The following is a 113834-nucleotide window of genomic DNA, read 5'->3' as shown; positions in this document are numbered from 1 at the left end:
ATCAGTCGCTAAAAAATTTTGTGTATGCTAACTTCTGGTTACCCTAATTTTCTCTCATCACAATGAATTAGCCCTGCTTTTTAAGGGGGTCGCCGTAGGCGGGGGGATCTTATCCGAACCGTATTGCCCAACACTGAAGCTATTTCTAGGCTTTTGTTGACACGTATGGGCATCGCCATGCCTCTACAATAAATCTATATGTATCAGGTTTTCGTGAATTGGTATGATTTCTAAGTTGCATAAAAAAAGGAGGCAGTTACTAACTGCCTCTTGATAAATTAAAGCTTGGATGGACTGAGAAATGCTTTGATCGCAGGCTAGAAACTCAGCTAGCTACTCAAGAACATAATCAAGACCATTCTCAGGATAATCGATCCACTGCCAAGGATGAATGACCAAAAGCGATGGTAACTGTTAACAATTGTGCCATTTTCACTTTGGAGTTGAATCAAATCCAGCCAAGGTGCAACACCCCGACGGAAGCAACCCATCATCCCAACTTGTTCGCCAATCAAGCTTTTGACTTGCTTCATGCCAAACAAAAAATTGCCATGTGGCCAAAACATGAGGCGTAATGCAGATAAAGCATTCCGCTATGATCCTAAATTTTTAAATCGGAACCAAATTTAGATCCAGCGATCGTCATCACAATTTCGGAAAAATTCAAATATTGGTGGTATAAATTATTTCCTTAAGGAAAAGACTAGAGAAACATGAATTACCATGTCTCTCTAGTCCCCGGTACGCATAAATCATTTTTAAGACTTTCAACTAAGCTCTGTAACAATACTTATATTAATATTTTTAGTGCGGTAAGTTGATTACTTTTAATTTGTCTGGGTTCAATAACCATAGAATAGATGTTTTGAACCAAGTTTTGCTTCACCCGATCAGACTAATTATTGATTACCCAGATGGTTCACCCGATTGGGGGAAGACGATAAGCAATGATGAATTCACATTGATAAAATGAGGAAAAGGTAAAGATTTGTAGTATGACTATTGTTAACATTGCTTCTCCCCTAATTACGATCGCAGGGCAAACCCGCCAAGCTGCAAGTAAGCTAGCGATTCTCTCTACAGAAGCAAAAAATCAAGCACTTGTTGCGATCGCTCAAGCTTTAGAATCAGCTAGAGATGAAATTTTACAAGCAAATGTTGCTGATTGTGAAGCTGCTAGTTCTGAAGGAATTCCCAAACCGCTTTATAAACGCTTGCAGTTGGATGAACATAAATTAAGAGATGCGATCGCTGGGGTACAAGATGTTGGTAAGCTAGCTGATCCTATCGGTAAAGTACAGATTCACCGCGAACTTGACACTGGCTTAATTCTCAAGCGAATTACTTGTCCTTTAGGTGTTTTAGGAATTATTTTTGAAGCACGTCCAGAGGCGGCGATTCAAATTGTTTCCTTAGCAATTAAATCGGGTAATGGTGTGATTCTTAAATGTGGAAAGGAAGCGGTGCGTTCTTGTGAAGCAATAGTTAAGGCAATTAAGCAGGGATTATCTCAAACTGCTGTTAACCCTGATGCGGTACAGTTACTCACAACTAGAGAAGAAACTCTAGAACTTTTGAAATTAGATAAATATGTAGATTTAATTATTCCTAGAGGTTCTAATTCCTTTGTGCGCTTTGTGCAAGAAAATACGCGGATTCCGGTATTAGGTCACGCCGATGGTATTTGTCATCTTTATATAGATAAAGCCGCCGATATTTCTAAAGCAGTTCCGATTACAGTAGATGCTAAGGCACAATATCCTGCTGTTTGTAATGCAATTGAAACTTTGCTAGTTCACCAATCAATTGCTAGAGAATTTTTACCAAAAGTCGCTGAGGCTTTGCAAGAACGCCATGTGGAATTAAGAGGTGATAAACGCACATTGGAAATTTTGCCTAATATCGTAGCTGCAAGAGAAATAGATTGGGAAACAGAATATAGTGATTTTATTTTGTCAATAAAGATTGTAGATTCTATAGAAGATGCGATCGCGCATATTAACAAATATGGTTCTCGTCATACTGACGCGATTATTACTGAAGATTCAGCATCTGTAGAAACTTTCTTTGGACTGGTAAATTCAGCTAATATATTTCACAATTGTTCTACCAGATTTGCTGATGGTTTCCGCTATGGTTTCGGTGCAGAAGTAGGAATTAGTACACAACAAATGCCTCCCCGTGGCCCCGTTGGGTTAGAAGGATTGGTGACATATAAATATCAAATGACTGGCGATGGTCATATTGTAGCTACTTACACTGGGGCGAATGCTAAGGCTTTTACTCATCAGGATTTAGTGTAAAGTATTCTCACATATAGGACTCATATCTGATTTCTGAACAATATTTAAAATGAAACCCTGATAAAACGGGCTTTTCAGTCTCAATATGTTTTAAAAAATCAAATCGGAGTTCTATAGTCAGTCCAATTATAAAAAAGTAGATTTCCCATGACTAGCAAAATATCCAAGGTCGGTATTATTGGTGCGGGTAATGTGGGTGCAGATGTAGCAAATGCTTTAGTGCTACTCGGTAAATGTGTAACAGTCGTCCTTTTTGACCGAACTTTATCAAAAGCTGAGGGGCAAGCATGGGATATTGAAGACACCATTCCCCTGCTTAAAGACATGGAGATTATACCATCAAATCAGTATGAAGATTTAGCGGATTCTGATATGATTATCGTGACTGTTGGGGTGCAGCAGAAACCTGGACAGACCCGATTAGATACGTTGAGCGACAATGCACAGATCATGCGTTCGACGATGAAAGAATTGGATCGAGTTGCACCGAATTCAATCGTACTTATCGTTAGCAATCCAGTGGATGTACTAACACGGATTGCGATCGCCAGTTCCACTAGAGCCGAAAACCTAATTTTCGGTTCAGGAACCGTTCTTGATACTGCTAGACTGAGATATCAACTTGGTAAGCGACTGAACGTTAGTAAACAAGACGTTCGTGTTTATGTGATTGGAGAGCATGGAGACAGTGAATTTGTCGTTTGGTCTAGTGCATTTATTGGCGCAATTCCGTTAACTGAATTTCCCATACCACAAGGAGCAACGCTAGAACAAATTCAGCAAGAGTACGCAGAGTTAACCCGTAAGCGAGGCTATAACATTTCTGAACGTAAAGGAAATACTAGCTATGGCATATCAATAGTAGTTTCTCAATTAGTTGATACCATTTTGCGAGATGAAAAGCAGATATTTCCAGTATCGGTGAGAGCAGATTCTAACTATGGAATTGGTAGTGAAGTTGTTCTTGGACTTCCATGTATCATTAGCTCCCAAGGTATTGAGCGCCAACTGGTGTTACCAAGAAATGCTCATGAACAACGTTTATTAGAAGAGTCAGCCACCAGATTGGATGAAGCCTACAACTCGGAAGCATAATTAAAATCAACTCACATATAGAACTCATATTTGATTGCGTGAAAAAACTTAGTACACCTTTATTCCTTTAAACTAATGCTTTGAGTAACGCCTGAAGTTTAAGCTGCACCTCTGCAAATTCTTTGTCAGGATCAGAACCAGCCACTATACCAGCACCAGCATACAATCTGGCGCGATCGCCATCAATTAATGCTGAACGAATTCCCACAATAAACTCGCAGTTCCCCTGAGAATCTATCCAACCCAGTGGCGCAGCATACAAACCTCTTTCAAAGTTTTCATAACGCCGAATTTCCGCACAGGCTACATCTCGTGCTGCACCAGCAACGGCTGGTGTCGGATGCAATTGAGCGACAATTTTTAATGGATGTATGTTAGCTGGAACTATCGCACTGATTGGTGTCCATAAATGCTGGATATTCGATAATTGTCGTAGCCGTGGTGCTAATATTTGGGGTAATAAACCTAGCTGGGATAGGCGTTGTGTGATGAAATCAAGCACCAGTGAATGTTCGTGCTTTTCTTTTTCACTATTAAGCAAGCGATTGGCATTAGCTGCATCTTCAGCAGGGGTTTTACCTCGTGGTGCAGAACCAGCTAAAGCATCAGTGATTAACTGTTGATTATTAATACTAATTAATCTTTCTGGACTTGCACCAATAAAGTTTTGTCCTTTGCCATTACTTATAGAAAAAATATAACAATTAGGATGTATTTGCCTAAGATTATTTAAGGATTTAACTAAGTCAAAGTGGTTGCTTGATTTTACATCTAATATATCTGCGAGGACAATCTTGCTTAAATGACTAGACCTAATTTTTTCCAAAACAGAGACTACTGAACGTTTAAACCCAGTAGCATTAGTGATAGATTTATTGTAGAAATTTGCTGGAAAACAATCAATATTGGTAGAGTAATATTCTAAAGATTGGATAAATTCAATTTTATTTTGCACATTTTCCAATAACCTTTGAATATTTACACTTTCACTGATAATTACATTTGTTACTAATATGCAACGCTGATTTTTTACAGCTACTTGCCAACGGGGAAGAAAGATGGTAGCAGATGGAAACGGATAATCTACTTGAGCATTTTTTTCAAAAAAGCTGAAATAACAAAAAAAGTGAGGCCCAGAAAAACCTTGGTTAGCGTTACTAAAATTAATTATATTTTTTAGACAAGATTTGATAAAATGTTCAGCTTGAGTAAAACGATCTACACCATCAATTTGTAACTTTGCCACGGCATCAATTGCTGCGATCGCTTCTCCTTTACCTTTGTCCTCAAAGTAAAAATTTATTTCATTTGCTTGTGTAAGTTTATCTAATACAAGTAAAGGGTCAACTAAATCGATCTCCTGAGAGATACTGACAATTTGCCTACAATTACTTTTGACGCACTTTTCTTGCACTGTTACCAAAAATTGATATAAATCTTTGTGTACAAAGAGGTTGTTACGACATGGTGAAACTGTCATGGATCTAGAGTAAATTTTTTTTAAGTTAACTTCCTAAAGTGTAATTAATCGTGGTCGTATTTCTACAGGTAACATATTAAGTTATTATTTCACCAGCGTAGGATTTGCGTTGTTTATGGTGTTCCTAGACCCTGACAAGCCAGTTTCAGCCCAAGTCTGGAACGTGAGAGTAGAGTGTTAACAACACAAGGTTAACAAGCCACAGTCAAAGTAGTAGTTGTTTTTAGCTTATGAATATCTAGTACAGCACGGCATAAATAAAGCTACCATTTCAACAGTTAAAAAGCCCAAATCATAAGTTTTTTGACTTTTCACTTTTGACACTTCGACTCCTTTCGACTGCGCCCTTCTGCTACGCTCAGGACAGGCTCAAGGCAAGTCGCTCAATCTTAACTTTTGACTTTTGCGTAGCGGTATGTATCTTTAAATATAAAATCTCAAGTGTAAGTAATTTTCCGGCAATTTAATTAATCACGACTGATGACAACCAAACAGATTTTATATCCCAACACTAAGTTATGGATGGCAGCGATTAAACCGCCAATGTACAGCGTTGCCATTATGCCCATTTGGGTAGGAACAGCAGTAGCATTTGCCGAAACTAAAAATTTTAATGGTGCAGTATTTTCTACTTTTGTAGCTGCGGCAATCTTAATTCTTGCCTGGGAAAATATCAGTAATGATGTCTTTGATTCCGAAACAGGTATCGATCAAAATAAGCATCATTCTCTGGTTAACTTAACAAATAATAAGCCATTAATATTTTGGATAGGAAATTTGTGTTTAAGTTTGGGGTTGCTGGGCATACTAGCGATCGCTCTTTGGCAACAAGACCTAACTGTTATCGGCATTATTTTACTATGCTGTGGTTTAGGCTATATGTACCAAGGGCCTCCCTTTCGCTTAGGATATCAGGGTTTAGGCGAGATTCTTTGCTTTTTTGCCTTTGGCCCCTTAGCAGTGGAGGCAGCATACTACAGCCAAACCCAAACTTGGTCAATGACAAGTTTAGCAGTCTCAGTCATTGTCGGGATTGCCACAACTTTAATTTTGTTTTGCTCACACTTTCACCAAGTTAAGGATGACATAGCCGCAGGCAAGCGATCGCCCATCGTCCGTCTGGGAACTCAAAAAGGGGCCCAACTCCTAGTTTGGTTTACTGGTAGCATTTATCCCCTCACCTTGCTGTTTGTGCTATTGGGAATTTCTCCACCGTGGACGTTATTGAGTTGGGTAAGTTTACCGTTTGCAGTCAAATTATGTCGCCACGTCCAAAAAAATCACAACCAGCCAGACAAAGTTAGTAACTGTAAATTCATCGCCGTAGCCGTGCATTTCTGGGCTTGCTTGCTGCTTGGACTGGGATTCATGCTTTAGTTGAACATTGAGCATTGGAGCAGAAGGAGAATAACTAATGATTCTTGAGAAAAGATAAAAGATTAATGACAAATGACAATTATGATAAAGCTTGATTCTCGCGTCGTGACATACAAATTTGAATTTCGTCCTTATCGGCGAAGATTTGTGCGTAGACACGGAGTGGCTTGTCGTCAGACATCGCTGACTACCAATCATGGTAATTGGGATATTCGTGAAGGTATTATCCTCAGTCTTACTGATGAGTCAGGTAGAGTCGGCTGTGGAGAAATTGCCCCCATTAGCTGGTTTGGTTCCGAAACCCTAGAACAAGCCTTAGATTTTTGTCGCCAACTCCCAGGAGAAATCACAGACGAGATAATTTTCTCCATCCCAGATGAATTACCTGCTTGTCAATTTGGCTTTGAGTCAGCCTGGGAGATGAGGAGTGGGAGAGATCAGGGAGATGAGGGAGATAATTTTATAACTTCTAACTCCTGTACAGACGCGATTAATCTTTGTACAGACGCGATTAATCGCGTCTCTACTCCTAATTCACTTTTCTACAGTGCTTTATTACCAGCCGGAGAAGCAGCTTTAAATCAATGGGAAACGTTGTGGCAGCAGGGATATCACACGTTTAAGTGGAAAATTGGTGTGCATGTGATCGCTGATGAACTAGAAATTTTTGAGTCACTGATACACACCTTGCCAGACTTTACCAAACTGCGATTAGATGCCAATGGTGGACTCAGCTTTGAAGAAGCTAACTTATGGCTGCGGACTTGTGACAATTTTAAGGCAAATAGAGAACTACCCATAGAAATTGAATTTATCGAACAACCGCTACCCGTTGAGCAATTTCAGCAAATGTTGGAATTAAGTCTGAGTTATGAAACTGCGATCGCTTTAGATGAATCTGTCGCCACACTTAGACAACTCGCCGCCTGTCATCAACAAGGTTGGCAAGGAATTTTTGTGATTAAGCCTGGGATAGTCGGATCACCATCTCGTCTGAGAAAATTTTGCCGCCAGCATAAAATTGATACTGTATTTTCATCAGTATTTGAAACTGCGATCGGTAGACTTGCAGCACTCCGGCTAGCGGCGGAATTATCCCGAAACAATAGGGCCGCTGGTTTTGGCATTGACCATTTTTTTGAACAAGAAGAAACATGGCTTCAAAGTCTATGGAACGACCTTTAGACTGTCTTAATAACCTAGCTCAAAATGATTGGCTTATTGGTTATAGTAGTCGTCAATTTAATCAAATAGCTCAAGAATTATATTTAGAACTAACACAATTATCTGCGTCTGGAATCCCACAAAAAATCATCTTAGCCGAACGCGAGCCATTACAATTTATAGCAAGTTTTATTGCCGCTTGTGCAGCTAATTGTCCAGTTTTTCTTTGTAACCCCGACTGGGTAACACAAGAATGGCAGCAAGTCTTTGATTTAGTAAAACCAGACATTATTTGGGGAATCGAGAATCGGGAGTGGGGACAAAGGGACAAGGAGAATAATCATGCCCAATGCCCCATGCCCCATACTTCGACGCCGCCCTTCGGCTCCCTTCCCTACGGGACGCTACGCGAACGGCGCCGCTCAGGGCAAGACGCTCAGGACAAGCTCAGTACAAGTGCCCCATGCCCACTCATAATGATTCCCACAGGTGGTTCATCAGGGCAGATTAAATTTGCCATCCATACTTGGGAAACTCTCATCGCATCTGTACAAGGATTTACAGAATACTTTCAACTAAAGCGAGTCAATTCTTTTTGTGTATTACCGTTATATCATGTCAGTGGTTTAATGCAATTTATGCGCTCTTTCACCACAGGAGGTCAACTGGCTATTCTGCCATTCAAAGCAGTAGAAGCAGGTCAAATATTCAATATTAAACAATCGGAATTTTTAATATCTTTAGTTCCAACCCAGTTACAAAGACTTCTGCAAAATTCCAAATTAACTGAATGGCTATCCCAATTTAATACTGTACTTCTGGGAGGTGCGCCAGCATGGAACGAACTATTAGAAAAAGCTAGATTTCATCGCATTCGGTTAGCACCTACTTATGGCATGACAGAAACCGCCTCTCAAATTGCTACCCTCAAACCCGATGATTTTCTCGGCGGTAAAATTAGTAGTGGTCAAATTCTTCCCCATGCAAAAGTAACTATTCGTAATCAGCAAGGCGAGATTTTAACTTCTAATCAAATCGGAAATATCACCATTCAGGCTCAATCTTTAGCCCTTGGCTACTATCCGATAACCAAAGAAAATCAAGCTGATTTCCAAGTAGATGATTTAGGCTTTTTAGACGAGCAAGGTCATTTAAATATTCTCGGACGTAACAGCGACAAAATTATTACAGGTGGAGAAAATATTTACCCAGCAGAGATTGAATCAGCTATACAATCAACTCAATTAGTTGCCGATATTTGTGTTATCGGCATCCCAGATAAACACTGGGGACAAGCTTTAACAGCGATTTACATTCCCAAAAAACCAAATACCTCTGCCTTAAAAATCCAAACCTTACTCAAAGACAAACTCAGCAAATTTAAAATTCCAAAATATTGGATTCCCCAGGAAAATTTACCTCGCAACTCCCAAGGTAAAATTAACCGCCAACAGTTACAGCAATTAGCCAGAGAATTCCTGCAAAATCCCATCACATAATCTCTCTCGACTTTCTTCTCTCTGCGCTTTCAGCGTCTTTACGGTTCGTTTCCAACCACTGAACTATCTCATCAGATAATTCCTGCTTACTTCTACTACTTGCATCAATACAAACATGTCTAGTAATAGCCTTAGCAACCATTACCTCAGCCACTGTAATTTCGTAAGTAATTTCAAACTTATCACCACCTATTTTTTGGGGAATTAAACTAATTAGTAACTTGTCCCCGCTAAACATAGGGCGCAAAAAATCGACACTAGCATGAACAATGGGGAAAGCTACAGATGGATTAGTAAAAAAATCTTTGAGATTAATGCTTGATGTTTCTAGAGATTCTTCATAAGCTTCATGACAAATACTCAAAACATTAGCAAAATAAACTACCCCAGCAGCATCAGTATCTTGAAAGCGAACCGTGCGGTTATAAGTAAAAGGCATTTTTGACAATTGAATATAAAAAATAGCAGGTTTATCGTCTGCTCTACAAACTATGCAAATGCTAACGGCGATACAATATTTTATCGCTCTGCGTCCAGATGCGCGTAAGCTTAGGAAAGCCTAGACTTCATATTACTTTTCAGATATATAGATTTTCAGTTGAATGCTTTCTCTCAAGCTGCTAAGGTAAGCTAGCAGCGCATAAATAAAAATCACAATTCCGGCCATTTCTAAAAACTCTTCAGCAATTATGCCAATTAACGATATTAGAGTGCGTCGCCCAAAATCTACTCTTAAAACTCCACTCACCATTTCCATACCTAATGCTCCACCCACATAAACAACTGCGGCAATTAGAAATAAATACCGAGTCTTATGAGGGAGATGGAGCAAAAATTTTAAATATTTAAATGCAAAAACTCCCATTAAAACAATAGCAGGGATAACCCAGGTTTCAAAAAATACAGGATTAAGATGAAGCGATTCTCGCACTGACGGAATGATCAAAATCTCGTGAAAACTAAATGCTTCATCCAAACTTAAAAAGAAAAATATCAAATATAGGGTTTTCCAGTAAGTAAAATAGCGGTCTTTCGTCTTAATAGCGGTAATTACTTTAAGTAATCCCGAACAAAATAATAGAGAGAATGAAGAATACCAGGCAGGAATATTGAATTCTCCATTTAGGTCAAATAGTTCGTAAAACCATTTGGAAGCTGGGAAGGGAAACCTCGATAGCCAGAAATAGCCACCTAGAGCGCCTGCTAAGGTGAGGCAGATAACTGTGATACTTAAACGTCGAGCAATTGTTTTAGCACTGAAATGAATTGGGAACTCTACACTATGGGTTAATAGTTGCTGCATACGAATATTGAGCTAATTTTCTCTATGTTGAATAATTAATTGGAAATTATCTCATATAGGCAAATAATATGAACCAACTCTTACAAAACTTTGACTACGGAAAATCTTAGATTTTGAACAGAATGGCGATCGCGAATAGAAATATAAGAATCCGCTTTGATTCCTGAATTTACTTACGTGGACAGGGAACAGGGATCAATACGTACTGAGTGAGTCTTGTTCAAAAATCAAATAGGAGTTTTATAGAACGTATTAGTTAATATCTTTAGGTAGGATTGTACCAGAAGCGATCGCATTCAATTTCTTTGTATCAAGTATTGTAATCTTCCCACCCCGACTATAGGCAATTACTGGTTTTAAACTTTTAATTAACCGGACACATTCTTCGTAAGTAATGCCGCTACTCCGAGCCATGCGATAATAAGGTAATTTCACTTTTAAACACTCGCCTTGCGAAGTTGATTCAGTTCCCGATTCAGCAGCAAAATATTGAATTAATCTGGCAAGGCGAACAATAGCTCTTTCAGAAATTAAGCCGTGGACTGTTTCATGTAATTGCTGAATTCGACTGTTAAAAACCATCAGCATTCGTAATGCAATTTCAGGATTTTGTCCAATAGTTTTTAATAAAGCATCTCGCTCTACAGTGAGTATTTCACAATCAGATTCAGCAGTCACAGTTGCCGGAGAAATTCCCTTTCCCAACAAAGCAGGAGCTGCAAAAATTTCTCCAGCAGCTAAGGCGCGGAGAATTGTTTCTTTACCCGTTGTTGCTGTTTTGGTAACTTGAATTGATCCACTGACAACAGCATAGAGTTTTGCTGGTAAGACATCGCCCTCATGCAGAATAATCTCACCTTTACGATACCGTTGCACCTGAGTATGAGGTTGCAAATTTATCTTTTCTACTGTTTCTAAACCTGTAAACACAATTATTTGTGAAAGTTGTTCCAAGGATGCCTGCATGATTAGCCTGATATTGCAAAGGCTGGACGATGATGAATCCAAGGGTTAGCTGCTTCTAATTGTGCTGCTAGGCTGATCAGTGTGGCTTCCGCCGCAGGTTTACCAATTAGCTGCACACTGATGGGTAAACCATTACTATCAAAGCCTACAGGAATTGCGATCGCAGGTTGTCCAGTTGCATTTGCAGGCGGACAAGGGGCAACCCACTCAATAATATTTTGGAATGTCTCTTCTGGACTCAGAGAAGCCCATTCCCCAATCCGGATAGGTGAATGTAAATAAACTGGCAATACCAGCACATCCACAGTATCGAAAAACGCTACAATTTGCCGTGCCACTATCTGCATTTGAGAAACTGCTTGCAGGTACTGGGCAACAGAATCTGTGCGCGCAAATAACCAGCGATTCACTGGCTGCAAGGCTTCAACAGGAAGTCCTGACGCAGCCACCCCAGCTTGCCAAACGATTTGAAATGGTTCAACTAAACCGCTAAAATCTGGAGATTTTTGTTCAACGTGGTGGCCGAGTTGTTCTAATAACTCAACTGTTTGGCGGACACCTTGCTGACAATTGGCGTCAGCTTCTCCCAAAGGAGAAATGCTAGTATCAAAGGCAATTCGCAAAGCACCAAGTTTTGTCCCAGTAGCGGCGAGAAATGATGGTTCGGGATCTGGTAACCAGTAAGGATCGCCTGTTGTATAGCCAGATATGGTATCCAAAAGGGCAGCAGCATCAGCCACAGTCCGGGCTATCGGCCCGTTGACGGCTATTCCAGCGAGGCGTTCGCCTACGGGTGCTTTACTAACCCTGCCCCTGGATGGCTTTATTCCCACCAAACCACAACAAGCGGCAGGCCCCCGAATTGAGCCACCACCATCAGAACCTTGAGCGATCGCACACAATCCTCCTGCTACCGCCGCCGCCGCCCCACCACTGGAACCGCCAGGAGTGTATTCTAAATTCCACGGATTTCTGGCTGGGGGAAAACCCGTAGGTTCGCTGTATGGAAATGAACCTAATTCGGAAGTGGCTGTTTTACCGAGAATAGTAAACCCAGCTTGCTTAATCCTTGTTACAACCCCATCATCATATTTAGGGATATTGTTCAGTAATGCTGGATTTCCATAAGTGCAAGTAACATCTGCTACAGCATTGAGGTCTTTAATGGAAATCGGCACACCAAAAAATGGTGGTAGTTCTGAAGTAGTTGTCAATAATTCTGTTTTGGCTTTGGCATCTGCGATCGCTAATTCTGCCGTTACCGTAAAATAGCTTCCTAATTGAGGATTCAACCGCCCAATCCGTTCTAAATATATTTCTACTAACTCTAGCGGTGATACTTCCCGACGACGAATTAATTGCGCCAACTCTAGTGCTGGGGTAAATGCTAAATCAACTTCATTCATAGATTAGTGAATGGGTAGTTTTGGCTTTCTCTGGGATTTTGAAACTTAAATTGTTACTTTAGCAGGATTTGCGGGAACTATACATTTTATGGCTCCTGAAAATTGCCACTCAAGGAAGAGGCAGTTCTTGAAGAAGACTTAGGGACAAGGAGAATGGAAGACTTGTTGCAAGTTCTAACTTTTGTCACCTTGTCCCCAAGTCTTTCCCTACTCCCTTACCTCTTTTTCAAGCCATTTTAATTGTTTTGCATAAACTTTCAACAAATCCCTAATACCGTTTCTTTGTGAAGGTGCGCTAAATCTCTTAATTTCTTATTTCTTGGCGTACTTGGCGCTCTTGGCGCTTCGTTTTTTATTTCTTGCCCCATAAGCGCATCTTCATACAGAATTGGTATAAGGGGTATTTATGGCTAACTAAAAATACTTGTTAGTGGATTGCCAACACTGATTCAGAGCCTTAAGCTGACTATTGGCGATTCTAATCAAATCATGGAGCAAATTTTCCTGATCAATAATATTCAGGAACAACTACGTAATATTAAGAAATTAATTGCTCAGAAATTGAGATTTGAGAACGTCAAAAATTCTGCGATCGCTACACTTCCTCGGATAGGTAGTCTACCTAGTTTGTTTATACCTAGTGTTGGATTAGTAGAACCTGCGATCGCAGAAAAATTTGGCCACTCAAAAACTCAAATTTCATTAACTGAACTACTATTAAAAGTTGATAGCTGGATTGAATGGGGTTATTTTTTGCAGGCAATAGCTGCTGATATTCTCAGTGATACTCTGTTTGTAAATCAACTAAATTCTGATATTAATCATCTAAATATACGCACCAAATTTCAGATTATTGCTGAAAATTTAAAAAATAACTTAGTTTTTGAAGATATTAATCTTTTCGAGCGTCAAATTCAAAAAATTAGCAATTATCAAAATGAATTATTATAACTGCAACAGAAGTTAAATTATGTTTTTGATACTATTAAAAATAGCCGGACTTTATTAAAAATTGTATTAGGTGTGTCTGCTTTCTGTGGTAAGTCTGGTTTCGTCTTAGAGTGGTTAGATGATGACCACGAATTAATTATATCGAGTCAAGGAAAATTCCAAGAATTGACAGATATTCTCAATGATTGTGATTTTTTACAACAACAAATTGCTGCTTTAATTGTTCAGGGTGATACTTTAAAGAAACAGACAAAACAAGCCCTAAAAAAGATTAAACAAGAAAGTAGTAAAGAACCAATTATTAGCCAGCATGTAGAAATAGTAGCATTTTCGACGCCAAAAATAGTACGTTCAGCTTTGCCCATAGCCTCAAGTTTATTAATCTTGGGTTTTGGTGATTGGATAATTAAAGAGCAAAGTCCACAATTGCAGCTGATGAGTCTATCGTCAAATCATTTTCAAATTGTTATCAGACTGTAGAACCTGTAACCCTTAACCAATAACAATTTGAAAACGATTAGCTATTTTACAAGATTGATAGAATTAATAGGAGTTAAATCGACGCGCCTATACTGACCCGCAGGTATATTATATGTATCCGTATTCGGACACTTGGTTCCATTCAAGTCTGTACATAGCTTGACCGAAGCACCTCCAGTCTGGTTATTCTTGACGTAATATTCACCTATCTTATTATATATTCTGTGAGGACCATAGGTGTAATAGATGTCACCCGGAATAGGATATGCATAAGTGATATTACCAGTCGGATAGATACAAACGTATCCATCGTTACATCCTAATAAGAATAGGGTGTCCAGCGCTGCAGCAGGTGTAGTCGTCGTCATACCGAGCAATAGCAAACCGCTCAAAGACAATAACCTAGAACCTACACAATTTAAGAGTTTCATAAAATTTTTAACAATGGTAGATGTTTTAAATTAAAGTACAAACTCCGAAAATTACAAAAATAAATTATTAATCTTTACAACCCTAATCTTTCCCTGACCGTCCCCCTTCGCTACCCAATAGCCAATCCCAGTTTCCCAAATAAGCCATTAGGACACAGCCCATCCCCTCAAGATGGGCTGGTATGGGTTCTAGGGTGTCTCACTATTGTCTCACCAAAGGAAAATTCGCTGAGACGGTGAGACAGTGAGGTGAATTTATCGGGGGACAGACTTGATGTGCTGCGGCGCTCAGATAAATAATTCAAAACTAAAAAACGATTACAATATTTATGATTTATCTAAGAAGTTACGAATCCGAGCTTTTCGATTTTCGTAAAAAAATTAAGAGGCAAATCGCTCTCTTTTGACGCTTCACCTCTCTCAACAACAGATAATTACAACTAACAATTACACCTTAGAACGATCTGTCAAAATCTCATAACCAGTCTCTGTCACCAATACTGTATGCTCAAACTGAGCCGACAAAGAATTATCTACAGTGACTGCTGTCCAACGGTCAGATAATGTCCGGGTGTGTCTAGAACCCGCATTTAAAATTGGCTCAATTGCCAGCGTCATCCCTGCACGGAGTTTAACATTTGGCATCTCGCGGGTACGGTAGTTGAATACTGAAGGTTCTTCGTGCAAGTTACGACCGACACCGTGTCCAGTGAATTCTTCAACTATAGTAAAACCGTTAGCTTTCACATGGTCTTCAATTGCTCCAGCTAAGTCAAGCAGATATACACCAGCTTTTACTTGCTCAATGCCCTTATATAAAGCTTCTTCTGCTACGCGAATTAATTTAGCAGCTTCTTGGGTCACTTCACCTACAGCAATTGAAATGCAAGAATCACCATGAAAGCCTTGGTAATAAGCGCCCGTATCTACTTTTAATACATCTCCCACGCGGATAACTTTCTTGGGGCTAGGAATGCCATGCACTGCTTCATTGTTAATGCTAGAGCAAATAGAACCCGGAAAACCGTGATATCCTTTAAAACTTGGTGTTGCACCCATTTCGCGGATACGTTTTTCTGCGTGAGCATCTAAATCAGCCGTAGTCATTCCTGGCTTTACTAGCTCGGAAATTTCTTTTAGCACAGTTGCCACAATTGTCGCTGATTGCCGCATGATTTCAATTTCACGCGGTGATTTAATTTCAATTCCTCGGCGCTGTTTTTTCGATGTTCCAGGCTGAGTTGTTTGAGGAAGTAAGTTACTGAAAATGTTCATGGGAAATTAATAATTACTGGTGGCTCTGACACTGAGTATTAATGCTTTATCTAAATTACTTGAGAAATAATATCTATAATTTAAGTTATTTTAATTCCTGATAGGGATTCTTCCAGTTTAGCCGCTAACGTATATATAATAACACATTCGGCTACTCCTGATATGTTGGGCTTGAATCAAAATCGCTATAACTTATTATTCGCTGCACACTATAGGACTGAGATAAATTATCTTTAATTGAAACATTAGATCCCTGTCAAATACTGAGTTAAATAATTTTTAATTCTTGATGGCAATTTCTCCCGTCATACCTGCTTCCGTATGTCCCGCTATTGGACAACGCAAGCCATAAGTGCCAGATTTCAGATGTAATTACAATTTTGTAAAAATGGTTGCAAATTTTCATCACTAGTTCTCAAAAGGCAATGCTATTAATAGGTAGCGGTAAAAACTACTTATCCATTCTTTATTATGACTTACGCACAGGTAACGGAAAACGAACCACAGAATACGCACAGAAGCCAGTGCGCCCTTGCGGGTTCCCCGACTTGTTCGCTCTTAGCGTTCCCGTTCGCGCAGCGTCTCCGTCAGGAGAAGGGTAGCAACTGGCGCGTTACGGAGAAATGAGAGTTTAAGAGGGTTTTGTGTAAGTCCTATTTATATTATCCATGCCTAATGCCCATCTCTACTACTGGTCAAATTTAAATTAATGAGTAAGCAAGTTCGTAGTGAGTTAGTCGCTAATGGGGGAAACCCCCATTAGCAACTAACTTTCCCGTTGGGTAAGGACTTTAGTGCTTGTTTTTTTAGCACTTTAGTGATTACTACAAACCCTCAATAGCTTGGACATTGTACTATTTCATGCTTTTCTCTGCTAAAACAGATGGGCCAGCAGTAACGACTACGATTTGATCTGGGTGGAGTAACTCACGAGCCGCTTGATTAACTTGGGTAAGGGTGACTTTCTGGATTTTGTCAGTAATGGAGTGCAATTCTACTTTATCGAGTCCATATACCTCATTCATCAGAATTCTATCTATTAATTCCTCTGGGTTTGCCAGGGAAACATTGTAGTTACTGATGAGGGTGCGTTTAGCTGTTTCTACTTCCAGTGCGGTAACACCTTGTTGATGGATTTGCTGTAGTATTTGACGGGTGCTAGCGATCGCTTTACTGCTATCTTCAGGACTAGTTTGCATTTCTATCAAAAATGTGCCTGCATTCTTCCCGGCTTGGAAGGAGCTATAAATTCCATAGCTTAAACCTTGGCGATCGCGCACTTGGGCACCCAGTTTACTAGATAAGGTATCGCCTCCCAAAATCTGGTTCAATACTAAGGCCGCGTGAAACCGAGGATCGTAACGGTTAATTCCTGTGTAACCCATATATGTCACAGCTTGGACTTTACCTGGTAAAACTGGGTTGACACTAACTATTTTTTCCGGCATTGATACCGTGGGATATTTCAATGTGGGTGCTTGGCCGCGAACTTCCCAGTTACCAAACTCATTTTTAATCAGCGATCGCACTTTGTCTAGATCAAAATCTCCCACCAGCGCCAACACTGTCGTATCTGGACGATAATGTTTAGCTTTGAAATCAATCACATCCTGGCGCTGAATCTGCTGTAAACTCTCTTCTGTAGGAAAAGTATGTAAGGGATGTTTTTTCGGGTAAATTGACTGAACAAATATTCTTCTGGCTACTTCTGATGGCTCATCTAATTCCAATTGCAAGTCAGTTAAAGTTTGTTGGCGATGTAATTCCAATTCTTTAGCTGGAAAGGTACTATTTTTAACAACATCTGCCAATATCTCAAGGAGTATCGGCAAATCAAGAGTTAAACTATCACCTTCGATATGCACACCTTCGCGGTAGGCATGAAAATCTAGACTTGCCCCTCGTTGTGCCAAGAGTTTGGCAATAGTTAAGTCATCCTTGCTCTTAGTGCCATTCAGCAAATTGTCTGCCACGAAAGCAGCCAGTCCAGCTTTATTCTCTGGGTCAAATTCCGTCCCGGCTTGTATGTGTCCGCTCAAGGTGACGGTGGGAGTACTACGATCAGGTAACAGTAATAACCGCAAACCGTTGGTAAATTTGAATTCCTGTGGTAACACTTGGGCAATTGCATCTGTAGCCAAATCCACAGGCGGTAAGTACTTCCCCACCTCAGAAGGAAGCACAGGTACGCCAGGAGAAAAATTCTCTGTAGTTTGGGCTGAGTCTGGTTTATCACCAACTTCTGTTGTCCGCTTCTGGGTTGGTTCAAAAAAGCCTACTGTCCTGGCTCCTTTTTTCAAGTATTTATTAATTACAGCGACAATATCCCTCGGCTTCACCAGACGTACAGCAGCCAAATAGCGGTCTGTATAGCGATAATCACCAACAGTTGTCTCATCATTACCCAATTGCATTGCTTGAGAGGTGATATCACGGTTACTCAAAATTACATCTGCTGTTAATTGGGTTTTGGCTCGTTCTACTTCTTCAGAGGTTACGCCTTTTTCTGCTACATTAGCGATCGCGCTACTCAAAACTGAATCAATTTTTTTCAAATCTTGTTTAGAACCAGCCGTCACTAACACCTCATACCAGCCAGATTCTCGCAAACTGGTAACGGATGCTGTAACTTCACTAGCTAAACCTGATTCTACCAATGCCTGATAAAGTCTAGAATTCCGTCCCTCTGTCAAGATGTAATCCATTACATCCAGCGCAGGCACATCCGGTTGATTTGCATCCGGTAGCGGATACACCGCTTGTAACAAACGCCCTGCCCCCGGTTCTCGCAATATTATGGGAGATGAGGGGGATGAGGAAGAAATAACTCCTGCCCCGTCTCCCCTCTCCCCCAATCCCCACTCCGTGGGGGCCCCGAGTCTCCCTACCCCCTGCCCCCTGGGTAGTTTGCTAAATACCTCTTTAATTGTTTCCAGGGTATTGGCAGTTTGAAAATCTCCAACAATAATTAAGACGGCATTATCAGGACTGTAAAAATTGCGGTAATATTTCTGTACCTGTTCAACCTCAAATTTCTCGACATCAGCTTTAGTGCCACCTACAGGCAACCCATAAGCATGATTGGGAAACACCGCCTGCATGACGGCACGATTGAGGCGATATTCAGGGCTATTTTCATAACCCTGTAACTCGGAAATTACTACCCGCTTCTCACTTGCCAGTTGTTCTGGCTCAATCTGCGAATTTTGCATCCTGTCTGCTTCCAGCACTAAAAGCGCTTTCAGCTTGTTTCGTTCTACAGTACCGTAATATGCAGTTTGATCGTAGCTGGTGAAAGCATTGGAATCACTACCTAAAGCACTAAACAAACGGCCAAATTGAATTGGACGGTTTAGAGTACCTTTAAACATCATGTGTTCCAACTGGTGGGCAATGCCATTTACGCCCGGTTCTTCGTTGCGTGAGCCAACCTTATACCACACCTGCACCGTCACGACTGGCGCAGTATGCACTTCCTTTGTCAAGACAGTTAGACCATTCTCCAGCACTGTCTTGCGGACATTTTGTGTCAGTGTTGAGGGCATTATTGTTTTTGCTAGCAAGGTTGACTGGTAGTTTTGTTTATTAGATATGGCTGCATGTTGGCTATGAGCAGGTTTACTGCTCAACAAAAAAACTGCTACTAGCCATAAGCTTAAAAATAATAATGGCAAAGGATACTTATAAAATCTGGAAAATCCATACATGTATTTAGCAGATTATGTCAATTAAATTACATAATTATTGGGGAAAGTTAGGATAGTTTAATCTGTCTAAAAAATCTGTTACCTCAGTAACAATACAGAAAAAAATATATTAGCAATATAAGGTAATAAAAAGCTAAATTATGGGAATTTTGCTAAAACCCGAATGAATTCCAGAGGTAAGCCATCGGTATCGGCAATGAAAGCTACTTCGTAAATGCGATCGCCTATTTGCTGTTGTGTCGGTTCTAAAAGTACCTTCAACGCTTGTAATTCTTCGGGTTGACTCTCAGCCGATAGTAATACACGTTCTTGTAAACTTGTCAACCAACTAGGTAAATCTGGTGTAATTTCAGTTAAATCGAACGAGAGATGATAATACCCCACATAATGCTCATCAGCAAAGGCATCTGGGGCTGGTTTTGGTTCGGGAATTTGGATTAGTTCAATTCTGCCGCCTAATCCTTCCATCCAGCAAGCTAGAGTGTAGCCTGTAGTAAAGCGTTCTGAAATTGTAAACCCTAAATGTTCGTAGAAAGCGATCGCTCGATGAATATTCGCAGTCCGAATCGAAGCGTGGTGCATAATTTGTCCTTTGTCAGTTGTCATTAGTCATTTGTCAAATGACCAATGACTAATGACCAATGATCATTATTCAAACAACCTGAAATAAGGGTAGCGTACAGGGACACCAGGCTCTTTTTCTAAGTCAAAATTGATCACTTCCCAACAGGGATCATCTGAGGTATCAGGGCTAAACTCCACGGGTAAACCGTATAAACGCGCAGTAGTAGCTTCTGGTTGTACAGAACGCCAAGGTGTGCTGCGCTCCAAGTAGCCACTCATCAATTCCTGATAGCGTCGAGCAATTATTACTCTTGTTGCTCGAAAGCCCTGGGTATAGAGCTTATCTAATGCTTCGTGAATTTCAAAGCGAATACCATCGGGATGAGTATGCTGTCTATACCATTCATTGTTCCACCTTCGCCAATGACGCCCCGATTGCAAATGGATTAACTCTCCATTTTTAGGATTAGCTTCAAACGCGCCATGACGGGGACACAAATAGGTATCTGTTAATGTCAGCGCCGGAATAGTCTGGCGACAATGCGGACACTGTATTTCCGGCCCAAACATCGGGTACTGCAAGCCTGGATTCATCATGAAGTGCGTACAAACATAATTTTGTCTTCACCAGCATTTTTGTGTATTATATTATACACTTATGCTCCACTACTTTGGGTTACTTGCTTACTGCTGCACCGACACTGAGTTTAAATAGTAGCAATATTCACTAGTGTTTTCCTCACTATAGAGGCTTGACACTGTGATATCCTAGTTGTGCAACCAGCTTCAAAGGTTGGAGTTTCTCCAGTGTTCCTGGGTACCATATTCATATTCTATCGTGTCTACCGCTTCTTACTGGACATCTCCTGATTTTTCTCAAGCTGCCTTTATCGCAGCTAATGCTGTTGTTATAGGTTCGGTAAATATAGCAGCAGGGGTGAGCATTTGGTATGGAGCAGTGGTTAGGGGAGATGTAGAACAGATTGAAATTGGCGAATGCACAAATATTCAGGATGGTGCAATTTTACATGGCGATCCTGGTTTTCCGACAATTTTAGAAGATCATGTCACTGTAGGGCATCGTGCTGTGATACATTCCGCTTACATTGAACGTGGAAGTTTGATTGGCATTGGCGCAGTGATTTTAGACGGGGTACGAGTGGGTGCTGGTAGCATTATCGGTGCTGGTGCAGTAGTAACTAAAAATGTACCGCCTTTGTCTCTAGTTGTGGGCATTCCTGGCAAAGTGTTACGCCAAATAACAGAGACTGAAGCATCAGAACTGATTGAACACGCTAAACGTTACCAAAAGTTAGCTTTAGTTCATGCTGGTAAAGGTACTGATATTGGTTTTAGTAAGGCTTAGGAAGTGCCTCATGCCCAATAATTTAATCATTCTTTACATATCTACTTGGAAAAGTTGCCCACTTCAGCTAAAAATAAAAATGAGAGCAGTTGACAAAACTTTAATTTCTACTTAAGAGAGGGGTTCTAGATATGGATATCGATTTCCGTATAGCGATCGTTTTAGCACCAGTTGTTATTGCTGCTAGCTGGGCAGCGTTTAATATTGGCGCTGCGGCTTTAAGACAAATCCAAGGCTTTTTAGATAGAGAAGCTTAAATTTATCAATAGGGCATGGGGCATGGGCCATTGGGCATGATTATTCTCCTTGTCCCCACTCCCTACTCCTCACTACTTCGGCTTCGCCCAACTATTGGAGAGGCTGCGCCTTAAGCGTAGCTATGCCGCAGGCTTTACAACTACGCCCTTCCCTACGGGACGCTGCGCGTAGCTTGCTTCCATCCACGAAGTGGTACGACTACGCCCTTCTCTACGAGAGGCTGCGCCTTAAGCGTAGCTATGCCGCAGGCTTTACGACTACCAAGAGGACAAGCTCAAGACAAGCTCAGTACAAGTCCCCACTCCCTTCCTTGAACATCGATTCTGTAATACAACCCCTGCAGCGGTTTGGTGTCCATTTAGGACTTGATCGCATCCTCAACCTATTAGCAAACCTTGGTAATCCTCATCACCAAGTCTCAGTAATTCATGTTGCTGGCACTAATGGGAAAGGTTCAGTTTGTGCCTATCTTTCCTCCGTACTCACTGAGGCTGGTTATCGTACAGGACGTTATACTTCTCCCCATTTAGTCGATTGGACGGAACGTATTTGTCTCAATGAACAGCCAATTTCCTCTGAGGAATTGAGTCAATTATTAGAAAAAGTCCAAGCTGCTATTCGCCCTGAAGACGAATCGGCAACTCAGTTTGAAGTAATTACGGCGGCTGCTTGGTTATATTTTGCACAAGCTAAAGTCGATGTGGCTGTGGTAGAAGTCGGGCTAGGAGGGCGCTTAGATGCTACTAATGTCTGCTTGGAACCACTCGTTACGATTATCACTTCCATCAGCCGGGAACACTGGCAACAACTTGGCCCTACTGTTGCTGACATTGCTAGAGAAAAAGCTGGTATCCTCAAACCTGGATGTCCTATTGTGGTTGGAGCATTGCCACCGGATGCACAGAAAGTTGTGCGATCGCGTGCCTTAGAATTACAATGCCCGATTTTTACGCCTCAACCCGCCCGTCAAATCGCTACAGGATGGGCAGAATATCAAACAATTCAAAATTCAAACTTAATTAAATACCCTTTGCCATTAGCCGGACAAATTCAATTAGCAAATTCAGCTTTGGCAATAGCAGCTTTAGAAATTCTCCAACAACAAGGATGGCAGATTTCTGAAGAAGCGATAACTAACGGCATGGCAAAAACTAAATGGCCCGGGCGGATGCAATGGACTACCTGGAAAAACTATAAATTATTACTTGATGGCGCTCATAATACCGCCGCCGCCGAAGTTCTTCGCCAGTATGTCGATAGCTTAGATGCAGTTAACCCCAAGCCCGTCAATTGGGTTATGGGAATGTTTTCCGATAAGGATCATGCTGATATTTTTACCGCCTTACTGCGCCCAGGCGATCGCCTTTTTTTAGTACCAATACCAGTAGAATCTTGGCCAGGTAGAACTTCTGCTGATTTAGACTACTTAGGAAACCTAGCTTACAGCCTCTGCCCCGAATTAAGCGATCGCCAAATTCATCCAGATTTATTCACAGCACTAGAAGCCGCAACCTCAACCGCTACCACAGACGATTTAATCATTGTGTGTGGTTCCCTTTATTTAGTAGGCGATTTTTTAGCAACAGCTATATCTATAAGTTCACTACAATGATTGTTACAAATACTTAAGCCTTTCTTATACATGGAATAACATTTGCTGCAAAGGTTAAAGTATTTGCAGCAAATGATTATACCTTTCCTGCAAATACTTAAGCCTTTCTTATATATGGAATAACATTTGTTACAAAGGTTAAAGTGTTTGCAGCAAATGATTATACCTTTCCTGCAAATACTTAAGCCTTTCTTATACATGGAATAACATTTGCTGCAAAGGTTAAAGTATTTGCTGCAAATGTTCAAAGTTGAGATACTAATACCATTTATTTTTGAAGATACGCCTACAGGATTTAGGCAAAACTGCAAGCTGTAGCGGCAATTCATCTAGACACATTTGCAGAGCGTCTCGTAGAGAAGCGGCTTAAAGTAGGTGTTGGTGTATCATCACTCACACAAGTAATTTAAGTTTCATAGAAGAAAAATGCTTGCTTTTGGAATTACGAAGGGGACGTTACACGAAGGCAGGTTTCAAAACTGGAATTTTTTGTGAGTCCGCGCAGGCAAAAAGACTTTGTGTAGCCGCCAATTCCATTTACCAAGGCTCTCGACTTCCTAAATCACTACCAATACATGAGAAAATCATGGTTAATTCATCATTGAATCTCTCTGACCTCAACGGCACTAACGGTTTTGCCATCAACGGCATCAATGCAGGTGACGAATCAGGCTACTCTATTGGCAGTGCGGGAGACATCAACAGCGACGGCATCGACGACGTGATTATCGCGGCACCTTTTGCCTCCCCCAACGGCATCGCCAACTCAGGGCAAAGCTACGTGGTGTATGGCAGCAAGGGGGGTTTTGATCCCCAACTTAACCTCTCCACCCTCAACGGCACTAATGGCTTTGCCATCAACGGCATCAATGCAAGTGACGAATCAGGCTACTTTGTTAGTAATGCGGGAGACATCAACGGCGACAGCATCGACGACGTGATTATCGCGGCACCTTTTGCCTCCCCCAACGGCATCGCCTACTCAGGGCAGAGCTACGTGGTGTTTGGCAACAAGGGGGGTTTTGATGCCCAATTCAACCTCTCCACCCTCAACGGCACTAATGGCTTTGCCATCAACGGCATTAATACACGTAGCCTAGTATACATCTCTGTTAGCAGTGCGGGAGACATCAACGGCGACGGCATCGACGACCTGATTATCGGGGCACCAGGTGCCTCCCCCAACGGCTCCTACGACTCAGGGCAGAGCTATGTGGTGTATGGTAGCAAGGGGAGTTTTGATGCCCAACTCAACCTTTCTACCCTTAACGGCACTAACGGCTTTGTCATCAACGGCATCAATCCAGGTGACTTGTTAGGCTACTCTGTTGGCAGTGCGGGAGACATCAACGGTGACGGCATCGACGACCTGATTATCGCGGCATATCACGCTTCCCCCAACGGCAAGTATTCAGGGCAGAGCTACGTGGTGTTTGGCAGCAAGGGGGGTTTTGATTCCAACTTCAACCTCTCTACCCTCAACGGCACTAATGGCTTTGCCATCAACGGCATCAATCCAGGTGACTTCTTAGGCATCTCTGTTGGCAATGCGGGAGACATCAACGGCGACGGCATCGACGACCTAATTATTGGGGCAGCAAATGCCGACCCCAACGGCAAGTATTCAGGGCAGAGCTACGTGGTGTTTGGCAGCAAGGGGGGTTTTAGTGCCCAACTCAACCTCTCCACCCTCAACGGCACTAATGGCTTTGCCATCAACGGCATTAATAGATATGACCGTTCAGGCTTTTCTGTGAGCAGTGCGGGAGATATCAACGGCGACGGTATCGACGACCTGATTATCGGGGCACCAGGTCCCGACCCCAACGGCTTCTACAATTCAGGGCAGAGCTACGTGGTGTATGGCAGCAAGGGGGGTTTTGATGCCCAATTTAACCTCTCTACCCTCAACGGCACTAATGGCTTTGCCATCAACGGCAGCATTGATGCACCTTACCTAAACAAGACTCCTGTCAGCAGTGCGGGAGACATCAACGGTGACGGCATCAACGACCTGATTATCGGGGCACCGGGTGTCAATGTCAATCTCGATGGCTCCCACAATTCAGGGCAGAGCTATGTGGTGTTTGGAGGGACAAATATCAGCGTCACCCCTGTTTTAACGGGCACGCCTGGTGCAGATACTCTCAAAGGCACAATTAACAACAATATCATCGACGGCAAAGCTGGTAACGATACCCTCATAGGCAACGGTGGTCAAGATCAGTTTGTAATTCGCTCTGGCGATGGCAATGACACCATCAGTGATTTTGGTGGCGTAGGTAAAGGCTCAAACCCATCAGTAGCAGTCATTGCCAATGTTGATACACTGCAATTTACAGGTTCGGGACTAACTGCCCGAAATTTGCAACTAACTCAACATGGCAACAACTTAGAAGTCAACTTTGAAAATGTCGCTAACACCAAAGTCACTCTGCAAAACTTTCAGTTAGAAAACTTGGATAACCTGCTAGCAACTTCTTCAAGACCTGCACTAGGCAATATCCTATTTGATGGACAAAGCAGTATTACCGACAGCTTTGATGTGATTAATGCAAACTCCACTCAAACTAACATTTTTAATAAAAATACTGTTACTTTCCTGAATGACTTAAACAATAACATCGCTGGTTTTGACAACTCCCATGATGTGATTAATGGTCAAGGGGGTAACGACATTATTAATGGCTTGAGTGGCAATGACCTGTTGCGGGGCGGGTCAGGCGATGATATTCTCATCGGTGGAGAAGGTAATGATACTGTTGTAGGTGGTGCAGGCAATGATATCCTCGTTGGTGGTGCGGGTGCTGACAGATTCCTTTACAACACTGATGCAGCCTTTGCCCTGACTGCTGTTGGTGTAGATGCGATCGGTGACTTCAAACACTCCGAAGGTGACAAGATTATCCTAGATAAAACTACCTTTAATGCAATTACTTCAGCTGCAAGAACAGGTTTTAGTAACGCCAGTGATTTTAAAATCACTTCTTCAGCAGCGACTAGCATGGCAACAATTGTCTACGATCCTGTGAGTGGGCAGTTGTTCTACAACCAAAATGGCAGCGCGGCTGGTTTTGGTAGCGGTGGTCTATTTGCGACTCTAACTGGTGCGCCAACTCTTATGGCATTAGATTTTGTGGTGCAAGCGTAGTTCGTCCAAGACACCTTTTTCAATAGACCTCTTGCAAAAGTTCCTAATACCCCAGGACTTACGCAAAATCATGATGAAACGAACCGCAAAGGACGCAAAGAACACAAAGGAATAAGAGTTTCAGAGAGTTATTGCGTAAGAGGTTGTTTGAAAAGGGTCGGCTTGAGCCTCAAGTGCAACTCAGGGGCGCAGTCTCAAATCCCAAAACTCCGATTCTCTCGTGGCAGTTTCTCGGTAGCCAGGGTAGTGAAACACACGCTCTTAGACTTTTCAAATATCCTCTAAGTCCTGATACCCCACCCCTTATACCATTTATTCGTGAAGCTGCACCAAATTTTCTTTCTTTGTGACGGCAGTCGCTCATGGGGGAAACCCCCAAGACTGCGCTGCCTCTCCTTTGCGCCCTTTGCGGTTCGTTTCTTATATAGTTTGGCGCATTTTCATACAGAATTGGTATTAGCACTACCGTGTATACACAAGTTTGAAATAGTTAATAAATATCGATTTTACCCCACCCTAACCCTCCCCTTATAAAGGGGAGGGAACAACATTTTTTCTATTTCCCCCAATATATCGGGGGGATTAAGGGGGGTAATTCGACTTGTGTATACACAGTAGCCCCTTAAGAGCGTTTGCTTTACTCAAATGGGGGGTGAGATTTTTGATTTATGCAAGAGGTCTAATAAATCCTACATCCATTTCCCACCCCGAAATTCCTACCCGAAAGCTATTTTTCGTTTGTCTACTAACTCCTAGTACTGTTCCACTCTTGCGCCGCATCTTCTACAGCTTTATCTACAGTCTTCTGCCCTAACATTGCTGCTTGCAAGTTTTCGTAAACTGCCTTTTGCAGTTTGTTAAAATCCTTCAAAGTAGGGGTTAATATTTCTGCCTTTGCCAGTTCTTCAGCACTCATAACTCGCGCTTTTTCTATTGTTGAAGCATTAGCTGGAACATCTTTAAAGTAACTATCAGATAATGCTTTGATTGTAGAAGGTAGGACATTTGCAGCTTTAGCAAAGGTTAACTGATTTTCGTCATTGGTGACAAATAAAGCAAACTTAACAGAGGCGTCTGGTTGTTTGCTATCACGGGGAATAACCATGTTCATCACCGCGACATTTTTCTTACCTGTGTCACCAGTGAGTTGAGGTGCTATTCCCGAATCTTGAGCGATTTTTGGGGCATTATTAGCGATCGTTTTCAGAAACTCTGGCCCAGAAGCTAGAAACGCAGTCTCTCCAGATTGGTATAAATCGATCGCGTGGCGATGTCCTTGGGTCAAAGCTTCTTTAGGAAGTAAGCCTTTTTTATACAAGTCTACCCAATACTGAAACGCTGCCTTACCTGGTGCTGAATTAAACGCTGCTTTCCCTTCAGCATCTATTAGAGTAACTCCCATTTGCACAAAAGATTCCAGCACTTCACCAGAATCTTGCGGTACGAAAGTCACAAAAAAGGCATATTTGCCAGTTTTATCTTTAATTTGTTGCGCTGTTTGTGCCAATTCTGCATAGGTTGCAGGTGGTTTATTGATACCTGCCTGTTTTAATAAATCGGTGTTATAAATGGTTAGCCGTGTGGTGAGATACCAGGGAATCCCAAAACTCTTGCCATTCAGCACAGAAGATTCCCAGATATTCGGTAGATAGGAGGAACGTACATCCTTTGGGACTTTTGCATCTAAATCTAACCAGGCATTTCGTCCGGCAAGTTGGGAAGCAAAACCCGGATTTAGGTTAACTACATCAGGTGGCGTTTTTGCTGAGACAGCTGTTAAAATTTTGTTCTCCATCGCCGCCCAAGGTACATCAACCCAGTTAATCTTTATACCTGGATTTTGCGATTCAAAATTCGCAATTAGGCTTTTGAAGTAGTCGGTAAATTGAGGTTGGAGTTGCATCGTCCAAAACTCAATAGTTGCTGCTCCTGAAGTAGCCTGTTTTGTACCTGTACTAACATTACTTGTGCTGCAACTTACAATCCAACTGGTTAATAAGCCAAGTAGTGTGAAAGCAATAAGTTGTTTAAATTTTCGCAATTGAATCATTTTCCCAGTATTTTTACGCTTGCTCAGTGTGAAAAACCTAGATCAGAATTGTCGAGATTATAGGCTAAATAAATTACCTGTAGAGACGTAATATATTACGTCTCTACCGACAAAAAATTTAAATTTTCAATTTAGCAGTCCATCGGGCATAACTGTGGTAAAAAGCTTCAAAAGTCTGTTTGGCAAATCAAAAAAAGGGGTCGGTATTGAACTTGCTCCCGAACGGGTGAATGTAGTTCAGCTACGCAAGCATGGTCAAGGCTTGAAGCTAGAAACCTTTACATCGGTATCAGTTCCAGATGGTGTAGTTACTGATGGTCAAATCACCGACCCCGCAGCAATGGCGCAGTTAATCCAGCAGGCGCTAACTGAAAGCAAAATTAAAACTTCTCACGTTGCTACTGGTGTACCAGGGCGAGATTCCATCGTTCGGATCATACCAGTGCCAGCAGAGTTAGATGATAAAGAACTACGAGAAATGGTTCTTAACCATGAAGCAGGTTTATATTTACCCTATCCTCGTGAAGAGGCTGATGTAGATTATCAGAAACTTGGGTACTTTGTAGATGAAGATGGCATTGAAAAAGTACACGTACTTCTAGTTGCTACCCGCAAGGAGATAACAGATACCTATATAAGTACATTTGAGCAGGCAGGATTACAAATCGATGTTTTAGAAATTAACAGTTTTGCTCTGATTCGGACTATTCGTGAGCAATTGCGACAATTTGGGCCGCAAGAAGCAGCAGTATTAGTTGATATAGAGTTTGACAGTACAGAAATCGCCATCATCGTTAACGGAGTACCGCAATTTTCGCGCACAGTCCCAATCGGGACTTATCAAATGCAAACTGCCTTAGCAAGGGCAATGAGCTTACCCACATCACGAGATATGGAACTGTTACACGGAATGGTGATTCCCCAAACTTCCCTAGACGGCGGGAAAACTGGGGTTACTGAGATCAATCCTGGTATGGCAGCCATATTGAGAGTATTGGGAGAACTAACCGATGAACTGCGCCGTTCCATCGATTTTTACCTTAATCAAAGTGAAAATTTGGAAGTAGCACAGATTATATTAGCTGGCCCAGGAGGTGGACTCCAACAGCTAGATGAATTCTTTACCCAACGATTGAGCTTGCCAACTACCCAAATAGATCCAATCGGGGCATTGTCCTTGGAAGTTGACGCTGACAAATATCCACAGGTGCAACGCTCTGGCTTGGCGATCGCACTTGGTCTAGGAATGCGGGAGGTGTAACAAAATGTACAGCCTAGATGTTAACTTTCTTAAAGATCGCCCACAATACCTGCCACAGCCTCAGAGAAAGGGAGGAATATCCCTAAAGTATCCTACAGGAGATTTGACACTACTGTATGTGGGAGTTGCAGTAGGTGTAACTCTTCCAGCTTTATTAGGACTTGGTTGGTGGTTGTTGCAAGGGAAGATTGTTGAATTAGATGGTCAAATAACACAACTAGATCAAGAAAGTAAGAGGTTAGATACAGAAATAGGAAATATTAATAAAATCAAAGACGAGACGAAGGCAATTAAAGGGGAAACCCAAACTTTAGTTACTGTATTTGACCAAATTCGACCTTGGTCAGCAATGCTGCAAGATTTGCGCGATCGCATTCCAGCAGCAGTGCAAATTAAGACCATCAGGCAAACCCCACCCATCCCGGCTGCGGAAGGGCAGCCACCAAGCAATCCTGCTGGAGGATTACAAATTACTGGATTAGCTCGTTCTTTTAACGATGTCAATGATTTTTTATTGAGTCTACAACAGTCTCAATTCTTAAAGCCCACAGAAAGCAGAATTGTAACGGCAACGCTAGTAGATGCTCCTGCAACTCCAGGTGTGAGTCAACCTGCTACTAGTGTAACAATTAGAACGCCAAAAGTAGTTGAATATACTATTGAATCAAATATGAACAATGTTCCAGCTTCAGAATTAATTCGAGAGTTAGAAAAAAAAGGCACAGTGGGGTTAGTGACTCGAATTCGTACTATGCAACAAACAGGAGTCATTTCAAAATGACGCTGAGTGATGACTTAAATTTTGCCGAACAAGGTGGGGAATTCGAGCAGGAAACGCCAGCATCCCCGGTGCTATTTGGTATTGCCTTTACACCAAAAATTATTGGCATATTGGTGGGGGTAATTGGTTTAGCAGGAGGAGGTTATATATTGTTAAACCTGCTGATGCCAGCTTGGGAAAGCTATCAGCAGCAGCAAACCAAAAGCTCTGAACTGCAAGGGCAAATTCAGCAAAAAAAAGCCAGTATCAAAGAAATTGGCAAAGTTAAAGATGAGCTAGCACAGGCAAAACAGCAAAAAGTTCAGGTTTTAGATTTATTTGCTAACGAAAAAAGCTTAGATACATTGCTGTTGGATGTTAACCGTTTAATTGAGTCTGGCAATACTCCAACTTCTATTAATGCAGTGAGAGCCAAACTGAATAAATTTGTGCCAGTTTCCCAAAAACCAGAAGCGATTACCGATGGAACTTTAGGACTACAGGTTAACGGTAAGTTGCAACGCAGTAATATCAATGTCGAAATTACTGGAACTTATGAGCAAACACAATCAATAATTCGTAACATTGAGCGTTTGCAGCCTTTGTTATTAGTTAAAGATTATCAATCAACTTTGGCTCCAGTAGAGTCAAAATCCCCATTGGATAAAACGCCGATGCAGGTAGGGCCAACAGCAATTAATACATCATTCCAGTTACAGGTATTGATGCCACTTACTCCAGAAGAAATAGCCGCAGCCGCCGCAGCTAAAACTGCTCCGAAAAAGTAGAGACGTGATTAACCCTTGTCTGTACAGGAATTATGAGTAGAGACGTGATTAACCCTTGTCTGTACAGGAGTTAAGAATTATAAATTATCATTCCTAACTATTCACCCCTAACTCCTAACTACTTTTTCTCAACTTCTCAGAATTGTTTGTAAACAAAGTTTTATCAGGTGAGGAATAAACTGTGAAACAGCTTCACGGTAATAGTTTTATTTTAGGTACTGCCGCTTTTGTATTTTTGACAGCTCAACCAGTTTGGGCACAAATTAGTCAAATTACTAATGTTCAGTTAAATCCAGTTAATGGTGGAATTAGCGTCGCTTTGAAAACTTCTTCTGGGTCGCGTGCCCAAGTTTTCACTACAAAAAGAGGCAAGGCTTTAGTCGCAGATATTATTAATACTCAATTACGATTACCACAAGGTAAGAGTTTTCGTCAAGATAGCCCAGTACCAGGAATTGCATCTGTTGAAGTTAATCAGCTTGATAGCAATAGCATTCGGGTGACGGTAACAGGTAGCAACAATACGCCTAGTAGTCAACCTATGGTGCGATCGCAAAATGGAATTACACTCAGCTTTAGCCCATCCGCAGGCACTATAGCATCAGTACCAACGCCAACAGCGCAAACTTTCACAGCACCGCCTATTAATACCCCGGCCCAACCTGGTCAAAAGCCAGATGTTCTCGTTCCCAATCCAGAAGTCACTATTGACGGACAATCTGCACAAGCTGCTGGGCCAGGTCAACCTGTGAGTCAGGCTCCACCTTTCTTACCTAGAGCCGTCGCCCCACCAGTGGGAGATATTGCCATCTCTAATACTGATGCTTCTCCTAGTAGCATTGATTTAGGAACTCAAGAACGTGTACCCCGTTTAGTGCTGCGAGATGCGCCGGTGCGTGAGGTTTTGTCATTGCTTGCGCGTGCGGCTAATCTCAACCTGGCTTATGTTGGAAGTGAGCAAGGTGGTGGAGGTCAGCAGGGTGGTGCTGCACAAGCAACCTCTCAAACAATCTCCCTAGATATAGAAAATGAGCCAGTACAAGATGTGTTTAACTACGTCTTGCGCTTGAGTGGTTTAGAAGCTAACCGCAGTAATCGCACGATTTTTGTTGGGCCTAAACTACCTAATTCCACTCGTGACATGGTTATGCGTAGCCTGCGACTCAATCAGGTAACAGTGGGAGTTGCCCTGAATTTTTTGGTCGGCTTGGGGGCAGAAAGTGCCGTCAGCCGCGAACGACAAGTTACCAGCGTTAGTGCCGTACCTGTTGGAGCTGGAGCTGTGCCTATCACCCAAAGTCAGACGACGACGGAAACCAGAGTTGAAACTCAACGCGTTAATTTTACAGACTCTAACCCATTACTGAGAGGTTTACAGGCATTAGGAGATGAGCGTACTAATTCTCTAACCTTAATTGGCCCTCCCCGGCTAGTTGAGATGGCGATGGCTCAACTAACTCAGCTTGATATCCGCCGTCGTCAAGTGGTAGTTAACGTTAAGATTATTGATGTTAACCTCTTGAATACTCAGGACTACAACACTAGCTTTTCTTTTGGGGTTGGTAACAATTACTTTACAAATGATGGTGGTGCAGCATCTCTAAATTTTGGTGGTTCTAGACCAGCTACAAGAGCCGAAGCATCAACCAGTGTGACTAGTACACCTACAACCGTTAATCCACTTAGTGGCGCAAATATTTTTCTTAATCCACAAAATCCAACCACAGGAACAGTTACTGCTGGTGTAAACTCTAACCCAACGCAACCAGGACTTTCATCATATACCCCAGGAACTCCAGGAACAATTACATCTGTCCCAACTCAGTTTGACCCAATTACTGGTGCGCCGACTCAATATAGTAATCAGGTAACTGGCCAAACCCCTGCTCAATATACATATAGCTTGCCGTCTATTTACCAGTTCCCAAAACGTCTTCTCACTAGTTTGCAAGCTCAGATTACAAATGGCAATGCCAAGATTTTGACTGACCCGACCTTAATTGTGCAAGAAGGTCAAACCGCTAATGTCAACCTGACTCAGGAAGTGGTAGGCAATATTAAAAGGGAAATCGTTCGTGATGCGAATCTTGCTACAGAAACGATTTCAGCAGAAAAAGACCGAGTGGGTTTAACTCTAGCTGTCAAAGTTGAGCGGATTGATGATAACGGTTTTGTCTCTCTATCGGTAGCTCCTGTTGTCAAAGCACCCCAAGCTCCAGCTACCATAAATGTTGGCGGGGGTGGTAGTCAACAAATATTCTTGGTATCTGAGCGCTCTCTTAATTCTGGCTCGATTCGCTTGAGAGATGGTCAGACGCTGATTCTCTCAGGTATTATTCAAGACACAGACCGGACTTCTATCTCCAAGATTCCTATTTTGGGTGATCTTCCACTAATTGGTTCGCTATTTAGAAGTACAAACAGACAGAACCAGCGTAATGAGGTAATTGTATTACTCACGCCTCAAATCATGGATGACTCTGAGAATTCCTCCTACGGCTATAATTACACTCCCAGCCCAGAGGTGCGGCAAATCCTTGAGCGTCGGGGGTTAAAGCTTCCTGGCAGGTAATAAAGATAATGAGCAGGTAAGTTCCCTCTGGCAAAGGCTCAGATCCCCGACTTCTTGAAGAAGTCGAGGATCTTTTTGTTCACGAATAGGATTAAATTTAAAGTCATTCTACAATAAAAATACCCAATTGCAATAGAAGTAACAGTAGTGGGTAAATACTAATGAGTTCAGAACAAGAGTTATTAACAAAGTGGCGTTCTCTTCCACAATACAAACAAGAGGAAGTTTTAGATTTTGTTAAATTTCTTGGTTTGAAAAACTCTGCAAATAAAATCTCATTGGGCGAACGTTTGCAGCAAATTTGCACTAGGATTGTTGCTTCTGGTAAACATTTATTAGATGAAGATAAAATCGAAAAAGAACTCGCCAGTCGCAGAGGTGGGCTACAGGGTGGGGAAGAATGAAATAACTTATAGCAGAATTCAGAATATAGAATACAGGAGTAAAACACGCTTTAAACTTGGATAACAGACTTAGCTTGTCTACCTCACCAACTTGAAATCTGCTGTATATTGAGTTTTCAGCTTGTAAACCAAGATTCAATAGATAATATTCTTACTTGTTGAATACGTTGAAAGTCGCTATCGGCTGAGACAATAGTGAGATTTTGTTGCAGAGCAATAGAAGCAATCCACAAATCATTTTCACCAAAACCTAAATCAGTTATTTTAGTTTTTCTACGTTATTTTTTTCTTTTGGTGCAAATTGATTGAATAAAGCAGCTTTAAGTTGACCATAAGTATTAGCAGTTTCCTGGTCAATATTATAAATGTATATACCTTTAATAAAATTTTTTACTAATGCTAAATTAATTTGTTGCTTTTGAGAACGTGCTGCCATATCTATCAATTCTCCCTGCACAATGACACAAGTTGAAACTAGACTGTTTTCAACCTCAGCAAGGCGACTTAATATATTGACGTTACCTAAAATAGCTAGACTACAGTGATTTGTATCGATTAGGTACATTATTCAAAAGGATTATCTTCATTAAACTCTGCTTGACCACGGCTAGCAATTACTAGCTTCAGGCACTCCTCTAAGTCATCACCTTCCCAAGTACCTATAGTTTTCAGATGTTCTAGAAGTGAGCTTCCTGTGGAATTAACAGTAGTATGACTAGCAAATTCTACTTGATGTTGTGTTGGTTGCACTTGGTTTTACTTTGTTTTCAAAAAACGTAAAAAATTAAGTGTTTCAGTCAAAAGTGCATCTGGTGCTGATTCAATTTCTTCGATAAGTTGTTCTTTTATTTTTCATATTCACGCCTCTTTAACTGACATTTTTTAGTAGTGTAAAACAATAAGTATGGTTGTGGCTACGTGGGTAGACCTCCAGCTTGAAAAATTTGTTCGGCTATTAAATTAAATTCCGGGAAAGTAGGCAAGACGATGCGTTCCCCGCAGGGGTTGCCGCAGGCATCGCTAGTTCTAAATTGAGTAACTTGGTATTTGCCATTTCAACAATCACTCCATCATGTAATTCATATCTTCCACCTTCAGGTCGCCACGCTGCAAAATCTTTAAAGGTTACTAGTTTTTGTATGGTTTGAGTCATGATTTATCACCCCTAATAGTCGTTTTGATCATATCGCTTTCTTACGTTCAGCCTTAACAGTAATATTAAAGGGTACTGTACTCGAAAAAGTTTGTTGCAAAGAACTAAACTATGGTGGCAATAACAACATCCGCAGAAAATAGGGTTTTACTCCATAACATTAGCTGGCAAACATTTAAAACCATGCTGGCTGAAATGGGTTCAGAACGTAATTCCCGATTTGCTTATGACAATGAAACGATAGAAATTATCACCCCACAAATGCCGCACGAGAACTCAAACCGTGTAATTGAAGGTTTTGTTGGTGTATTGTGCGAAGAGTTAGGCTGGGAAATTAAACGCGCTGGTTCATTAACTTTAACGCGGGATGATTTAGAGAAGGGAGCCGAGCCAGATAGTAGCTACTATATTCAAAATGAAGCCCTAGTTCGAGATAAAGAAAATATTGACCCAGCTCGCTCCACCCCCTGACCTAGTGCTAGAGATAGAATATTCCAGGTCTGCAATAGACAAGCTGAGGCTTTATGCTGCGATGGGAGTCCTAGAATTTTGGCGTTATAACGGCAGTGTGTTGCGAGTCTACACTCTTGTAGATGGGCAGTATTCAGAAGTCGAAACCAGCCCTACTTTTGCGCCTGTGTCAGTGAAGGAGATTCCTCGATTTATCCAAGAAGCAAAGAAGAATGGGGAAATTGCTACTACCCGCGCTTTTCGGGTTTGGGTGCAACAAAAAATTTCTGGTGATGAAACAGAAAAATCATGACTCAATCAAGAGTTAGGGGGCAGGGCTTGCAGCTTTTTTTGATAATGAAAATAGTACAACTTGTAGCCGCGACAGCTTACTAAGAATTCTTTTTCCTCAAAAGCCTCCCCTGGTTATCCAAACCGTATTGGATGGGTAAGCAAGTTCGTAGTAAGTTAGGGCGGTCTTGGGGGTTTCCCCCATGAGCGACTAACGAACCCGAAGGGTAAGGACTATAGTCCTTATTTTTAACCCACACTTTGTGCTTAATACAAACTATTTTTTATAAATATTAATTAATTTCAGCAATAACTCTTCACTATCGGTAATTAATCCCAACAAATATAAACGGTATCCCACCTCTCTACTGCCCTATTTTCTTAGCGATGCCTGCGGCGGGCTGCGCCTACGCGGAATTTATTAGGTATTTTTTCCTACTTTTGGGGTGGTTTTTAGTGAAATAAGTACCCTAAAATTACAAAAAATCCTGAAATCTATATAAATTAATGGTTTCATCTATCCACATCAGGCTACAACACCTTAGAATGATTCATTGAAAAGTCGAGCCGATGGGATGTACAGCCGTTTTGAGTAAAGCTACTCCCAAAGGATGATTTTTGTATTTTCGCAAACAAAGATTTTAGTACAGATGCATCAGGGTGCATCTGTAAGAATCTCAAGTAAACCTTCAGGAGTTTGACATGAACAAAGGTGAATTAGTTGATGCCGTAGCTGAAAAAGCTAGTGTTACCAAGAAACAAGCGGATGCAGTCTTAACTGCCGCTTTGGAAACGATTATTGAAGCAGTTTCCTCTGGTGATAAGGTAACGTTGGTAGGATTTGGCTCTTTTGAATCACGGGAACGTAAAGCCCGTGAAGGTCGCAACCCGAAAACAAATGAAAAAATGGAAATTCCAGCCACGAGGGTTCCTGCCTTCTCGGCAGGAAAACTGTTTAGAGAAAAGGTAGCACCCCCAAAAGCATAGGTTCTGTCTTCGGGAATCCTTTTTTAATGCGGCAACCTGCACACGGGGGAAATTTAGCCTGGGCAGCAGCACTGGCTGGCTGTCCCCCTGATGCTATTCTGGATTTTTCTGCTAGCATCAGCCCGTTGGGGCCTCCAAATAGCGCGATCGCTGCTATACTGTCCCAAATTGGTAATCTGAAGCACTATCCAGACCCGAACTATAGTGAACTGAGACTAGCTCTCAGTCACTTCCATCAATTGCCGCCTGAGTGGATTCTGCCGGGTAACGGCTCCGCAGAATTACTCACTCTCATAGGTAGGGAATTAGCCCAATTAGCCACGACAATCTTAATAACTCCAGCCTTTGGCGACTACTACCGAACCCTGAAGTCGTACAACGCTAAAGTGCTGGAGTGTCCTTTGTCACTTGTACTGAGCGTACCCGTACGGGGAAGCAAGCTACGCGTAGCGTCTGGTAGAGTTGCCGAAGTATTAGTCACTGGTCATACCCTGCAAGAAGGCGAAGCGCCTACGTCATTGGTCATTGATAAAGGACAAGGGACAAAGGACAAAGGACTATTGCTGAATAATCCCCACAACCCAACCGGAAAACTATTTTCGCGGGACTCTATTTTGCCCTACCTGGAGCAATTTGCTTTGGTTGTGGTGGATGAAGCATTTATGGATTTTGTGCTGCCTAATGAGGAACAAAGCCTGATTCCAGTGGTGCAGGAATATAGGAATTTAGTAGTATTGCGATCGCTGACCAAATTTTACAGCCTTCCTGGACTGCGATTAGGATATGCGATCGCACACCCCGACTGCCTAGCTAAATGGCAGCTATGGCGTGACCCCTGGCCCGTAAACACGCTAGCGGCGGCGGCGGCAATTGCGGCACTCCAGGATACGGAGTTTCAGCAGCAAACCTGGGCATGGCTACCACCTGCACGAAACCAACTCTTTCAGGGTTTGGCTAAAATCCCAGGATTACAACCCCAAGTAAGTGCTGCTAACTTTTTACTAATTCAATCTCAACAGTCTACTTCGCAGTTACAGCGACAATTACTCAAGCATCACCAGATTTTAATCCGCGATTGCCTTAGTTTTAAAGAACTAGGCGATCGCTTTTTCCGGGTTGCTATACGCGAAGAGTCAGATAACCAACGCTTACTAACAGCGTTGAGTGGGAGTGGGGAGTGGGAAGTAGCGAGTAGGGAGTAGGGGAGGCAGGGAAAGCAGAGGAGGCAGGGGAGCAGAGGAAGAAGAATTATTGATTATTCAGCCATGCCCCATGCCCACTTGCCCTGAGCGAAGCCGAAGGGATGCCCCATGCCCAATGCCCAATGACAAATGACAAATGACAAATGACTATTGACTACGATGTTGTAATTATTGGCGGCAGTCTTGCTGCATACTATGCTGCCCTTGCTGCAACCCAGCTACGTGCTACAGTTGCTCTGGTGGAACCTAAAGTAGACTACGGGTTTACTAATCACCATGCTCTTACTGAAATCGGTAAACTGGCGCAGAAGTTGAATGATGCACCTAGTTTTGGTATTCATGCAACACACACTGATACCTCAGAAGAATGCCACATATCTATGGCATGGCAAGAAGCTATGCTGTATGCTCAATGCGTCGCCTCAAATCTCCAAGAACAGCATTCTCCCGCCATCCTAGCCGCGTCGGGAGTAGATATCATCGTTGGCAATGGTCAATTTCAATCTTCACCTCAACTGACTTTTGCCGTTAATAATCGCATCTTACGCGCCCGTAGCTATTTGCTAGCCAGTGGTTCGCGTCCAGAAATTCCAGATATTGAAGGATTGCAAGCCACTGGCTATCTAACCCTATCTAATATTTGGCAATCCTTCCAGCGAGGGATATTACCCAAAAATTGGGTAGTTATCGGCGGAATTCCCCAAAGCATTGAAATTGCTCAAACTTTAGCGCGGTTTGGTTGCAGTGTGACGCTGGTAGTCAAACATCCCTATCTTTTACGCAATATTGACCCTGATATAGCCATATTGCTTCAGGCACAGTTAGAAGTCGAAGGTGTGCGCGTCTTCACTGAAAGACCAGTAACTCAGGTGAGGCTAATTGACGATAAAAAGTGGATTCAAGCAGGAGATAAAGCTATTGAAACTGATGAGATTTTAGTGGCGACTGGACAACAGCCGAATATTGAATCTCTAAATTTGGCGAAAGTAGGTGTGAAATGGCATCAGCGTAGCTTGGTAGTGAATGATAAACTGCAAACCACTAACCACCGCATTTACGCCTGTGGTGATGTAATTGGTGGTTACGATTTTGCCAATATCGCTAATTATGAAGCAAAAATTGCCTTGAACAATGCACTCTTTTTCCCCAGGTTACGAGTAGATTATCGCTTCGTTCCTTGGGCAATGTTTTCTGTGCCGATGGTGGCGCAAATGGGTTTGACAGAGGCGCAGGCAAAACAGCAATTTAGCCGAGATGAAGTTTTAGTTTTGCGACAATATTTTAAAACAGTGGCAGCAGCCCAACTTCGGAACGAAACCACTGGTATGTGTAAATTAATTGTGCTAAACAATGGCGAAATTTTGGGAGCTTCGATATTTGGGGCAGAAGCTGAAGAGTTGATTAATTTGATTGCCTTAGCAATGTCTCAAAAAACTAAAGTCAAAGATTTAGCAAATTTATCTTTCGTCTATCCGAGTTTTTCAGAAATTCTAGAACAAACTGCCAGGGAGTGGGGTAAGCAAAGATTAAATAGTAATATTGCTTTGCAAGAGTTTTTAGAAGGCTTCTTCCATTTCCGTCGCAATTGGAATTTATGAGTTATATTACGCCTTTAGAAGTTGAGCCTCTGAACTCGGAAGTTGAGCCTTTGAACTCGGACGTTGAGCCTTTGAACTCGGACGTTGAGCCTCTGAACTCGGAAGTTGAGCCTTTGAACTCGGAAGTTGAGCCTTTGAACTCGGACGTTGAGCCTCTGAACTCGGACGTTGAGCCTCTGAACTCGGACGTTGAGCCTCTGAACTCGGAAGTTGAGCCTCTGAACTCGGACGTTAAGCCTTTGAACTCGGAAGTTGAGCCTCTGAACTCGGACGTTGAGCCTCTGAACTCGGACGTTAAGCCTTTGAACTCGGACGTTGAGCCTCTGAACTCGGAAGTTGAGCCTTTGAACTCGGAAGTTGGTTTAAAAACCCTGCATCAGAACCCATACCACTCCTGCCGCTACCAGAGGCACACTGAGGTTATCTGTACCGTGGGGTGAAACTGCCTCTGCTAGGGTGGCAAAAGTACCAGTTATTACCGCCGTCAACAAAGTCCATCCCAAACTAAAAGGTTTTGCTAGGGGACTGAGTGACGAACCAGGTAGCAGCAACAGCACTAAAAAAATCACTACTGTACTCGCTACAAACATTGCTGCTGAACCTTCCCAGGAACGCACAGAATTTTCCACTTGGTATTTATGCTGCCCAAAACGCCTACCGATTAATGCTGCTAGTGCATCACCCCAGGTCATCGCCATTATCCCAGCAACAGCAATTGGGGCGCTATCTACTGGTCCATCTGGTCGCCATAGTAACCCGAAAAGCAGCGTCACTGAAATGGCAAAATAAACTGTACCAGGTGAGCTATCCTGGGTATCCATCGCGCCGATGATTCGGTAGCGGTAAAACAGATAGTTGAGTCCAATAAAGCTAGCAAAAGGTATAATTCCGATTTCCCAGTGGTTAAACAGTAGCAGGACACCGAAAACCCACATCCCTGCACCAATATGGATTACCTTGCGGGTCAAATCTGGCTTTACATCAAATAGCCTACGCAGTCCCTCGCCAATGACAAGCAGACCAATAGCATAAATATAAGAAATTCCTAGCCCGATAAAATCATTTGTCATTGGGGATTGGGGATTGGTTATTAATTCTTGTCCCTCACTTGGATTGATCGCTATTTCGTCTCAAGTTTTTTTCTATTAACGAAGCACTACCAATACCTTGAAGAATACCACGACCGATTAAACCTAAACCTCTACCAATTATTTGGGTGAGAATGAAGACTATACCGCTACCTACAACAGCTAATAGTGATTTTAAACGCGGTGCGATCGCATCACTAAATTCTAAAAGTAAAGTTACTACTAAAGGAATATTAGAAAGTTTTACTAATTCCTGATTTCGAGGAGCATAAACTGAAGTATTGGCGATACCACGAGGCGCAATTACAAATAGTTCGTAACGGCTTTCAAAAACTGCTTTTGGCTCACTTATATAATTTTTTAAGCGATATTTCCACGACAAATCATTTCTAAATCGTTCAATCTCTCTTGTGGAAATCAATTGCCTTCCATAAAAATTTTGCTTAATCGCCTCTACATCTGCTAAAGAATTTAACAGTGGTTGCACTACCCCATTCGCTACCTGAATCAACAAGTTCTCTAAAATCATTAATGCTTGGGACTTGGCTTCAGCGCTGACTACTGGATAAGAGGTATTATCAATGTTCAATTCTGTTTGAAACATTAGATATGAATATAATTCATAAACTAACGGAATTTTATTAAGAATATCTCTTTGCACAACTTCTATGCTTGGTAATAAATAATTAACAATTTCTATGTATCTATCCCCTACTTTTATCCGATAAAACTTGCCAAAAAAATCCGTAATGGCTGCTTGCCATAACTCACGTAATAGTCTAAACTTTACTTCATATAATTGATTTATTTCTATTTGAGAAGCACGCAATTCATCCAACTGTTGAGCCAATTTTTGCAGGATAAGATAAAGTAATTCTCGTTTTTTATCTTCACGAAATATGTCAATTTCTAAAGGTATATCTGTGACATTTCGTAAAGAAAATTGAAGTTTATTAACACAAGATGCAAATAATGCAGATTGTAGTGTTCCCGGACTAAGTAAAGGTGATACAGTTTGCCTTTGTTGAATCGCACTACTCAACGAAGCAGTGATAGGTGGCTCATCAGCAACGGGAATATCTTCTTGCTTTTCTTGCGATGAAACCAACAATCGATTTAGCAACCAACGAGCCGCTAGTAGTTCTCGCCTCTGTCCAGCTAGAATTGCTCGATCTAATATTGGGAGTCCGGGAACTTGTAATTGTGCTGTTACTGCGGCTAGGGTAGTTTCAATCTGAGCAATTCCTGATAAACGTAAATTATTTCGGAGTCTATATAAAGGGAGTGGGGAGTAGGGAGAGACGCGATTAATCGCGTGGGGAGGAGAGACGCGATTAATCGCGTCTGTACAGGAGTTAGGAGTTATTATTGCTTGCGTGTCTTGGAACCAATAGTCACCACCATCTGCAACTTGTTGCATGGCGGCGACTAATTCAGAAAGTGGTGTACCTTTGGGGCAGTAGCCATTAATACCAATAGATTTTGCAGCCAATAGCAGTCCTTGTTCTTGAACAGAACTGAGAAGCAAAATTGGCAGGTTAGGATATAAGGCTCTGAGTTGCCGACAGAATTGTAAACCTAGCTGTTGACTGGTGGTGGAGCGACCATTACCGAATTCCAAAACTACCAAATTTATCTGATTTGGGTCTTCTTGGGCAATTTCTGCGAGAATCTGCAAGGCAGTAGTATCAGTTTCTACCACTCCTGTTACTTCTAGGTTAGGAATTGCTTCCAGAGCTACCCGTAATCCCAAACGAAAAATTGGGTCTTGGTCGATTAACAATAATTTTAGAGGGCGATCGCTCATAGTCTACTCAGTTACACAAGCACTGTTTTTTACCAATCAGAAAACAACTTTGATACAAAACTTTGTTTTCCCCATTGTTACCTGTTTTCGCAAACTGATAAATCGATCATAATTGCCTTATGCAGCCGTCAGCCCTTTTGGGGAAGTCAATAATTTTGAACCCCAAAAATAAATTTAGGGGCTTGCATCCAAATTATTTTTTGGTCACTGTGTAACTAAATGAACTTGAGTATTCGGCACTGGTTGGCAGAACGCTATATCGCAATCAATCAAATCAAAGGATTTTCGGCGGGACAATTAGCAGGTATTGCCTACCGGATTGTTCAGGATATGGAAGTCAAAAGCCTCATGCCTTTTGATATCTGTACCTTAGTAGAGGTCTTAGAACTGCCCTTAGCTATTGTTTGGGAAGAAATCAATTTCATTTCCCAGTTAACAGAAAACCTGTTGCGTAGCCTTAGCCAAAAAAAACCTTTAAAACGTAATGAAGGTACATGGCTAGCCTTTCAAATTGGCTATCTCCAAGCTTTGCAAGCAATTATAGAGCAGGAAGCAAGCCTGCAAAGACCGTGGTTAGACCGAGCAAATATACCCATCCCAACACACATTTTAAAGGAGGAAGTGGGTAAAACCCTCCAAGATCCGCAACTGCAAGGTTTACTAAAAACTCTCAGTCCAGGTAAATTAACTGACACTCAAGCTGAACAAGCGCTGTCTTTAATTGCTGATTCATTACTGGTGCAACAAATAAACAACGCTGCCATAGCTTGGTTAGTTGCCAATGGTGCAGAGGAACCTGAAGCTAAACTCTTAACACAGCGTTTGGTCAACTCACTTCCTGGTCACTTACTAGTAGTCGTTACTGAAAATGCTGCACCTTTAGCTCAATTGCAAAAATTTTTTCGTTTGGGAATTTCATTATCTCCCAATTTGCTCGCCCCAAAAGCGGGTTCTATAGCCACTGAGAAAATTGATTTGCAGCGAGAACATTACCGTGCAAGTTTGATTAAAAACCTTAGTATGCCTTTGCTCATGGAATCCTTTGCCCTCAAGGATATCTATGTTGCACAAAAAGGCTTACCAATAGAGGAAAATATTTCTGAGCAGGATCAAAAAACTGTTAAGCCGATTGATTTAAAAACATGGGCGCAGCAACAGCTAGCTGATTTAGAAACGATCGCTGTTATTGAGTCGGAACCTGGTTATGGAAAAACTAGTTTTTGTCAACTTTGGGCAGCACAGGTAGCAGAGGAATTTTACCCTAATTGGATGCCTATAGTAATTAGGTTACAAAATGTAACTTATGGGAAAACTTTTATAGAAACCTTAAATTCTGCCTTTAGTTTTAATCTTTCAATTTGGTTAGAGCAAGAAAATCTCCCTTGTTTATTGCTGCTGGATGGTTTAGATGAACTTCCCCCTTCTGCTCATGCGATCAGGGCAAAAGCAATTTTTATTCAGCAATTACTGAACTTTCAATCTCAGCACCGACACAAAATTTTCTTAACGAGTCGATCAACGACATTAAAAGAAATTGCCCCAGAGATACCGTTGCCATTGAAGCGAATAATCGTTCAGCCGTTGGATGCAAAAGAACTCAAACAATGGTTTCAACAGTGGACAAAAGTACAATCATTGGCGATCGCTCAAAATTTATTTACTTTTTTAAAACAGACAGGATTATTTGCCAGTCAATCAAAGTTAAGAGAATTTTCTGCCCTTGTCCGTCAACCCCTAATGCTGCACTTATTGGGCATTTTACACCGCGAGGGACTGCTAGATGATGAACTATTGCACTTAGCTGCTAATAACCCAAAGTATTCTCTATTATGGGAAATTCATCATCGCCTGAGTCGATGGTTGTTGGGCTATCCGCTAACTGGCGGTATTAAGACGATGCTACTACGCTCAGGATCGGCTCATATCTACCGGACTCCAGAAGCGATCGCTAATTTACTCGCTAATCGTCATCCCCAAGATTTACTTGAGCAGATGCGAGCGATCGCTCTGAAAATTTTACACTCACAACGTCATCAGATTAAATTGGCTGGTGAATTTAATACTTTTCCAGCATTTTATTTTAAAATTAGGGATTTAGAAAGCGCAACAAAAACTAGTTTAATTGAATTTTCGCATATTAAGTTAGGAGAATATCTTTGTGCTGAGGCTATAACTGCTGAGTTGAAATTACTAACTCAGTGCCAAGATGAGGTTTATGAGACGCTCACTTTTGTGCTTGATTCTCCTAATGCTGTAGCCCAGAATATTTACAATTTACTGGGTTACGGGATACTGAGCCAAGAAATTGAGGAATTGGCGATCGCAATTTTACGCCAAGAGCAAAAGCACAAGTTTTCTTTTGAAGTTTTGTTCCAACGGCTTTTGTCTTTCTGGCGTGCTTACTGTCAAGGCTATTGGTTGGATGAAGGTATAGCCCACAAAGCTTTGAGTCATTTTTACGCATTGCAAAACCCGGTGAATGTTGAGCAGGTAAATGCTGCGGTGGGACTGAATGTATTTTTATTGCTTTGTACTTGCTACCGAGAAACAAAAGTTCCCTTTTATCCTTGTGGAAATCTAATCAATTTGGCAGAATTCAATCCAGAGGCTTTAAGTGCGCTGATTGCTAGAACAAGCCTTTTGTATAAAAGTGCCTTCGCAACCCGAATTAAGTCTCTGGCTGGACTCGATTTATCGGGAGCTTCTTTGTTACAAGCAATGTTAGCTGGGGTAAATCTTGAGCAAACAAACTTATCCAATGCGGAGTTAATCGGGGCGAATTTGGCTGGAGCAAACCTTGCAGGAGCAAACCTTGCAAGTGCAAACCTTGCAGGTGCAAACCTTGCAGGTGCAAACCTGCAACAGGCAAATCTGATCAAGACAAATCTTAATTCTGCCAATCTCACCAACACCTGCTTATTTGATGCCATTCTCGCTGAGGCTGACAAAAAATTAGCCAGCGAAAATGATGCTTCCTTCTCCCAAGAGTCGTTTCAAAGATTGAAGCATTCGCGTAGTTTACCGCCGCAGGCATCGCAGCAGCCCTTCTTAAACACCGTCAAAATTGCGACAAATACAGATAATAATTGGAACAAACTCCCTGCGATCGGACTTATTGAAAGCTCTGAAGGCACAATTTTACCAGCAGATTTATATGATGATGATGCCGATGATGAGACAATTTTTGGCAATAATTCTATTGAGGAATAGGAAATAGGGCATTGCTTAGTCTCGTCCTTGTCCCCTTGTTCCGATTCCCTAGTACAGGTCGGTGGAAATAAACCTACCATTTCATTACAGCCAGAAAGCCCAAAATTAAAGCATGGGTGACTTTTGACCTTCGACTACGCCCAACTCTACCAGAGGCTGCGCCCTAAGCGTAGCTATGCCGCAGGCTTTATGGTTTTGCTCCTCGGCTACTTCGACTATGCCCAACTCTACCAGAGGCTGCGCCCTAAGCGTAGCTATGCCGCAGGCTTTACGATTACGCCCTTCGACTACCAAGAGGACAAGCTCAGGACAAGCTCAGGACAAGTTTGCTCGAGCTGAACTCAGGACAAGCTCAGTACAAGTGCGCTCAGGGTCAAGGCCGAGCGACTTGTACTGAGCGTAGTCGGAGTAAGCCGAGGTAAGCCGAAGCCTTGACTTTTGACTTTTGACTTCCGCCCTGCAGCACTAGCCTTCTTGCGGGTTACGGTAACCAAAAAAGTTAATACTGTAGTCAGTAATCCGCACTCCTGTTTCTTCCTCAATTTTGCGGATTAACTCTTCTGGAAGTTCTACATGAACATCAAGAATTTGATTTGTATCTATACAGTTTACATGACTGTGAGAGTCACTGATATTGCCGTACAAACGCCCATCACAGCGTTCAATACACTCAATAATACCCTGACTGGATAATGCTTCTAAATTTTGATAGACAGAGGTATGACCAATATCTTTACCTTGTTGGTTCAAGCGATCATAAATCTCTCTAGCAGAAAGATGTTCATTTGCTTGCCAAAGTAATTCCAGAATAAAGCGACGTTGGCGGCTGACGCGCATGCCCAAAATTTGACACTGTTCAAGCGCATCTTCTAGAGAACGAATTGGTTTTGTAGAAATTGTTTGTTTTTGCATATTACAGCTTCTTAACTGTTGAGGGAATTTTCCTATTTAAATGTTTATTGCTTATTTAATATATGTAATGATATTGCACACTACTTTTTCTACCTGTACTTGTGTTTTGGCTTTTGATGCTGCGAAAGTTACAGGTTGCGATAATGATTTTTTTCTTTCTTGACGGCTACTTTGTCACACCTTAATCTAAAACAAACTCATTACAACTTTAACTTAAAATTGCTGTAAATGTCCACTTTGGCAAAGGTAACGCCTGCCCCAAGTAGGCTAATTCTAATCTCACACCATTTTAATCGTGTAATAATTTTTTAGTTAAATGCAAGTATTTATCACCCTTATAAAAGTAACATTTAACTATAAAAATTCGGTGTACGTGAGTGGTATAGGCATAGCCTGCCGTCGGCTACACCATCTGCTCATATTAAAGCTAGCAACGAAACGTATATTTGTAATAACTAGCGAAAACTAAGCAAAAGTATCAAATAAATTAGAGAAGCTCAGACTTGTGTATAAACCTTGTATAGATTGACCAATTATTAATACCATTTGTTTGTAAAAATGCGCCAAGTCTCTTAATTTATTACTTCTTGGTGTACTTGGCGCTCTTGGTGAACCAGCGCTGTAGACGGGTTTCCCACCGTAAGCGACTGGTGTTAGCGCAGCGTAAGCCAACTCTTGGAGACGCTTTGCTCCCGCTTGCTTCCACAAAGTGGTACGGCATGGCAACGCTATGAGCTACAAAGAAGCGTCACCCCAAGGGCGGTTCATTCTTTATTTCTTACACTATAGGCACATCTTCATACAGAATTGGTATAAGCAAAAAAGTATTAGTAAATACTAATTTATTTATAAAGGTCAATCTAGCGTCAATCCCTGAAAGCTGCTACTGTAGATTGTCGATCCTACAGTTGAGCATCAAAAAAGTGGCTGCTGAATCAAAGACAATTGCGATCGCACTCAATAATGACTTCATTAACAATCTGGATCTGTCGCCTGCGTCAACGGTGATTGAACAACTGCTGCAAAATGGGGTCGCATCCCATGAACAGCAGCTACGCTTTGATATCAATTATGAACTTGAACCTGGCGATCCACGGGAATTCTCAGAAATTCCAGAGGTGCGGCTATGGTTTGTACGCTTAGATGCCAAATACCCGTGGTTACCATTTTTACTAGATTGGAAAGCTGGAGAATTTGCTCGTTATAGCGCCATGCTTGTACCACACCAGTTCAGTTCTAAAGAAGGCATTCAGTACAATCCTGAAGCCTTAGAAATATTTTTGATGCACAAAATCTTTATTTTAGGAGATTGGCTCAAACAACAAAATATTCCCAGCCTCTCGCGGTTGAAGTCTATGGCCCAAATGTTAGGTTATGAATTAGAGGATGCTTTTTTTGAGATATTTTAGTAAGAAAGAATTCAGGAGTCAGGAGTCAGAATTCAGGAGGACTTCTGTATTTAGTATTCAAAAAGAATACTGAATAACCGCAAAATATAGCTGTCACGTCTAGGTTTTGCGGTCATTCAACAAACGCATAACTATATTGGATATCCAATAAACTGATTGCACAAATTGAGACGAACTGCTGATTTAGCCACCCCAAATTTTCTCCAAAACTGCGTTTGGTGAAACATCTGCCGTTTTTCCTGTGGGGGATTCAATAGCCAGGAATTTATCATTTTTTGGCAACAACTTAGCTGGGTCAGTAGGCCCAAATAGGGCGATGGTATAGGTTTGGACTGCAACACTCAGTTGTAGTGCTGCATTATCAGTAGACAACATCAGATTTGCTCCGGCGATTATGGCAGCTAACTTACCAATATCATCTGGGGCAGTCACCTTAATATTTGGAGAAGACCCCAGAAGCGATCGCACAAACTGCTCATCGTCAACTTCCTTAATGACTACCACAGGCAGATCCGGTTGCTTATCTTGGAAGTTTTGAATAATTTGCTGCCACTTCTGGACAGGGTAGATTTTATCCAGTTCTTTAGCCTGAGATAACTGCCCAGAACCGCCATGAATCAAGATATAGCCTGTTTCATGAACCCCTAAGCGTTTTTGTTCCTTTTCTGCCCAGTCAATATCTGGTTTTGGCACATTTACGGCTAACTCTGGCACAGGACTATTTATTTCCAATGGTTGCAGCAAATCGTGGTAAACTGCTGCCGCATACTGGGATGGTTTGAATGGCACAGTATGGGTAAGAAAACCCGATCCTTTGCCTTTGTAGCCAATACGTATAGGAATTCCCGTCAACCAGAGTATAAGACCCACCAACCAATTTTGCTTAACAGCAATAGCAACATCGTATTCGCGATCGCGAATTGTCCCCACTAAGTTACCCCAATCTGCCAGACTGTTACGGTCATTAAAATCAAAGTACAGCACCTCGTGAACTGACTTGCTCACTCGGTAGGCAGCCTTTGACCGGGGTTCAACAACGACATCTATCTGAGCGTTAGGGTAATGGCGCTTTAGGTCATCTAGAGTCGGAAACAAGAGAACTTGGTCGCCAATTCCGCCAGGTACAAGGGCTACTACTCGCATAATATTTATTGACGCTTACTCGCTCCCTATTTTAGGGGAAAATATATAGCTTAAAGATTGAGGAATTCTGTGTATTTACTAATTCCAGCTGCAGGAATCGGAAAAAGAATGGGGAGTAACCGCAATAAACTCTTGCTCCTGGTGCGATCGCAACCAATTATTGCTTGGACTCTATTAGCCGCAGAAGCCGCCAGTACGATCAGTTGGATCGGAATTATTTCTCAGCCTACCGATTGGCCAGACTTCAACGCAATTCTCGCCGATCTGAAGCTGACTAAACCAGTGGAATTGATTACAGGTGGTTCCACCCGCCAAGAATCTGTTTACAATGGCTTGCAGGCGCTACCAGTAGCCGCAGAACAAGTTTTAATTCATGATGGGGCTAGATGCCTTGCCACACCGGATTTATTTAACTCTTGCGCCGAGGCCATTCGCCACTGTCCCGGTTTAATTGCTGGTGTACCCGTTAAAGACACTATCAAAGTTGTCGATGAACAAGGCATAATTCAAAAAACACCCGACAGACGGCAATTATGGGCGGCACAAACTCCCCAAGGATTTGATGTCAAGTTGTTGAAACAGTGCCACGCTGAAGGTGTTCGTCAAGGTTGGGAAGTAACAGACGATGCCGCTTTGTTTGAAAAATGTGGTATTGAAGTGCGAATTATCGAGGGAGAAGAGACAAATTTAAAAGTGACAACTCCACAAGATTTAGCGATCGCAGAATTTATTCTCACAAGTAGAGGGATTGGGGATTAGGATACAACGACTGCGCTCAGTGCATCGCTGGGGAATGGGGATTAGGGACTGGGGGAGATGAGGGGGACAAGGGAGGCACGAAAAATAACCAATCCTCAATTCCCTATTTGAGAGTTTAAAACAATATTTTGACAATTTACGATATTATGCCACACACTTGTTGATTATTAGTTGTCATGTACTAATAACTAATACTTCGACTACGCCCTTCTCTTCTTAGGCTGCGCCCTAAGCGTAGCTATGCCGCAGGCTTTACGGCTACGCTCAGGGCAAGCTCAGTACAAGTGACTAATGACTAATAACTAAATGATTACAGCCACAGCGACGAAGATAGAAGCAATTCTGTATTTAAAAGGTAAACCCTTGTCGCTCGGCGAAATCGCCGAGTATGCCGCGTGCGATCGCGCCACTGTCAAAGAAGGCATAATTGAACTAATGGACAACTATGCCCACCGAGATAGCGCCTTAGAGGTAGTAGAAACTTCAGATGGTTACAGTTTGCAACTACGGTCTGATTTTCATGACTTAGTGCAAACTATGATCCCAGTAGAATTGGGTGTAGGTGCATTGCGAACTTTAGCCGCGATCGCCCTTAATAGTCCCATACTCCAGAGTGACTTGATTAACCTGCGCGGTTCAGGAGTATATCAGCATGTTCCAGAACTCGTCGAACTTGGTTTCATCCGAAAGCGCCGAGACAGCGATTCTCGCTCTTATTCACTGCAAGTAACCCCAAAATTTCATCAATATTTCCAAATCGAACAACTCCCGCAAATACTTTCCACTAGCCAGAAGGAAGAACAGCTAGAACTAGAACTAGAACTGAAGGGAGTGGGGAACTCGGGGCCCCCACGTTAGCGAAGCGGGGCGAAGCCCAGTGTGGATTAGGGGCATGGGGAGTAGGGAGTGGGGAAATGAAGGGGATGAGGGAGCAAGGCAGGTAGGGGAAGAACTATTGATTATTCCCCACTCCCTATTCCTTACTGCCTCCTCTTGACTTATACCTGTGGTGAATGCGCTACCCTTGTACTATGGTTTAAAGTAGAGTTAGCAATTAAGCTAAATAAAACTGCCAATGGTGTTTAATCCTGACTTTTTAAATGACAACTCTGAGGAACACCCTAATCAACTTCTTTCAGACCACTCTGAGCAATACCCCAATCAGTTACTCAAATATCTACAGCATCAGTCTCCTGATGTTTTAGCCAGGATTGCTCAGTCCGCTAGCCCCGAAATTAAACAAATCATCTCGCAAAATGTCCAAGGGCTTGTGGGCATGCTCCCGCCAGAAAATTTCAACGTGCAAATTACAACAGATCGGGAGAATTTAGCTGGGCTTTTAGCGTCGGCTATGATGACAGGGTATTTTCTGCGCCAGATGGAACAAAGAATGCAGTTAGAGCATTTGTCTAATGGTCAATAGTCAGTAGTCAAATATTCTGGAACTATTGACCAAATAATTACTAATTCGTAATTCGTAATTCGTAATTCGTAATTAAAAAGGTTACAGTAGCCTACACTGAATTTTTAATTCAGTGGTTAACAAGACATTGTGGAAAGTTAAAGCTTCCACTGATAGCGACGCACTAAGCCAGTCCGCCAGCGTCTTGCAATTACGAATTACGTTAACCTAACGGTAGCTAGTCCGCGTTCGCTTTTAGCGTCTCGTAGAGAGCGTCATTATCAATTACGAATTATTTTTACTACTTCCTTTCAGGATAAGCTCCTGATTGTACTTTGAAGGTTTGAATTTTACCGTTACGGTTGACCTCGATCGCTAAGATATCCCCAACTGTGCTGGACTCTACGAGCTTCTGGACTTGGGCTGAGGTTTTGACTGGTTTACCGTTAACTTTTTGAATCACGTCTCCAGGAAGCAGTCCTCCACGCTTGGCTGGGGAATCCTCTGTGACTTCTTTAATCACAATCCCAGCTTCCTGCTGAATGTTGATCTGTTTTTCTTGATTAATCTGTTGTTTTCTGATGGGAGAAAGGTCTGCCATTTCAATACCCAAGAAGGGATGTTCCACACGCCCTTTGGTAAAAAGTTCATTAGCGATGCGGGCGGCGGTTTCAATGGGTATGGCGAAACCGAGTCCTTGAGCATCAGCGCGGATGGCAGTGTTAACACCAATCACTTCACCTTGGGCATTTAACAAGGGGCCACCAGAATTACCAGGGTTAATTGCGGCATCAGTTTGGATAAAGCTGACTCGCTTATCTGGGACACCAACTTGAGTGCTGGTGCGATCTGTAGCACTAACGATGCCGATAGTGACAGTATTATCTAAACCAAGAGGATTGCCAATAGCGATCGCCCATTGTCCTGGTATTAAGTTTTGCGAATTGCCTAATTTCACAGTTGGTAAATGATCCGCTTTTATTTTCACCACCGCCACATCTGTTACCGAATCAACTCCTACCACCTTCCCCTCTAAACTCCGACCATCCTTGAGGGTAACTTGTACTGTATCTGTATCAGCTACCACATGAGCGTTGGTGAGTAATTCTCCATCTTCGCTCAAAATAAATCCCGATCCTGTACCGCGCTCAATGCGTTCTTGGGGAATTGGTTGCTCATCTTCTCCAAAAAATCGCCGTAAGAGGGGATTTTTTAAGGCGTCAGAGATAGGATTGGCGACTTTGCGAGTGGCGTTAATTCGCACCACAGCCGGGCCAACTTTTTGCACTGCTGTTGCAATAAAATTCACGTTATCGCCCCCAGTAGCCCCAATCGCTCCGTTAGAAGAATTTGGCACTACAGACTCTGGAGGTGAAGCCATTGTTACATTTTTTAACTGTTGGAACGAAGAATTTTTGAGCAGGAAATAGCGACTGCCAAATAAACCAGCACCACAGCCAAACATCAGTAAAAATATATAAACCGCCAGTTGCTTTAAGGATAACTTCATAATCATTCTGCTTAAGGACAGAAATGCAGTTGCTAACTTCTAAGTGTAGTCAAGCTAACGGCAAGTGGACAGATCAATTTACGAGGAATTGGGGATTGGGTATGGGGAAGAGGACAAGGAGAATAAAGAACAAGTGGGAAAGACTTGTGCAAGTTCTCACCCTTGTCTCCCCACTCCCCACTCTTCCCATCTAAAATTTAAAGTTAATGCGCTCTTGACCTGTATACATGACTCTACCCTTTCGTCAACTGTTTCTCTGTAGCTTAGTTAGCGCCTTGAGCTTAGTATCTATACTGCCAAACGTCAACAGCGCCAAGGCTGGTGTGAGTGGTTGCCCAACTCCAGCCCTATCTCGCTTCCAACGGCATAAAGTTGTTCGTGGCGAAACTTTGGAGAACATAGCGCAGCGCTACAATCTCCTACCTACAACTATTATCGGCATGAATCCAGCTTTGCAGAGCGGTGCGATTCCAGCCGTTGGTAGTGTACTTCAGATTCCTCCCTACAATGGGATTGTCGTTGAAGTGCCTCGTGGTCAAACTTGGCGACAAGTGGCAGCAAAATACAAAGTTCGTGCTGATAGCCTTTTTGAGCTGAATGGCTGCCAACAAGACCCCAGAATTGTGTTTGTTCCGGGGGTAAATTGGTCACCCAATGGTGTTGTAACTAAGTCCCCTTTACCCACTGATGCAGGTACACCAAACCGTGCATCTTTATCTGGATATCCTTTAGGGAAAGTAGCAAATGTCGGATTAGCTTACGGCTGGCAAATTAATCCTGCTACAGGTGAAGTTTTCTTCCATAGTGGTATTGATTTATTAGCACCAGTTGGTACAGATGTTCTAGCGATCGCGCCTGGAACTGTAGCCTTTGCCAGCGATCAAGGTTCTTATGGCAAATTAGTCATTATTAACCACAGTGGCGGACTCCAAAGCCGCTACGCCCAGCTTGACAGTATCAAGGTTTCTGTCGGTCAACAAGTAAAAAAAGGAGACTTACTAGGAACCGTAGGCACTAGTGGAAAACCAACATCCACTCAACCGCACCTCCATTTTGAAGTGCGTTCTAGCTCATCTCTAGGTTGGGTAGCACAAGATCCCAAGGGTTATTTGAAGAAATGAAGAAATAGGGAGTAGAGAATTTTAGATTTTTTAGATTTTGGATTTTAGATTGAAATTTAATCCAAAATCCTTAATCCAAAATCCAAAATTGAATTGTCCCATGCCCCATGCCCTATGCCCAATTCCCAAATTCGCTAGATTTTACAATGTGCATTCCTGCCTCTGCAAACCTTGCAAATGCTGCATCTGCCTGTTCTGTGTAGTCCACAACATCGGGGACAACAACGGGGGAAGTGCAATCTTCTAAGAGATAGATTTTTTGAGCAAGGGTAGCATCTACCTGTTTAATTTCTGTTAATAAATCGTCAATTGTCCAAGCGACACAGTGACTTTTAGCTTGACCACCAATAATTACTGCATCATATTCTAAAAGTTGTTTAATCAAGCGCGTGTTCTTTTGAGCAAGTGGACGTTGTTCAAAATCTTCCAATACTTCTGGACGTAAGATAGAATAGTTTTCTGTTAAGGGATTTTCACCTTTAATTTCAAATTGCGTCTGACTCTGACGCACCATGCCGTGGAAAAATATTGCTTCTTCCACTGATGAAACTAAAGCATGACCAATACCACCCAACATAGAATGATAAGGCCAAACAGTGAGAGGATATTTCCCGTCTTGACTGAGTTTTTTAAGGTAATGGTAAGTGTGTTTTTCTAATAATTCATAATCTCCATTAGTAACAGTGTTAGCAACTGCTGGGTTGACTTTCCAGATACCTTGCTTAATATCTGCAGGTGTAATGCTAGTCGCTGCTGGAGTGGGATGTTCTCCCGCAGCGTTCACCCAAAAGATTGGATGGAAAATTTGCGTTGCTGTGTGAGTATCTAGAGTTGGTACAATTTTCGTAATTATTCCCAAGTTTTGATAGATAAACTCACATAATCTGACGTTGTCATCCACCGCCGCATTACCGGATTTTCCACCTACAAATAATTCAAATCCAGGGATGCAGAAGGTGTTTTGGACATCAATTAACAGTAAGCAAATACGGGTTTTATCTAAAGATGCAGGTTTGATATCGTGTTGTTTCACCCAGATTTCAGCTTCGGTGGCACGTTCTTGGTAAGGTACGCGCCAAACTTTACCCACTTCTTCAGGCTTAAAGTGTGGGGGAATTAGTAGTTGAGGTGTTATTTGGGTGTTCATAATTACAGCCGCTTTTATTGTGTAATAACATCTATGATTTCAATTCCCATTAGCGATAAATCTAATTTAACTGGTAGTAGGGGCGATCACTTTGAATTTTCTTTATTCAATAGTATTTTTGTATTATACAATTATAAATTCAACTACATGAGGTTGAAGAGCCTGAAAAGGTTGATTATATATTAGATAATGACAAATTAACTTTTGATGATGATGATCAATAATTTATTTACTATTTGTATTAATTTCCATTACTTACACGTATGAGGCTTAGGAATTGGATACTTACAGAGTACAGTTGTAATTAAAGCCGCACTATTAGGAATTGAGTGAATTACAAGTATTGCAGATTGGGTCATAGAATTCCTGAAACACAAGTAATATTTATAACCTAGTAATAGGTGATCGCTTCGTTAAGCTTTCCTGTGAAACCTGCGCGATCGCTACTCAAGCTACTTACTTAAAAGAATTTTTCAGCAATATATCTTTATAAATGAGCAAAACCTTTGAATTGCTCTTTATGTCTTCGCCTGTCTCATTGTTCATTTTTTTCTATAGAATCACCAAAAGAGCCACCACCTGTGGCAATCTGGGAAACAGAGATTTATCAAATCTGATATTTTAACGACAACAAATTTACCTAATCAGGTTATGCAAACTCTGCCCATAATAGTTACTTCAAACACTACATCCAGTCAACCTACCTTTGATACAACTATCAAGCGGCGTAAAACCCGCTCTGTAAAGGTGGGAAATGTCACCATTGGCGGTGGCTACCCTGTTGTAGTGCAGTCAATGATTAACGAAGACACTCTTGATATTGATGGTTCCGTAGCTGCTATTCGTCGTCTGCACGAAATAGGCTGCGAAATTGTCCGCGTCACAGTGCCAAGTATGGCTCATGCTAAAGCTTTAGCAGAAATTAAACAAAAATTAGTAAAAACTTACCAAGACGTGCCCATTGTGGCTGATGTCCATCACAACGGGCTAAAAATAGCTCTGGAAGTCTCCAAGCACATAGAAAAAGTGCGGATTAATCCGGGATTATATGTCTTTGAAAAGCCCAACGTCAATCGAACCGAGTATACTAAAGCTGAATTTGACGAAATTGGCGATAAAATCCGCGAAACCTTGGAACCTCTAGTGGTTTCTTTGCGCGACCAAGGTAAATCGATGCGAATTGGGGTAAATCACGGTTCCCTCGCTGAAAGGATGCTATTTACCTACGGTGACACCCCAGAAGGCATGGTAGAATCTGCCATAGAATTTATTCGCATCTGTGAATCCTTTGATTTCCGCAACTTGGTAATTTCCATGAAAGCCTCACGAGTACCAGTGATGCTAGCCGCCTATCGCCTGATAGCCAAGCGCATGGATGAACTAGGTATGGATTATCCGCTACATTTAGGCGTTACGGAAGCAGGTGATGGCGAATACGGGCGAATTAAATCCACAGCTGGTATTGCTACCTTACTTGCTGATGGCATTGGTGATACAATTCGCGTCTCACTTACAGAAGCACCAGAAAAAGAAATTCCCGTCTGTTATAGCATTCTCCAAGCTTTGGGATTGCGAAAAACAATGGTAGAATACGTCGCTTGTCCTTCCTGTGGACGCACTTTGTTTAACCTGGAGGAAGTGCTGCACAAAGTTAGGGAAGCCACCAAACACTTAACTGGCCTTGATATAGCGGTTATGGGTTGTATTGTCAATGGGCCCGGAGAAATGGCGGATGCCGACTATGGTTATGTTGGCAAAACACCTGGTTACATTTCTTTGTATCGTGGCAGAGAGGAAATTAAAAAAGTGCCAGAAGATAAAGGTGTAGAGGAATTAATTAACCTGATTAAGGGAGATGAACGCTGGGTAGAACCATAAAAGGTTAGGGGAGTAGGGAGTAGGCAATAGAGAGAGAAATCGATTCAAAATTCAAAATTAAAGAACTTCTGCCTCCTGCCTCCTTTGCCCATTCCCCACTCCCTACTCCCAAAAATATTGTATAAACCATCAATTTTGTCGGATTGTCAAGTATTTTGTTTAAATTAAGGATACATACTCGGTCTGTACAGTGGTAGCCTGTGTTAGATTGAGCATACTGATTATATATTTTTCCTCTAACGCAGCTGTCATTATGGTGATTACAAAAAGTATACCTGTTTTGGGTGCTACGGCAGTGACACTCTCCACGATCGCTTTTACTAGCTGTGGCATTCATTCCCAAGGTCAGGCTTTATTTAAAGCAAGTCCCAAAGAATTAGTAGATGAAGTTTGGCAAATTGTTCAACGCCAATATGTAGACGGTACTTTTAATCAAGTAGATTGGCAGGCTGTTCGTAAGGAATACTTAAGCAAGTCCTACAGTAATCCCCAGGAAGCGTATAAGTCCATTCGGGAAATGCTCAAAAAGCTAGAAGACCCATATACCCGGTTTATGGACCCAGCAGAATTCAAGAATATGCAAGTAGATACCTCTGGAGAACTAATAGGTATTGGGATCACGATCAGTCAGGATGAAAAAACTAAGCAATTGGTTGTAATTGCGCCAATCGAAGATACACCAGCTTTCAAAGCTGGTATTTTGGCGAAAGATGTCATCCTCAAAATCAACGGCAAAAGCACCAAGGGGATGGATACTAATCAGGCTGTATCCCTGATTCGAGGTGAAGCAGGAACGCAAGTCAGCTTAACGATTGACCGCGACGGTAAGACAAAAGAGTTTGATATTAAACGGGCACGCATTGAAATTCATCCAGTTAAATATTCCCAAAAGAAAACTCCAGCAGGTAATCTTGGCTACATTCGCCTGAACCAGTTTAGCGCCAATGCTGGTAAAGAAATGCAAACCGCTATCAAGGATTTAGAAAGCAAAAAGGTAGCTGGATATATTCTGGATCTGCGTGGTAATCCCGGTGGCTTACTCTTCTCTAGTGTAGACATTGCCCGGATGTGGATAGATAAAGGTAAGATTGTCTCTACCGTTGAACGCCAAGGCGAGGCTGAAAAAGAAGAGGCAAACGGACGCGCCTTGACGAATAAACCGTTGGTAGTGCTGGTAGATAAAGGTTCAGCCAGTGCAAGTGAAATCCTCTCAGGGGCTTTGCAAGACAACAAGCGTGCTACTTTGGTTGGTACTCAAACCTTTGGTAAGGGACTAGTGCAATCAGTACGTCCTTTGGAAGATGGCTCAGGATTGGCGGTAACAATTGCTCATTACTATACCCCCAACGGTACAGATATTAATCATAAAGGTATTAGTCCAGATGTGAAGGTGGATTTGAGTAAAGCCCAGATGGAAGAATTGTGGCTTCATGAACGTGACAAACTCGCTACTTTAGCAGACCCCCAATTCGCTAAAGCAGTAGAAGTAATAGGTAAAAAAATTGCTGCTAAGGGCGCAGCCACAGCAGAAAAATGAAGAGTTAGGAATAAAGTTAGGAGTCAATAGTGAGGAGTTAGGAATAAAAACCATCATTGTGAACTCCTAACCCCTGTACAGAGGCGATTAATCGCGTCTCTACTTAAACTGGTTGGCACTTTCCAGCCCTAATAAGTCCGACACGGCGAGCGATCGCTTCTTCTTGCGAACTAAAAGGCCCCCACTGTTCTACAATCTCTAGATTATCGTCGCTAACTTTGTCGCTGGGGACAATTTTGCAATTACCAACAGAATGCTTGACAATATACCAAGTTTGTGGATAATTCATACTTTAAATAAATATTTGTTTTTTCCAGTAAAAATTCTACGACATAGAAAAAATATTCTTGCATGTATGCGATTGCCTCGGATCTGATTTAGCTATACACTTACACTCCCCCACCAGTTCCGTACAGTCATAAATTTGCTATTTGCCCTTGGCTACCCACTGATGAATTTTAATAAAAAGATAAATTGTATTTAAACAAGTAGATAAATTAAAATATATAATACATATATAATACTTTTGAATTTCAAGGGATTGATATGCGTTTACCTATGATTATCAGTGCCGGATTATTGCTATCTTTCGGACTGAACCTACCAGTAATGTCTAAATCTCCCATAGAGATAGCACAATCGCCAGCGAGTAATAACTCGAATTTAAGACGAGCACAAAAGCGATTAGAATTTAATCGCAATTTTTGGAATCGACAAAATATTTCCAACTATGAATATACATTGAGCAATAGTTGCTTTTGTATAGCCGATGCAAGGGGACCAGTAAAAATTCAAGTACGTAATGGTCAAACAACTTCCATCACTTCTGTAGCTACAGGTAAACCAGTTAATCCACAATACTTTCAAAGTTACAACACAATTCCTAAGCTGTTTGATGTGATTCAAGATGCTATCAACCGTAAAGCCTTCAGCCTGAATGTGCAGTACAGCGCTGGATTCGGCTATCCAACCAAAATTGATATCGATTACAATAGTCAGATAGCTGATGAAGAAAAATATCTCACAAATGAGAATTTTAAGGTAATTAAATAGCTGCCACTGCAACTAGAAAATTAGAGATTAAGGCAATAAGTATACTTACCTTCATCTTGCATAAATGCTTAAATTGTCATCTTGAGCGGAGCGAAACATCTGGTGAAATTTTTCTCTTCGCTGCGTTCTGCTCAAAATGACATTCCTGATTTTTTGACTTTTGCAAGAGGTCTATTAACTGCTGGCATTAAAGTTTCTATGTGCTGCTGTGTGAATAGCCCTCATTTTTTGGATAATTAAATTTTCTCTAATAAAAAAGATTGGTTTGTTGATTAGATGTATAAATCTTGGTGTAGGGATGTAAAATTTTGAGCGTAGGCGTAGCCCGCACTTCTCTACGAGACGCTGCGCGAACGGCATGATTCGACTCCGGCTCCATCGAGCGAAGCCGAGATGCTCACCAGCCGCTCAGTGACCATCGTAGACATCGCTCCTCACCAAGGTAGTGGTAAAGTAGTAATTTGTTGATTGTTAACTATTGCTGAACAAAAATTTACGACTATGTGTCACCACATATTTATCATTACAAAAATAAAGATTTTTGTATCACTGAATACTTGATATTGAAGTAAAGAACTCGGACACTGTTTGTGCAATCAAAAGTACAAAAACGTGAAAAAAATCAAGATGTTCAAGTTTCTGCTGCCATTTGTGGTAGGAGTTTTATTGATAATTGGGTTGGCCAAGATCGTACCAGCCCAGTCATCGGTAAGTGTTCACCTAACCCTTGGCAACCCTAGCAATGCTGGAACTTTCAGCCGAAATAACTACTTGCTGGTAAAACCACAGTATGTAATTGGTTACAACTGCTCAATAGGTAGAGCAAATTGGGTGTCTTGGCAGTTAAATAGTAGTTGGTTAGGTAGCACACCAAGGCAAGATAATTTTCGAGCTGATACAACACTTCCTCTTGGCTGCTATCAAGTTCAATCTACCGATTTTAGCGGAAGTGGGTTTGATCGTGGTCACATGACACCTAGTGGTGACAGAACTAATAGTGTTACCAATAATTCTGCCACCTTTTTGATGAGCAACATGATTGCTCAAGCCCCAGATAACAATCAGGGGATTTGGGCAAACTTAGAGGAATATGCCAGAACTTTAGTAGGACAGGGTAAAGAACTCTACATCATATCTGGTGGATATGGGATGGGCGGTACTGGGTCAAACGGAAGGTTCTATACAATAGCTAATGGACGGGTTCATGTTCCTAATACAACTTGGAAAATTATTGTTGTACTGGATATTCCAGATTCAGGTCTTGCTGGTGTGACAACCAGCACAAGAGTCATTGCTGTCAATATTCCCAACATGCAAGGGGTGCGAACAGCGGATTGGAGAAACTATCGGGTTAGCGTTGACTCATTAGAATCCCTAACTGGATACAATTTTCTCTCACAAGTCTCAACATCTATTCAGTATGTAATAGAAGGGCAAGTTGACGATTTATAAGTTGGGATAATTTCAAAAATGAGAAAGCATAGCCATCTGTGCGGCTAGGCTTTTATTTAGATAAATTTCCAAACTGTTTACTAGGTTTCAACTAGTTTGGTTACTATTCCAGCTAAGTCACCATCTTTAGTTTGTCCTATGATATAAGCGTCAATATTTATTCGTCCAACACGATAAACGCTGATGTCACTAAGATTATCTTTAAGTGTTTGGACAAGTGTTTGAAACTTTTGAACATCTTTTTTCTGGAATTCATTGTGCCACTCTTGCTCAAATGCACAATTACGAAAGAGATAGTCTAAGTCTACTACTTCTACTGGCAAGTCTTGAGAACCTGTTAGCTGTAATATTTTCTCCTGTGTTGCAGGTGCAGCACCTTCCCACCGAACAACCTCGAAAGGATAATCTGATTCGCTCATCATTAATAAGCTACTACTAGCTTCCTTTAGTTTTTCAACAATCTCGCCGCTCATAGTCATCAGTTTTTAGCAACGCTCATACTGTATCATTCAGCCAGCAGCAAGGTGGGAATGGGACAACTCGACCATTGAGTAGAAGATTTAGCACGAATGGAGCAAGAATTACATTAAGTTGGGGTGTTTTGCTTTCTTACCCATTGACGAAATGCTCTAAGTGTTGAACTTCTACCTAAAGTTCGGCTCTGTTCGACAAACTGGGGAATCACTTCAACAATGGGCAAGTTAAAAAAAGTAGAACTAATTTCAGACTCAATGTATTTGCCATCCTGAAGAATATTAATTTGTAGCTTGCCATTTTCATATCGCCACAGTTCAGGAACTCTTAATGCTTCGTAAGCATCAAGTTGAGTTTTAGAAGTAACATCAACCACATCTGCTTTCTCAAAAATTTCTGAGCAAATTAGCGGGATAGATCAGAGATTTACTGGCAGGTCAAAGCTATTGCCCTACTCTGAATTATTAGAAAATTTATCTGGTAAATCAAGACTGTTTGCCCACTCTGAATTATTACAAAATTTATCTGGTAAATCAAGACTGATGCCACAAGATAAGTTAATACAAGATAATTTATATACAGATTTAAATAAACAAATTTATAGTTGGCAAAAACTGCTTCAGCCTAGTCTAGATATTTTTCAGTCGTCTCGTCAATTAAAGTAAATCGTACTTGCCTCAAGAGTATGGGATAAGAGTTTCACAGAAGTTACACGTCAAATTCAAGAACTTAACCTATTTAGTAAAAATCCAGCTTTAGTACAAAATTTATTAAAACCTTCAAGGGTTTATACAGATTTTGTAGAGAAAACCTATCAACTAACCCTTCTACCAAAAGATTCCCGACTTTTCTCATAAGTCAGGAATCTTAGCCTTGAAGCGATGCCTGCGGGGGGCAAAGTCTACGCTACTCTACAATTAATTCAAAATCAAAAATTATACCAATTCAATTAATGATTGCAACACATCCTTGGGTAAAGACGCGATTCATCGCGTCTCTACAAATGGTCTATTTATCGCATTATTTTTTCAAATTGGTATTACTTGCCGTTGCCGTTAGCACCATTGCCATTGCTGTGAATGACGCGTTCAGCAAGCTTTTCCGGCACTTCCTGGAGATGGTCATATTCCCAGTGGAAGGAACCAACGCCCAAGGTGAGCGATCGCAGTTCTACAATAAAGTTTTGCATCTCTGCTTGTGGCAAGTATGCAGAGATATTATCCCAGCCTTGCCAATCGTTTCTGCCCTCATAGCCTAAAATTTGTCCCCGTCTACCACTCAATAGTTGCAGCACTTTCGAGGTAAATTCGCTAGGTGTGGTAACTTCCACCCGCAGAATTGGTTCTAACAGAGTAGGTTCCGCTTTGGGTATTCCTGTTTGCATTGCCAATCGGGCAGCTTGCTTAAAGGCTTGTTCGGAACTATCAACGTTATGATACGAACCATTAGTCAAAGTTACTGCTAAATCCACTATTGGGAAGCCCAAAGGTCCATGTGTGAGAAATTCCCGCACGCCCATTTCTACCCCAGGAATGTACTGTTTAGGAACCACGCCGCCAACAATAGTTTCATTAAAGTTAAAACCTGTACCGCGTGGTAAAGGCTTGATGTCGAGAAAAACATCACCAAACTGTCCGTGACCACCGCTTTGGTGCTTGTAACGCCCATGAACTGAAGCCACTGTTTTACGAATGGTTTCTTTGTACGGCACTTGCGGTAAGTGGGTTGTCATTGGCAAGTTATATTTGCGGCGCAGTCTGTCTAAAGTAACTTGCAAATGAATCTCGCCTTGACCCCACAGGATTACTTCATGAGTATCGCCGTGTTGTTCCCAAGCAAGTGAACAGTCTTCTTCTAATAACTTGGTGATAGCACCACTGAGTTTAACTTCATCGTTGCGCTTTTCTGGTGTAATGGCCAGAGCATACACTGGTTCCAACTCTACAGCTTTGGGTAGTTTGATTGCCGACTGCTGTTCTATAGAGATTGTATCGCCTGTCTTGATTCCTTCTAAACGGCTCAATGCGACAATTTCACCAGCACTAACTTGGTTAACCAACTGCTGTTGTTGTCCCATGAGGCGGTAAATTCCACCAGTGCGAATGCCATTGAGAACAATGCCATCAGTTAATTTACCTCGCCAAACACGCACGAGGGAAAGTTTGCCACCTTGGGGAGTGTAGTAAGTTTTTAATACCTGTGCTAGAGGTGTATCACCTTTTATGTTTTTTAAACGACGTTCTGCTGTGGTTTCTGGCTCAGGGGCTTCCCGTAACAAGGCTTCTAATAGAGGTCTAACACCATAATCTTGTTCTGCCACACCAAAGAAAACGGGCACTACTAAATCTGCCCCTAATTCCATTTTTAAATCTTTGAGAATTTCCTCTTGGGGTGGCTCAATGTCTTCTAAAAGTTCTTCGAGTAAATGGTCGTCAAAATTTGCTAAGGCTTCAAGCATTTCTGCCCGTGCTGTATGTTCTTCTTCTTTTAAACTTTCGGGGAAGGGAATGGGGTCAGCAGGTGCGCCTGGATGATATTGATATGCCTGTTCACTGACCATATCAATAAAGCCGGTGAGTTGTTCCCCGTTCATGATCGGATATTGATGCGCTACCAGGGGACGGCTAGATACTGCTTTCAGGGCGTGTAACGTTTCCAAAACGTGAATATTTGCCCGATCCATTTTGTTGACGAAGACGAGGTGGGGAATTTCCCAATCGTCGAGAAATTTAAATAGAGGGGCGAGGGTAAGGACTCGTTCGCGGATGGGTTCGCAAACTACAATTGCCGCATCCACTCCCATTAAAGCATTGTATGTTTCTTGGGCAAATTCTATACTTCCCGGACAATCAATAAAAGTAAAGTAAATACCGTTATACTCAGTGCTAGCGGCGCTGACTTCTACACTCATCTGGCGATCGCGCGACTCGGCAGCACTATCTCCCACTGTATTGCTGTCCTTAACACTCCCTTTACGAGAAATTGCCCCTGTGACAAATAACAGGCTTTCTAGTAAAGTAGTTTTTCCACTTAAATAAGGACCGACAATTGCAACATTCCGCGAACCCGATTTTACTTTTTCGTTCATAAAACCTCCCTTGCGGTAAGTCTTTCCTAACCGCATGATTCTGTATATATCAGGGATAAAAAATGCTTCTCTGGAGTCAAAATTACCCCTTCTTTAATTTGTTATTATGCTCCTTTTAATCTAAATTTAAAAAAATTGTAGCCTGTCGTAAAATTTAGCTTAATAAAAATTAACAAAAACGGACTTTTATGGCCAAATAAAAATTTTTGTAAAAAACTTTTTATAAAGTAAATTTAACTGAAGGTATTGCAAGTCAGAAAATCAATGGGAAAATCATTCTTTAAATATCGCATAGCAGGGTTAGTAAGTTTGATGCTGCTTGTTAGTATTACCTCCCCTTTTATTTCTCTATCTGCTTCTGTCCCCTCAAAGCTGGCACAATCTAATGGTAAAACTGCTATTGACTGGTTAAACCAAGGCTTACAAGCAATTCAGACCAGAAAGGTAGAAGATGCGATCGCCGCCTTTAAACAAGCAGCTAAATTAGATCCGACCTTAGCACCAGCACACTATAATCTGGGGCTAGCACTCCGACAAACCGGACAATTACAACCCTCTGCGGATGCATTTTATCGAGCCACGCAAGCCGATCCTAAATTTGCTCCAGCTTTTGCTAATTTAGGCGGAGCGTTATTAGAAGGGAATAATTTAAAGTTAGCTAACGATTATTTGCAACGCTCCTTAGAACTCGATCCCAAGCTAGGATTTGCTCACTATAACTTGGGGTTGGTACGAGAACAGCAACGAAATTGCGAACAAGCGATCGCATCTTTTAGAAAAGCCATAGAATATAGCAAAAATGCACCAGAGCCTCCTTATCATATTGGGATGTGTTATCTCCAACAAGGGAAACTCGAACAAGCCAGAAATGCTTTTAATCAGGCAGTAAAAATTAATCCGAAGTATCCAGAAGCCTACTACAATCTCGGTTCAATATGGTTTGAGCAACGCAAATCACAAGAGGCATTAGAGGCTTTTAGAAAATCAGCTGAAGCTAACTCTAACTATCCCAACGCTTATTATGGTGCAGGGTTAGTTTTTATGCAGTTACAGCAATATGGAGATGCAGTACAAGTATTGCAATTTGCTAGAGATTTATATAATGCTCAGAAAAATCCTCAGTGGGCGAAAAATGCCCAGCAATTGTTGCAACAAGCACAAAATTTAAATTACAAACCTCGCTGAGGCGCAAAAGCTTAATATTGCATAAGATAAAACTATTGGGTTGACTCGCTGGTGTTGTCTGAACTAGTCCCGATTGGAAAAATGTACATGCAAAAGCGCCAGAAAAGTCGATTTTTATTTAGCGATCGCTGGCTTGATCGGCACTCAATTGTTCGCAACATGGAAGCCTTTCAAGACCTAATAGTGATTGTCTTGTGTTTGGGATTGTTTGCCGTCATGCTGATCCAATTGTGGGGGTTATTTATCGCCATTATGCAGCAACTGGATTATAAACATGTGACTGCAAAAATACTATTTGTGTTGATTTTAGTCGAGTTATTCCGACTATTAATGGTCTATTTGCAAGAACATAGTATCTCAGTAGGAGTGGCAGTGGAGGTAACAATTGTATCTCTATTGCGTGAGATAGTAGTTCACGGAGCGCTGGAAATTTCTTGGATTAATACGCTTGCAATTTGTGGTTTGTTGTTTGTTCTGGGTGGACTACTTGTGGTGTGTGCTAAAACGCCGCACATGGATTGCATGAGTGCTAACACTAAGCTTTGTCCGATTGTCTATAAAGGAGGTATGGAACGGCAAAACGAGTTGGAATTTCAGTATTCACGTCAATGTGAAGAAAATCAACCGCTTGGATAAATTGTTATGAAAATGGGGAGTGGGAGAAACGCGATTATTCACGTCTGTACTAGGGAATGGGGAAAAAGTATTTTCCTCACTCCTTTGTGTGAAACTGGATCATAAAATTATTTTTGCAAGGTACTTACGACGTATTGAAATATACTCTTTTTGGAAGATGAATCGCTTTTTAAGGGTGAGTATAACGTTAATTAGAAATCTTAAAAGAGGTTCAAGCAATGGTTACAAATACAGGTAACGGACAGTCTCAACAAGCCATTAGCGACTTGGAATATGATTTTATCACCGTTTTGCACAACAAGGCTGAAGCCGTTAAAGCTTACGATACTTACATCAAAGATGCAGAACAAGTAGGTTCTCAGCCTTGTGTAGAGTTGTTCCAAAAATTGCGCCAATCTGATATTGAACACGCACAAGAGATTCGTCAACATCTACAACAAGTGTTACAACACGGTAAAATGTAACCCAAGTTTTGAAGTGCGTAGACTACGCCTACGCACTTGCTGATTACATTAGACGCAAGCAGCGCCCACTATAAGCTAAACTTGTGTTAACTGTCCTTGCGTCTTTGTCAAGATTTTGAGATATTAAATTGAAAGATTAATTTAGATAGAAACTTATGACAACCGAGCAAGAGCTTCAAGTTCTTTTTAATCAATTAGATCGCGATCAAGATGGCAAAGTCTCCATTAATGAGCTTTTTTTAAGTCCTGGCTTAAGTGCAGTCATCGCAGCAGAAACAAAGACCACTAGTCCCCGGGAGTTACTAGCACAGTATGATTTAGACGAAGACGGTAGTATTACCTTTGAAGAGTTAAAGGAAGCAGTTGAGAAAGCAAATAATTTAAGCTATTAGTCAAAAAATTAAAGCCACCTCCGCAATAGTGTATCCGCGTCTGATTCTGATAATTGAGATCATGTAGGAAAAGCTAACGATTAACATAACCCCCTTCCTGACCGTCTAAGGGGAAATTCAACGTTAAAAAAAGCAGATGGTTGCTCCCATCTGCTTTAATAAAAAAATCCATCATTTCGTTTACTTCGATACCAATTGGTTAACTGGAGCAACCCCAGCCAAATCTAAAATTGGCGTGATCGCATCTTCTCGCTTCACCGCCATCATGTGAACACCCTGACACAATTGCCGTGCTATTTGCACTTGCTCGGCAGCAATTTTCATCCCTTCCTCAAAAGGATCTTTGGCTTTTGCCAATCTATCAATAATATGTTGGGGAATATTTACACCCGGAACACATTTATTAATAAATTGGGCATTCTTTGCCGATTTCAACAGAAAAATCCCTGCCAAAATCGGTTTTTTATAGCCAGCAGCAATAGTATCCATAAACTTTTCTAGCCGCTCAAAATCGGTAATTAACTGACTTTGAAAAAACTGCGCTCCTGCTTCTATTTTGCGTTCAAATCGACTTTGCAAACCCGACCAACTATTACATTGTGGATCTACTGCTGCACCAACAAATAAATTTAACGCTCCATCAGTCAAAGGTTTCTCGTTGCAATCAACACCTTGATTCATCTTCCGAATCAGTTGCAGCAGTCGCACCGCTTCCAAGTCAAATACTGCTTTAGCATCTGGATGATCGCCTGCTTTTACTGGGTCGCCAGTCAAAGCTAAAATGTTACGGATACCCAAGGCATGAGCGCCCATTAAATCAGCTTGTAAACCAATGCGGTTGCGATCGCGGCAAGCAACTTGACAAATCGGTTCTATACCGTTTTGTAACAAAATCACCGAGGCCATTAACGAAGACATCCGTAATACTGCGCGGCTACCATCAGTAACATTGACAGCATGAACCCTCCCCTTAAGAGTCGCCGCCATTTGAATCATCTGCGCTGGATCTCCCCCTTTCGGCGGTGCTACCTCGGCGGTAACTAAAAATTCACCTGCTTGTACAGCTTTCTGGAAGGCTGTAGGGCTATGGGTGTGATGCATAAAATTAAGAATTTCCATTTATTAAATGGTATAGCAAATCACACCGAAAAGGGAAAACTTATAGAGGAAGAGAGTAGCCTAAAGCAGTTTTTACTTGTGATAAAGTTTGATTTGCGATCGCTCTAGCTTTTTGCCCTCCATCCCGCAACACAGATTCCAAATAGTTTTTATCCGCCGTTATCGACTGATATTTTTCTTGAATTGGTTTCAGGGACTCAATTATTGTGTCCGTCAGTAATGGCTTAAATTGTCCCCAACCCATATCCTGACACTCAACTGCTACATCTTCCTTGGTTTTACCAGAAAGCAATGTATACAGCGTTAATAAGTTATTACACTCTGGACGCGCTGGATCGTCGAAAGTCAGCCCACGAATGGGATCGGTTTTGCAACGCTTAATCTTATATTGAATCTGTTCTGGTGGATCTAGCAAATTAATCCGGCTTAACTCAGAAGGATCAGACTTTGACATTTTGCGTGTACCGTCCGCCAAACTCATTACCCTTGCCCCTTCCTTGCGAATCAAAGGGTCTGGTAACTTTAGAACTGGCTGATCTGGTTTACCAAATTGGTGATTTAACCGAGCTGCAATATCCCGTGTCAATTCCAAGTGTTGCTTTTGGTCTTCACCCACTGGCACTTTATCCGCTTGGTAAAGTAAAATATCAGCTGCCATCAGCACAGGGTAATCTAACAAGCCTGCACTGACATTTTCTCCCTGCTTGAGTGCCTTTTCCTTGAACTGGATCATGTCTTGCAGCCAGTTTAGAGGTGTAATGCAGTTGAGCAACCAAGTGAGTTCGCTGTGGGCCGAAACGTGGGATTGCACAAAGATGGTGGAGTGATTTAAATCAAGACCACAAGCGAGATACAGAGCAGCAAGGGTGTAGGTATCAGCTGCCAATTGCGTTGGCTCGTGTGGTACTGTAATCGCGTGCAAATCAGCCACAAAAAGGTAATTTTCGTATTCGCTCTGACCTTCTACCCAGTTGCGAATCGCTCCCAAATAGTTACCTAGATGGTAATTGCCCGTTGGTTGAACTCCAGAAAGAACACGTTGCTTGCCCATAATTTTCAACTTAGTTATCTCAAATCCGCGTTATGTCAAGTGGCGATGTCTAGTGACAAGTCGCTTCTCTACGAGACGCTGCGCGAATGCGCCTACGCAAAACTCATTTAATTTTGACATTTTCCAGGTCAACTCGCCGTTACGGGATGAGAGATTCTTTCTTATACTTATGGTTTAGCGCATCTTCATACAGAATTGGTATAACATATCAAAATTAGGTAAGCGCGTAGAATAGCTGCTCAATTGTAAGCATTGAGGCTGGCGACGATTGGTATTTATCGTAGATGACAACTTTAGCAGAACGGGAATGATTGTCTTGTACGAAGCGAGATAATATTCCTACATTGTCCAAAAAAGCTCTTTTGTTATAACTTTCAAAAAAAAGCCGCGTTCGTCGCCAAAAATATGCGGTTCAATAATCAGCACATCGAGAATTTCCGTTTGTGTCACTTTCAGAAATTTATGCTTTTAGCCTCAGAAAATTCTTGTTCTAAAACACTAATTGCTCTTGTTTTATACTCTGTTTTCTTAGATTTGAGTCAGTGTCATCATCTAAAATTTGCATCAAGTAATGACCATAGCTACTTTTAGCCATAGATTCAGCTATGTTACGAACCTGAACTGAGTCAATATATCCTTTGCGATATGCAATCTCTTCAACACAAGCTATTTTGAATCCCTGTCGTTGCTCTAGGATCTGGATAAAGTTGGCCGCCTGATGCAACGATTCGTGTGTACCAGTGTCTAACCAAGCATATCCTCGACCCAATATTTCCACTTGCAGTTGACCTCGACGAAGGTAAACTAAATTCAAATCAGTAATTTCTAACTCATTTCGAGGGGAAGGCTTGAGATTAGCAGCAATCTTAGTAACTTGGGAATCATAAAAGTAGATCCCAGGTATAGCATATTTTGACTTAGGAATTATCGGTTTTTCCTCTATACTAATTGCTTGCCCGTAGGCATCAAATTCAATCACGCCGTAGTTTTGAGGTTCTTTTACCTTATAACCGAACACTAACCCTCCTTGACACAGAGTTGCAGCGCGAGTAAGTATTTCAGTTAAACCGTCTCCATAAAAGATGTTGTCTCCCAAAATCAAGCATACTGGTTCATTGTCAATAAAATCTTTGCCCAATATGAAAGCTTGAGCTAAACCTTCTGGTTTAGGTTGCTCAACATAATAAAACTTGAGACCCCATTGACTACCATCCTTGAGAAGTTGCTGAAAAAGAAGCAAATCTGTAGGGCTAGAAATAATCAAAATCTCTCGAATTCCAGCCAACATTAATACCGACAAAGGATAGTAAATCATTGGTTTGTCGTAAACACACATGAGTTGTTTACTGACAACATAAGTTAAAGGATAAAGACGTGTCCCAGAGCCACCAGCTAAAATTATGCCCTTCATTTTACAATCCTCACAGACTAAAAATTACCGTAAAGATATTCGAGTATCAGAGTGTGTGCTATTAGTTATTCACAAGATGGACTTGTCCTGAATTAACTTGTAAATTTATTCCTCAAAGATATTCGATTCTTTCATCCTTAATAGTCTCTTATACTTCAAATTGGCGATCGCCAACTTGGAAATGCGATGAAAAAGAATATAAATTGTGACTTGTAAAGCTGAGAAGAACAATACAGACAGCACTAATATAATCAAACTAATCAAGTCAAATGCAACCACTTACTGATTGTGGTTATCATTTACGACAACAGACGTTTCTGAGCTACAATAAATAGAGAGCTTCCAAAAGGCTTGTATGAGAAAAATCTATTTTCAAACACTGTTAATCGATATAAAATCTCGTTAATAATGAAATGAGGTAATGAAACATCAGAGGAAATCTTTTTTGTTCCATATCGGAGTCGAATACGTTGTGCGACTCGAACGATATAAATGAGCGGAGAAAGGAGAAAAGGCCAAAAGAGGGTTGTGTGTATTAAGAACAGATGAGAGGGGAAAAACGTAGGAATGTCGTTTTGATTTACTCTCGCCGAGATGCCAACACTTATATCATGAATCCCACGAAATGCCTGCCCTGAAGGAAGATTGCAGAGCACATATCCGTTTGGAGTTAGCACGTTGTAAAACTGACGAGCAACATCTTCTCGCTCGGTTGGAGACAGAAAGTAGAGCACATCATTACAGATAATACGGTCGATCGATTGAGGCGCAATTCGTTGTGATATATCTTGTAGGCTACTAAGCTCAAGCGAGATACCCTTCCTTCGCGCATAGTCGATAGCGTAGGGAGATATATCAAATCCACGAAGCTGATAGTATCCATGCTGCTTCAGAAAGCTGAGCAGTCCTCCTGTTCCTGCACCTGCATCGAGAATGGTAAGTTCTCTATCGTTCGATAACTTCAAAAGTGCAGCGAGTACCAATTCATGGAGCGCTCTGTACCACCAGAGAGTTTCCTCTGTTTTGGCCATTTTTTGATATTCGATCTCATTTTCAATCATAAGTCAATGGCAGTATAACTTATCTTAAAAACCTCTAAAACAAATAATGGTAGCGGCTATTTGTATGAAAGCGAGGAAGTTTTCAGTGTATTAGTCATATCTTTCATTAAACATACATTAGATTCTTTGATCACTCTCATGACCTCTTCATTGTTCATATGGGGACTTATCGGTAGACTCAGAACATTTTTAGCCATTTGTTCTGTAATAGGAAAACTGCCTAAATGCTGTTCTTCTTTGTACGCATCACATAAGTGAGGTGGAACAGGATAATGAATTAAAGTGCCAATTCCCGAATCTTTCAGGTGCTTCTGGAAATCAGAACGCTTTGAATGACATACTACAAACAAGTGCCATACTGGCTCTGCCCAGGCAGGAACAAAAGGTAGGGTTAAATCTGTTACGCTGGAGAGTTTTTCAAGATACTGGTTAGCTACCCAAGCACGGCGAGCATTCCACTCATCAAGCCTAGTTAGCTTCACCCTTAAGAAGGCAGCCTGTAGCTCATCAAGTCGGCTATTGAAGCCTTTAATTTCATTGAAGTATTTAACACGAGAACCATAGTTTCGCAGCAGGTTAATTTTATCTGCTAGTTCAGCATCATTTGTTGTTACCGCTCCACCATCTCCCAATGCTCCTAGATTCTTAGTTGGATAAAAACTAAAGCCCGCTGCATCTCCTAAACTACCAACTCTTCTGCCTTTATAACGTGCGCCATGAGCTTGTGCAGCATCTTCAATTACCTTAAGTTCATATCGTGCAGCAATCTCGTTAATCGAATCCATATCAGCAGGTTGACCGTAAAGATGAACTGCTAAGATTGCTTTTGTTTTAGAAGTAATTGCTACTTCAATATTCTTTGGTTCAATATTGTAAGTTTTTTCATTAGGTTCTACAGGAACTGGTGTAGCTCCTGCATGAGAAATTGCTAGCCAAGTCGCAATGTAAGTGTTGGCTGGAACAATTACTTCATCACCTAAGCCAATATTCATTGCTCTTAATATGAGATGTAGTGCATCCAAACCGGTTCCCACACCAATACAATGCTGGACATTACAATAAAAAGCGAATTCTGCTTCAAAAGCTTCTAACTCTTGCCCAAGAATGTACCAGCCGGACTCTAGAAATTTTCTATAGGCTTCATCTAATTCTTGTCTTATTTCTAAACAAGATGCCTTTAAATCAAGAAACGATATTTTCATGCTCTGCCTTTTATAGCTTTCATAAAATCTTTATAGTTACGATAATAATCAGATTCATCATAAAAATCTGATGCCAAAACCATACAAACTGCTCCCGGCGAAAAATTCTCAATTTGGCACCAGATCATCGAGCCGAAATAAAGACCAGAGTGTGAGCAATTCATGTGATATTTTTTTTCTTGATGACCGTCATTTATTTTTATATCGAAGCTACCTGATATTGCCACTAAGAATTGCTGTAACTCGCGATGAGCATGTCCGGCTCTTTCTGCGCCAATAGGCACATCATAAATATAAAAAACTCTTTTGATTTCAAAAGGAATATGTTTATTCACTTCAACAAAAGTCAAATTGCCACGAGGATCAGTAATTTTCGGTAAATCAATCAATCGATATTGCTGAATGCTAGTCTGATTTTCTTTCAAATCACCTGTAACTTTCATTGTCTTGTTACCTCCCTAAACGGTTACTTAAATATAACCTTGATGCACAGCTATCCTTACTATCCGAATATTGTCTAATGATATATAGTGGTCTTCTTTTTGTCTCATCAAAAGTTTTACCTAAATAAAGACCAATGATTCCTAAAAAAGCAATAATAATTCCGCACAGAAAATACAAAGAAACAATCAGGCTAGTCCAACCTGTAACGGTTGTTCCATAAAGTAAGACATCAATAAAAGTATAAATGCCATATAGGAAAGCTAGGAAAGATATTAAGAAACCCAGCTTAATTGATAATCGCAGAGGTTTATCAGAATAAGCAACTAAAGTTTCGCTTCCCAGTTTCCACAATTTTTTAAAGGTGTATGTACTTTTTCCAGCGAAACGACTACCATGTTGAACGTCAATACTAGCAGTGGGAAAACCAATCCACTGTACCAAAAGACTAAAAAATCTTAGTTGTTCACGTAATACACGAAAACTGTCTACAACTTTCCTAGAAACAATACGAAAGTTGTTAACTTGTCCATCGTAATTAATATCTGCTAGATAGTTGAAAACTTTATAAAATAGCGAGGAAGTAAGGCGCTTCAAAATGTGGTCTTTTCGCTTTCCTCTCCTAGCCAATACTATATCATAGCCTTCTTGTGCTTTAGCATATAAACGAGGAATTTCTTCAGGACGATCCTGCAAGTCACAGTCCATAATTACAACCCACTCTGCATTACAGTGATCTAAGCCAGCTGTAATACCATATTGCTCACCAAAGTTGCGACTAAATTGAATCCCTTTAATTCGTGGATCTTTATTAGCTAATTCTAGTATGATTTGCCAGGAGCGATCGCCTCCACAATCCTCAACTAAAATTATCTCAAAATCTTCCGAAATAATTTCAAGAGAGGCTTTTAACCTTTGATAAAGCTCATGTAGACAACCTTCAGCTTTGTAGACAGGAATGACAACAGAAATATAAGCCAATGTTAACTCCTCCGTGATTTTATATTTTGGCAGATTGTATATTGATAATTCACATTTTTCTTTTTTGAGATTTGGGAAAAACAAATGTTTTATTTAATGTATATGAAACTAAGGCAAGAGGAAGTAAAATTAAAGCTTCTGCTATAAAAACATTAATTTTATAACTTATTAATTTTTTTAATAAAAATACTTGCATCAAGTAGATAATAGTATAAACTCCTATAAATTTAAATATTAAAGTATTATTTTTGTTTTTAAAAACTAAAATTCCAAAAGTTTTAAAGTTAAATAATACTCCACAAATAGTTGATATTAAGACTGCAATTTCATAGCGGAAATTTAGTAAAATAAGCAAGCTAAATAGCAAATAACCGAAAAGTGTATTAATCACTCCTACTATCAAAAATCTTATAAATATTTTTGAAGGATAATTCATAAACTTAATTCAATAACAACTGATACTTTCCATATATTATTTCAGAGTTAACGGTTGAGTTTCCAGATAGTCACCTTTTCAGATGAAGCAGGAATAACTTTATTAGAGCTTTCCCAGATGGGTTGCATACAGAATGGGTTATTTACAAGTAAGGGATGAGTTGAATACTCGATAACATGAGTTGCTGGAGTTTTTGTCAGGAGTCGGCAAAATTGTTCTGGTTGGGATGTTGCCCATAAGTCTTTAATAACTTGCACTCGATTATCTGAGAAATAGGTTTTCAATACCTCGTTTGAATAGTCAAAAGTATAAGTAATTTCTAGATATGCTGCCCTCCCAGTAATACTAGTTAATAAGAAAATTTGGTCATTATCATCACGCTCATCATTAGGCGGCATATACTTATCCGTTAAAATAACAGAGTTTAGTGGCGTATTGTCATGCATATAGGCCAGAGCTATTCGTTCGCTAGCACTTATTGTGATTCCGTAAGAATGAAGTTCATTCATTAGAAGACTTGGTCTAGCCATCTGTTGAGCAATCGAAGATGTTACAATAAAAGCAACTACAAAACTAATCTGCATCGATCTGGTTAAAGATAGATGAGGCTGGAAAAACTGGTAAACTCGGTAGAGTCCAGGAATCATCAAGAAAAATAGATACCAGCGTGTCAAATACAGCAGTTCTCCCCCAAGTGAGAAACTATCAAAATCAGTTGTTAGACACATTCCACCTAAAGTTGATACAGCTATCATCCATAAAATCAGACTAGTAAAGAGGAGAAACTCTTGACGTGCTGGTTTGCTTGATAGGAAAATGCTACTGATAATGAGCAAAGGAATACCTATCATATTCAATGCAACAAAAGCAGACATAGATACTATTTGCCAAACCCATCTAAATACTGTCGAATTATGAATTAAGTGGCTTAATAAGTCATAAATATTTGTAGAAAATGGCCAAGCATTAATCCAATTAGTCCATTCTTTAGGATCTGTTAAATTATTAAAGCCTAACTTGAGACTCGCAGTATTAGGCAAATAATATGATGATTTCATCTCCAAACAAATTAGTAAACTTAAAGCCACAGCAAGACCAGTAGCAATAAGGTATACGCTTTGCCTAGTGCGTTTCCAGCCGTAAGCTGCCAGTAACAAAAAACCTGGCAGCATTGGTAAAAATACATGAACCCGAAAGCGGCTTGTTGCCGCAACCATGATGGCAATAATAATGATAAATACATCAACAGGTTGCTTTTTATAGCAACGAATAGAAATCAGCAAAATTCCTAAAAGAATTCCATAAGTAACTAACATCCCACTATACATTTGTGGAGCAGTTAACATAAATGGTTCTATTCCACTAGTAACATGAGGAAACAAAGTAAAATAAAAAAAGGAACGCTCGCTTTTCACCAAAGGCGGATATGGAATGGCTGTAATATACATTGCTGCTGTTGCCAGATATCCAGCTACCCTACTGTTAGTCAATATTTTGACGATGCTGTACAGTGCCAGACACATCCCAATTGCGATAATGATGTAATGATAAACAATTTGTACCCTCTGTATATCCGTCTGACCTGTAAAGCGTGACAGTAACATCGTTGTCAGATGGGGAAACATGTGATAAGCGCTATCAGGTGTTCCTACTCTGTTAGGTTGCTGTAGAGGTGGTACGTGTCTAGCCAATTCGTAGGTTATACTTGTAAAGTAACGACAATCAGCGCACAGTATCGATTTATAGGTGTTAGTTGTGGGGTTATATTCCCAAGCTTTTTGGTAGGGAATATTAACTACTAAACTCACCACAATCAATAAAGCAAGTACCCAATCAAACTGCCGCCAACTAAGGCGATTAATCTGAATATTCAACCAAAACTTTTGATGAATTGAATAAATTATCAACCCAATAAAAATTGCAATAGCTCCAATGTAAAATAATAACTCTAGCTGAAGTACAGCCAAACCAAAGTAAATTAAGGTTGTCAGTGTATAGCTAGCGATCGCACTAAATGTCAAACGAACTATTGGTTCTTGTACTTGTCGCTTTAACAGCAGATAAAACAACGCGCCAAGAGGCATCCAAAGTAAAACTGTTCCTAAACAAAAACGCAGTAATTCAACTACATTCCATTCAGTTGCTACCAAGTAATAGACCAAAACAAATAAAGTAATAGTAGCAACAAATAAAGTAAGAAAACTTGATTTTTTTTTAACTATTTTTTCTGAGGTTTCAAGCATATCTTTATTTGTTTATTTAAGTTTTAATACTATCGGAGGCCTATCTAATTTCTCCATTCTTAAATAATTGTGCGACGAACCAAATGGGGTCTGTGCTTAACTTTCTCAAATATCAGCGAAGCGATCGCACTGCAGAGATCAAGTATAGCTTCATACCTCAATTCTGGCTAAATTGAAATTATTACGAATGATGGCAAGGTTTTTAGTACCTTTTAGGGAACTCCAAATAATAAATTATCCCAATTTCTAGACTCAACATGATTGTTCCTCCCCCTGCCCCCTGCTCCCCTGCCCTAAATGCATGGGATCTTTTTTTAATTGGAAGCCCCTTAATGCTTAAGTAAGTATAAATAATTAAAGACTTGTATAAGGGCTAAAGCGCTTTAGCCCTTACTACGAGGGATTTTCATAATTTGGTTTATTTTCGCCTATGCGCTTAACAATAATGCCAACCTATACAATTTAGCAAGCGACAATTAATAGAAAATTATTATCAATAAGCTGAGGAACTATCAATCTTAGATGCTTTAAATTATTTATAACTTTTGATAGATGTAAAAATAACTGTTTAAGTAAATAGACTTGAAAAGCTGAGAATAAAGTATAAAGTATTACAATTATCAACTAAAGTTATTATTCTCCACAGTTGTTAATTTAATGCAGCCCACTCGTCTGCGGAGTATATGCACCAGTATATGCAGCCCACTAAGCATATCTTTACATAGTTTGGTTTTCTGACGCCGATTTACTTAACCCTCTTTCATTACTCTCTGGAGAGTGAGTTGAAGACCTTGCAGTCAAGGTCATCTATCTAAATATATATAGATTCATTAATTTATCTGATAATTTATATTTATTAAATAGTGAAATACTATACTTCTGCTATTGCTAAAGCCACTTATTATTGATAATATAATCTCAGAGAAATGAGAATTAGTAGCAATAATGTAAACATTTGTTTTATTTAGCCAAATTTTATCCAAATATAAATCACTATTTTTTTCTTGTCATAGTGATAGCGAGAGCATCTGTGTATCAGGATTACATCTAAACTGATGACAAATAAATAAGGAATAAATTTTCTGATAACTTCTTTAAAGCCTCTGGTAATTGTTCTATAGGACTCATATTTGATTTTTGGGCATTGCTGAATCAAAATATGAATCAGGCGACACCGAATAGCCCATCGTAGACATCAGTGCAATCAGACGGGTGCTACACGTCTTGAGCGGCACTGAACCATACTTTAGATATACCTTTATTTGGGGACTTCCAGAGAATAAATTACCCAATTTATTTAGATGATATTTTTCTTTTCCCCCTGCTTTCCTGGTTACTGAGCGACTTGTCCTGAGCGTAGTCGTAAAGCCTGCGGCATAGCTACGCTTAGCGCGTAGCGTCCCGTAGGGAAGGGAGTCGAAGTATGCTCCCTGCTCCCCTGCCTACACAGCGATTGATTATTTTTTTAATTGGAAGTCCCTTGGTGCGATCGCAATCCAGCTAAACTTCCAGAGCAGGCTATAATATTGTGTGAAGAAAAGTAAATAAAGCTTAAACTCTTTTCCCCCTGTCCCCTGCCTTATCCCAACGATAATTATTTACGCCTACCTACTTAGTTGACGCACCCACGCCTTCAATCTGTGGGATTCTTCATTCATCCAGCTAACTTGTCTAGAGGAGTTTCCCCACCTAGATAAAGGTCATTCTGTGCAGGAGCGAAGAATTCTGTACGTCTCAACCGTTTGCAATTGAGTTAATGATAATTATTCAGCCAAACTCTTAAACTCGATTTATCTTTCTACCTTTGTGCTAAACCCACCTGTCCTCCAATTAGCCCTAGAAATCCTGTTCCAAAGTGCTGAATCTCCAAAAAACTTGCTTGCTCTGGTGAGGTTTTGTAAATCCGAAATGTCTTCATAATTCCCAAAGTAGCAGCACTTTCTAGAGGGCCAACAAAGCTAATATCCCGGTCGAGAAAATAAGTTTGATTAGCCCATTGAGCCATCTGATTTGCATTTAAAAAGTAGCAGCCTGCATGAGGATTGAGGGCACGACGAAAGGTAATTGGTGCATTCATGATTGCACCCTTGAGTTCCTGTTGCTCTTGTACATTTTGAAAAGGAGCAGTTACTCGTAAAGCCAAATCCCCATCAATGTAAGCTTTGTGAACCAAACCGTAAGGGGAGACTTCATAACGATTTGGCTGGAGCAAATTTAAGTCACTAGCTTGTTGGGTAAACCAATTTAATTTTATAAAAAACCAAGGATCATGGATAATTAGGTCATCTTCCAGGAAGCAGTAGTAATCATACTGACCGAGACAACTTTGCAGAACAGCTTGGCACTCAAACCCCAAAAGCATAGGCTCTACATTAGTAGAATGATGCTTATATAAATGGGATGGTAAGGGAAGCTGATTCAAAAGATGATTATCTTGGGTTGTACAAATAACAATATCTAATTCGTGCGACTGCGGCTGGTTAGCGGGAAAAGCTATTCGTTGAGCAATGTTAATGAGAGTTTGAGATTTACCAAATAATTGGTGCAAGACGGTAAGGCTATTGGTTAATGCTTGCAAGCGGGGTTGTGGGTCTTTGCGTTGGGAAGCATGACGACCCTCACTGCTAGATTTGAAAAAATGGGCAATGGTAAAAATAATCCGCATTTTAAATATCGCTTTTATATTTTTTTGTCATTTGTCATTTGTCATTTGTCATTTGTTATTGACCAATAATTAATATACTTTTTACAAGATTCGTTCTTTTCAAGTTTTTATTTGCACCTTTGCTTGAGGCAAAAAATATTTATGCAAGAGGGTAATGACCAATTACTAATGACTAATGACTAATTTTTGCCAAATCCTTTAGAAACTGAGCGCTTTTTCAAACTATCAGAAGTTTTACCAGCGAACATCCATTGCAAATGCTGTGGTAACAGTTTCGCCAATTCATAACGCTTGATAATTGTCTCTCGCGCATTCGCACGAATTGCTTGCATTTCTTGAGGATGATTTAGCGCCTCTTCAACCCTATTAGCAATATTATGGGGAGAAAAGAAATCTACCAGCAGTCCATTCATCCCATCCTGTACGACTTCCAATACTGGCGGAGTTTTAGAGGCTATTAGTAAACATCCTGCTGCCATTACTTCTAACATTGACCAAGATAAAACAAAAGGACGAGTTAAATAAACATGAGCAGAAGAAGCTTGCAAAACCTGAAGATACTCATTGTAAGGGAGTCTATCTGTAAAGTGCAGCCTCGATAAATCCAAAGATAATTTTTCTAACATTAATTGTTTATAAGTTTTACCATCAGGAAGATTTTTCCCATAAGCCACCCTATCTTCTCCCACAACTACCACATGGCATTTAGGTCTTCGCTGCTGAATTAGCGCCACTGTTTCCATAAACTGCGGAAAACCTCTATAAGGTTCCATCCCGCGTCCCACATAAGTTACTAATTCTTCCACATGGGAAAGGTCAAGATTTATTCTTGGTAAAACTAACTTTGCACCTGGTTTTGGAACAAAATATTTGGTATCAACACCATCATGAATGACAGTGAGTTTGCTATGATATTCTTTGGGAAATTGCTGACGCTGCCAATTTGTTGGAGAAAGACCGCGATCGCAGCTATATAAATCGGTTAAAATAGGCGCATTTTTCACACGGATGCGGCATTCATCATCAGCATTTAGTGGTTCACTGGGATCAAAATCTGCATCAGAACCGTGAGCATGATAAAACCACTCGAAATAACATAATAATTCTGCTTTCGGGAAAATATCTTTCATAAATAAAGTCGGTCCCCAACCAGAATGACCATAAACTATATCTGGAACGAAACCTTCGGACTTTAATTTTTCTGACACGCGATAGACAGCTTGGGCCGTGAGAACAGCATTTTCGAGGTTACGAACATAATGGTGGGTTTGGGGAGCAGCTTCACGAGAAGGAGTATAAAGAGCTTTAAAAACGCCAGGTATTTCGCCTTCACGACGATTTGTCCCAAAGACGACTTGACAATTAGGATCTTTACCTAAAACTATCGCTAGATTGCGAAATTGCGAGGGAAAATTGGGATGTAAAAATAAAACTTTCATTGGAATAATCTTGATTAATTTATTGCCAGATAAAATAAATTAAGACAAGCTATTTAAGATTATAAGATTATTTATTACAATTTTTAGCAAGTAAATTTAGGTAAATCGTTGTCGGTAAATGCAAAAATAATTGCAAAGTCGTGTTATGACCATGAAATTTATTGGCATTGATTTAGGCTGGAAATCTCAACCAAGTGGACTGTGCTGTTTAGAATGGATAGATGGACAACTGCAACTACTCGATCTAAATCGTAAAGAAGCCATTGCAGACATCCTTACCTGGATTGATCAGAGTATACAACCAGACGAACCAGCCATCATCGCCGTAGATGCACCTACCCTCATACCCAACGCCACCGGAAGCCGCCTTCCCGACAAACTCAGCCACAAATACTTCGGTAAATATCATGCAGGATGTTACCCAGCTAATCAAAACTTACCCTTCGCCGATCGCACCATCAACTTTGGCTTAGAATTAGAATCACGCGGTTTTGCACACGCCCCCACCATAGAACCGCAAAAACTCAGCAGATATCAAATAGAAGTCTTTCCCCACCCAGCAATCGTTAACCTATTCAACTTAGAACGCATCCTCAAATACAAAAAAGGACGACTCAGTCAGCGCCGCCTAGAACTAATCAAACTCCAAAATTATCTTCTCGATATCCTTTCCTCCTTCTCTCCCCCTCTGCGTCCTCTGCGTCTTGGCGGTTCGTTTCCTTGCGAAATTCCCACCACAGGTGCAGCCCTCAAAGCGACTGAAGATAAACTAGATAGCTTAATTTGTGCCTATATTGCCGCTTATTGGTGGTATTGGGGAGAAGAACGTAATTTGGTACTTGGCGATCGCACCACAGGCTATATTGTCATCCCTCAAAGAATTTGAGCAAAAGCTTCGCAGATGCTGCTTTAGAGTCGTTGCTTCTAATTTAGATATTGCGACGCGATCGCAATATCTTATCCCTAGTAAACTAGACTAATCAACGGAGGTATTGTAGATTTGTAGTTAATTGTGTTTGGGAAAAAACGCTTCCTTAATTGCCTGGGTGACTTGCTCTAGGTCAGTTTTATCCATTGGCAGTGGCGTTACTCCTTCCTCAGGTTCAAAAGAAATTTCTTGCCATTCACTGACAGGAATCTTTTGTTTCTCCAAGCTCTGTAGCTCATCTAGCGTAGCGAAGACCATCCAAACCGAAAAGTCTTCGATCCGCACTAACACCTCAGTGTCATTGACTAACTCATAGCTCCATAGTTGTTCCAAAGGATTATAGCAGCCATCTTCCTCAAATTTTCCGCGTTCTCGAATGAGCGCTCTTGCTGCTGGTGTTAAAGTGCCTTCAACAACTATACAGCCCACCATTCCTGACCAAGGTTGTACAGACACTTCCTCAAGCGCTAAAAAATCTGGTCTACTGCCACTTAACTCTTCCCCTCCTGGAAAGTACGCCCGAAACCTGTCAGCCTTTTTCAGGTAAAAGTCGAGGATGCCTTGCTGAATCTGTGGTGTGTTTTGGGTAACTAGAAAACTTGAACGAGACATAAAAATAGCCTTTGAAACCCCTAAGAGGACGTGAGTTCGACGGGTTGAAAAAGGAGCAAAAAAAAGCTGAGACTGGAATAATTCTAGCAGTAGTTATTTTTTGGGCGTGACTGCGTAGCATAATAAAAGGCGTTGCTAAACTTAAATCAGCAACGCCTAATCTTAAGTATTCAACAATTACTCAGCACTCTTATTCTGCCCAAGCAATCAACCTTGGTTCATAAGCATTAGCCAGGTGTGGATTTTTCGGCAATACACGCAAAGACAAACCTTGCAAACCAGAAGCCGTATAAGTAATATTACCCGTGTAAATACCCAATTGCTGTCCATCTTCACCTTGATAATCCATCACCACTGGCACAGCGTTGACAATATCACCATTAGCATCGATCGCACCTTGATATAACTCCACTTGTACATCATCATTTGTCAAAGTTGCCAAGTCAACCTTGGCTTTGACAGCAACGGTTTGGTTAACCTCAATGTCTGAAGCTGCTGATACGTCAATATCTTTGATTTTGATGTTGAACCAGTGTTCCCTCAGTTTTTCTTTCCAAGCAGCTAATTCTTTCGCTGGGGCATAGTTATCAACAGTCAGGGTATGATAGCGATCGCTAGCTGGGAAATAAGCCCTTTGTGCATATTCTCCTACCATCCGCGCTGTATTAAAGAAGGGACAATTCAGGCGAATTGCATCCTTCATTTTCGCAACCCACGGACGGGGCAAACCATCAGTATCCCGGTGATCGTAAAATAACGGTACAACATCCTTCTCTAACAATTCGTAGAGAGCATTTGCTTCTACTTCATCTTGATAGTTGGGATCGTCGTAATTCTCACCATGTCCAATTGCCCAGCCTGTGCGGACATAATCAGCTTCATCCCACCAGCCATCTAGTACGCTTAAATTTGGCAATCCATTCATTGCGGCTTTCATGCCACTGGTACCAGAAGCTTCCCGTGGACGACGCGGTGTGTTCAACCAGATATCGCAACCCGCTACCATCAACCGAGATATGTGAATGTCGTAATTGGGAACAAACACTACCTGTTTTTCTAAATGTTGTTCGCGGATAAAGTGATTGATCTCGCGGATGAGTTCTTTACCAGGAATATCCTTGGGATGGGCCTTACCAGCAATCACGAATTGCACTTTTCGGTCTTTATTGCCTAGTAAAAGCCGCTTAATGCGATCCAAATCACGCATCCAAAGGGTAGCGCGTTTGTAGGTGGCAAAGCGACGGGCAAAGCCAATGGTGAAAGCGTAAGGATCTAAAACTTCTTGGGCTTGGGTAATTTCGGAGGCGGAAGCGCCGCGATCGGTTAAATGTTTGACCAAATGCTCCCGCACATACAAAATCATATCCAAGCGGCAGCGTTCGTGATTGCGCCATAATTCTTCATCGGGTATAGCGTCCATCCGCTCCCACAATGGGCTATCGGGTGATGCTGATGACCAGTTTGGCCCCAAGTAGCGCTCGTACAACTCTTGAGTAGATTTTGCCACACAACTCCGAGCATGGACACCATTGGTAATTGCTGTGATCGGCACTTCTTCTACTGGCACATTCTGCCATAAGCCCTGGAACATTTGCCGCGACACTACACCATGCAGTTGGGCGACACCGTTAGAAAATGTTGCCATCTTCAGCGCCAGCACTGCCATACTGAAAGGTCCAGATAAATCGCCTGTATTCTCGCGTCCCAGTCCTAAAAATTGCTCTTTGGGCAACCCAAATATCTCTGCATAGTACCCCAAGTAGTACAGCATTTTTTCAGGAGCGAACAAGTCAATTCCCGCCGGTACTGGCGTGTGGGTAGTAAAGATATTACTGGAAGCCACCACCTGTCTAGCTTGGAGATAATTCAGTCCCTCTTCCTGAATCAGCAAGCGGATGCGTTCTAGGGCAGAGAAGGCGGCGTGGCCTTCATTCATGTGGTAAGCGGTGACTTTCAACCCCAAAGCTTTGAGCATTTGCACACCACCGATCCCCAGCATCATTTCCTGGTGGATACGCATATCGATGTCGCCACCGTATAGCTGATCTGTGATGTCGTGGTCGTAAGTATTGTTGGGTTCAATGTTGGTGTCCATCAAATACAGGGGAACCGTTCCTACCTGTACGCGCCAAACTCTGGCATACACCTTGCGTCCTGGATAATCTACCGCAATTCGCAGTTCTGAACCATCAGGATTGCGCTCGAGATGCAAGGGCATATTGTAGAAATCGTTGAGCAGGTAGCGTTCTTGCTGCCAGCCATCGGCATTGAGATACTGAGCAAAGTAGCCCTGCTGATACAGTAAACCTACGCCCACAAGAGGTAGCCCCAAGTCACTGGCAGATTTGAGGTGATCCCCCGCCAGAACGCCCAAGCCCCCAGAATAGACAGGCAAACAATCTACAAGTCCAAATTCCGCCGAAAAATAGGCGTAGCATTCTTTTGGTTTATGCTCCCGTTGTTTCTGATACCAGGTACGCTCTTGCAAATAATCGTCTAACTGACGGTTCGCTCGATCCATTTGCGCTAGGAAGCCTTCATCTTCGACAACTTCCAGAAGCCGCGATTGAGAGATAGTACCTAACATTAACACCGGGTTATGATGGCTAGACTCCCACAAGTCAGAGTCTAAACGACGGAATAAATCTTTAGTGTCAACGTTCCAATCCCAGTGCAAGTTATATGCCAACCGCCGTAGTGATTCAAGTCTCGGCGGTAGTGAAGGGGATACGTTAAATGTGCGAATTGGCTGCATAGGTTGGCAAAACTCCAAGTTTAGCTATGGTTATTGTTCACTCTCTTTACCAATGTTGCCAATTCTTTATACAGTAATTTGTGAAAAAGCGATGACTTTGTTAAGCATTGAGAATTTTTTTTAACCTCGTTGCTAAAGTTTACACCAAGGTGTTTCTAATTCTATGCTTTACTCTCAGCCATATACTTGGTATATTAAAATTTAATCATTTAATACCATGTATCACTTAAAAAATTTAGTTTTGAATAAATAATTTATATTTATTTTACAATTGATTCCGGGGATCAATCTAAGCTATTGGCTGAGGGTGAAAATTCTTCATAGCTACGTCAAGGAAAAGTTAAAAATTTAATTATTTTTTAATAAAATTGCCTTAACCTAGAGGCAGCATGAGAGCAAAGACTTAACTTTATTATTCTTCGGTTAAGGTTACTCTAAGATGATCTGACACCCAATAACCCATCGTAGCCATCGCCTAAAATTGAATTGTGTAAAAATAATACCAAGGAGTTAACTAGGAAAAGTGATACCTGCGGTAGTCACTGACTTGTACTGAGTTCAGCCGGAGCCGAGCCGAGGGGCGCAGTCGAAGTAGCTTTGTCGTACCCCTGCGCGGAAGCAAGCTAGCAAAAGCGTCTCGTAGAGAAGTGCGGGCTACGTCTACGCTAACTACTTGGTATAAAATTTTAATAATAGAACGGGAAAATAACGTAGTAATGTGTTATTTTATGCGCCTAGTGAAGGCTGATCTTTGTTATTTTTTGTCATTGACAAAGCTACAGCTGCTGCATAAGCAATCTCTGCTGCCATTTGATAAGCAAGTTTGATACTAGATGAAGCGTCCTTGGCTTTAGGAGAAAGAGAAGCTTTTTTTCGGCGCGACTCTTGTTTGACATTACCTGCTGCAATAGCTCGCTGTAAAATGATCCAGGCATCTAGGTCTTCTGAGTCATAATTACTTTGAAGCTGCGATCGCAGTTGATCTTCGGCTACAACACTCAAATAGCCGGTAGTTAGAGCTTCTTGGACAATTTCTTTAATTAAAGCCATAATTTGAACCAAGTGTGTGAGTTAAAACCAATACCTCAATCTGGGCATTTGATATTTTTTCTGGACTTATCCTGAAAATTAAGCTACTTTTTAGCTTTCTTTGAATAAAATTTATAATGGGTAGTGCCAAGCACGCATCACCCGCTTGGCTCACCCGGATGGGTGATTTACAAATTTTTATATATAAGTAATAGGGAAGAGGAAATTTTTTAGCTTTTTAATGAAGAGGGTGTCATAAGTATAGTAGATATCATCCTGAGTTAATACAAAAATATCAAGCTATTCGGACAAACAACAGTATAAATCTAGATATAAATGATAATTAATCGCTTAGAGCATTTTTAAATTTACCGCTTTCAATAAATTTATTGCTTGTGTATAAAATTGTTTAAGAGTAGCATAAACTTTGCCCGTCTTAGGCATCGCTCTAGTAAAAAAATTAACTAATCTCACTATTACGACCAACAAGTAACCTGAAAATCAAATTATTTAATCAGAGTGTTCCACTAAAAATAAAATGTGTTATCGTTAAAAACAATTGTTGTTAAAAACCATTTATGTAATTAAAAACATGAATTGGTTAGTCTGTAAATCATCTGTGTGCAACATGATTGGAGCAGCATACTCTAGAAATTCGTTGCAAGAAAACCGTCATAGCAGTCGGGGAAGCGCTTACTTATTTGCACCGATGGTTAACTTCAATGTGATGGCTGATGTGGGAGATAATCCACCCTAGTTGTATTTTAGTTGTGCAAAAATACTTATAATAATCCAACAATAATTACATTGTCATGCTAGGCAGAAATTTTATCTAGTTTTTGAATATAGTCTAGCTAAATGTATTTTTTGTCGCAAAATAGCTTGTGTAACTGAGTTGTTTCAAAAGACTAAAACCGCTTGAGAAAAAGTAGCCTTAAGGTAAACAACTTTATCCTTATTTACGTAACAAGCTTTGCAAATTTGCCAGATAACCGAAACAGTATCCTATCTAAACTAGCAAATTTTCCCATCAGACAATCTAATCGTCTGGAATTTGACACTGCAATGCACTGAGATTGTTTTGTTAATTGATCTGGTGAAAAAGAAGCAAAATTTTTACTACTATAACTAGTACAAAAGCTTCTAGCGATCCAAAACAATTGTGCATAAGCTAAAAAACATCTAAATTGCATAATCGAATTAAATATAATTCTTTTGGCGTGCGACGAAAAGCCCACCCAGCTTATGCAATTTAAATGTAGAACAGCTTATCAATTGAGTAATTGTCTCCCACCTAAGTTAAATAATTACTCGTATAGTCAAAACCAGACTCTAGTTTTTCAACATTTGGAAAACCATCTAAAAATATGGGGAAATTTCTGTAATACTGCCAACTTCAATCATGTATTAATAAGTACAAAATTTTTTGGCATTGTAGAAGATTAGGATACAAACACAACAAATCAATCCTGTCAATAGCAATTAATTGAAGAGATATGTAGCCATGCATAACGACAAGCAATATTTTTCCAAATTGCAGCGCGTGCAAGAACTTTTAGTAACTACTGTGTTAGGGGATATTCCTACACTTATTTTAGGGCCGAAGTTGCGTAATTTAGGATATCGTAGTATTTTTGCCAAAATAGGCAGCCCAGTTTTTATTCAAAATGGTGTTGAATTTAATGGTACTTGCTGTATTGAGCTAGGCAGTGGAGTATATATTTTCAAGGGTGTGCGAATGGATGCTAGAGGACATAAAAATAATAGAATTCATCTAGGAAATAGAGTCGCTATTGAGCGTAACGTTGATATAGGGTCTTTGGAAAATACGTGTATACATATTGGTGAAGACACCTTTATTGGTCCCAACGTGGCTATTGAGGGACCAGGAGACATTAAAATTGGTAAACACTGTTTAATAGCTGCTTACTCAGGGATATATGCCAATAATCATAATTTTGCTGATCCGATAGAGCCAATTAAATACCAAGGTGTTACTCGTAAGGGAATTTTAATTGAGGATGACTGTTGGCTAGGGCATGGAGTAACAGTATTAGATGGGGTTACCATCGGTAAAGGCAGTGTTATTGGTGCGGGAGCAGTTGTTAATAGAGATATTCCTCCTTTCTCCGTTGCTGTAGGCATACCTGCACGAGTAATCAAAAACCGAATTGCCAAAGACTTAGCAAAAGTTCAAATTGAGAAATAGGGAATAAGGGATGGGGCATTGGGCATGGGTCATACTAACTATTTCCTGTAACAATTAACTTGGTACACCCAAGTGGGTGAACAAGAATTCAGCCACTTGGATGAACCAGATGTGCGAGGTTACATTTTGTAAAAAAAGAGATTCTAGTACTAGAGAATATTGATTTTACCTAACTCTAGTGAGAATAATTCTATGAAACTTACAAAATTAGCTGCCTCTTTCCTTGCTGTTGCTTCCATTGTCCTTTCGGCGGGAATTGCTTCTGCTCAAACAGCTGGCACAAACGGCAATTATATCGGTGCTGGTGTTGCGGTTGGTGCAACCAGTGGCGGACAAGGAAATGATGAAGCACAAATTGGTGGTAATATTCAAGGACGTTACGCCGTTCGCAATGCGCCTGTTTCAGTGCGGGGTTCTGTGCTGTATGGTGGTGATGCTGCCGCAATTATGCCTATAGTGACTTACGATGCGCCCATCGCCAGAAACACTAACCTTTACTTCGGTGGTGGTTATTCTTTTGTAACTGACGAAGGTCAAAAAACCCCGTTGGGCAATCAGAATGCGCCTGTAGTCACCCTTGGTATTGAATCAGAAGTTAGCAATAATGTCATTGCTTATGGCGATACTAAATGGGGCATTGATGCTTACAGAAACAGTGATGCTGATGCTGTCAGCTTCCAAGCCGGATTAGGCTATCGCTTTTAGTGATTACAAGCTAGAAAATAGCTTATTCACAACTTAAAGCAATGATATTTGCCAGTTGTAATGTAGCGGTTCTCAATTACATAAAATATAGACTATTAATAGGGGTACATCAATGAGCATTGGTGTGCCCCTATTAATAGTCTATATTCCCATACAATTGAGAACCCCTATATTGCCATATCTCTACTATCGTCAGGAAGATTTATATAAATATAGCAATATATCTCATTAGCAGGTTTCTTTTGAACTATTTTGTATTTAAATTAATATTTAAGTAGCATATTATAAATAATTTTATGCTCAAAGTAAAAATCAGGCAATTTTCATAAATTTATTATTGATGGAAATTGTTAATTTTGAATTTGGAGCGAAGCGACGTGACCTCTATTGAACAGTTGAAAGAAGAATTCCAGATTGAGGGAATTACGGAAACAAATGTACTGAGTTATTTTGAAACCTTAAATGCAGGAGAATTTGAGGCAACTGCTGCCTTATTTGCGGAAGATGGTGTGATGCGCCCACCATTTGAATCTGATATTGTGGGAACAGATGCGATCGCAGCCTACTTAAAACAAGAATGCAAAAACGTTAAAGCTTATCCCAACACCGGAATAGCTGAGACTTCAGAAAACGCTACGATTCAAGTGCAAGTCACAGGCAAAGCACAAACTTCTTGGTGTAGCGTAAATGTCTTGTGGTTATTTATCCTCAATGAACAACGGCAAATTTCATATACTAAAATCAAACTTTTAGCTTCTGCCCAAGAGTTACTTTTTTTACGTCGTGAAAACTAGTAAATAAGCATAATAGCTTAGGCAATGTTTGATCGTATCCCAAACAAAATTCAATAACAGTAAATTCACATAACACATTACTTAAACTTAAATAGTAGTAATTTTTGTCTATTTCACTAATTCGGGTAAAGTAGCTTCTAACTTTAGACAGTTGGCACCATCAATCTGCAACTGGTAGTCTACTTTATCCATGAGACGATTCATAATTAGCCAACCATAACCACCTTCTTGTTTTTCCATAGGGTTTGGAGCATAATAGTCAGACATATCAAACCCTTCGCCGTAATCCCAAATTTCGAGGGCTAGATCCCGGTTTTTCACTTCCAAACGGAGTAAAATCGGTAAATTTGGTTTATCCTTGTGGGCATGACGAACTGCATTTGAGTAGGCTTCTACTAAAGCCAGCCTCAAACGGCTTGATTGGCGTGACCAGTCTACAGAGTCTCCTAGCTGGATTTTCAAACATCCTAGCAGCCAGGTTTCGACAATATTAAGAAAACTCAAGTCACTTGGTACGTGAAGCTCACTTTTCATGACTTACAAAATCTCCAGTGAAAGTATAGTTTGATCATCTTCTTGAACGTGGTTGTCTGCCTGGATGCGAGCTAGTAAATGGCTAAGAGAAAGCGGTTGTTGCTCTTGTTGCAAGAGTTGCCAAAGACCATCTTGATTCAGCATAGAACGGTTAACTGGGTCAACGCTAGACTCGGTCTTTACTGATAAATCATAGTTTTTTGATACTGTAGCTTCTGTAATTCCATCGCTGGCTAATAACAATGTGTCTCCAGCAGCAAGAACCAAGTGACCAGACTGTGCCTGCCATTTAGGCAAGATCCCTAAAGGAACGCTGCGAACTTTTAGGTAATTGGGATTGTCAGTTAAAGCACCTTGACGTGACCATAACAGTGGATAAATATGACCGGCATTAGTGTAGACAAGTTCCTTAGTGCTAGGGGTATAACAGGCTAACACAAGAGTAATGAAATAATTGTTGCTAATTAAGTCTTCACTAAGAGCGTGGTTGAGGTTCTGCATGACCACATTTGGTTCGGCTGGTGCTTCTTGAGATAATTCTCGGCGCAAAACTGAAATAATACTAGCCATAAATAAAGCAGCTGGAACGCCCTTGCCAGAGACATCACCCACTGCCAACCACAAGTCACCTTTGGGATGGACAAAAACTTCAAAAAAATCGCCTCCTACTTCCCGTGCTGGGTAACAGCAGGCTTGCACCTTCACACCTTTGATATCAGGTAAAGTTTGGCGTAGCAAGTTGTATTGAATTTGGCGAGCTACCTCCAACTCATTGTGAATTTGCTGTTGCTTTTCTTGGAGGCGCTGGTAGAGTTTTGCTTGAGAGAGGGCTAAGGCTGCTTGTTCGGCAACGCCTGCAATCAGTTGAATGTCTTCGTCTTGCCAAGGGCGATCGCGTCCCCATTGGTGGAGAACCAGCACAGCTAATAAATGCTGCTGATAGCTAAGTGGCACAACTAGGTGGTGAGAAGGATTACCTTTATATACATCTTGAGCCAGTTGATAATGACGGGTTTCCAGCACTTTTTCAATTAAAACACTGGGGTCGAAAAAGCAATCTAATACATCAGATTGAAGATCGTGGTATGAGAACTCGTCTCGTGTCAGGCGATCGCCCTCTACTGGTCTGAGCAAGCAATTGCTAGCTTCAAATGTTTGTCCAATAGTTGCTACAATCTTTTGCAGCATACTATCGTAGTCGAGAGACTCTCGAATTGCCGTTGTTACAGCATTAAACAAAGATTCTCGTTGTAGGGCCCGACCCAACTCTTGCGTGCGCTTCTTAACTAAACGATATGTATCAGTGGCTTGCTCAACTAAGGCTCTGAGCCGTTCAGGATTCCAGGGTTTGGTAATGTACTTGAATACCTGACCAGAGTTAATCGCATCCACCAAATCTTCGACATCAGTAAAACCAGTTAACAAAATCCGAATTGTGTCTGGAAAGCGCTCTACGGTGCGACTAAAAAATTCGGTGCCATTCATTTCTGGCATTCTTTGGTCAGAAATAATCACCGCCATTTCACCAAACTGATCCAAGATTTCCATAGCGCCAAAGGCATGATTGGCTTTATATACTTGAAAATCTCGCCTAAAAGTGCGGTAGAGTAAATCTAAGTTATCTGGCTCATCATCTACCACCATGAGCTTAAGTTTTTCCACTCCGATATCAGCCATATTTGACTTTAGTTTTCACATATTTGAATGGCGAGATAATATAATTTTTATCCCACCTGAGAATCAACAAAAAATTAATAACTAATCATTTTCACCAGCTATTCAGTTATCAGTATTTTAAAACTTGATAACTGTTCACTCAATTTAACTTTATCCTACTAACCCAGAACGCAAGGCGCGGACTGCTGCTTGGGTACGGTCATCGGCACATAGCTTATTCAAAATATTGCGAACGTGAGTTTTAACAGTCCCAACAGTGATGTAAAGCCTTTCGGCAATTACTGCATTACTACAACCTTCGACAATCAACTGTAGCACTTCCAATTCCCTTTCTGTCAGGTTGTAAGGTTGAATTCCTTCCAGATTCTCGACATAATCAGGGTTAGAGGCAATGGTCTTGGTATCTACAAAAGCTGATTCCAACTTTTGAGGATTTTGTTGCGCTTGTTGTAATACAATCCGAGCGATCGCGGGATCGATCCAAGCGTTGCCATTGTAAGTTACTCTTACTGCTTCCAGCAAATTATCGAATTTGATATCTTTCATACAATAAGAGTCTGCACCAGCCGCAAAAGCTGCCAATACAGCTTCTTTGTTATCCCGCAGCGTTAAAATTAACACCCTTGTTAGTAACTGCTGCCCATTAGCAGTAGATTTTAACTCCCGGGTTAACTCAACGCCATCCTTATCTGGTAAACCAATATCTACAATGGCAATATCTGGATGTACCATTTTTAACATCTTTAACCCCTCAGCAGCATTGGCAGCTTCACCTACAACTTCAATATCATCTTTTTGCAATAGTGCTGTCCGAATACCTACACGAGTTAGGTCATGATCTTCAATCAGAGCGATACGAATTTTACTCATAGCCAACTTCAGACCGTTACACTACCTTAACCAGAAAGTCGAGTTTCGTGACATATTCCCACACTAACCGCAAGCAGTATAGTGGGGCCTTGTGTTTCCGGAACCAGAGTTACGAGTTGAAAAAGAGGCAAGGGAGCAGGGAGCAAGGGGGATAGAGAAGAGGAATTGGACAGGGTGCGGGGAGCAGGGGGGAAAGTTTTGCCTTTTCCCCCTACTCCCTGCTTCCTGCTTCTTCATTTCCGCCAGCGAATAGTCCCCTTCCCCCTACCTCTTTATTGAGCGTTTTACACTTAGTATGATATTACACTTGAAACATCAGATTTGGACTGATTCAGCCCAAATACAAGCGCCCAAGACTAATTAGTTATGCTTTCTATTGTTGCAGGGCAATGGGAATCTCTAATGCTTAAGTTCTAATATAAAAAATTTGATAAACTTAACATTCAAGTAAATCTGGTGTGAGGTTAATCCAGAATAGGCTATGTCTAAAGGCAATGAAGCATTTTCAGTGTTAGGAATACCAGTTCATGTGATGGCGAACTATCCAGGCTGGTTGTTAGAATGCCTGCGTGCAGGCAGAGGAATTCATGTAGTAACGCTCAATGCAGAAATGACTATGCAGGCAGAGCAGAATCAAATCCTAGCTCAGGTGATTAAAAATGCTGAACTAGTGATTCCAGATGGAGCCGGGGTTGTTCTGTATTTGCGATGGCTGTTATGGCAAAAAGTACAGCGTTTTCCGGGGATTGAACTAGCAGAAAAACTTTTGCAAGAACTTGGGCAACATAAGACAGGGGCAAAAGTATTTTTCTATGGTGCAGCGCCTGGAGTGGCCTTAACTGCGGCAGATTTTTGGCAGCAGCAAATTCCAGATTTGAATATAGTAGGCACTCACTCAGGCTACCATTCCCTAGTAGAAGAAGCACAATTGCGAGAAACTCTGCTTCAATTGCAGCCACAAGTGATTTTTGTCGGTTTGGGAGTACCACGTCAAGAGTTATGGATTGCCAAAAACCGCCATTTGTGCCCCCAAGCAATTTGGATTGGTGTTGGTGGTAGTTTTGATATTTGGTCGGGAACTAAAACTCGCGCTCCCGCCTGGTTAGGAAATAATAATTTGGAATGGTTGTATCGGCTTTATCAAGAACCTTGGCGTTGGCGGCGAATGTTGGCTTTGCCAGCGTTTGCTGTGAAAGCGTTTGTTTATCGTTTGACAGCAAGGGGTGCAATTAGTTGAGAGGGGAGAGACGCGATTAATCGCGTCTGTACAAGAGTGGGGAGAAACGCGATTAATCACTTCTGTACTGGGGAGTGGGAGTTATGGGTGCTATTACTTAGTTAGTATTGAAGTCTTCAAAAAATTTAAATTTTCTTGGTTAAATTTTCAATTCCCAGGCGAAACCTGGGAATCCTTATTTTTGAAAGGAATATCAAATCTAAACCCGTGAGCTATTTGGTTGTGGGGATAAGGAAAATTTAACAATGCCAGTATTAACAACTCAAGTTAAAACAGACAAATCCGTTCATAGAGAGGATAATAAAACTCAAAAGCACGGTAGCAATACTACTGTCAAGGTGCAATTGCAATCTGTAACCAAGACTTATACTAATGGTTGTCAGGCCTTGTTGAATGCGAACCTTGAGGTAAAAAAGGGAGAATTTTTGTTTATCACAGGCCCAAGTGGTTCAGGTAAATCAACGCTCTTGAAACTGCTGTATGGCCAGGAGTTAGCGACGCAGGGAAAAATAATTGTTGATGGGTGTAATGTAGCCGATTTACGGGGCGATCACTTGTCATTGTTGCGGCGACGGATTGGCATTGTGTTTCAAGACTACAAACTGATTACCCAGCGAACAGTAGCGGAAAATGTGACTTTTGTGTTGCAAGCTCAAGGGTATACCCGTAAAGAAATTCAACGACGCTTAGAACCAACTTTGAAGCTGGTGGGTTTACTGAGTAAAGCTGACTGCTTTCCAGATCAACTATCCGGGGGAGAGCAACAACGGGTGAGTATTGCTCGTGCGATTGTTGGTACACCACCCCTGCTGTTGGCGGATGAGCCTACTGGAAATCTCGATCCAGATAATTCCTGGCAAGTGATTCAGATTCTTCAGAAGTTAAATTCCTTTGGGGCTACAGTAATTGTTAGCACCCACGATGAACAATTGGTACGACGATGTAATTATCCGATAGTGCAAGTTCGCAATGGACAGTTGGCTCGAAAATAATTATTTGTTATTAGTCACTAGTCATTGGTCAATTGCAAAGGACAAAAGACAAAGGACAAAAGACAAATAACTAATAAACGTGGTGCTTAACTTTTGCTGATACGGGTGTGAAAGTTGTTGCTGTTTTGGTGGGTAGAACTTGTAAGCGATCGCAGGCTTGTAAACTCTTAAAAGCTGCCTCTCTGATTACTACTTCCTCCTCTCGACTGAGTAGGAGTTGCAAGCATTCGACAACATCTTGCTGCACTGAAGAATCAACTCGCTTACGGCTGATGACTTTAGTTAATTGACGTAGGGCAATCATCCGCTTTAATGGATCTTTTTCTGTTAAATTTATCAACAACTGATCGAGGTGGTCTTCTTCTCGATTTTCATAGAAGTTGACAATTTGCCATACCAATAAAATTAAAGTTAACAATGTTCCCACGCCTTGCATAATCGCACCAGCAGCAATCCAGGAACTGTGAGAGTCAACCAAAATTGCAGTGGTCATGTAAGTAGTGACAGTAGCAAGACCACCACTTATGACTGCTAAGGCTAACCGACGATTTGAACTGTTTAAGAACTTATGTATCTTAGACCAGTGTAATTGCCAGTCCCACTCCTGCATTGAGTAAACCAATACCATTATCCCAACGCCGATTGAGAGAGCCAATAGCAGCATCCAGTTCCACAACAACATGGCGACAAGGATTGTCAAGAACCCAAGAAAGCCCCCAGGCCCAGAGAAGCGCTTAAATGTTTGTTGCTTTGTTGCTCCCTTTGTCTTGAACTTTGGAAGCGACCAGTTCCAGTTGGGGATCTGGTTGATCAATTGCTGCCAAGAAGACGAAGCCTGTGCCACAGTGTTTACCTACTTGATTAAGAAATTAACTATTGTATAAGTTTTACTACGGTTGAAGAAAGGGTAAAAACCCAAACCACAAGATGCCCAGTTTTTAAGGACAGCCTAGTAGACTAGTACAGCACGGCGGAAATCAAGATAACATTTTAAATGGCTCAGAGCAAGGGCATAAAGGGTTTTTAAAGACAAAAACGAAACTTATCAAGAGTGAATTGGCCATCAAAAGCACAGAAGGTAACGCTGTAGATGTTATTCCCAGTTATAGATAATAAGCTATTGGGAGAAATTGCCGAGTCTGAGTTGGCAAGATTAGCGCTGGGTAGTGCAGTTTGAGCGATGAGTTGCTGATCGCGATCATACGCGGAAAGCACTAGCCGTTGTGAACTAGTGACAAAGGCGCTAACTGAATTAACCGGATGTAAGAAAGTAGCTTCTAAAAATCCGCTTTTGGGCGCTCCCATTAAAACTGTTAGCCCTGAATAGGCTGGAAATGCTGGATTTGATGGCTGTATTGCTATAGAATTATGAAAAATTACTCCCCAGTGTTCATATTGGCGCTCTACTGGTTCAAAACACTTTAAGTCTTCTAAGTCTAAACAAATATAAGTAGGTACAGTAACTCTGCCAGCGTCAATAGCTGACTCGACCTGCTCCCCCCAAGCTGAAGCTTTAATTTCATTTTGTATATTAAAGTCAAGCGCAAATTTAGCGTCTTCAATCGTTGGTAGTTTATTTAATTGAAGAGTAGCCTGCTTTACCATGACATCCTGCCTTACCATTAGCTAGATAATAAATAGATTTACTAATACATCAAAAGCTATATTTTTACATGTCTAACTATAATTAATAGCTTCTTAAAATGAGCATTTTGAATCTTCTTGACGCTCAAAATTATTTATGAGTTTCTTCATAGACTACCATAAAAACTTATGTTTTATTCCCACTTTAGTGATCCTTGCTACCACAAAAAACCTTTGTAATCCAGTAATTTCAAGGCTCAATCACTTTTTAGTATGAAAAAAATCACCAAATCTTTATAAGTAATCCAGTAATTTTATATCTACTTAATCTGATAGTAGGAAGAAGTCTTAAAGTGATTGGTTCACCGATAATAACAATGAGTAAGGAGTTTGAATTAAATAGGTAAGTATTCTAAGGTGACTAAAGGAGATGCGTTAACTCAACCTACAGTTTTAAGCCGTGGGTAAATCTAGTCAATAAGTCATTCGTTATTAGTTCAGGACTTACGCAAGAACTCTCTGAAACCCTCTTGACTTTGTGTCCTTTGTGTCCTTTGCGGTTCGTTTTTTCATAATTTTGCGTAAGTCCTATAGTTGTTAGTACGTTGACTCGACAGTAATAATTACTGACTAATGACCAAGACAGCGAGTAGCGATTCATCCTATACATTGAAGGAATAAGCTTACTCACCGGCTTTTGTGACGCGGATAAATTATCAAATTCTTTCTCCGTGTACACACAGATACAAGTCTATCTGTTACTAACGCTACTCAATTACTACAGTAAACAAAAAGTACTTATGTTTCAACCACCAGGATTTGAACAACGTTCTATAAATACCTCACTTGGTAGGATGGTATATTATACAGCCACTGGGTCACCTTGGCAGGACAATTTTACAGCAAAAGATGATCGGGAAACTTTAGTGTTTCTGCACGCCTTTGGTGGCGGGTCTTCTGCTTATGAGTGGTCGAAAGTCTATCCGGCTTTTGCCGCCGAATATCGGGTCATTGCGCCAGATTTAATCGGTTGGGGTAGGTCTGAACATCCGGCACGGAGTTATAAGATTGAAGATTATTTAACCACGATTCGGGAGTTTTTTGAGCAGACTTGTACCGGGCCAGTAACAGCGATCGCTTCTTCTTTGACCGCAGCCTTTACAATTCGAGTAGCATCGGCTCATCCTGATTTATTCAAATCTTTAATTCTCACTACCCCTGCCGGACTTTCTGACTTTGGCGAAGACTACTCCCGTAGTTTTTTTGCTCAGTTAATCAGCGTTCCCCTAGTTGACCGTTTACTTTATACCACTGGAGTAGCCACCACTGGGGGTATTCGCAGCTTTTTAGAACAACGGCAATTTGCTCAATCTAATCGAGTGTACCAAGAAATTGTAGATGCTTATTTACAATCTGCCCAACAGCCTAATGCTGAGTATGCAGCACTCTCCTTTGTGCGTGGCGATTTATGCTTTGATTTATCCCTTTACATTCAACAACTGACTACTCCCACGGCCATTATTTGGGGACAAAGGTCAGAATTTACAGGCCCCTCAGTTGGTCGCCGCCTTGCCGAAATTAATCCCCAAGCGATCCGATTTTTTCAACAGTTGGAAAATGTCGGGTTAACACCACAGTTGGAGTTACCAGCAGTGACAATTGGATTAATTCGCCAATTTTTGCCTTTGCTTAATTAACGTGAGTTCGACGGATCATATCATGTCCTTCTCCGACTTGGAGAGGGACAGACTTGAACTAAAGTTCAAAGCAGGGAGAGGTTTGTTGAACTCAGGTTGGATTATAGAAAATGGTAAAATCTCTTTGTTGCAAGCTCAATTAAATGCTGTTAAACAGGCTTTGCTACCACTTTGGCAACAAAGTCGTTTTGAAATGCGGTATGTGTATCCTAATAAATAAAGTTAGATAATTTGCTGTAAATGCAATACAAATCCAGGTAATACATTTTCTCCTGATAAACTAACAGGATTGTCTAATATCTCTACATCTTTACCTGGACGATAAATTTCTACTCGCTTGTTTTTCCGGTCGATTAACCAGCCTAATTGAGCACCATTTTCGATATACTCCTGCATTTTCTCCTGCAATTCTTTCAAGGAATCAGTACGAGAACGCAACTCAACGACAAAATCAGGACAAATTGGGGCAAATTTTTCTTGTTGTTCTGGGGTTAAAGCATTCCATCGCTCAATTTTTACCCAAGATGCATCAGGAGAACGTTCTGCACCATTAGGTAGCGTGAAGCCAGTTGAAGAGTCAAAAACTTCGCCTAAATTACTCTCAGAATTCCAAATATCTAATTGAGTGGTAATTTTAACATTACGTTTGCCAGTATCACTACCTGTAGGTGGCATAATTAATAATTCCCCTGATGCTGTGCGCTCAAATCGATAATCGCGGTTTTTCTGACACATCTGGAAAAATTGCTCATCAGTCAAGTCGATTTTCAATTTGAGTGTAGAGGATAAAGTGGTTGTCGTGACGTTCATAGGCTATTGTGAGCATCTTACTTTTTAGTTTAGTGCTGTGTGGGGTGCGATCGCGTGGTAAGAGATGATGGAAAGCGATCGCATTTCATTTGAATATTTATTTGGATACTTAGCACACATTGCAGGCTCAACTGCATATTTATCTAGAAAACCTTGATTAACAATGGTTTAACGCATTAAGGTTGCTTTTGTAGCTTTTACAAATTCAAAATACCCTACTTGTTTAATACGGCTATTACTGCTTTTATTTTTATGTCAATTAGTTACAAAGTATATTTACAATAATTTAAATTAATTTACAAAATGACAAAAAATCATACAAGGTTTCTGTTGATGAAACCCCATGGACAGGTTTCAGTGAAGATACTGAAAAACTCAATGGGCGTTTGGCAATAATAATTGGTTTTATCTCGGTTTATAGCCTTGGAAGTTTTTACCGAACAGGGTTTGATTAGATGGCTAACCAGCCTATAGAGAGACACTTTAAATTTACGAGTTTTCTTCAGTTGACAAATAAAACAATTTAGAGGCAAACTTATGAAAACTGATTTAATTACCAAAAAAAAATTTGATTGGATCAGTCATTTTTAGACCTGATTTGAAAAATTTTGAGACCATTAATGCAAATCAAGCGTGGTCATCATTTTTCACTGTTGGTCAAGACGACAAAAGCTGGGGTAAGAAGTTGAATTCGGCAGGTTTTTCACTAACCTCTTAATAGCTATTGGGCTAACTGGAATTCTTTGGACGATTTTTACTTCAGCCAATTAGGATGATTAAGTTTGTTCATTTTTAGTGTGTAGTAACTTAAATTGAGGTCTTGGATTTGAATACCAGGACTTATTTTAGATACAGATAAAAAACTTTCTTTAGCTTTGGAAAAAGTCTGATGTTGATTGGATTTATGAAGCTTCCCAATTTGTCACGGTATTGTGGGTATGTAGGTTTAGAAGTAGCAAAAATTGTTTACAAATATCTTGCAGTTCAAAGTAAAACCTATGTAATCCAAAATAGAAGGATATTGATAAATCAACTTTTAAAGTCTGGTCTAGATTCTCATACAGCAAATCGAACTGTTACTGTACTTATATCAAGCTCAATTTTACAATTAACCAACAAAAACCAATGTACAATTAATAGCGTAAAGTAACTATACAGCCAGACAAGGGGCAAAATCCCCTTGTTAAAGGTAGGCAAATCGCCACAGTATATTATAGCAATTCTCACTTGGATGCAACATTGCCACCCGACTTTTTTATGACTGCTGCTCACGTTCTTCTATTCCTTGAATAGAAATCATACTGTTGACACTCTCTACATCTGCCATTATCAAAACTGCTCCCTGTATTTCAATGCCAAACAATGGAGTGATCGCCAGGTAACATTTTATTTTTTTACCCCGACGATTGGTAGCATTGAGGATCATTTCTTGAAAGTGTTTTTTTCCCGATAGGGAGTCGCGGATGGGCAATCGCAACTGCTCGACGGGTAGCCCAATGTCTAGGCTAAAAATAGAGTGTCCTAAAACTTCGTCAGTTCGTAAACCCCATAAATCTTCTACCACGTAATTCCAAATTGAGACGTTAAAACTGTCATCAATTACTACTATTCCAGTTTGGAGACTTCTGAGTATAGAAACAAGGAAAGTATTAGTACGATTCAGTTCTGTGGTGCGATCGCTCAACTCAGTATTAATTGTTTGTAATTCTTCATTAGTAGATTGTAATTCTTCATTCATCGTCTCCAATTCTTCGTTGGTAGATTGGAGTTCTTCGTTAGTGGTTTCTAATTCTTCATTGGTAGATTGGAGTTCTTCGTTGGTAGTTTCTAATTCTTCATTAGTAGATTGGAGTTCTTCGTTAGTAGTTTCTAATTCCTGTCGGGAGCGTTGCAGTGCCTCTTGAAGTTTAATGTAACGGCTGACATCATGAAAAGCGATGCTTACACCTAAGAAATTGGTGTCGGTGTCTTGCAAGGGCGTAATCTGCACATCCAGATATTGGGTTTCTGTGTTGGATAAATAACGCTCTACATTTGTCAGGGTGATGGGGCGGCGTTCATTATAAGCCCGTTCAATTAGCGATCGCAACTCAATTGGTCGATAAGAAAGTTCCAGATCCTGGAAGGGACGAGCTAAATCTCTGAGGGAAAGGCCAAACAAATTCCGCGCTTGCTCATTTGCCAGTATCAGAATTCCATTGTTATCAATGACTACTTGAGCGATTGGTGCTGTGTCGAAACCCATATCTCGCAATCGCAGGTTTCGAGACAAACGGCTGCTAGATTCGTCATCTCCTGAATTTGCCATAACTAAAAGGCGATTGCGGATATTCACCTGTGATACTTTAGAAAATATGCGGTTTTTTAAGTCTAGGGGCGTAAACAGACTCGAATGTATCAGTAGCATTTCCGCCTTTCCTAAAAATAGATAGCCTGCATTACTTAGTGCAAAATGAAACCGAGCCAGAATTCGCCCTTGAGTCTCAGAATTAAAATACATCATGGTATTGCGGCTAACCAGCAAATCTAAGCGCGAAATGGGCGCATCCTGAAGCAGATCGTGACGACCAAAAATCACTGAGCGACGCAAATCTTGGCGGAAGACATAGCGGTTTCCGACAATCTCAAAGTATTTCTGCCGTAGGTTATCTGGCACAGCCTGGACTTCTTTTGCTGAATACGTAGCAAGACGTGCCAGGTTGAGAGCCTCTTCATCTACATCGGTGGCATAGATTTTCACTCGCTGGCGAAATTCATCTGCTCCCAATATTTCAGCCATCAACATTGCCAGGGTATAAGCTTCTTCCCCAGAAGCACAACCAGCGCTCCAGATGCGGATTGGCTCAGAACTTGTTTTATTTTTAATCAGATTAGGCAACACTTGTTCTGCTAAATATTCCCAAGCTGATAAATCTCGAAAAAAAGCAGTGACGTTAATTAGGATAGTGTTGAAAAGATAATTGAATTCTTCTGGATAAACTTCTAGGTAGTCTAGATAATCTTCAAAGTCCTCTATACTCAACAACTGCATTCGCTTAGATACCCGACGCATTAAAGTAGAACGCTTATAGCCTGTAAAATCAAATCCCCGGCTTTGTTTGAGATAAACTAGTAGATTTTCAAATTTGGGGTCTTTTTCTGGGGAAGTCATAGGGTAGAGCAGGGGACTAAGAGCAAAGGAGTGGAATTATCAACTGCGTCTGGGAGTATCAAATTCTCCCATGACCAAAGTTACCAAGGTGCTAGAGATTTTATCGAGGGGAAGAATAAAATCTACGTTGCCAGTTTGAATCGCGGTGGAAGGCATTCCAGAAAATTCGGCGGTTTTTATATCTTGAACAATAACAATACCACCCATTTTTTTTATTGCTTTTACTCCCATCGCGCCGTCACGACCTGTTCCAGTTAGCACAAGGGAGATCGCTCTATTTTTGTAAGTGGCTGCAACCGATTCAAATAATAGATCAGCCGAAGGACGTAAAAAATGTACTGATTCCGACTGTGATAAGGAAAGAGTGCCGTCACCGTTAACCAGCAAGTGACGATTAGGTGGAGCAATGTAAGTCGTTCCTGGGGTAAGGCAATCTCCCTCTTGTGCCTGTTTGACGCTAAGAGCCGTGTGCCGATTGAGAATTTCTGCCATCAGAGAGGGATGTTTGGGATCGAGGTGTTGCACAATGGCGATCGCGGCTGTAAATTCTTGAGGTAGAGTCGATAGCAATTTAATTAAAGCAGCTAGACCTCCTGCTGAGGCTGCGATCGCCACAATATCAAAGGCAGCATTATTAAAATGAGGTAAATGATTTTTGGCATCTTCCACCATCTGAGTCATGATTTTTTGGCTGCCACTATCAGACAAACTTTTTTCATTACAAAAATTATTAATAAATCTTAATATTTATCTTTTATTTAAATATATTATACAGGATATTCATATTAATTTTACCCTTTTTTGTAAAATAAATAACTCAATCCTCCTGTTCTAAAATGCGTTTGGCTTGTAAAAGTTGCTGTTTATGTTCTTCACTAACTGTCGGGTATTGCAGATTTAGTTCTTCTAATTTTGTGCAGATGATATTGGCAACACTCAGGCGTGTAAACCATTTGCGATCGGCAGGAATAATATACCACGGGGCCCATTCTGTACTAGTGTTGTTGAAAACTTCTTCATAAGCATTCATATAATCATCCCAAAAAGCTCTTTCTTGGACATCGCTATCTGAAAACTTCCAATTTTTTTCAGGAAAATCAATCCGTTGTAAGAAGCGTTTTTTCTGCTCTGCTTTTGAGACATTCAGAAAAAACTTCAGGATAATTACACCATTATTTATCAAATATTTTTCAAAGTTATTGATTTCTTCAAAACGCTGTTTCCATATCTTCTTTTTCTCAGGTAAGTAGGGAAGTTGTTGTTTTTTCAGCATTTCTGGATGGACACGAACCACTAATACTTCTTCATAGTATGAACGGTTGAATATTCCAATTCGACCTCTTTCTGGTAAAGCCTTAGTTGTTCGCCACAAGTAGTCATGGTCTAATTCTTCTGCACTAGGGCCCTTGAAACTAAATACCTGAAATCCTTGCGGGTTTACACCAGAGGTCACATGTTTAATTGTGCTATCTTTACCAGCAGCATCCATTGCCTGGAAAATAATCAACAAAGAATATGTGTTTTGAGCGTAGAGAATATTTTGATAATTTGCTAATCGTTCAATATCTACCTGTAATTTCATTGCAGCATCAGCTTTTTGATGAAACTCAGTCTTATAGGCTGGGTCATAGTTTTTTTTCAGAGAAATCTTTGAACCTGGTGGAACTATGAAAGCATCGTGATTCATAACTTTTAATTAATTCTAGGATTTTAAGTCCCTCTTGATCATCAACAAGTTTTGTAGCTTTTTCTTAATTACTGTTATAAAACTTAATGGCATAGGTATACCTTACTTTTAAGCAAGGTAATTGCAGCGTCTGTCTGCGACATGCTGCACGAACCTGTAAGGTATTACAAATTACTTTTACTCAGTACTTGCTATTTTGATTGCCGTCGCTTTGGCATAGGACGCATCGCTTCACGGCCCAACATAAACATCCCTGTAACACCCAAACTGACAAACCAAACATATTGATACCAGTATTGCCGAATCTGCTCACCCGTACTAAGTTCGGGACGCAACGTGTTTAAGTAGAGCAGCAACACTAATATCATCAGCGCCCCAAAACCAACAAAGCTTAAGCCAATACCAATTCGCGCATGTCGTAGTTCAAAATCACTAATAGTATCTAAGTCAATTTCTGCCAATTTCTTAAAAGAATTATCTGCTAAAGATGACGTTGCTTGGAATTTATTGCTCAGTTTTGGTGGCAAAATCGGCGACAGTGTTGCTACGGTTGGACGGCGTAGCAAAGCCTCAGTATCTCGTAGCAATTCTAATGGCTTACGGCTAGTAGTTGGTTGAGCAAACTCTATGTTGTCTGTAGAAGTTGGGGCATTGGCTTTGCTTTCAAAATCCATAGTACGCTTCAGAAGAACCAAGATATACATAGCCTAGCGAATCAAGAGACAAATACACCAAAATAATTATGAATTACAAATTACGTTAGTCTAGCGGGGCGATCGCGATAGCGTCTCTAAGAGTTGCTCATTACGAATTACGTAGCTTGCTTCTCGCCGGAGGCGAGTATTACGAATTACGAATTATCAATTACTCGTCCATCTCTTTTAATGTAGCTAATGCCGACGGCGATAAGCGACTCAGATAGCGGAATATCCAGTATTTAAAGATAGTGTTTAAAATCACGGGAAATGTCGCAATAAAGAAAAATACTATAGTTTTATTGGCTGGCAGTCCTAAATGTTCTATTAATCCTTCAACAATAACCTCCCACCCTTCTGGCGAGTGAAATCCTACAAATATATCTGTGGAGAGAATAATTAAAAAAGCTTTGGCATTATCGCTTAGTCCATAAGCAATATTATCTATAAAAGATTTTACAATCACAATTTCTTTTTTGCTTATAATAATAATTATACTAAAAGAAATTAGTGATATGATATCAGCAAATACATTACTAATAGCACTTTTATGTTTTCTGTAAAATTCCTCAGCTATCTCAATGGCTTTGTCTTTTACCTTTTCTTTTATTACTTCTGAAGAAATTGGTGGTGCTTGATTTAGGAAATATTCAAATTTCAGACTCTGTTGATAATTATGTAATTCCTGGAGAGCTTCTTTTTCTACATCAGAATTGCTAAAAATTTGATCGATGTTGTTTTCTAAATTTCTGTCTAATATCGGATATACTAAAAAGCTTTTAGATAATTGCTGAGTTAAAAAGGGTACAATAATTAAAATTATTATAAATCTTAGAGAAATTTTTGTCCTCTTTCTAGAAAGTCGGTAATTTCTAACAAACTCTTCTTCCGTCTGCGGTGCAAAATTTATTTTGATTCTATTAAGTCTTTGACCCATAGACCTCGATAATAATCTAGCCTGTTGAGATGAAGGTTGCGGTCGGATATTATTAATATTATAAAATGGCTGTTTGTTGATTTTGCTCTGGTTAATTTGGAGTGGTTGAGAAGTTGATATTAACGCATTGTTGCTAGTTGTTTCACTTTCTAGAGCGTATTTCTCTACAACTTCATCAATAGCTTTCAGTTTTTCTAACAATACAGAATTAGAGAGCTTTAAAATTCCACGACTAAGCCGAAACTCTATAAGTCTTACTTTGATAGTAGTTAAATTCTTATCGAGGTATCCTTGCCAATAAGACATCACATTTTCAGTATAATTTACTGATTGTGAAGATATTTTCTTGCCGTCAAAATGTTCTATCTCAATGTTTTTAATTCTCTGAGCTGCTTGTTGAGCTTCTAAAAGTGCCCTTTCTGGTGTATCTAAAAACCAAACGTTAAGCGATCGCAAATAATCTTTGATATTTTGGCGAAGTAAATTTGCTGTTCTGGCGAAAGAATTTTTCATTATATATAATTCTCTATATAATGCATATAAGTATAATAGTATATCTTGAGTTAGTTTCAGTCAGCTTGTCTAACAAGTAGGATTTGAGGATTTTTGATTAAGTAGTCATTAGTCATTGGTGCATACCCCATATCTTGCAATGCCCTGAGAAAGTCGTTGTGATAGGCTGGGGAGCATATTTCGACACTTCGGCAAGCTCAGTGCATCGCTGCGCTCAGTAACCGGGGGAGCATGGGAGCAGGAGAAGAACTATTTATTGACAAATGACTAATGACTGTCGTTTGTTAAAAACTCGCCTTATGATGGTCTGATGCTATATCGGCACAAAATAAAAGTTGGTCACTACAGTAAGCAAAAAATTTGAACCAGAATTTCTTGGCAATATGAAACTCAGTCTGTGCATGATTGTAAAAAATGAAGCAGCAACACTACCTAAGTGCCTGAGCAGTGTCCGAAAAGTAGTAGATGAAATGGTAGTCTTAGATACAGGTTCAATTGATCGCACTCCCAATATTGCCCAACAACTCGGTGCAAATGTCTATCATTTTAAATGGTGTAATGACTTCAGTGCTGCTCGTAATGCAGCTCTAAAATATGTCACTGGAGATTGGATTCTGGTATTAGATGCTGATGAAACTCTCACACCAGGAATTGTACCGCAGTTGCGAGAGGCGATCGCAAGAGATGAATACCTACTCATTAACCTCGTCCGCCACGAAATTGGTGCAGAACAATCTCCCTATTCTCTGGTGTCTAGGCTGTTTCGCAATCATCGAGATATTAGCTTTGACCGGCCTTATCATGCTTTAGTGGATGATAGCGTGTCAGCAATTATAACCAAAGAACCCCATTGGCAAGTAGGTTATTTACCAGGAATCGCACTTTTACACGTAGGATATCAAAAAAGTGCGATCACTCAAAATAACAAATATGCTAAAGCAGCTACAGCAATGGAAGGGTTTCTCGCTACTCATCCTAATGACCCCTATGTTTGCAGTAAATTAGGGGCATTGTATGTGAAAACTGGGAAAATTACCCAAGGTATGGAGTTGCTTAGACGAGGAATCACTACTGCTGAAGAAAACTACGATATTTTATATGAACTCCACTATCATTTAGGCATTGCTTACAGTCGGTTGCAAAAATCCCCACAGGCTATTTCTCATTATCAAGCTGCAATCAAATTGCCAATTTACCCCATGCTCAAATTAGGAGCATACATCAACTTGGGTAACTTACTCAAAGCAGCAGGAGATTTAAATGGTGCGAAAACTGCTTACGCCACAACTTTGAAAATTGACCCTACTTTTGTTTTTGGACATTATAATTTGGCGATGATATTTAAAGCTTTGGGTTTATTTACAGATGCGATCGCATCTTATCAAAATGCAATTGAGTTAAATCCTAACTACGCTGAAGCCTATCAAAATTTAGGAGTAGTGTTGCTCAAAGCTGGCAATCATCAAGATAGTTTAACAGCTTTTAGAAAAGCGATCGCCCTTCATGAAAGATATAACCCTGAAGAGGCGAAAAGACTACGCCAAGGGTTGCAAGAAATGGAGTTGATGTAGAGACGAGGCGGCATTGGGGAGAATGACAAATGACAAATACTATTAGGATATTAGTATTAATATTTCAGAGGTTCCTATGAGCCAAACCATTGATGAACGGATACGCTAGACAAGTGCGGATTTAGAGTTATTACCAGATAACGGTAATCGCTATGAAATTATCGATGGAGAATTATTTGTGACTAAAGCACCACATTAGGGACATCAAAAAGCTACTAGTAATATTTATCCAGAATTAAGAACTTATACATTTATTGGTTTGAGCAAGTTCGGTGAGCAACCAACTAGAAAGCGACGGACACGAAATTTGCGGTATCGGCTTGGCATAGGAGGATACCATAGGTGACAAGGAAGATTTTGTCCGAAGTTTTAACTCTATTCCAATTTAAAATTGCACATTTTAGCAATAGTAGCTGCCTAATTGTGCAATCGTTATTACTTTATTTTACCATTAATTTAGCACAACAACTGAATGCTTAATTTTAGTTGAAGATTTATTGTATAAATTAAGTAAAGTTACTCAATGCAGTGGGACTTCAAAGTAAGTCAGGAGTTTACCAGTGATTGTTAAAAGCTGGTTTGGTCGAGGTTGGGAGTGGAAAATTGGCGGTTGGGTTTCTTTAGTGGCAGCACTTTCAATAGGATTGAGCGAGAATGTCTTGGCTCAAATCGTGCCTGACAATACGCTGGGTGTTGAAAGTTCTGTGGTTAAACCCAATGTCAATATACAGGGAATTGTTAGCGATCGCATCGATGGAGGAGCAATTCGCGGTGCTAACCTCTTCCACAGTTTTCGAGAATTTAACATAGGAGAAGGCAGGGGGGCTTATTTTGCCAATCCCACTGGAATTGAGAACATTCTCAGCCGAGTCACCGGGAATAGCCGCTCAGAAATTTTTGGCAGACTGGGAGTATTAGGCAGTGCCAACTTGTTTTTTATGAATCCCAATGGCATCATTTTTGGGCAAAATGCCAGTTTGGATGTTGAGGGATCATTTTTTGCAACAACAGCAGATGCGATCGCATTGGGCAAGCAAGGTTATTTTAGTGCAACACAACCGCAACAAAGCAGTTTACTATCTGTCAGTCCAGGAGCGCTGTTTTTCAATCAAGCAGCTGCACAACCAGGGAACATAATTAATCAGGGAAATTTATCAGCGCCAAAGGATTTGACGCTGGCTGGTAGTAACTTGGATTTACAAGGTCAGTTTTATGCAGGGGGAAATTTGACCTTGCAAGCAACTGATACAGTCAAAATTCGGGATAATGAAGCGAGTCCATTTCTGGCACGCTCTGGTGGAAATCTAGCGATTGTTGGAAATCAGGGGATTGACATTTTAGCACTGAATTATCCAACGCAGACACCATTTGTAAGTGGGGGTAATCTCAGCTTAGTTAGTGATGGGATCATTTCTGGTGACGCTCGTTTTAATAGTAGTGGTAGTTTTTCAATCCATAATTTATCGGGTGGATTAGCAAACTTTGTGAGCAAATATGACCCAATTATTAGCAGTAATGGTGATGTGGATGTTACAGCTAACTACACTGGATCATCGCTGTTGGTAGAAAGCAAGGGTAATATTCGCTTTCAGGGTGATATAAATATTACTACACCGGATACTAGCCCTTTACCAGCAGGACAAGATACTGCAACCTTAAGCAATAGTACGGCGTTAATTATGCGTTCCGGACAGAATACTCTAGCTTATAGGGGTGTCAATTCTGGCTCACTATTTGCATTAAAGAGTGGAACTGTGCCAGAGGGAATTACTTTAGGTGGAAATATTACTTTACAGCCGTTTAATGGGGTTGGGGGAATAGTTAACCTGTTGGCGGCATCGGGGAATGTGAGTACGCAAGAGATGACCACCAATGGTGGGACAATTGAGATTTCTAGTGGTAGAGCAATCGTCACCAACGGGAAAACCCTAGACACAACAAATGGGGGAAATAACGGAGGGGCGATCACCCTCACAGCCCAAAACAACATTACGACTGGCAAGCTGTACTCTGACTCTTTAGGCGCTGGAAATGGGGGCAACATCACTCTACGCAGCACAGGTGGAGGCATTGACACCAGTGCAGGAACTTTGGACTCCATTTCCAGTACTGGCAATGGGGGAGCGATTACCCTCACAGCCCAAAACAACATTACCACTGGTAGCTATTTAGGTTCTTTCTCCTTATCTGGCAATGGGGGCAAGATCACTCTACTCAGCACAAGTGGAGGCATTGACACCAGTGCAGGAACTTTGAACTCCGTCTCCAGTACTGGCAATGGCGAAGCAATCGCCCTCACTGCTCAAAATGACATTAAGACTGGCAACCTGTACTCTTCCTCCAATGGAACTGGAAAAGGGGGCAAGATCACTCTACTCAGCACAAGTGGAGGCATTGACACCAGTGCAGGAACTTTGAACTCTGCCTCTAATACTGGCAATGGGAGAGCGATCGCCCTCACTGCTCAAAATGACATTAAGACTGGCAACCTGTACTCTTATTCCAATGGAGCTGGAAAAGGGGGCAACATCACTTTAAGCAGCACAGGTGGAAGCATTAACAGTAGTACAGGAGATTTGTTCTCCTACTCCAAAACTGGCAATGGGGGGGCGATCGCCCTCACTGCTCAAAACAACATTAAGACTGGCAACCTGAGCTCGTTTTCCTCAGGCAATGCAGGTTCAGGGGGCGCGATTCACCTTTCTGCCACCGGCGGCAGCATTAAGACTGGCTATTTGTCCTCTGGCTCGTTGTCTTCAGGCAAGGCAGGAGCGGGGGGCGCGATTCACCTCTCTGCCACCGGCGGCAGCATTAAGACTGGCTATTTGTCCTCTGGCTCGTCGTCTTTAGGCAATGCAGGTTCAGGGGGCGCGATTCACCTCTCTGCCATCGGCGGCGGTATTTTCACTAGCAATTTAATCTCTAATTCGTTCTCCTCTTCTGGCAAGGCAGGAGCGGGGGGTGCGATTCACCTCTCTACCACTGGCGGCAGCATTAAGACTGGCTTTTTGTCCTCTGGCTCGTTCTCCTCTTCTGGCAAGGCAGGAGCGGGGGGTGCGATTCACCTCTCTGCCATCGGCGGCAGCATTAAGACTGGCTATTTGTCCTCTAGCTCGTCGTCCTCTTCTGGCAATGCAGGTTCAGGGGGCGCGATTCACCTTTCTGCCATCGGCGGCAACATTAATACTAACTTTTTATACTCTTTTTCGTTGTCTTCCGGCAACGCAGGTGCGGGGGGCGCAATTCACCTCTCTGCCACCGACGGTAGCATTTCCACTAGCAATTTAATCTCTAATTCGTTCTCCTCTTCTGGCAATGCAGGAGAGGGAGCCAATATTAGCCTGGAAGCCACAAACACCATCCGGTTTCTTCAATATAAATTTGACCCTAACACCAGTACATACAAGCTGGTTCCAGGTACTGGTTCAATTAACTCCACAGGGAAACTGGGTTCAGGAAATATAACCATCACCAGTCATGCACCTTTTGCTTATGACAATGGCATCATTACTAGCGATACCTTTGGCCGTGGTAAGGGGGGAGATATTCTGATTAGTGCTCCTGCCATTACCTTGAGTGGGGGCGCACAATTATCAGCCTCTACCCACAGCAGTGGAGCGGGCGGGAATATTACTATGCGTGCCTCTGACAAAGTTGAACTGAGTGGAGCAACAACACAGGCTCCTCAAAACATTTTTTCTGGCCCGATTGGTGGTTTTTTGGCAATTCCACCCAGTACCTACCTGGGCGGTTATATTCCCAATGGTGATGTTGATAAATATCCCCAGGATAACAATGGTAATCGTATACCACCTCTAGGAACTCAATTTCCTAGCGGCATGTTTACTCAGACAACTGTCGATTCCGGTGGCAGTGCTGGCAACATCAAGATTGAAACGGGGCAACTGAGCATCAAAGATGGAGCAGCTGTTGCCACTACCACATTTGGGCACAATAGCAACGCAGGCAACATCTCGGTGCAGGCAGACTCCATCTCGGTTGCCAACGGCTCAATCTTAAGTGGCGTGGCAGGAGGCGCAATTGGCAATAGTGGCGATATTGACCTTTCCACTCGTTCCCTTTCCATTACAACAGGGGGAACTGTGCAAACCCAAACCTTGGGAGAGGGAATTGCTGGAAACATTCAAGTGAATGCCACTGATGCTGTGACAATCTCTGGCATCAACCCCACTTCTCACACTCCTAGTGGATTACGCTCAGGGAGTGGTGGCAGCAATACCCTGTTGGGTACTGCCAACAACAATATCGGTCAGGGTGGCGACATCTACGTTACAACGGACAACCTCAGCGTAGCAGATGGAGGGGTTTTAGATGCCCAAACCCTGACTAACTCCAGAGGAGGCGACATTACTATCAATGCCAATACCTTGAGTGCTGTTAACGGTGGACAATTGCTTACCAGTACCTCTAGCGGTGGACAAGCGGGAAGCTTATCTATAGATGCATCCCAGGCAGTAACAATTAGCGGCAATAGTCAACTCTCAGTCGAGACAAGCGGCGCTGGAGCCGGGGGAAAACTGGACATTGAGACACAACGCCTAACAATTCAGGATGGAGCACAGGTGTCCGCTTCTACCTCATCCCCTAATCCTAACGGAGTAGGCGGCAACATCACAGTAAAAGCTACACAATCTCTAGACATAAATCAGGCAAGTTTGCTTGCCAAGTCAAATGGTGCTGCTCCTGCTGGTAAAATAAAGATTAACACCGGAAACTTAACAGCCAGAGATGGCACGATCGCAACCTCCTCTAAGGAATCTTCTGGGGGAGCTATCAACATCACCGCTTCTGATATTCGCCTCTTTGGTAACAGCGATATCAGAACTGATGTCGCCTCTGGTGCAGGCGGTGGCGGTAACATTAACCTAGCAGCTAACTCAATTATCGCTTTTGGCGACAGCGACATCCTCGCTTATGCTGATCGTAATGATGGCGGCAAAGGGGGGAATATCATCTTCGACACCAAAGCTTTCTTCGGGGAAAACTACAGCCCTGCATCTTCAGGTAACAATCCGCCAAATACCCTTGATGGCAATAATCGAGTTGATATCAATGCCACTGGTGCTGTCAGTGGAGTCATCACCCTACCTGATACCACCTTCATTCCAAACAGCCTTACCGAGTTACCCGAAAATCAGATTAACACTGAGAGTATCCTGGCAAATAGCTGCATTGTCCGCCGCAACCAACCAACGAGGGGAACCTT

Annotated in this window: 97 protein-coding genes and 6 pseudogenes; 50 read left to right on the top strand and 53 right to left on the bottom strand. The window is 41.1% G+C overall.

Annotated features, from left to right (window positions below; genetic code table 11):
* Nucleotides 1-329: 329 nt before the first annotated feature.
* Nucleotides 330-566: a hypothetical protein gene (locus tag V7L20_RS12605; protein WP_334744397.1), complete on the bottom strand. Its 237-nt coding sequence runs from the start codon at nt 564-566 to the stop codon at nt 330-332.
* A 429-nt stretch (nt 567-995) separates the two neighbouring features.
* Here V7L20_RS12605 and V7L20_RS12600 point away from each other — a divergent pair, with 429 nt between their 5' ends.
* Nucleotides 996-2303 (top strand): glutamate-5-semialdehyde dehydrogenase, encoded by a 1308-nt coding sequence (locus V7L20_RS12600; RefSeq protein ID WP_334744396.1) that lies wholly within the window; start codon nt 996-998, stop codon nt 2301-2303.
* A 147-nt stretch (nt 2304-2450) separates the two neighbouring features.
* Complete coding sequence (locus V7L20_RS12595; RefSeq protein ID WP_334744395.1) at nt 2451-3398, top strand: L-lactate dehydrogenase; 948 nt, start codon at nt 2451-2453, stop codon at nt 3396-3398.
* 67 nt (nt 3399-3465) lie between these two features.
* On the opposite strand, the gene V7L20_RS12590 is transcribed toward V7L20_RS12595, so the two are convergent.
* On the bottom strand, nt 3466-4878 hold the full coding sequence (locus V7L20_RS12590) for an isochorismate synthase (protein WP_334744394.1): 1413 nt from the start codon (nt 4876-4878) through the stop codon (nt 3466-3468).
* A 480-nt stretch (nt 4879-5358) separates the two neighbouring features.
* Between V7L20_RS12590 and menA the strand changes: the two genes are divergently transcribed.
* The 3 genes from menA (at nt 5359) to V7L20_RS12575 (ending at nt 8918) form a co-directional block, all read left to right on the top strand.
* A complete protein-coding gene (menA, locus tag V7L20_RS12585; RefSeq protein ID WP_334744393.1) occupies nt 5359-6255 on the top strand; it encodes a 2-carboxy-1,4-naphthoquinone phytyltransferase in 897 nt (298 codons plus the stop codon).
* 72 nt (nt 6256-6327) lie between these two features.
* Nucleotides 6328-7440, top strand: coding sequence for an o-succinylbenzoate synthase (locus tag V7L20_RS12580; RefSeq protein ID WP_334744392.1), 1113 nt, complete (start codon nt 6328-6330; stop codon nt 7438-7440).
* Entirely contained in the window at nt 7425-8918 is a 1494-nt protein-coding gene (locus V7L20_RS12575) for a 2-succinylbenzoate--CoA ligase (RefSeq protein WP_334744403.1), read from the top strand. Before V7L20_RS12580 ends, V7L20_RS12575 begins: the two co-directional genes overlap by 16 nt.
* Here V7L20_RS12575 and V7L20_RS12570 read toward each other — a convergent pair.
* The 4 genes from V7L20_RS12570 to V7L20_RS12555 all read right to left on the bottom strand — a co-directional run bounded on the left by V7L20_RS12570 (nt 8911) and on the right by V7L20_RS12555 (nt 12593).
* A complete protein-coding gene (locus V7L20_RS12570; protein ID WP_334744391.1) occupies nt 8911-9357 on the bottom strand; it encodes an acyl-CoA thioesterase in 447 nt (148 codons plus the stop codon). The genes V7L20_RS12575 and V7L20_RS12570 overlap by 8 nt on opposite strands.
* Nucleotides 9358-9489: 132 nt before the next feature.
* Nucleotides 9490-10221, bottom strand: a complete 732-nt coding sequence (locus tag V7L20_RS12565; protein ID WP_334744390.1) for a hypothetical protein — start codon at nt 10219-10221, stop codon at nt 9490-9492.
* Nucleotides 10222-10473: 252 nt separating this feature from the next.
* Complete coding sequence (locus V7L20_RS12560) at nt 10474-11187, bottom strand: Crp/Fnr family transcriptional regulator (RefSeq protein WP_334744389.1); 714 nt, start codon at nt 11185-11187, stop codon at nt 10474-10476.
* Between the two features lie 2 nt (nt 11188-11189).
* A complete protein-coding gene (locus V7L20_RS12555; RefSeq protein ID WP_334744388.1) occupies nt 11190-12593 on the bottom strand; it encodes an amidase in 1404 nt (467 codons plus the stop codon).
* A gap of 435 nt (nt 12594-13028) precedes the next feature.
* On the opposite strand from V7L20_RS12555, the gene V7L20_RS12550 reads away from it, so the two are divergent.
* Complete coding sequence (locus V7L20_RS12550) at nt 13029-13544, top strand: hypothetical protein (protein ID WP_334744387.1); 516 nt, start codon at nt 13029-13031, stop codon at nt 13542-13544.
* Between the two features lie 165 nt (nt 13545-13709).
* Nucleotides 13710-14024, top strand: a complete 315-nt coding sequence (locus tag V7L20_RS12545; RefSeq protein ID WP_334744386.1) for a hypothetical protein — start codon at nt 13710-13712, stop codon at nt 14022-14024.
* An 878-nt stretch (nt 14025-14902) separates the two neighbouring features.
* Here the strand turns inward: V7L20_RS12545 and map are convergent.
* The 5 genes and pseudogenes from map to V7L20_RS12520 all read right to left on the bottom strand — a co-directional run bounded on the left by map (nt 14903) and on the right by V7L20_RS12520 (nt 20595).
* Entirely contained in the window at nt 14903-15730 is an 828-nt protein-coding gene (map, locus tag V7L20_RS12540) for a type I methionyl aminopeptidase (protein ID WP_334744385.1), read from the bottom strand.
* A gap of 279 nt (nt 15731-16009) precedes the next feature.
* A pseudogene (locus V7L20_RS12535) lies at nt 16010-16096 on the bottom strand (copper-binding protein); the annotation flags it as partial.
* Nucleotides 16097-16584: 488 nt separating this feature from the next.
* The gene (locus tag V7L20_RS12530; protein ID WP_334744384.1) at nt 16585-19437 is read right to left on the bottom strand and encodes a M16 family metallopeptidase; all 2853 of its coding nucleotides are present in this window, start codon (nt 19435-19437) and stop codon (nt 16585-16587) included.
* A gap of 138 nt (nt 19438-19575) precedes the next feature.
* Nucleotides 19576-20019, bottom strand: a complete 444-nt coding sequence (locus V7L20_RS12525) for a VOC family protein (RefSeq protein WP_334744402.1) — start codon at nt 20017-20019, stop codon at nt 19576-19578.
* Between the two features lie 66 nt (nt 20020-20085).
* Nucleotides 20086-20595 carry a TIGR02652 family protein gene (locus V7L20_RS12520; protein ID WP_442943534.1) on the bottom strand — a complete coding sequence of 170 codons (510 nt, stop codon included), beginning with the start codon at nt 20593-20595 and terminating at the stop codon, nt 20086-20088.
* A gap of 244 nt (nt 20596-20839) precedes the next feature.
* On the opposite strand from V7L20_RS12520, the gene V7L20_RS12515 reads away from it, so the two are divergent.
* The 4 genes from V7L20_RS12515 (at nt 20840) to V7L20_RS12500 (ending at nt 26388) form a co-directional block, all read left to right on the top strand.
* The gene (locus tag V7L20_RS12515) at nt 20840-21367 is read left to right on the top strand and encodes a gamma carbonic anhydrase family protein (RefSeq protein ID WP_334744382.1); all 528 of its coding nucleotides are present in this window, start codon (nt 20840-20842) and stop codon (nt 21365-21367) included.
* Between the two features lie 131 nt (nt 21368-21498).
* Entirely contained in the window at nt 21499-21624 is a 126-nt protein-coding gene (locus V7L20_RS12510) for a photosystem II protein Y (RefSeq protein WP_229492065.1), read from the top strand.
* Between the two features lie 311 nt (nt 21625-21935).
* The gene (locus tag V7L20_RS12505) at nt 21936-23237 is read left to right on the top strand and encodes a bifunctional folylpolyglutamate synthase/dihydrofolate synthase (RefSeq protein WP_334744401.1); all 1302 of its coding nucleotides are present in this window, start codon (nt 21936-21938) and stop codon (nt 23235-23237) included.
* A gap of 586 nt (nt 23238-23823) precedes the next feature.
* Nucleotides 23824-26388 (top strand): beta strand repeat-containing protein, encoded by a 2565-nt coding sequence (locus V7L20_RS12500; protein WP_334744381.1) that lies wholly within the window; start codon nt 23824-23826, stop codon nt 26386-26388.
* A 745-nt stretch (nt 26389-27133) separates the two neighbouring features.
* On the opposite strand, the gene V7L20_RS12495 is transcribed toward V7L20_RS12500, so the two are convergent.
* Nucleotides 27134-28438, bottom strand: a complete 1305-nt coding sequence (locus V7L20_RS12495) for an ABC transporter substrate-binding protein (protein WP_334744380.1) — start codon at nt 28436-28438, stop codon at nt 27134-27136.
* Between the two features lie 154 nt (nt 28439-28592).
* Between V7L20_RS12495 and pilM the strand changes: the two genes are divergently transcribed.
* From pilM to V7L20_RS12470, 5 genes are all read left to right on the top strand, one after another.
* The gene (pilM, locus tag V7L20_RS12490) at nt 28593-29699 is read left to right on the top strand and encodes a type IV pilus biogenesis protein PilM (protein ID WP_334744379.1); all 1107 of its coding nucleotides are present in this window, start codon (nt 28593-28595) and stop codon (nt 29697-29699) included.
* A 4-nt stretch (nt 29700-29703) separates the two neighbouring features.
* Nucleotides 29704-30480, top strand: a complete 777-nt coding sequence (locus tag V7L20_RS12485; RefSeq protein WP_334744378.1) for a PilN domain-containing protein — start codon at nt 29704-29706, stop codon at nt 30478-30480.
* A complete protein-coding gene (locus tag V7L20_RS12480) occupies nt 30477-31247 on the top strand; it encodes a pilus assembly protein PilO (protein WP_334744377.1) in 771 nt (256 codons plus the stop codon). Before V7L20_RS12485 ends, V7L20_RS12480 begins: the two co-directional genes overlap by 4 nt.
* Nucleotides 31248-31428: 181 nt before the next feature.
* Nucleotides 31429-33819, top strand: coding sequence for an AMIN domain-containing protein (locus V7L20_RS12475; RefSeq protein WP_334744376.1), 2391 nt, complete (start codon nt 31429-31431; stop codon nt 33817-33819).
* Nucleotides 33820-33980: 161 nt separating this feature from the next.
* Complete coding sequence (locus V7L20_RS12470) at nt 33981-34223, top strand: hypothetical protein (RefSeq protein ID WP_334744375.1); 243 nt, start codon at nt 33981-33983, stop codon at nt 34221-34223.
* 116 nt (nt 34224-34339) lie between these two features.
* Here V7L20_RS12470 and V7L20_RS12465 read toward each other — a convergent pair whose 3' ends face one another.
* From V7L20_RS12465 to V7L20_RS12450, 4 genes and pseudogenes are all read right to left on the bottom strand, one after another.
* On the bottom strand, nt 34340-34456 hold the full coding sequence (locus V7L20_RS12465) for a hypothetical protein (RefSeq protein WP_334744374.1): 117 nt from the start codon (nt 34454-34456) through the stop codon (nt 34340-34342).
* 26 nt (nt 34457-34482) lie between these two features.
* Nucleotides 34483-34788 carry a type II toxin-antitoxin system VapC family toxin gene (locus V7L20_RS12460; RefSeq protein ID WP_334744373.1) on the bottom strand — a complete coding sequence of 102 codons (306 nt, stop codon included), beginning with the start codon at nt 34786-34788 and terminating at the stop codon, nt 34483-34485.
* Entirely contained in the window at nt 34788-34973 is a 186-nt protein-coding gene (locus V7L20_RS12455) for a hypothetical protein (RefSeq protein ID WP_334744372.1), read from the bottom strand. Before V7L20_RS12455 ends, V7L20_RS12460 begins: the two co-directional genes overlap by 1 nt.
* A gap of 298 nt (nt 34974-35271) precedes the next feature.
* A pseudogene (locus tag V7L20_RS12450) lies at nt 35272-35376 on the bottom strand (Uma2 family endonuclease); the annotation flags it as partial.
* Between the two features lie 111 nt (nt 35377-35487).
* Here V7L20_RS12450 and V7L20_RS12445 point away from each other — a divergent pair.
* From V7L20_RS12445 to V7L20_RS12425, 5 genes and pseudogenes are all read left to right on the top strand, one after another.
* Nucleotides 35488-36139, top strand: a pseudogene (locus tag V7L20_RS12445) (Uma2 family endonuclease).
* Nucleotides 36140-36819: 680 nt separating this feature from the next.
* A complete protein-coding gene (locus V7L20_RS12440; RefSeq protein WP_010998076.1) occupies nt 36820-37104 on the top strand; it encodes an HU family DNA-binding protein in 285 nt (94 codons plus the stop codon).
* Between the two features lie 26 nt (nt 37105-37130).
* A complete protein-coding gene (cobD, locus tag V7L20_RS12435; protein ID WP_334744371.1) occupies nt 37131-38306 on the top strand; it encodes a threonine-phosphate decarboxylase CobD in 1176 nt (391 codons plus the stop codon).
* Between the two features lie 143 nt (nt 38307-38449).
* Nucleotides 38450-39904 (top strand): dihydrolipoyl dehydrogenase family protein, encoded by a 1455-nt coding sequence (locus V7L20_RS12430; protein WP_334744370.1) that lies wholly within the window; start codon nt 38450-38452, stop codon nt 39902-39904.
* Nucleotides 39901-40344, top strand: coding sequence for a hypothetical protein (locus tag V7L20_RS12425; RefSeq protein ID WP_334744369.1), 444 nt, complete (start codon nt 39901-39903; stop codon nt 40342-40344). Before V7L20_RS12430 ends, V7L20_RS12425 begins: the two co-directional genes overlap by 4 nt.
* Here the strand turns inward: V7L20_RS12425 and V7L20_RS12420 are convergent.
* A complete protein-coding gene (locus tag V7L20_RS12420; RefSeq protein WP_334744368.1) occupies nt 40267-40974 on the bottom strand; it encodes a diacylglycerol/polyprenol kinase family protein in 708 nt (235 codons plus the stop codon). The two genes, V7L20_RS12425 and V7L20_RS12420, sit on opposite strands and share 78 nt — an antisense overlap.
* A gap of 34 nt (nt 40975-41008) precedes the next feature.
* Complete coding sequence (locus V7L20_RS12415) at nt 41009-42799, bottom strand: DUF3685 domain-containing protein (RefSeq protein ID WP_334744367.1); 1791 nt, start codon at nt 42797-42799, stop codon at nt 41009-41011.
* A 219-nt stretch (nt 42800-43018) separates the two neighbouring features.
* Here V7L20_RS12415 and V7L20_RS12410 point away from each other — a divergent pair, with 219 nt between their 5' ends.
* The gene (locus V7L20_RS12410; protein WP_334744366.1) at nt 43019-46009 is read left to right on the top strand and encodes a pentapeptide repeat-containing protein; all 2991 of its coding nucleotides are present in this window, start codon (nt 43019-43021) and stop codon (nt 46007-46009) included.
* A gap of 105 nt (nt 46010-46114) precedes the next feature.
* On the opposite strand, the gene V7L20_RS12405 is transcribed toward V7L20_RS12410, so the two are convergent.
* From V7L20_RS12405 to V7L20_RS12395, 3 genes are all read right to left on the bottom strand, one after another.
* The gene (locus V7L20_RS12405) at nt 46115-46303 is read right to left on the bottom strand and encodes a hypothetical protein (protein ID WP_334744365.1); all 189 of its coding nucleotides are present in this window, start codon (nt 46301-46303) and stop codon (nt 46115-46117) included.
* Nucleotides 46304-46474: 171 nt separating this feature from the next.
* Nucleotides 46475-46921: a Fur family transcriptional regulator gene (locus tag V7L20_RS12400; RefSeq protein WP_334744364.1), complete on the bottom strand. Its 447-nt coding sequence runs from the start codon at nt 46919-46921 to the stop codon at nt 46475-46477.
* 465 nt (nt 46922-47386) lie between these two features.
* On the bottom strand, nt 47387-47647 hold the full coding sequence (locus V7L20_RS12395; RefSeq protein ID WP_334744363.1) for a hypothetical protein: 261 nt from the start codon (nt 47645-47647) through the stop codon (nt 47387-47389).
* A gap of 197 nt (nt 47648-47844) precedes the next feature.
* On the opposite strand from V7L20_RS12395, the gene V7L20_RS12390 reads away from it, so the two are divergent.
* Nucleotides 47845-48330 carry a CRR6 family NdhI maturation factor gene (locus V7L20_RS12390; RefSeq protein WP_334744362.1) on the top strand — a complete coding sequence of 162 codons (486 nt, stop codon included), beginning with the start codon at nt 47845-47847 and terminating at the stop codon, nt 48328-48330.
* Between the two features lie 183 nt (nt 48331-48513).
* Here V7L20_RS12390 and V7L20_RS12385 read toward each other — a convergent pair whose 3' ends face one another.
* The gene (locus V7L20_RS12385) at nt 48514-49473 is read right to left on the bottom strand and encodes a glycosyltransferase family 9 protein (RefSeq protein WP_334744361.1); all 960 of its coding nucleotides are present in this window, start codon (nt 49471-49473) and stop codon (nt 48514-48516) included.
* A 69-nt stretch (nt 49474-49542) separates the two neighbouring features.
* Between V7L20_RS12385 and ispD the strand changes: the two genes are divergently transcribed.
* From ispD to V7L20_RS12370, 3 genes are all read left to right on the top strand, one after another.
* On the top strand, nt 49543-50232 hold the full coding sequence (gene ispD / locus V7L20_RS12380) for a 2-C-methyl-D-erythritol 4-phosphate cytidylyltransferase (protein ID WP_334744360.1): 690 nt from the start codon (nt 49543-49545) through the stop codon (nt 50230-50232).
* Between the two features lie 306 nt (nt 50233-50538).
* A complete protein-coding gene (gene scpB, locus V7L20_RS12375) occupies nt 50539-51090 on the top strand; it encodes an SMC-Scp complex subunit ScpB (protein ID WP_334744359.1) in 552 nt (183 codons plus the stop codon).
* 217 nt (nt 51091-51307) lie between these two features.
* Nucleotides 51308-51655 carry a DUF760 domain-containing protein gene (locus tag V7L20_RS12370; protein WP_118162998.1) on the top strand — a complete coding sequence of 116 codons (348 nt, stop codon included), beginning with the start codon at nt 51308-51310 and terminating at the stop codon, nt 51653-51655.
* A gap of 280 nt (nt 51656-51935) precedes the next feature.
* On the opposite strand, the gene V7L20_RS12365 is transcribed toward V7L20_RS12370, so the two are convergent.
* On the bottom strand, nt 51936-53144 hold the full coding sequence (locus V7L20_RS12365; RefSeq protein ID WP_334744358.1) for an HhoA/HhoB/HtrA family serine endopeptidase: 1209 nt from the start codon (nt 53142-53144) through the stop codon (nt 51936-51938).
* A 227-nt stretch (nt 53145-53371) separates the two neighbouring features.
* On the opposite strand from V7L20_RS12365, the gene V7L20_RS12360 reads away from it, so the two are divergent.
* Nucleotides 53372-54265, top strand: coding sequence for a M23 family metallopeptidase (locus V7L20_RS12360; protein WP_334744357.1), 894 nt, complete (start codon nt 53372-53374; stop codon nt 54263-54265).
* A gap of 112 nt (nt 54266-54377) precedes the next feature.
* Here V7L20_RS12360 and V7L20_RS12355 read toward each other — a convergent pair whose 3' ends face one another.
* On the bottom strand, nt 54378-55412 hold the full coding sequence (locus tag V7L20_RS12355) for an isochorismatase (RefSeq protein ID WP_334744356.1): 1035 nt from the start codon (nt 55410-55412) through the stop codon (nt 54378-54380).
* A gap of 651 nt (nt 55413-56063) precedes the next feature.
* Between V7L20_RS12355 and ispG the strand changes: the two genes are divergently transcribed.
* Both ispG and ctpC read left to right on the top strand, forming a co-directional pair.
* On the top strand, nt 56064-57290 hold the full coding sequence (gene ispG / locus V7L20_RS12350; RefSeq protein ID WP_334744355.1) for a (E)-4-hydroxy-3-methylbut-2-enyl-diphosphate synthase: 1227 nt from the start codon (nt 56064-56066) through the stop codon (nt 57288-57290).
* 253 nt (nt 57291-57543) lie between these two features.
* On the top strand, nt 57544-58827 hold the full coding sequence (gene ctpC, locus V7L20_RS12345) for a carboxyl-terminal processing protease CtpC (protein ID WP_334744354.1): 1284 nt from the start codon (nt 57544-57546) through the stop codon (nt 58825-58827).
* A 103-nt stretch (nt 58828-58930) separates the two neighbouring features.
* On the opposite strand, the gene V7L20_RS12340 is transcribed toward ctpC, so the two are convergent.
* The gene (locus tag V7L20_RS12340) at nt 58931-59116 is read right to left on the bottom strand and encodes a DDE transposase family protein (RefSeq protein WP_334744353.1); all 186 of its coding nucleotides are present in this window, start codon (nt 59114-59116) and stop codon (nt 58931-58933) included.
* 257 nt (nt 59117-59373) lie between these two features.
* Between V7L20_RS12340 and V7L20_RS12335 the strand changes: the two genes are divergently transcribed.
* Entirely contained in the window at nt 59374-59880 is a 507-nt protein-coding gene (locus tag V7L20_RS12335) for a DUF6174 domain-containing protein (protein ID WP_334744352.1), read from the top strand.
* A gap of 612 nt (nt 59881-60492) precedes the next feature.
* Nucleotides 60493-61332, top strand: coding sequence for a DNA/RNA non-specific endonuclease (locus tag V7L20_RS12330; RefSeq protein WP_442943532.1), 840 nt, complete (start codon nt 60493-60495; stop codon nt 61330-61332).
* Nucleotides 61333-61412: 80 nt separating this feature from the next.
* Here V7L20_RS12330 and V7L20_RS12325 read toward each other — a convergent pair whose 3' ends face one another.
* Entirely contained in the window at nt 61413-61805 is a 393-nt protein-coding gene (locus tag V7L20_RS12325; protein ID WP_334744350.1) for a nuclease A inhibitor family protein, read from the bottom strand.
* 113 nt (nt 61806-61918) lie between these two features.
* Nucleotides 61919-62182, bottom strand: a complete 264-nt coding sequence (locus tag V7L20_RS12320) for a hypothetical protein (RefSeq protein ID WP_334744349.1) — start codon at nt 62180-62182, stop codon at nt 61919-61921.
* 70 nt (nt 62183-62252) lie between these two features.
* Between V7L20_RS12320 and V7L20_RS12315 the strand changes: the two genes are divergently transcribed.
* Complete coding sequence (locus V7L20_RS12315) at nt 62253-62471, top strand: hypothetical protein (protein ID WP_334744348.1); 219 nt, start codon at nt 62253-62255, stop codon at nt 62469-62471.
* Between the two features lie 374 nt (nt 62472-62845).
* Here the strand turns inward: V7L20_RS12315 and V7L20_RS12310 are convergent, their stop codons facing one another.
* A complete protein-coding gene (locus V7L20_RS12310) occupies nt 62846-64894 on the bottom strand; it encodes an elongation factor G (protein WP_334744347.1) in 2049 nt (682 codons plus the stop codon).
* Between the two features lie 264 nt (nt 64895-65158).
* On the opposite strand from V7L20_RS12310, the gene V7L20_RS12305 reads away from it, so the two are divergent.
* From V7L20_RS12305 to V7L20_RS12290, 4 genes are all read left to right on the top strand, one after another.
* The gene (locus V7L20_RS12305; protein WP_334744346.1) at nt 65159-66079 is read left to right on the top strand and encodes a tetratricopeptide repeat protein; all 921 of its coding nucleotides are present in this window, start codon (nt 65159-65161) and stop codon (nt 66077-66079) included.
* Nucleotides 66080-66160: 81 nt separating this feature from the next.
* A complete protein-coding gene (locus V7L20_RS12300; protein ID WP_334744345.1) occupies nt 66161-66715 on the top strand; it encodes a phosphate-starvation-inducible PsiE family protein in 555 nt (184 codons plus the stop codon).
* A gap of 218 nt (nt 66716-66933) precedes the next feature.
* Entirely contained in the window at nt 66934-67179 is a 246-nt protein-coding gene (locus V7L20_RS12295) for a hypothetical protein (protein WP_334744344.1), read from the top strand.
* A gap of 155 nt (nt 67180-67334) precedes the next feature.
* Nucleotides 67335-67571: an EF-hand domain-containing protein gene (locus V7L20_RS12290; RefSeq protein ID WP_334744343.1), complete on the top strand. Its 237-nt coding sequence runs from the start codon at nt 67335-67337 to the stop codon at nt 67569-67571.
* 180 nt (nt 67572-67751) lie between these two features.
* Here V7L20_RS12290 and V7L20_RS12285 read toward each other — a convergent pair whose 3' ends face one another.
* The 11 genes from V7L20_RS12285 to V7L20_RS12230 form a co-directional block, all read right to left on the bottom strand.
* Nucleotides 67752-68672, bottom strand: coding sequence for a methylenetetrahydrofolate reductase (locus V7L20_RS12285; RefSeq protein ID WP_334744342.1), 921 nt, complete (start codon nt 68670-68672; stop codon nt 67752-67754).
* Between the two features lie 58 nt (nt 68673-68730).
* Complete coding sequence (gene trpS, locus V7L20_RS12280; protein ID WP_334744341.1) at nt 68731-69741, bottom strand: tryptophan--tRNA ligase; 1011 nt, start codon at nt 69739-69741, stop codon at nt 68731-68733.
* A 490-nt stretch (nt 69742-70231) separates the two neighbouring features.
* Nucleotides 70232-71152 carry a glucose-1-phosphate thymidylyltransferase RfbA gene (gene rfbA / locus V7L20_RS12270; RefSeq protein ID WP_334744340.1) on the bottom strand — a complete coding sequence of 307 codons (921 nt, stop codon included), beginning with the start codon at nt 71150-71152 and terminating at the stop codon, nt 70232-70234.
* A gap of 299 nt (nt 71153-71451) precedes the next feature.
* Complete coding sequence (locus V7L20_RS12265) at nt 71452-72213, bottom strand: class I SAM-dependent methyltransferase (protein ID WP_334744339.1); 762 nt, start codon at nt 72211-72213, stop codon at nt 71452-71454.
* Between the two features lie 56 nt (nt 72214-72269).
* The gene (locus V7L20_RS12260; protein ID WP_334744338.1) at nt 72270-73415 is read right to left on the bottom strand and encodes a DegT/DnrJ/EryC1/StrS family aminotransferase; all 1146 of its coding nucleotides are present in this window, start codon (nt 73413-73415) and stop codon (nt 72270-72272) included.
* Nucleotides 73412-73858: a sugar 3,4-ketoisomerase gene (locus V7L20_RS12255; RefSeq protein WP_334744337.1), complete on the bottom strand. Its 447-nt coding sequence runs from the start codon at nt 73856-73858 to the stop codon at nt 73412-73414. Before V7L20_RS12255 ends, V7L20_RS12260 begins: the two co-directional genes overlap by 4 nt.
* Nucleotides 73859-73865: 7 nt before the next feature.
* On the bottom strand, nt 73866-74837 hold the full coding sequence (locus V7L20_RS12250) for a glycosyltransferase family 2 protein (RefSeq protein ID WP_334744336.1): 972 nt from the start codon (nt 74835-74837) through the stop codon (nt 73866-73868).
* A gap of 49 nt (nt 74838-74886) precedes the next feature.
* Complete coding sequence (locus tag V7L20_RS12245; protein ID WP_334744335.1) at nt 74887-75273, bottom strand: GtrA family protein; 387 nt, start codon at nt 75271-75273, stop codon at nt 74887-74889.
* A 47-nt stretch (nt 75274-75320) separates the two neighbouring features.
* The gene (locus V7L20_RS12240) at nt 75321-77516 is read right to left on the bottom strand and encodes a hypothetical protein (protein ID WP_334744334.1); all 2196 of its coding nucleotides are present in this window, start codon (nt 77514-77516) and stop codon (nt 75321-75323) included.
* A gap of 1798 nt (nt 77517-79314) precedes the next feature.
* Nucleotides 79315-80181: a calcium-binding protein gene (locus V7L20_RS12235; protein ID WP_334744333.1), complete on the bottom strand. Its 867-nt coding sequence runs from the start codon at nt 80179-80181 to the stop codon at nt 79315-79317.
* A 179-nt stretch (nt 80182-80360) separates the two neighbouring features.
* Complete coding sequence (locus V7L20_RS12230; protein ID WP_334744332.1) at nt 80361-81620, bottom strand: glycosyltransferase family 4 protein; 1260 nt, start codon at nt 81618-81620, stop codon at nt 80361-80363.
* 151 nt (nt 81621-81771) lie between these two features.
* Here V7L20_RS12230 and V7L20_RS12225 point away from each other — a divergent pair, with 151 nt between their 5' ends.
* Entirely contained in the window at nt 81772-82506 is a 735-nt protein-coding gene (locus tag V7L20_RS12225) for a DUF429 domain-containing protein (protein WP_334744400.1), read from the top strand.
* Between the two features lie 120 nt (nt 82507-82626).
* Here the strand turns inward: V7L20_RS12225 and V7L20_RS12220 are convergent, their stop codons facing one another.
* The 3 genes from V7L20_RS12220 to V7L20_RS12210 all read right to left on the bottom strand — a co-directional run bounded on the left by V7L20_RS12220 (nt 82627) and on the right by V7L20_RS12210 (nt 86965).
* Nucleotides 82627-83160, bottom strand: a complete 534-nt coding sequence (locus V7L20_RS12220) for a hypothetical protein (protein WP_334744331.1) — start codon at nt 83158-83160, stop codon at nt 82627-82629.
* Between the two features lie 190 nt (nt 83161-83350).
* Complete coding sequence (gene glgP, locus V7L20_RS12215; protein WP_334744330.1) at nt 83351-85915, bottom strand: alpha-glucan family phosphorylase; 2565 nt, start codon at nt 85913-85915, stop codon at nt 83351-83353.
* Between the two features lie 726 nt (nt 85916-86641).
* Nucleotides 86642-86965 carry a hypothetical protein gene (locus V7L20_RS12210; protein ID WP_334744329.1) on the bottom strand — a complete coding sequence of 108 codons (324 nt, stop codon included), beginning with the start codon at nt 86963-86965 and terminating at the stop codon, nt 86642-86644.
* Nucleotides 86966-87536: 571 nt separating this feature from the next.
* Between V7L20_RS12210 and V7L20_RS12205 the strand changes: the two genes are divergently transcribed.
* The 4 genes from V7L20_RS12205 to V7L20_RS12190 all read left to right on the top strand — a co-directional run bounded on the left by V7L20_RS12205 (nt 87537) and on the right by V7L20_RS12190 (nt 90652).
* Complete coding sequence (locus V7L20_RS12205) at nt 87537-87701, top strand: hypothetical protein (RefSeq protein ID WP_265273794.1); 165 nt, start codon at nt 87537-87539, stop codon at nt 87699-87701.
* Nucleotides 87702-88448: 747 nt separating this feature from the next.
* Nucleotides 88449-89153 carry an acyltransferase gene (locus V7L20_RS12200; protein ID WP_334744328.1) on the top strand — a complete coding sequence of 235 codons (705 nt, stop codon included), beginning with the start codon at nt 88449-88451 and terminating at the stop codon, nt 89151-89153.
* Nucleotides 89154-89345: 192 nt separating this feature from the next.
* Nucleotides 89346-89858 carry an outer membrane beta-barrel protein gene (locus tag V7L20_RS12195; RefSeq protein ID WP_334744327.1) on the top strand — a complete coding sequence of 171 codons (513 nt, stop codon included), beginning with the start codon at nt 89346-89348 and terminating at the stop codon, nt 89856-89858.
* Between the two features lie 377 nt (nt 89859-90235).
* A complete protein-coding gene (locus V7L20_RS12190; RefSeq protein WP_334744326.1) occupies nt 90236-90652 on the top strand; it encodes a ketosteroid isomerase family protein in 417 nt (138 codons plus the stop codon).
* A gap of 108 nt (nt 90653-90760) precedes the next feature.
* Here V7L20_RS12190 and V7L20_RS12185 read toward each other — a convergent pair whose 3' ends face one another.
* The 3 genes from V7L20_RS12185 to V7L20_RS12175 form a co-directional block, all read right to left on the bottom strand.
* Nucleotides 90761-91186 (bottom strand): ATP-binding protein, encoded by a 426-nt coding sequence (locus tag V7L20_RS12185; RefSeq protein ID WP_334744325.1) that lies wholly within the window; start codon nt 91184-91186, stop codon nt 90761-90763.
* Between the two features lie 3 nt (nt 91187-91189).
* Nucleotides 91190-92863 carry a SpoIIE family protein phosphatase gene (locus V7L20_RS12180; protein WP_334744324.1) on the bottom strand — a complete coding sequence of 558 codons (1674 nt, stop codon included), beginning with the start codon at nt 92861-92863 and terminating at the stop codon, nt 91190-91192.
* 150 nt (nt 92864-93013) lie between these two features.
* Nucleotides 93014-93733 carry a response regulator transcription factor gene (locus V7L20_RS12175; RefSeq protein WP_334744323.1) on the bottom strand — a complete coding sequence of 240 codons (720 nt, stop codon included), beginning with the start codon at nt 93731-93733 and terminating at the stop codon, nt 93014-93016.
* A gap of 481 nt (nt 93734-94214) precedes the next feature.
* On the opposite strand from V7L20_RS12175, the gene V7L20_RS12170 reads away from it, so the two are divergent.
* Together V7L20_RS12170 and ftsE are read left to right on the top strand one after the other, a co-directional pair.
* Nucleotides 94215-94970 (top strand): WecB/TagA/CpsF family glycosyltransferase, encoded by a 756-nt coding sequence (locus tag V7L20_RS12170; protein WP_334744322.1) that lies wholly within the window; start codon nt 94215-94217, stop codon nt 94968-94970.
* Nucleotides 94971-95215: 245 nt separating this feature from the next.
* Complete coding sequence (ftsE, locus tag V7L20_RS12165) at nt 95216-95962, top strand: cell division ATP-binding protein FtsE (protein WP_334744321.1); 747 nt, start codon at nt 95216-95218, stop codon at nt 95960-95962.
* Between the two features lie 70 nt (nt 95963-96032).
* Here the strand turns inward: ftsE and V7L20_RS12160 are convergent, their stop codons facing one another.
* Nucleotides 96033-96806 (bottom strand): armadillo-type fold-containing protein, encoded by a 774-nt coding sequence (locus V7L20_RS12160; protein ID WP_334744320.1) that lies wholly within the window; start codon nt 96804-96806, stop codon nt 96033-96035.
* A 179-nt stretch (nt 96807-96985) separates the two neighbouring features.
* Nucleotides 96986-97567 (bottom strand): hypothetical protein, encoded by a 582-nt coding sequence (locus V7L20_RS12155; protein WP_334744319.1) that lies wholly within the window; start codon nt 97565-97567, stop codon nt 96986-96988.
* A gap of 779 nt (nt 97568-98346) precedes the next feature.
* Between V7L20_RS12155 and V7L20_RS12150 the strand changes: the two genes are divergently transcribed.
* Together V7L20_RS12150 and V7L20_RS12145 are read left to right on the top strand one after the other, a co-directional pair.
* Nucleotides 98347-99243 carry an alpha/beta fold hydrolase gene (locus tag V7L20_RS12150; protein ID WP_334744318.1) on the top strand — a complete coding sequence of 299 codons (897 nt, stop codon included), beginning with the start codon at nt 98347-98349 and terminating at the stop codon, nt 99241-99243.
* Between the two features lie 22 nt (nt 99244-99265).
* Nucleotides 99266-99463 (top strand): hypothetical protein, encoded by a 198-nt coding sequence (locus tag V7L20_RS12145; protein WP_334744317.1) that lies wholly within the window; start codon nt 99266-99268, stop codon nt 99461-99463.
* A 2-nt stretch (nt 99464-99465) separates the two neighbouring features.
* On the opposite strand, the gene V7L20_RS12140 is transcribed toward V7L20_RS12145, so the two are convergent.
* Nucleotides 99466-100053 carry a Uma2 family endonuclease gene (locus V7L20_RS12140; RefSeq protein WP_334744316.1) on the bottom strand — a complete coding sequence of 196 codons (588 nt, stop codon included), beginning with the start codon at nt 100051-100053 and terminating at the stop codon, nt 99466-99468.
* 290 nt (nt 100054-100343) lie between these two features.
* On the opposite strand from V7L20_RS12140, the pseudogene V7L20_RS32605 reads away from it, so the two are divergent.
* Together V7L20_RS32605 and V7L20_RS12135 are read left to right on the top strand one after the other, a co-directional pair.
* Nucleotides 100344-100527, top strand: a pseudogene (locus V7L20_RS32605) (high light inducible protein).
* A 63-nt stretch (nt 100528-100590) separates the two neighbouring features.
* Nucleotides 100591-100824, top strand: a pseudogene (locus V7L20_RS12135) (hypothetical protein).
* A gap of 484 nt (nt 100825-101308) precedes the next feature.
* Here the strand turns inward: V7L20_RS12135 and V7L20_RS12130 are convergent.
* The 5 genes from V7L20_RS12130 to V7L20_RS12110 form a co-directional block, all read right to left on the bottom strand.
* Nucleotides 101309-103204 (bottom strand): CheR family methyltransferase, encoded by a 1896-nt coding sequence (locus V7L20_RS12130; RefSeq protein ID WP_334744315.1) that lies wholly within the window; start codon nt 103202-103204, stop codon nt 101309-101311.
* Nucleotides 103205-103243: 39 nt separating this feature from the next.
* Entirely contained in the window at nt 103244-103885 is a 642-nt protein-coding gene (locus tag V7L20_RS12125) for a chemotaxis protein CheB (RefSeq protein WP_334744399.1), read from the bottom strand.
* A gap of 136 nt (nt 103886-104021) precedes the next feature.
* On the bottom strand, nt 104022-104891 hold the full coding sequence (locus tag V7L20_RS12120; RefSeq protein WP_334744314.1) for a polyphosphate kinase 2 family protein: 870 nt from the start codon (nt 104889-104891) through the stop codon (nt 104022-104024).
* A 191-nt stretch (nt 104892-105082) separates the two neighbouring features.
* Nucleotides 105083-105565: a hypothetical protein gene (locus V7L20_RS12115; RefSeq protein ID WP_334744313.1), complete on the bottom strand. Its 483-nt coding sequence runs from the start codon at nt 105563-105565 to the stop codon at nt 105083-105085.
* 190 nt (nt 105566-105755) lie between these two features.
* Complete coding sequence (locus tag V7L20_RS12110; RefSeq protein WP_334744312.1) at nt 105756-107036, bottom strand: proton extrusion protein PcxA; 1281 nt, start codon at nt 107034-107036, stop codon at nt 105756-105758.
* A 383-nt stretch (nt 107037-107419) separates the two neighbouring features.
* Between V7L20_RS12110 and V7L20_RS12105 the strand changes: the two genes are divergently transcribed.
* From V7L20_RS12105 to V7L20_RS12095, 3 genes and pseudogenes are all read left to right on the top strand, one after another.
* A complete protein-coding gene (locus tag V7L20_RS12105) occupies nt 107420-108607 on the top strand; it encodes a tetratricopeptide repeat protein (RefSeq protein ID WP_334744398.1) in 1188 nt (395 codons plus the stop codon).
* A 76-nt stretch (nt 108608-108683) separates the two neighbouring features.
* Nucleotides 108684-108803: pseudogene (locus V7L20_RS12100) on the top strand (Uma2 family endonuclease); the annotation flags it as partial.
* Nucleotides 108804-109167: 364 nt separating this feature from the next.
* Nucleotides 109168-113834 (top strand): beta strand repeat-containing protein (locus tag V7L20_RS12095; RefSeq protein WP_334744311.1); only part of this gene is annotated, 4667 nt, incomplete at its 3' end.

The sequence above is a fragment of the Nostoc sp. genome (assembly GCF_036916735.1).
GTDB lineage: Bacteria > Cyanobacteriota > Cyanobacteriia > Cyanobacteriales > Nostocaceae > Nostoc.
This window is presented reverse-complemented; position numbering and strand designations above follow the sequence as displayed.

What these genes read in the sequence shown, in the direction of transcription:
- V7L20_RS12120 (WP_334744314.1), bottom strand. Translation starts at nt 104,891, where the DNA reads ATGAATCACGATGCTTTCATAGTTCCACCAGGTTCAAAGATTTCTCTG.
- V7L20_RS12150 (WP_334744318.1), top strand. Translation starts at nt 98,347, where the DNA reads ATGTTTCAACCACCAGGATTTGAACAACGTTCTATAAATACCTCACTT.
- V7L20_RS12575 (WP_334744403.1), top strand. Translation starts at nt 7,425, where the DNA reads ATGGAACGACCTTTAGACTGTCTTAATAACCTAGCTCAAAATGATTGG.
- V7L20_RS12225 (WP_334744400.1), top strand. Translation starts at nt 81,772, where the DNA reads ATGAAATTTATTGGCATTGATTTAGGCTGGAAATCTCAACCAAGTGGA.
- V7L20_RS12470 (WP_334744375.1), top strand. Translation starts at nt 33,981, where the DNA reads ATGAGTTCAGAACAAGAGTTATTAACAAAGTGGCGTTCTCTTCCACAA.
- glgP (WP_334744330.1), bottom strand. Translation starts at nt 85,915, where the DNA reads ATGCAGCCAATTCGCACATTTAACGTATCCCCTTCACTACCGCCGAGA.
- V7L20_RS12600 (WP_334744396.1), top strand. Translation starts at nt 996, where the DNA reads ATGACTATTGTTAACATTGCTTCTCCCCTAATTACGATCGCAGGGCAA.
- V7L20_RS12410 (WP_334744366.1), top strand. Translation starts at nt 43,019, where the DNA reads ATGAACTTGAGTATTCGGCACTGGTTGGCAGAACGCTATATCGCAATC.
- ispG (WP_334744355.1), top strand. Translation starts at nt 56,064, where the DNA reads ATGCAAACTCTGCCCATAATAGTTACTTCAAACACTACATCCAGTCAA.
- V7L20_RS12510 (WP_229492065.1), top strand. Translation starts at nt 21,499, where the DNA reads ATGGATATCGATTTCCGTATAGCGATCGTTTTAGCACCAGTTGTTATT.
- rfbA (WP_334744340.1), bottom strand. Translation starts at nt 71,152, where the DNA reads ATGAAGGGCATAATTTTAGCTGGTGGCTCTGGGACACGTCTTTATCCT.
- scpB (WP_334744359.1), top strand. Translation starts at nt 50,539, where the DNA reads ATGATTACAGCCACAGCGACGAAGATAGAAGCAATTCTGTATTTAAAA.
- V7L20_RS12285 (WP_334744342.1), bottom strand. Translation starts at nt 68,672, where the DNA reads ATGCATCACACCCATAGCCCTACAGCCTTCCAGAAAGCTGTACAAGCA.
- V7L20_RS12125 (WP_334744399.1), bottom strand. Translation starts at nt 103,885, where the DNA reads ATGACTCAGATGGTGGAAGATGCCAAAAATCATTTACCTCATTTTAAT.
- V7L20_RS12500 (WP_334744381.1), top strand. Translation starts at nt 23,824, where the DNA reads ATGGTTAATTCATCATTGAATCTCTCTGACCTCAACGGCACTAACGGT.
- V7L20_RS12570 (WP_334744391.1), bottom strand. Translation starts at nt 9,357, where the DNA reads ATGCCTTTTACTTATAACCGCACGGTTCGCTTTCAAGATACTGATGCT.
- V7L20_RS12200 (WP_334744328.1), top strand. Translation starts at nt 88,449, where the DNA reads ATGCATAACGACAAGCAATATTTTTCCAAATTGCAGCGCGTGCAAGAA.
- V7L20_RS12560 (WP_334744389.1), bottom strand. Translation starts at nt 11,187, where the DNA reads ATGCAGGCATCCTTGGAACAACTTTCACAAATAATTGTGTTTACAGGT.
- V7L20_RS12130 (WP_334744315.1), bottom strand. Translation starts at nt 103,204, where the DNA reads ATGACTTCCCCAGAAAAAGACCCCAAATTTGAAAATCTACTAGTTTAT.
- V7L20_RS12415 (WP_334744367.1), bottom strand. Translation starts at nt 42,799, where the DNA reads ATGAGCGATCGCCCTCTAAAATTATTGTTAATCGACCAAGACCCAATT.
- V7L20_RS12400 (WP_334744364.1), bottom strand. Translation starts at nt 46,921, where the DNA reads ATGCAAAAACAAACAATTTCTACAAAACCAATTCGTTCTCTAGAAGAT.
- V7L20_RS12335 (WP_334744352.1), top strand. Translation starts at nt 59,374, where the DNA reads ATGCGTTTACCTATGATTATCAGTGCCGGATTATTGCTATCTTTCGGA.
- V7L20_RS12565 (WP_334744390.1), bottom strand. Translation starts at nt 10,221, where the DNA reads ATGCAGCAACTATTAACCCATAGTGTAGAGTTCCCAATTCATTTCAGT.
- V7L20_RS12590 (WP_334744394.1), bottom strand. Translation starts at nt 4,878, where the DNA reads ATGACAGTTTCACCATGTCGTAACAACCTCTTTGTACACAAAGATTTA.
- V7L20_RS12495 (WP_334744380.1), bottom strand. Translation starts at nt 28,438, where the DNA reads ATGATTCAATTGCGAAAATTTAAACAACTTATTGCTTTCACACTACTT.
- V7L20_RS12110 (WP_334744312.1), bottom strand. Translation starts at nt 107,036, where the DNA reads ATGAAAAATTCTTTCGCCAGAACAGCAAATTTACTTCGCCAAAATATC.
- V7L20_RS12180 (WP_334744324.1), bottom strand. Translation starts at nt 92,863, where the DNA reads ATGGCTGATATCGGAGTGGAAAAACTTAAGCTCATGGTGGTAGATGAT.
- menA (WP_334744393.1), top strand. Translation starts at nt 5,359, where the DNA reads ATGACAACCAAACAGATTTTATATCCCAACACTAAGTTATGGATGGCA.
- V7L20_RS12260 (WP_334744338.1), bottom strand. Translation starts at nt 73,415, where the DNA reads ATGAAAATATCGTTTCTTGATTTAAAGGCATCTTGTTTAGAAATAAGA.
- V7L20_RS12385 (WP_334744361.1), bottom strand. Translation starts at nt 49,473, where the DNA reads ATGCGAGTAGTAGCCCTTGTACCTGGCGGAATTGGCGACCAAGTTCTC.
- V7L20_RS12170 (WP_334744322.1), top strand. Translation starts at nt 94,215, where the DNA reads ATGTCTAAAGGCAATGAAGCATTTTCAGTGTTAGGAATACCAGTTCAT.
- V7L20_RS12235 (WP_334744333.1), bottom strand. Translation starts at nt 80,181, where the DNA reads ATGCGGATTATTTTTACCATTGCCCATTTTTTCAAATCTAGCAGTGAG.
- V7L20_RS12300 (WP_334744345.1), top strand. Translation starts at nt 66,161, where the DNA reads ATGTACATGCAAAAGCGCCAGAAAAGTCGATTTTTATTTAGCGATCGC.
- V7L20_RS12420 (WP_334744368.1), bottom strand. Translation starts at nt 40,974, where the DNA reads ATGACAAATGATTTTATCGGGCTAGGAATTTCTTATATTTATGCTATT.
- V7L20_RS12310 (WP_334744347.1), bottom strand. Translation starts at nt 64,894, where the DNA reads ATGAACGAAAAAGTAAAATCGGGTTCGCGGAATGTTGCAATTGTCGGT.
- V7L20_RS12255 (WP_334744337.1), bottom strand. Translation starts at nt 73,858, where the DNA reads ATGAAAGTTACAGGTGATTTGAAAGAAAATCAGACTAGCATTCAGCAA.
- trpS (WP_334744341.1), bottom strand. Translation starts at nt 69,741, where the DNA reads ATGGGCAAGCAACGTGTTCTTTCTGGAGTTCAACCAACGGGCAATTAC.
- V7L20_RS12370 (WP_118162998.1), top strand. Translation starts at nt 51,308, where the DNA reads ATGGTGTTTAATCCTGACTTTTTAAATGACAACTCTGAGGAACACCCT.
- cobD (WP_334744371.1), top strand. Translation starts at nt 37,131, where the DNA reads ATGCGGCAACCTGCACACGGGGGAAATTTAGCCTGGGCAGCAGCACTG.
- V7L20_RS12555 (WP_334744388.1), bottom strand. Translation starts at nt 12,593, where the DNA reads ATGAATGAAGTTGATTTAGCATTTACCCCAGCACTAGAGTTGGCGCAA.
- V7L20_RS12175 (WP_334744323.1), bottom strand. Translation starts at nt 93,733, where the DNA reads ATGAGTAAAATTCGTATCGCTCTGATTGAAGATCATGACCTAACTCGT.
- V7L20_RS12480 (WP_334744377.1), top strand. Translation starts at nt 30,477, where the DNA reads ATGACGCTGAGTGATGACTTAAATTTTGCCGAACAAGGTGGGGAATTC.
- V7L20_RS12305 (WP_334744346.1), top strand. Translation starts at nt 65,159, where the DNA reads ATGGGAAAATCATTCTTTAAATATCGCATAGCAGGGTTAGTAAGTTTG.
- V7L20_RS12220 (WP_334744331.1), bottom strand. Translation starts at nt 83,160, where the DNA reads ATGTCTCGTTCAAGTTTTCTAGTTACCCAAAACACACCACAGATTCAG.
- ftsE (WP_334744321.1), top strand. Translation starts at nt 95,216, where the DNA reads ATGCCAGTATTAACAACTCAAGTTAAAACAGACAAATCCGTTCATAGA.
- V7L20_RS12105 (WP_334744398.1), top strand. Translation starts at nt 107,420, where the DNA reads ATGAAACTCAGTCTGTGCATGATTGTAAAAAATGAAGCAGCAACACTA.
- ctpC (WP_334744354.1), top strand. Translation starts at nt 57,544, where the DNA reads ATGGTGATTACAAAAAGTATACCTGTTTTGGGTGCTACGGCAGTGACA.
- V7L20_RS12290 (WP_334744343.1), top strand. Translation starts at nt 67,335, where the DNA reads ATGACAACCGAGCAAGAGCTTCAAGTTCTTTTTAATCAATTAGATCGC.
- V7L20_RS12440 (WP_010998076.1), top strand. Translation starts at nt 36,820, where the DNA reads ATGAACAAAGGTGAATTAGTTGATGCCGTAGCTGAAAAAGCTAGTGTT.
- V7L20_RS12295 (WP_334744344.1), top strand. Translation starts at nt 66,934, where the DNA reads ATGGTTACAAATACAGGTAACGGACAGTCTCAACAAGCCATTAGCGAC.
- V7L20_RS12140 (WP_334744316.1), bottom strand. Translation starts at nt 100,053, where the DNA reads ATGAACGTCACGACAACCACTTTATCCTCTACACTCAAATTGAAAATC.
- V7L20_RS12340 (WP_334744353.1), bottom strand. Translation starts at nt 59,116, where the DNA reads ATGAATTATCCACAAACTTGGTATATTGTCAAGCATTCTGTTGGTAAT.
- map (WP_334744385.1), bottom strand. Translation starts at nt 15,730, where the DNA reads ATGAACATTTTCAGTAACTTACTTCCTCAAACAACTCAGCCTGGAACA.
- V7L20_RS12485 (WP_334744378.1), top strand. Translation starts at nt 29,704, where the DNA reads ATGTACAGCCTAGATGTTAACTTTCTTAAAGATCGCCCACAATACCTG.
- V7L20_RS12530 (WP_334744384.1), bottom strand. Translation starts at nt 19,437, where the DNA reads ATGTATGGATTTTCCAGATTTTATAAGTATCCTTTGCCATTATTATTT.
- V7L20_RS12520 (WP_442943534.1), bottom strand. Translation starts at nt 20,595, where the DNA reads ATGAATCCAGGCTTGCAGTACCCGATGTTTGGGCCGGAAATACAGTGT.
- V7L20_RS12355 (WP_334744356.1), bottom strand. Translation starts at nt 55,412, where the DNA reads ATGAACACCCAAATAACACCTCAACTACTAATTCCCCCACACTTTAAG.
- V7L20_RS12595 (WP_334744395.1), top strand. Translation starts at nt 2,451, where the DNA reads ATGACTAGCAAAATATCCAAGGTCGGTATTATTGGTGCGGGTAATGTG.
- V7L20_RS12240 (WP_334744334.1), bottom strand. Translation starts at nt 77,516, where the DNA reads ATGCTTGAAACCTCAGAAAAAATAGTTAAAAAAAAATCAAGTTTTCTT.
- V7L20_RS12195 (WP_334744327.1), top strand. Translation starts at nt 89,346, where the DNA reads ATGAAACTTACAAAATTAGCTGCCTCTTTCCTTGCTGTTGCTTCCATT.
- V7L20_RS12605 (WP_334744397.1), bottom strand. Translation starts at nt 566, where the DNA reads ATGTTTTGGCCACATGGCAATTTTTTGTTTGGCATGAAGCAAGTCAAA.
- V7L20_RS12155 (WP_334744319.1), bottom strand. Translation starts at nt 97,567, where the DNA reads ATGGTAAAGCAGGCTACTCTTCAATTAAATAAACTACCAACGATTGAA.
- V7L20_RS12460 (WP_334744373.1), bottom strand. Translation starts at nt 34,788, where the DNA reads ATGTACCTAATCGATACAAATCACTGTAGTCTAGCTATTTTAGGTAAC.
- V7L20_RS12185 (WP_334744325.1), bottom strand. Translation starts at nt 91,186, where the DNA reads ATGAAAAGTGAGCTTCACGTACCAAGTGACTTGAGTTTTCTTAATATT.
- V7L20_RS12145 (WP_334744317.1), top strand. Translation starts at nt 99,266, where the DNA reads ATGTCCTTCTCCGACTTGGAGAGGGACAGACTTGAACTAAAGTTCAAA.
- V7L20_RS12245 (WP_334744335.1), bottom strand. Translation starts at nt 75,273, where the DNA reads ATGAATTATCCTTCAAAAATATTTATAAGATTTTTGATAGTAGGAGTG.
- V7L20_RS12325 (WP_334744350.1), bottom strand. Translation starts at nt 61,805, where the DNA reads ATGAGCGGCGAGATTGTTGAAAAACTAAAGGAAGCTAGTAGTAGCTTA.
- V7L20_RS12430 (WP_334744370.1), top strand. Translation starts at nt 38,450, where the DNA reads ATGACTATTGACTACGATGTTGTAATTATTGGCGGCAGTCTTGCTGCA.
- V7L20_RS12230 (WP_334744332.1), bottom strand. Translation starts at nt 81,620, where the DNA reads ATGAAAGTTTTATTTTTACATCCCAATTTTCCCTCGCAATTTCGCAAT.
- V7L20_RS12425 (WP_334744369.1), top strand. Translation starts at nt 39,901, where the DNA reads ATGAGTTATATTACGCCTTTAGAAGTTGAGCCTCTGAACTCGGAAGTT.
- V7L20_RS12205 (WP_265273794.1), top strand. Translation starts at nt 87,537, where the DNA reads ATGAATTGGTTAGTCTGTAAATCATCTGTGTGCAACATGATTGGAGCA.
- V7L20_RS12580 (WP_334744392.1), top strand. Translation starts at nt 6,328, where the DNA reads ATGACAATTATGATAAAGCTTGATTCTCGCGTCGTGACATACAAATTT.
- V7L20_RS12365 (WP_334744358.1), bottom strand. Translation starts at nt 53,144, where the DNA reads ATGAAGTTATCCTTAAAGCAACTGGCGGTTTATATATTTTTACTGATG.
- V7L20_RS12525 (WP_334744402.1), bottom strand. Translation starts at nt 20,019, where the DNA reads ATGCACCACGCTTCGATTCGGACTGCGAATATTCATCGAGCGATCGCT.
- V7L20_RS12115 (WP_334744313.1), bottom strand. Translation starts at nt 105,565, where the DNA reads ATGGATTTTGAAAGCAAAGCCAATGCCCCAACTTCTACAGACAACATA.
- V7L20_RS12210 (WP_334744329.1), bottom strand. Translation starts at nt 86,965, where the DNA reads ATGGCTTTAATTAAAGAAATTGTCCAAGAAGCTCTAACTACCGGCTAT.
- V7L20_RS12265 (WP_334744339.1), bottom strand. Translation starts at nt 72,213, where the DNA reads ATGATTGAAAATGAGATCGAATATCAAAAAATGGCCAAAACAGAGGAA.
- V7L20_RS12360 (WP_334744357.1), top strand. Translation starts at nt 53,372, where the DNA reads ATGACTCTACCCTTTCGTCAACTGTTTCTCTGTAGCTTAGTTAGCGCC.